Genomic DNA, 115343 nt, shown 5'->3' with positions numbered 1-115343 from the left:
GGGGCACGATGTCGTCCACCCAGCGCTTCACGTTGGCCTGGCCCATGCGCACCTGCACCTGTTTGTCGAAGAGCGTGAGCATCGGCATCGGGTCGGCCATGCCGCCGTACACGCCGATCAGCGAGATGGTGCCGCCGCGTCGGACGATGTCGATCGCCGAGTACAGGGCGGACAGGCGGTCGACGCCGGCCTTCTGCATCATCTTGGCGGCTACCGCGTCGGGGAGGGCGGCGGTCATCTGGTGGGCGAGCTTGGCGGCGGTCGAGCCGTGGGCCTCCATGCCGACCGCGTCGATGACCGAGTCGGGGCCGCGGCCGTCGGTGCGGTCGCGGATCTCGCCGGTCAGGTCTTCGGTCTCGCGCAGGTCGATCACCTCGACGCCGCGGGCGCGGGCGCGTTCCAGGCGTTCGGGCACCAGGTCGACGCCGATCACCTGGCCGGCACCGCGGTGTGCGGCGACCCGCGCGGACATGTCGCCGATCGGGCCGAGGCCGAGCACGACGACGCTGCCACCGTCCGGGATGTTCGCGTACTCGACCGCCTGCCACGCCGTCGGCAGCACGTCCGAGAGGTACACGAAGCGGTCGTCGGGCGGGCCCTGGGGCACCTTGATCGGGCCGTACTGCGCCTGCGGCACGCGCAGGAACTCCGCCTGGCCGCCGGGCACCTCGCCGTACAGCTTCGTGTACCCGAATAGCGCGGCGCCCGTGCCGTGCTCCCGCACCTGCGTGGTCTCGCACTGGGTTTGTAGGCCCTGCGCGCACATGTAGCAGTATCCGCAGGAGATCTGGAACGGGATCACCACGCGGTCGCCGGGCGCGATCGTGCCTACCTCCGGGCCGACCTCCTCCACGATGCCCATCGGCTCGTGCCCGAGGATGTCTCCCTTGCCCATGAACGGGCCCATCACTTCGTACAGGTGCAGGTCGGAGCCGCAGATGCCGCTCGATGTGACTCGGACGATCGCGTCGGTGGGTTCCTGGATCTTCGGGTCGGGCACGCTCTCGACGCTCACCTCGCGTCGCCCCTGCCAGGTGACTGCTCGCATACGGAGCGGCTACCCGCACATGTACCCGTCAAACCCCTTCGCGGCGCGCGCGAGCCCGGCGCTTGCCCTCGTGCATGGCCTGCACGCGGGCGATGGGGATCGTGTGGCCCTCGGCGACCAGGTCGTCCGGGAGCCGCTGCGGCGCGGGCAGCCGCTCCGCCCACGGGTCGGCGTCGCCGAGCAGCCCGACCGCGGTGTGGATGGTGAAGTCGGCCGGCTTGACCCGCTCGAGGTCGTCCCACGCGACCGGAAACGACACCGGCAGGCCGGGACGCAGCCGCGGGCTGTACGCGGCGACGACCGTCGCGCCGCCGGACCTCGTGGAGTCGAGGAACACCTTGCCGGCTCGGTCCTCCTTGATGAACGCGGTGGTCGCGATCGCCGGGTCGAGCCGCTCGGCGCGGGCCGCGAGCGCGCGGGTGGCGGCGGCGACGTCCTCTATGGACACCGACTCGTCGACCGGCACGAAGATGTGCACGCCCTTGGAGCCGCTTGTCTTCACCGCGCCGGACAGCCCGGCGTCCTCAAGCGCCCGCCGCACGAGCCCGGCCGCGGCCACCACCGGGCCGAAGTCGTCGCCCTCCGGCGGGTCGAGGTCGAGGATCAGGTCGGTGACGTGGTGCCACCGATCCGCGCGCACGAGCGCCGGATGGTACTCGATCGCCCGCTGGTTGCCGAACCACAGCAGCGTGCGGCGGTCGTTGCAGAGGGCGTAGCGCACCTCCCGCTTGGACGCGTCCGCCCACCGCTCGACGGTCGGCACCCACTCCGGCGTGTACTTGGGGAGGTTTTTCTGCATGAACGCGTCCTGCCCGCGCAGGATGCGGATCACCGAGAGCGGCCGGTCGCGCAGCACCGGGATGATGCGGTCGCGCACCGCGTCGAGGTAGTCGACGAGCTCCCGCTTGGTCGCGCCGGCCCCCTCGAACAGCGGCTGGTCGAGGTTGGTCAGTGCGACCCCGTCGCGCTCCTCATCCGCACCCATCGCCTTACCCTGCCATCACCTCGCGCAGCAGGTCCAGGTTCTTGCTGATCACCGCGGATACGCCGAGGTGGCGGGCGTGCGCGAGCGCCTCCGGCGTGTCGACCGGCCACACCATCACGACCTCGACCGACTCGCGCAGTTCGGCGACCACCTCCGGGGTGAGCAGCTCGCGGCGGATCGAGACGCCGTACGCCGGCCGGTGGCGCACCCGTGCGCGCAGCCGCCGCAGCGTCACCCTGTTGCTGGACGAGAGCACCCGCCGCACCGGCTCCTCGAACGCGTCGAGCATCCCCCAGTGCTTCGTGCACACGGTGATCGGCGCGTCGGGCGCGGCCTCGCGCAGCAGCGCCGCCACCCGCGGCGCCAGCGCCGCCGCCGGACCCTTCAGGTCGAGCATCAGCCGATGGTCACCGTCCGCGGCGGTCAGGACCTCGTGCAGTTCCGGGAGTACCGTGTCGCGCCGCCGCACGAGCACCCACTTGTCCCACAGCCACCCGGGGCCGAGCGTCTTGAGGTGGCGTACCTCCAGCGCGCCCTTGAAGAGATGGATGTCGGCCTCGACGAGGTCGACGCCGGCGTCGAGGGCGGCCCGCAGGCCCCGCGTGTCGTTGCCGGCGCGGTGGGCGATGGCCATGAGCTGCTGAGGCACGGCTCAGGGTATCCCGCCGGCGTTTGCCCGATCTCGTGACGGGGAACCGCCCGGAGTGGCACGCTGGTGGCGAAACCGCCCCGGAAGCTGGCAAGCTCCACCGCCGACCAGCGCGGAGCGCGCCGGCCACCCCGGGAGACGCCAGCGAGCGGAGCTAGCGCGACCAGCACAGCCCCGAGGAGGCTCTCATGACCCAATCCTGGACAGGGCCGCCGGTCGGCGGGGCCGAGACGCCCGCCCGCCCCACGGTCACCGTGGCCAGCTACCCCGACTACCCGGCCGCGCAGCGGGCGATCGACTACCTGTCGGACAACGAGTTTCCGGTCGAGCGCACCGCCATCGTCGGCACCGACCTACGCCTGGTGGAAAACGTGCTGGGCCGCATGACGGTGGTCCGCGCCGGCCTGGCGGGCGCCGCGACAGGCGCCTGGTTCGGCCTGTTCATCGGCCTGCTCTTCGGCATCTTCAGCGACTCCAACTGGCTCGGCGTGATCCTCGCCGGCGTGCTGATCGGCGCGCTGTGGGGCGCCGTCTTCGGCGCGATCGCCCACGCGATGACCGGCGGCCGCCGCGACTTCACGTCGACCAGTTCGCTTCAGGCCGCGCAGTACGCGGTGACGGTCGACGCCGAACACGCCGACGCCGCCCGCCAGCTGCTCACCCGCCTCAACTGGCAGGCCAGCGGCGCCGGCTAGGTCCGGTCGCGACAAGCCCTGGACGATCTATCTTGGGCTACCGCGATGCCCGTCGTGGTCGCTCTCCGTTGCTCCCGCGGCCTCACCCGTCCGCCGTAGCGGTGCCCGCGGGAGCATACGGTCTACAGCTGACAGACGTGGGCGGATACCCCGTCTCCTGAAGGTCTAGGGGGTTCCGCGCACGAGGGCGGCGAGGAAGCCGCCGACGAACGCGTCGCCGAGCCCGATGGTCGTCGGCTCGGCGACGTCGAGGTGGAAGCCGGGAAGGCAGCGGGCGCCCCCGCCCATCCGCTCCTCCAGGGCCGCGGCGAACTCCACCGCCGCCGGCCGCCTCGGTCTGAGCCGCATCAGTTCGTAGTCGCCGGCGCTGTAGCGGGCGCTCGCTACCACGATGCCCTCGTCGAGCGCCGCCGCGTATCCGCCGGCTCCCTCGCCGACGGCCGCCGACCAGTACTTGGTGTGCAGGACCAGCGTCGGGACGGGGATGAGGGCGCGCAGCTTTTCGAGCGCCCGCGCCACCTCCGCCGGCGAGAGCAGGTCGACCGTGCGGCCGAGGTATGCCTGGAGCTCGTCCTCGTTGAGCCCGTAGACGGTGATGACGTCGACGAGCGCGTCACGGACCCGCTGGCTGAACCCCGGCTCGTGAAACCCGGCGTCCTCGTAGTAGACGACCGCCCCGGCGGGGAGCTGCCGCATGTGGCCGCGCAGCGTGGCCAGGCGCTGGTCGAGGAGCCCTTGGTCGCGGATCGCGTTGAACCCCGAGATCAGGAAGACCCGCGCGGAACGCAGCAGCCGGCCCAGCTCCGGGCTCAGCAGCATGGAACCGTTCGGCGGGTCGTTGACGTAGATCAGCCGGTTGGGGAACGGCGCGGCGATGTCGATGTCACCGGCCCGCACCTGGACGCCCTGGTCGTACTGGACGATGAGGTGCGGGTGGAACGTGTCCTTGTCGTCGCTGCATATGTAGTCGCAGTCCGGCGGGAGCAGGCGGCGGACGACGTCGTTGATGCTGACGAGGTGCAAAGTGGACGGTACGCCGAGCCGGCTCATCTCGATCGCCGCCCGCACGGAGGTGCCGCCCAGGGTCGTGCGGGTGGGAAAGCGCGCGGCGAACGTGCTCAGCCCGGCGGAGGAGGCGACGAAGTGCTCGCCTCCCCCGCCCTTCCTCAGGTACGTGAGGATCGAGATGACCAGCTCGCGCTCGCTGGCCACCGTCGTCGCCGCGGTCAGCTCGGCGGCGCGGATCCGGTACTCGCGGACGAGCTGCTCCACGATCGGCGCGGACAGCTTGAGCTCGTAGTCGACGCCTCCGCCGAGGCCCAGGACGACGTGGCCGCTCATGTCAGTACAGATCGGCCTTGCCGGTCGCCTCGAAGAGGTCGATCTTGTGCGCGGCCACGGCCTTCATGGCCGCGATGCACGGCGGCTGGATGTTGAGCGGCTCGCGCAGCCCGGCGTCGGCGAGAACCTCGCGCATCTTCGCGTGGTACGCCACCTTGATGTCGCTGGAGATATTGATCTTGTTGATGCCGAGCTTGACCGACTGCGCGATCTCGTCGTCCGGGTTTCCCGAGCCGCCATGCAGCACGAGCGGGATCCGCACCCGGTCCTTGATCTCCTTGAGCAGGTCGAGCTTGAGCTCCGGCTTCAAGGTCTTCGGGTAGAGGCCGTGGTAGGTGCCGATGGCCACCGCGAGGCTGTCGACGCCCGTCTCCCGCACGAAGGTCACGGCGTCGACCGGATCGGTGTAGATGATGGCGTCGGTGCCGGCCTCGCCCTCGCTGTCGGCCTTGCCGATCGTGCCGAGCTCCGCCTCGACCGACAGGCCGACCGCGTGCGCGGTCTCCGCGACCTTCCGGGAGATCGCGACGTTGTCCGCGAAGGATTGAAGCGACGCGTCGATCATCACCGAGGTGAAGCCGACGTGGATCGCGGTCAGCATCTCCTCGTACGTGGCGCCGTGATCCCAGTGGATCGCGATCGGCACCGACGAGCGGTGGGCCCGCTGCGTCATAGCGGCGATCACGTCGACTCCGATGTGCCGCACCTCGTCGGGATGGATCCCGATGAACAGCGGCGCGTGCTTTTCCTCGCTGATGTCCACGATGCCGTTGAACATGGCGTAATCGCTGATGTTGAAGGCGGGCACGGCGAAATTCTTCTCATTCGCAACGTCCAGGATCGCCTTGCCGGTCGTCAGCATAGCTGCATTTCTCCTTGTTGATTGGGTGGCTTGATCTAGGCCTTGACGGCACCGGAGGTGAGGCCGCCGATGAAACGCCGCTGGAAGAGCAGGAACAAGATGAGGACCGGGATCGAACCGAGGATGCTCATGGCCATCATCTGGTTCCACTCGTAGGAGTGCTGACCCATCAGGAGCTGGATGCCGATCGGCACCGTGCGCATGTTGTCGGTGCGGGTGAGCGTCAGCGCGAAGAGGTACTCGTTCCACGAGATCATGAAGGTGTACACGCCGACGGCGACCATCCCCGGCACCGAGATGGGCACCAGCACCCGCCACAGCGCCGTCCAGCTCGACGCACCGTCCACCTTGACGGACTCGTCGAGTTCCTTGGGGAGCGTGTTGAAGTAGGCGGTCATCATGATGATCGCGTACGGCAGGGTGAACACCATGTGCGTGAGGATCAGCCCGGGATACGTGTTGTACAGACCGAGCGTCACGACAAGCCCGAAGTAGGGGATGACGAGCGTGATCGGCGGCACCGCCTGGACGCTGACGATCACGGCGTTGATGGACCGCTTCAGCGGAAACTCGTAGCGGCTGAACCCGTAGGCCGCGAGCACCGCGACGAGCAATGTCAGCGCGGTGACCGAGAGCGCGACCACGTAGCTGTTGAGGAAGAACCGGAGCTGGGCGCCGTCGGTGAGGATCGCGCGGTAGGCGTCGAACGAGAAGTTGCCGGTGACCAGTCGGGGCGGGACGGCGAAGACCTCGCCGTTGGGCTTGAACGACGTCGACAGCATCCACAGCACGGGCAGGCCGGCGAAGGCCGCGCCCAGGCAGAGCCCGGCGAGCAGGGCGATCTTCGCGCCGAGGCGCCGTCGCTTGCGGGTGAGCACGCGATCACCTCTCCTTTTGCAGGCGGACGTAGAAGACCGCCAGGATCATCGTGAGCAGCAGGACGATGACGGCACTGGCGGAGGCGGTGGCGAACTCGTAACTGCTGAAGGCCTGCTTGTAGGTGTAGGTGCTGAGCATCTCCGTGACGTTCAGCGGCCCGCCGCCCGTCGTCATCCAGATGAGGGCGAACTGCTGAGAGGTCCAGATCAGGTCGAGCACGGCCATGCTGACGAGCACCGGCCGCAGCTGCGGGATCGTCACGTTCCAGAACTGCCGGAACGGGCTGGCGCCGTCGACGGAGGCCGCCTCGTACAGGTCGGGCGAGATGCCCTGGAGTCCGGCGAGGATGCTGATCATGAAGAACGGGTAGCCGGCCCAGATGTTGATGAATGTCAACGCCCACAGGGCCTTGCCGGGGTCGGAGAGCCAGTCGACACCCTGCGACATGCCACCGACCGTGGTCAGCAGGTAGTTGACCACGCCGGACGGGTCGAGCATGAGCCGCCAGATGACCGCGATCACCGCGACCGTGAAGAGCCACGGCAAGATGAAGACGACCCGGAAGATGGTCTTCGTCACCGGGCCCAGCAGCGAGGAGTTGAGCATCATCGCGAAGGCCAGGCCCAGCACGAGGTGGGCGAAGGTGCTCACGGTGATGAAGATGAACGTGTTCTTCAGCGCCGCCCGAAAGTCGGCGTCGGAGAGCACCTTCGTGTAGTTGTCGAAGCCGACGAAGGCCGTGCTCGGCTGGGTGATGACGGTGTCTCTGAACGAGTAGCTCACCACCATCCCGATCGGGATGATCATCAGGACGGCGATCAGCACGATCGTCGGCGAGAGGAAGCCGAACGGGGCGGCGCTCTTCGCGAAGAAACGCCGCGCCCTGCCCCGATGGGCCGCGCGGGTCTGCGATGCCACCGGCGCGGCGGGCGGGGCCGCGCGATCCAGTTTCGCAGTATCCATCGATGTCTCCTTGTTTCGAGGCCGCGCCGCGGTGCCCGGCGCGGCGCGGCCCCGATCTGTGGAAAGGCTCAGAGCACCGATGCCCAGGACTCTTGCGACTTGCTGAGCGTGTCGTCGACGCTCTGCTTGCCGGTGAGCGTGAGCTGAAGCTGCTCGTCGAAGCTGCGCATGAGGTCCTCGGACTTCGGCAGACCCACGAACTCGTTGGCCGGGTAGCCCGCCTGGTAGATGTCGAAGGCCGTCTTGAAGAGCGGGTCGCTCTTGGTGAAGTCGGGCTCGGCGGTCTTGTTGCCCGGGAAGCCGTTGGCCAGCGTGCTCAGCTCCGCGTTGGTCTGCTTGCCCATCAGGAACTCGACGAGCTTGAACGCCTCGGCCTTGTGCTTGGACGAGTTGGCCACGCCGATGCCCCACGACGCGTACGGGATGCCCCGCTTGCCGGTGTAGCCGTCCTCGGCCGGGAGCGGCGCCACGGTGAACTTCAGGTCCGGGTTGTTCTTCTTGATCAGCGTGATGTGCGCCAAGGAGTCGATCACCATGCCGACCTGGCCGGTGGTGAACTTCTCGACCTTGTCCTGTTCCTTCATCGTGAGCGAACCGGGTGCGATGACGCCGGCGTCGTTCAGGCTCTTGACGTACTCGACGGCGCTCTTGACGGGCTGGCCGGTCAGATCGGGCTTTCCGTCCTTGGTGAGCATGCTGCCGCCGGACGCCCACACCCACGACATGACGTCGTTCTGGATGCCGTTGGGCACGGCGGTGTCGAGCGGGAGCGCCCAGCCCTTGACGTTGCCACCGAGCGCGGTGACCTTCTTGGCCGCGTCGAGGAACTCGGTGCGGGTGCTCGGCGGCGCCGTGACCCCCGCCTTGGCGAGCAGGTCGTTGTTGACGAACAGGGGGTACACGAAGTTGACCACGGGGATCATGTAGGTCTTGCCCTGGATCTGGATCTGGCTCGCGAGCTGGCTCGAGTCGTAGCTCGCGTCGGTCATGAGCTCGCTCAGGTCGGCGATCGCCCCCTGCTTGGCGAAGTCGCTCACCCAGGCGCCGTCGAGACCCACGACGTCCGGCAGCGTCTTGGACGCCGCGCCGGACACCAGCTGCTGCTTGGTGGACGCGTACGGCCCGCTCAGCAGCTTGACCTTGATGTTCGGGTTTTGCGCGGTGAAGTCCGCCATGAGCTTGTCGAACGATCCCGCCGGAAGCTCCGGCGCCCACCACTGCGCGAACTCCAGCGTGACGGCCCCGCCCCCGTCACCGCTCGATCCCTCGTCAGAACCGCACCCCACCGCGGTGGTGCCGACCACAGCCGCCACCGCCATAACCCCGAGTAGCTGCCGCAGTCGGCCGCGCACCCCGGTGCCGCCTCCGATCATTGCGAACTCCTTCAATGTAAAGGTGTTACCGCTCTTTGCAGGTTTGCGCCACGTTAACAGCACGTTACACCCCCCACAAGGCCTAGTACTGCAACATCTGGCTAGAGACTGCATAGTCTCGCATCTTGAATGGGATATTGTGGTCGAATCCGGCACACTCGACCCGCCCGCGTTGCCGATCCTCGCCTCATGTGGCACGAAACGGGCGCTACGATGCTGTACCCTGCCGTTCTAAGCGTTCTTTGGGCCCTCCCGGCGCGCGATCGCCGGCCTGACTACCGCAGACATGGGAGGATCGGTGGCTCTAGACAAGGAGGACCGGCAGCGTCGCCTGCCCGCGGGTCGCAAGGCCCAGCTGGCGGCGTACGTGGCGGAGACCGGTGAGGTCACGGTCACCGCGCTCGCGGACCGGTTCGGCGTCTCCATCGACACCATCCGGCGCGATCTCGACCAGCTCAGCGCCGACGGCGTCCTGGTCCGCACCTACGGCGGAGCGGTCAGCCAGTCGACCTTCTCCCGCGTCGACCGGGCCGTCGACGTGCGGCTCAACCTGGAAAAGCGGGAGAAGGAGAAGATCGCGGAGCTCGCCGCGGCGCTGGTGGAAAACGGCTCGGTCATCATGATCAACGGCGGCACCACCACCCTCGCCGTCGCCAAGAGCCTGCGCAACCATCGCGACCTCACGGTGGCGACAAACAGCCTGCTCGTGCCCCCGGCGCTGTCTCCCGCGGCCGTCCGCGACGTGTACCTCTTCGGCGGCGCGGTCCGCACCCTCACGCTGGCTACCACCGGCCCCGTCAGCTTCCGGGCGGCCGGCGGCGCCGAGCTCGACATCAGCTGCGACCTGGCGCTGATCGGCGTCGGCGCCGTCTCCGCGGTCGCCGGATACACGACGAGCAACCTCGCCGAGGCGGCGATGATGCAAGAGATGATCTCCCGGGCGGCGCGCGTGGCGATCCTGGCCGACTCGTCCAAGTTCGGCCGGCGGCTCTTCGCCCAGGTGTCCGAGCTGGGGCGTGCCGACTACCTGGTCACCGACTCCACCCCGCCACGCGACCTTCTCGACGCCCTCCGCGAAAACGAGGTCGAGCTGGTGATGCCCGACGACTGAGCCAAGTGTTTTTTGATAGGTCGACGATATGTGCTGGTTCGTAGCATTGGGATCATGCGTGTGTTGGTCGTCGAAGACGAGCCCTACATGGCGGAGGCCATCCGTGACGGTTTGCGCCTGGAAGCGATCGCGGCCGACATCGCCGGCGACGGCGACACAGCTCTGGAGCTGCTGAGCGTCAACGCCTACGACATCGCCGTCCTCGACCGCGACATCCCCGGCCCCTCCGGCGACGAGATCGCCAAAAGCATCGTCGCCTCGGGCACCGGCACGCCGATCCTGATGCTCACCGCCGCCGACCGGCTCGACGACAAGGTGTCCGGGTTCGAGCTCGGCGCCGACGACTACCTCAGCAAGCCGTTCGAACTCCGCGAGCTCGTGCTCAGGCTCAGGGCACTCGACCGCAGGCGCGCGCACAACCGGCCACCGGTGCGGGAGATCGCCGGCCTGCGGCTGGATCCGTTCCGCCGGGAGGTCTACCGGGACGGCCGGTACATCGCGCTCACCCGGAAGCAGTTCGCCGTGCTCGAGGTCCTCGTCGCCGCCGAAGGCGGTGTCATCAGCGCCGAAGAGCTGCTCGAGCGGGCGTGGGACGAAAACGCCGACCCGTTCACCAACGCCGTGCGCATCACGGTCTCGGCACTGCGCAAACGACTCGGTGAGCCCGGGATCATCGCCACCGTGGCCGGCGTCGGCTACCGCATCGACACAGGACCGGCGGGAGGAGACCGTGGATAGGGCACCCGGCCTGAGCGTTCGCCTCAAACTCACGCTCAGCTACGCGGCCTTTCTCATGATCGCGGGTGCGTTGCTGCTCGCCGTGGTGTGGTTCTTCCTGCTGCGTTACGTACCCGAGGTGGTCAACGCGCCGATGCGCATGCCAAGCAAGTCCGACCTGGTGGACGCCTTCGCGCCGAAGGCGGCCGCGGTCATGGTGTTCCTGCTGGTATTCGGCCTCGTCGGCGGATGGATCCTCGCCGGCAGCATGCTGGCGCCCCTGACCCGCATCACGAACGCCACCCGCCTGGCCGCGAACGGGTCACTCTCCCACCGGATCCAGCTGGAAGGCCACCAGGACGAGTTTCGCGAACTCGCCGACGCCTTCGACACGATGCTCGCCCGGATCGAGGCACACGCCGCCGAACAGCAGAGGTTCGCGGCCAACGCCTCCCACGAGCTGCGCACCCCGCTGGCGGTCACGCAGACACTGCTCGACGTGGCCCGCAACGACCCGAGACGCGACAGCGGCGAACTCGTCGAACGCCTCCACTACGTCAACAGCCGAGCGATCGACCTCACGGAGGCGTTGCTCGTGCTCAGCCGCGCCGACCAGCGGTCCTTCGCCCGGGAGCACGTCGACATGTCCCTCATCGCGGAAGAAGCGATCGAAACGCTCCTCCCGCTGGCGGAAAAACGCGGCCTCGCTCTTGAGTCCTCCGGTGCCATCGCCACCACCGTCGGCTCCCACGCGCTCCTGCTCCAGATGACCACGAACCTCGTGCACAACGCGATAATCCACAACCTGCCCGCACATGGCAGCGTGTGGGTCACGACAAGCGTTCGCGCCAACAGTGTGGTGCTCACTGTCGAAAACACCGGCGAGAAGCTCTCCCCGCACCTTGTTTCCACGATTGTCGAGCCGTTTCAGCGCGGCACCGGACGGATACGTGACGGCCACGCGGGCGTCGGTCTCGGCCTGGCGATCGTCAAGAGCATCGTCCAAGCACACGACGGCTTCCTCGCCCTCACCCCCCGCGACGACGGAGGGCTCCGGGTCAAGGTGCGACTGCCCGCCGCACCACCGGCGGATGAAAGCCGACCGTGACCGTGATGATCCGTAACTGCCGCCCGCAGGACGGCCTCGACATCGTGCCCCTGCTGGCACAGCTCGGCTACCCGGCCTCACCGGAGCAGGCCACGCGAAGAGCGCACGAGTGGGCGGCAGACCCCGAACGGCACCTGCTCGTCGCCGACGTCGGTCACACCGTGGCCGGGCTCGCGGCGCTATGTCTCATCCCGCTCATCCACCGGGACCAACCCATCGCCCGGCTCGTCGCACTCGTCGTCGACGATCGGCACCGCGGCACCGGGGTCGGACACGCGCTGCTGGACCGGGCGGAACAGCTTGCCCAACAGTCCGGCTGCGAGGAAATGGAGATCACCAGCAACCGGAGCCGCGACCGGGCCCACCGGTTCTACCGGTCCCACGGATACGACGACTGGTGCGAGCGCTCGGCACGTTTCCGAAAGCAACTGAGCCCGGAGTAGCCCTTGAGCGCATACGCCACCGAGCCGGTGAGCCTGATCGTGCCGGTCGACATCGGGACTGGCCGATTCCGGGTGCATCTGACCGGCCCCCGGTTCGGTATTCGTGAGGTACTGGAGGCGCTCTCGCATCTGTGCCTTCTCGCCGTGGACGAGGCGTCCTTGCTGGAGGATCTCGCGCCTGTCATGCACACCCACGACGTGGTGCTCGCCGACGTCCTCGACGTGCGCGTACCTCCCGCACCCGCGCTGCCTCTCGTCGACCTTCTCCGCTGGGCCGCCGCCAGCCGGACGTCGCCGCGCGCGCTCGCCATCATCGAGATGGCCTTCGCGGACGTCAGCGACGACGAGCTCGCACTCCTCCTCGGCTCATCGGACCTTCCCTGGGTGCGTGACCTCGTGGCGTCGGTGCTGGCCGATCTCGACGGGCGTCAGCCGGCGGCCCGCGGCACGATCGCCGCGCTCGTGCCCGAGCATGTCGCCCGGCTGCTGATCGGCGGCGTGCCTCACGACCGCGCCACGGCCGCCGGATTGCCCCGCGCCTCCGCAAGCCTCGCCAGCTGCACCCAGACGCGTTCGAACGCGTAGCCCTTGGCCGCGAGCCCCATCAGGAAGGTGGAGGTGTCGGTGAGACCGGGCGCGACGGCCGTCTCCAACACGAACGCCCGGTCGTCCTTGTCGACGATGAGATCGGTCCGCGACAAGTCGCGCAGGCCCAGTGCCGCGTGCGCGGTGAGCGCCGCCCGTGCGGCCGCCGCGGCCGCCCTCTCACTCAAGCGGGCGGGGCAGAAGAACTCCGTCGCCCCCGCGGTGTAGTGGGCCGCGTAGTCGTAGATGCCCCTGCGGGGCACGATCTCCACGGCTGGCATCGCGACCGGCCCGTCTCCCAGGTCGACGACGCCGACGGCGACCTCGACGCCGACCACGGCTCGCTCGATGAGTGCGGTGTCGTGGTAGGCGAAACACGCCATCAGCGCCGCCGGGAGCTGATCGGCGACCTTGACGTGGCTGACGCCGAAGGCGGATCCGCCGGCGCGCGGCTTGACGAACAGGGGCAGGCCGAGCCGCTTGAGGATGAGCGAGATCAACGGGGCGGCGCCCAGGTCGTGGAAGGCTTCCCGCGGCAGCGTCACGGATGCCGGCGTGTCGAGTCCCGCCTGGGCCACCAGCGCCTTCGCGAGGGGCTTGTCGAACGCGAGCCGGCAGGCTTCGGCCGACGCCCCGACGTACGGCACGCCGACCAGCTCCAGCACCTCCCGGACGGTGCCGTCCTCGCCCGGGTTGCCGTACAGGACGGGCAGCACCACCGACGGCGGGTCGGCGACAAGGGTCTCCATCAGGTCAGGACCCAGATCGCCGAGCTCGACGTCGACGTCGAGCCGCCGCAGCGCGTCGAAGACCCGCCGCCCCGATTGCAGGGACACCTCCCGCTCGGGGGAGAGCCCTCCGGCGAGCACGAGTACGCGGCCAAGCTCTGACATCGGTCCACTCAACCACAGCTCAGTGGTAGGTGAGCTCGCCGGCCTCGATCGGATCGGCGAGGCGGTTCTCCTCCGGCGCGAGCGGACAGGCCCAGCGGTCGTCGTACGCGCAGCTGGGGTTGTACGCGTAGTTGACGTCGAGCCGCACCCGGCCGCCGGGGAGCGGCACCACGCCCCGCCCGAAGGTGCCCTTCACCGTGTCGGTGAGATAGCGCCCCGCGCCGTACGTCATCGACCCGTACGTGCCGTCCCGGAACGGCAGGAAGAGCCCTCCCCCGTACGCCTCGATCCAGAAGAGCGTCAGCGGGCCCCACGGTGTGATCGCGCGCGCCACCCGCCGGTACCGCACCACGCCGTCCGGCCCGCCAGTGTCGATCTCCAGCGTGCCCTCGGCCGGTTCGAGGGGCACCTCGACGACCGCGGTCGGGTTGTCCGGAAAGTAGCGGAGCCCGGCGAAGCTCGCGCGCTCGTGCGGCGGGATGGGTGACTGTGCGTGTTCGGCGAACAACCGGTCTCGGGCCGCGCGGAATTCGCCCAGGTCGAGCCCGGAGAGGTACATGCGCGCGACCCGCTCGCGCCAGTCCGCCAGATCTAGATCTTCCACGCTCTCGAACCCTAACCGCCCATCCAACGTATTCACGGCGGATGAGGCACTACTTTGCGCCCACGACGCAGCGGCCCTCGCTGCTACCGTTTGTCCGTGACTTCCCGGACACCCCGATGATCCACACGGTCGGGCTGGTGCTGCATCCACAGCGTGACAGCCGCGCGGCCATGTCGACCATCAGCGCCTGGGTGCGGGGCCACCAGGCGACGCTCCTGGGGCTGCCGGAGGAGGTCGCCCGCACCGAGGGTGCCACGGCCGTGCCGCCGGAAAAGCTGGCCGAGGAGTCCGACCTCGTCGTGAGCCTCGGCGGCGACGGCACGATGCTCCGCTCGATGCGCCTGTCCTGCGGCGGCCGCGCGCCCGTGCTGGGTGTCAACCTGGGCCGCCTCGGCTTCCTCGCCGAGATCGACGTGCCCCAGCTCCCCGAGGCGCTCTCCGCGATCGACGACAAGCGGTTCACGGTCGAGGCGCGCTCGGCGGTCCGCTCCCGGTTTCACGACCAGGAGGTGCTCGCCTTCAACGAGGTCGCGCTCGTGCGCCGCCCGGGCGGGCCGATGGCCGCGGTCGAGCTGTTCGTCGAGGGGCACCCTTTCATCCACTACGTGGCCGACGCGCTGATCGTGGCGACCCCGACCGGCTCGACGGCATACAGCTTCTCGGCCGGCGGCCCGATCGTCTCGCCGCGCGCGCAGGGCCTCGTGGTGACGCCGGTCGCGCCGCACTCGGCGTACAACCGGGCGCTCGTGCTCTCGGAGAGCGAAAAGGTGGCGCTGCGCGTGCTGCCGGCCAGCGGCGACCTGGAGGTCGAGTCGGACGGCGCCGTGGTCGGCCGCCTCTGCCCCGGCGACACGGTCGAGGTGGCCGCGGTGCCGGGTGCGGCGAGCGTGGTGCGCCTCGGCCACACCACGTTCTACCAGCGCGCCCAGCGCAAGCTGAGGCTTACCGGCTCGACCGAGGTCGACCGCGCCTGGTAGTTCTTCAGATTTGAAGTAACATGGGGGCATGGCCGAGCCGCTCACCCCCACGGAGATGGCTGGCTGGCGGGCATACATCGAGTCCAGCCAGCGGCTGATGACCCAGCTCGAAGACGATCTGCGCGCCGACAGCGGGCTGACCTTCGCCGACTACCACGTGCTCGTGCTGCTCTCCGAGGCGCCCGACCGGCGCCTGCGGATGGGCGAGCTGGCCAGCCGGCTGGTGTTCTCGCCCAGCCGCTTGACCTACCAGATCGGTTCGATGGAAAAGCGCGGGCTGGTGGCCCGCGAGAGCTGCCCGGAGGACCGCCGCGGCAGCGAGGCCGTGCTGACGGCCGAGGGCCTGCGCACGCTGCGCGAGGCCGCGCCGCACCACCTCCGCTCGGTGCGCGCCCACTTCGTGGACGACCTCGACGAGGCCGAGACCGCCGTCCTCACCCGCGTCTTCACCCGGCTCGGCGAGCGCCTACGCGCCTCGTCCGTGGCCAGCTAAGGAGCACCGCCATGCCCGCCATCACCGTCGACGACGTCCTTGTCCTACCCCGCCTGCCCAAGCTCGACCCGGCCACGACGGAGTACCGCGCCGTCCGCCGCCTCGTCACCGCGCCCAGCGGCTTCGAGGGCGAGGGCTTCCCGGTGCGCCGCGCCTTCGCCGGGGTGCCGCTGACCGAGCTCGACCCCTTCATCCACCTCGACCAGATGGGCGAGGTCGACTACGCGCCCGGCGAGCCGAAGGGCACGCCGTGGCACCCGCACCGCGGCTTCGAGACCGTCACGTACATCATCGACGGCATCTTCGACCACCAGGACTCCAACGGCGGCGGTGGCACGATCACCAACGGCGACACGCAGTGGATGACCGCCGGGGCGGGCATCCTGCACATCGAGGCGCCGCCCGAGCACCTCGTCGTCAGCGGCGGCCTCTTCCACGGCCTCCAGCTGTGGGTCAACCTGCCCAAGGTGAAGAAGATGAGCCCGCCGCGCTACCAGGACATCCGCGGCCGCGAGGCGAGCCTGCTCACCACGCCCGACGGCGGCGCGCTCATCCGGGTCATCGCCGGCGAGATCGACGGCCACCAGGGCCCGGGCACCACGCACACCCCGATCACGATCGCCCACGTCACCCTCCAGCCCGGCGCCGCACTCGACCTACCCTGGCGATCGGACTACAACGCCCTCGTCTACGTGCTGGGCGGCCGCGGCACGGTCGGCACCGACCGCCGCCCGGTCCACACCGGACAGATGGCGGTGCACGGGCCGGGCGAGGCGCTGCGGGTCACCGCCGACGAAAAGCAGGACTCGCACACGCCGGCACTCGACCTGTACATCATGGGCGGCGAGCCGATCCGCGAGCCGGTCGCCCACTACGGCCCGTTCGTGATGAACACCCGCGCGGAGCTGGCGCAGGCGTTCGACGACTACCAGGCGGGCCGGCTGGGGGTCATCCCCGCCAAGCGGGTCCCGCACGCCAGCGACTCGGAGCAGCCACCAACCACGTCCTAGAAGATTCGAGCTACCGCGGCGTCCGTCGTGGTCCATGCCGTTGCTCCCGCGGCCTCACCCGACACCGATCGACCCGTCAAGAGTCGAGCATGCCGGCGCCCCGTCTGCTCACGCGGCATCATCTCGGCGTGGGTTGGCGGAAAGGGCTCCAGAGACCTTTCGGGGTCGGGGTCGCCGCCCGTCGTGTTGCTTCGAGGCATATTTGCCCATGTCCGTGTCAGCGGCGGACCGGATGCTCCCGCGGGCACCGCTCCCGGCCGGCGGCTCGCAGGGCGAGCCGAAACCTCCGGCCGTCCACTGCCAGGTCCGCGGGACAAGCCCCGAAGGCTGTCTTCGCAGCCCCTACCCGGGCCATACTGACGCAGCGTAACCAGCCAAGGGACGAGACTTCGAGATCTGGAAGCTTAGGGTTGCTCGGCTTTCGTAGAAATGCCACGTGGTGCATAACCATGCACCCGTGCGCGCCCCCGAGGCACCTCCACCGCCACCTATAAACCATTTGTCGCTTCTCTTGTCCGCAGCAAGAGACACCTCAAATGGATCTAGAACACTTAGGGTCGAAGGGGCAACCACAAGTGTTCTAGATCTACTCCCAGACGATGCATAAATATCAGCGCGCGAAGCCCGAGCCGTGCCGTATGCCGTCGTCCACCCGCACGGGAAGCAGACCAGCGCCGGCCGCCACGAACCACGAACCCGCAACCATCAGACGGCGGCTGGCGGCCGCGGCGCTGGTCTGCTCGGCTCAGCCTGGACGACGGCATACGGCACCGCTCCCACCGCAACCACCCACCAACAGACCGAACAAGGCCAGGCGGCCCCGGCCGGAGCCCGAGGCCCCCCGCCAGAGGCGCCGAAGTAACCGCGACCACAAACGAAGCCAGAAAGTCGAGGCGCCCTAACTCTCCAAGATCTCGAATCACGCCCACGGCGACGAAACCCCCCGTTGCTTTCCCGGATCCCCGATCCAGCAACAGACATTGTGGACAAACGTCGACCACCGCCTAGCGCGAGCTCAATTTGCGCGAAGGGGTGAGCGCGACCAGCGGCGGACGGGTGAGGCCGCGGGAGCAACGGTCTGGACCACGACGGACGTCGCGGTAGCTCAAAACTCTGTCCAAAAAGAGGGGCTCAGGGGGTCGAAGCCACCCCGACTCCGAAAGCGGCGCTCTAGAGACCTTGGATTCGGGGGTTACACGCGGTCGATGGCGGCGGTCACTCTAGGGAAGCAGAGCAAGGGCATCCCGCGCACTCACCCAGCCGGGCCGCGGGGTCCGGCGCAGCCGTCGGGGTGAGCGCGATCAGAGGGACACGAGGTACATGCCGGCGACGCCGAGCACGACCATCAGCAGCACGGTCAGCAGCAGGCCACGGCCGGCCTCGGCGGGCTGCGCGGCGCGCTCGGTGGTGATGGACTCGGTGGTCACTGTGGCCTCCTGTGGTCTCGCTTGGTCACATTGACGTTATGGCGGCACCCCTACCTGGGTAATCACGGATTCGTGCCGCTGACGAACTGGTTCCTCACCGCGCCGGAACGCGGTAACGACGTATCCGACATACCCGCTTGGACGGAAGGAAACACGGCCGAGCCGTTGATTCATGGCTCGGCCTACTTCGATCGCCTGACCGACGCCGTCGAGCGCATGTCGGAGGGCGACCACCTCTTCTTCACCGACTGGCGGGGTGACCCGGACGAGCGCATGCGACCGGACGGGCCGACCGTCGCCGAGCTCTTCTGCCAGGCGGCGAAGCGCGGTGTCGTGGTCAAAGGGCTCATGTGGCGCTCGCATCTGGACGTGCTCCAGTACAGCGAGGAGGAGAACCGCCACCTCGGCGAGGCCATCGAGGCGGCCGGCGGCGAGGTGCTGCTCGACCAGCGGGTGCGCCGCGGCGGCTCGCACCACCAGAAGCTCGTCGTGCTCCGCCATCCCGGCCGGCCGGAGCACGACGTGGCGTTCGCCGGGGGCATCGACCTGTGCCACAGCCGCCGCGACGACGCCGACCACCGGGGCGACCCGCAGGCGGTGCGCATGTCGTCGCGGTACGGCTCCAACCCGCCCTGGCACGACGTGCAGCTCCAGTTGACGGGGCCGGCGGTCGGCGCGCTGGACACGTCGTTCCGGGAGCGGTGGAACGACCCGACACCGCTCGACTCGCACAGCCCGATCGCCTGGTTTCGCGACAAGGTGGGCGGTGCCGACCTGTCCGCCGGCGAGCTCCCGCCCCAGCCGCCCGACCCGCCACCCACCGGCCCGCACGCGGTGCAGGTGCTGCGCACGTACCCGTCGCTGCGCAACGCGTACGACTTCGCGCCGGGCGGGGAGCGGACCATCGCCCGCGGGTACACCAAGGCGATCAAGCGGGCGCGGCGCCTGATCTACCTGGAGGACCAGTACCTGTGGTCGCGCGAGGTGGCCGACCTCTTCGCGGGCGCGCTGACCGAAAACCCCGACCTCCACCTGATCGCCGTCGTGCCCCGCTATCCCGACGTCGACGGCAAGCTCGCCTGGCCACCCAACCTGATCGGCCGCGCCAAGGCGCTGGATGTCTGCCGCCGCGCGGCCGGCGACCGCGTCCATGTCTTCGACGTGGAAAACCATGCCGGCGGCCCTGTGTACGTGCACGCGAAGGTCTGCGTCGTGGACGACGTGTGGGCGAGCGTGGGCAGCGACAACTTCAACCGTCGCTCGTGGACACACGACAGCGAGCTCTCCTGCGCGGTGCTCGACGACACCCGCGACGACCGCTCCCCCACCGACCCGGCCGGACTGGGCGAGGGGGCCCGGAGGTTCGCCCGCGACCTGCGCCTGCGCTTGATGCGTGAGCACCTCGACCGCGCCACCGACGGCAGCGAGGACGCCGACCTGATCGACCCGGCCGACGCGGTCGCGGCGGTCACCGCGTACGCGCAGGCCCTCGCCGACTGGCACGACGCCGGCGAGGTCGGCCCGCGCCCGCCCGGCCGCCTCGTGCCACACGAGCCCGAGCGCCTGTCCCGCCTGACCAGGCTGTGGGCGGTCCCGGCCTACCGCCTCGTCTACGACCCGGACGGCCGCTCGCTACGCCACCGCCGGTCCGGCACCTGGTAGGCGCCAGTCGCGGGGCACCCAGATGGGCTGGCTCAGGTCGCCGTCGAGTGCCATGGGTGCCTGCCAGGCGGGCACGGCGGGGCGGCCCAGCGCGACCCAGCGGTCGATCAGCCCGCTCGCCGTCTCCGCGAACGCCACCGCGTGCGGGCCGCTGCCCCGCACCGCACCGTCCGGCCAGATCGTGGCGCCGCCGCCGGGGGTCTCGTCGAGCAGCGCGCAGCCGCCGTTGCCCGCGCTGTCGGGCGGCTGGGCGTACGTGGTGCGGCTGTCCCAGACGCCCAGCGCGAACCACATGTCGTGGTAGCGGAACACGTCCAGCGGTGGGTCGAAGCGGGCCGGGCGACTCACCGTCGGCGGGGACAGCGGGCCGCTGCCGAGCGGGTGTGCCCCGGCGTACACGGCGGAGAGCGGGCCGGCCGCGGACATGAAGCCGGCCGGACACACGCCCGCCGCGTGCACCGTGCCGTCGCCGGCCCTGGCCGCGCGGAGCACCGGGTGGTGGCCGGCGTGGCGGACCGGCGCGAGCACGAAGCCGCCGGGCACGAGCTGGTCGAGCCAGAGCGGCGAGACGCCGGCCACGCCGACGGTCACGATCACGCGGTCGTACGGAGCGCCGGCCGCCCAGCCCTCGTAGCCGTCACCGAGCCGCAGGTCCACTGTGGAGGAAATAGTGGCGAGTGCGGCCTCGGCCCGCTCCACCACGTCCGGCTGTACGTCCACAGTGGTCACCCGTGCGCCCGCGGCGGACATGAGGGCGGCGTTGTAGCCGGTGCCCGCGCCCACCTCCAGCACCTGCGTGCCGGGCGACAGGTCGAGCGCCTCGATCATCGCGGCCATCAGCGACGGCTGGCTCGACGAGCTCGTCGCCCGGCCGTCGACGACCTTCGTGACGAGGACGTCGTTGACGTAGACGGCGTCGAGGAACCCGCCGGCGTCCGGCGCGACCCAGGTGCCGTCGCGCCCGTGAAAGCCGCCCGCGACGAAGGCCTCCCTCGGCACGGCGGCGAACGCCTCGGCCACCTCGGGACGCGTGATGGCCCCCTCGCGCACGAGCGCATCGGCGAAGCGCCGGCGCAGCTCAACGGAAGAGGCCATCACACCACCCTAAGCTCAGGACAGGTCGAACTCCGGGTTACCCAGCCCGGTAACCCACTTACGCACCTTCTCCACGTCGCCACCGGAGAACGCGAGGCTGAGCATGAGCAGCAGCCGCGCCTTCTGCGGCAGCAGGTCGTCGCCGGCGATGATCGGCTGGGTCGTGCTGCCGCCGTACACCGAGCCGGAGCCGGTACGCGACGTGCTCACGAAGACCACGCCCTTGGCCGCGGCCGCCGTGCGGGCCGTCCCCTGCGCCGACGACAGGCCGCCCGCCCCGGTGCCGGCGGTGACGATGCCCTTGACGCCGGCGTCCGCGAACGCCGTGATCGCCTCGCCGCCCGCCTGCTGGTAGCTGGTCACCACCTCGACCCGGGGCAGTGCCTCGGGGCCGAGCTTGGTGAGGTTGAAGGGCGTGTACCACTTGCTCTTGTCGTCGCAGTCCTGGACGCGGGCCGGCGCCCGGCCGACCTTGATGTTCGCGCCGTCGATCCAGCCGAGCACGCCGAGTTCGCGGGTCTGGAACGTGTCCATCCGGTACGAGCTGGTCTTCGTCACGTCGCGCGCGGCGTGGAACTCGTCCCCCAGCATGAGCACCGCGCCGTAGCAGTACGTGGCCTGGCTGGCCGCGAGCACGATCGCGTTGTAGAGGTTGGCCGGACCGTCCGCGCCGATCACCTTGGGCCCGTCGGGTGTCACCGCCGCCCACGGGCGCATCGCGCCGGTGAGCACGACCGGCTTCTGGCTGCGCACGGAGAGGTCCAGCCAGTACGCGAACTCCTCCATCGTGTCGGTGCCCGTGGTCACCACCACGCCGTCGGAGGACTTGAGCGCCTTCTCCACGGCGAGCGTGAGGGCGTGGAACTCCGGGATCGTGTAGCCGCCGGAGCCCTTGTTGCCGAACTGCACGGTGCTGACGTCGGCGACCGCCCCGATCTCCGGTTGGAGGTAGCCGACCATGTCCGCGATGGCGATCTGACCGGAGCGGTAGTCCTGGAAGCTGCTGCGGGAGGTCGCGACCCCGGAGATCGTGCCGCCTGTGCCGATGACGGTCACGCGGGGCTTATTCGCGCGGGCCGCCGCGACGGCCTGGGTGTACGCGACGCTCTCGATGTCGGTCAGGGTTTCGACGCCGTCGACCTTGACGGAGGTGGGGTCGCTCTCCGGCGCCGCCGGCTGGCCGAGCGCGGAGACGACGAGGGCCGCGGTGACCGCGGCCGACAAGACGGGAAGGAGCAGGGCGCCGAGGCGCGAAAACGATCTCTTCGGCATGCGGGAGATCGTCTGTGCGGCCCGTTTCAGACCGGTTGCAGCTTGATCAAATATACGGTCACTCGCCCCCAGAGGGCAGCCCTCTTGGGGGGCTACATCAGACCCAAGAGGGCTGCCCTCTGGGGGGCGGCGACGTCAGCCGCTCAGCGGCTGCCACCACGCGTCGACCACGGGCGGCGCGCCGACGTCGACCCGCTCGCCCGGCCGCGGGATGGCCACCGAAACGTCGAACGCCTTCGCCTCCCGCCACAGCCGGTCGACCGGTTCGCTCCAGGAGTGGTACGACAGCACGAACGTCGCCCAGTGCACCGGCAGCAGCAGCCCCGCGCGCAGGTCGACGTGCGCCTTGACCGCGTCCTCCGGCGTCATGTGGATGTCCGGCCACGCCGGGCTGTACGCGCCGATCTGGATCAGGCTCGCGTCGAACGGCCCGTACTTCTCGCCGATCGCCGCGTACCCGTCGAAGTAGCCGGAGTCGCCGGTGTAGAAGACCTTCCGCCCGCCGGCCTCGACCACCCACGAGCCCCACAGCGTGCGGTCGCGGGCGAAGAGCCGCCCGGAGAAGTGCCGCGCGGCGGTCGCCGTGATGCGCAGGCCGGCTGGGCTCGCTCCGCTCGCTGGACGCCCCGGGCGGCCGGCGCCGTCCGGGCTCGTCGCCGCGCTCCTCGGTCCGGATCCCGCCAGCCCCGGGCCGATGTCGACGCCGTCGTCCCAGTCGAGCTCGACGATCCGCTGCCGCGGCACCTTCCAGCGGTCGAGGTGGGCACCCACCCCCAGCGGTACCAGGAACGGCGCCTCCTGCGTGCGGACCAGCTCGCGCACGGTGGGCAGGTCGAGGTGGTCGTAGTGGTCGTGCGAGATGACGATCGCGTCCACCGGCGGCAGCGCGTCGAGCGGCACCGGCGGCGGGTGCAGCCGGCGCGGGCCCGCGAACTGGAATGGCGAGCACCGCTTGCTCCACACCGGGTCGAAGAGCACCCGCCGCCCGTCCAGCTCGACGAGGCTGCTCGCGTGCCCGTACCAGGTGAGGTGCAGGCCCTCGGCGGGCGTCGCACCGGGCGTGACCAGCGGGACCGGCGCGGTGGGCTTGCGCACCTGCTTGCCGAAGATCATCTCCCGCATCGCCGCGCGCATCGCGCCGCGCGGCAGCACGGTGGCCGCCACGGTGTTGTGGAAGCGCCCCTCCCGGTACCGCGGGGAAGCGCCCACCACGGTGGCGTCGGGCTGGCCCCCGAAGGCGGCGGGTCTGATTTTCATCGCCCAACCGTACGACGACCGTGACCGTTTCTTCGTAAGGCCCCGGTAACCCGGGCCTGCGAGAATGTTCCACGTGTATGACTACGACGTGCTCGTGCTGGGCTCCGGCCCCGGCGGGCAGAAGGCCGCGATCGCCGCCGCCAAGCTCGGCCGCCGGGTCGCCGTGATCGAGCGACGTCACATGATGGGCGGAGTGTGCATCAACACCGGCACCATCCCGTCGAAGACGCTGCGTGAGGCGGTGCTCTACCTCACCGGCCTCAACCAGCGGGAGATGTACGGGCAGAGCTACCGCCTCAAGGACGACATCACCGTCGACGACCTCACGGCCCGCACCCAGCACGTGATCGGGCGCGAGACCGACGTCATCCGCAGCCAGCTCGCCCGCAACCGCATCCGCCTGCTGACCGGCACCGGCACGTTCGCCGACCCGCACAGCCTGACGGTGAACGACGGTTCCGGCCGCGAGCAGAAGGTGACCGCCGAAAAGATCGTCATCGCCGCCGGCACCCGCCCGGCCCGGCCGAGCACGGTCGAGTTCGACGACCGCACGATCATCGACTCCGACGGCATCCTCAACCTCGAGCACGTCCCCCAGTCACTCGTCGTGGTCGGCGCCGGCGTGATCGGCATCGAGTACGCGTCGATGTTCGCCGCCCTCGGCTGCAAGGTCACCGTGGTCGAGCGGCGCGACCGCATGCTCGAGTTCTGCGACCTGGAGATCATCGAGGCGCTCAAGTACCACCTGCGCGACCTGGCGGTGACGTTCCGCTTCAGCGAGACGGTCGCCTCGGTCGAGCGCCGGGCAACCGGCGCGCTCGCGGTGCTGGAGAGCGGCAAGCGCATCGCCGCCGACGTGGTCATGTACTCAGCGGGCCGCCAGGGCATGGCCGACCAGCTCAACCTGGAGGCCGCCGGCCTGAGCGCGGACAACCGGGGGCGCATCAAGGTCGACGAGCACTTCCGCACCGCGGTGCCGCACATCTACGCGGTCGGCGACGTGATCGGCTTCCCGGCGCTCGCCTCCACCTCGATGGAGCAGGGCCGCCTGGCCGCCCACCACGCCTGCGACGAGCCGGTGCGCGCGATGCACGAGCTCCAGCCGATCGGCATCTACACGATCCCCGAGATCAGCTTCGTCGGCCGCACGGAAGACGAGCTGACCGAAAAGCGCGTGCCCTTCGAGACCGGCATCTCCCGCTACCGCGAGCTGGCCCGCGGGCAGATCATCGGCGACTCGTACGGCATGCTCAAGCTCCTCGTCTCCCCCGACGACCGCACGCTGCTCGGCGTCCACGTCTTCGGCACCGGCGCCACCGAGATCGTCCACATCGGCCAGGCGGTGATGGGCTGCAAGGGCACGATCGACTACCTCGTCGACACGGTCTTCAACTACCCGACGCTCGCCGAGTCGTACAAGGTCGCCGCCCTCGACGCCATGAACAAGATGCGCAGCATCGACCGCATGCGCGCCTGACCCTCCGCGTCTCACGACCCACCCCCGACGACTGGAACACCAGTGCTGTTTAAGACGGCCGGATAACAGCACTGGTGTTCCAGCCGTGCGCCCGGTCGAAGCGAAAGGCGGTCATGGCGCGATCGCGGCCGGCAGGGGGCGGCGGTGGATGATGTCCAGCCGGGAGACGGCTCTGGTCAGGGCGACGTAGAGCAGGCGCGGCGCCAGGTCGGCCGGCTCGACGAGGACGACGTGGTCGAATTCGAGGCCCTTCACCATGGCGGCCGGCAGCACGGTCACCCGGTCGGAAGGCTCGTCGAGGGCGAACGGCGCGATGACGCCGATCGAGCCCTCGTGCTCCAGTGCCTCGCGCACCGCCTCGGCCGTCGCGGACCGCAGGTCTTCGGCGTGCCGCACGCGCAGGGAGCCATCGCCGCGGACGGCGCGGGTGGGTGGCACGTCGACGTCGAGCGTGGCGAGCAGGCGGTTGGCCACCGCGAGCACCGCGCCGGGCACACGGAAGCCGGCGGTCAGCGCGATCACCTGGGCCTTGGGCTTGCCGAGGTGGGCCAGCTGCTCGGGCCAGCCGCTGGCCGCCCACGGCGTGGTGCCCTGCGCGAGGTCGCCGAGCACGGTGAGCGAGCCGTGCGCGCTGCGGCGGGCCAGCGCGCGGCACTCCATCGGCGACAGGTCCTGTGCCTCGTCGACGACGATGTGCCCGAACGACTCGGGGTGGTCGATCAGCCCGGCCACCTCGTCGATCAGCACGAGGTCGGCGGCGGACCACTTCGTCCTGGGCCGGGTGATCGCCTCTTGCTCACCTGACGTGAGGATGCCGGCGGCGGCCGCGGACGGGTCGCGGAGCAGGGCGGCCACCACGTCCTCGGGGCGCACGGCCGGCCACACGTGGTCGAGAAACTCGCGGACCGGGCGGGAGCGGCCCATCCGCCGCGTCCACGCGGCGCCCGGCGAGTAGCCCCGCGCCTCGGCCTGGCGCTGGAGCAGACCGACCATGCGGGAGCGCAGCCGTTCGCGGGCGATGCCGTAGGGCAGCGACTCCTGCCACACCTCGCCGATCAGGCGGCCGAGCGCGTGCTCGGAGATCCGCCAGCGGGCCGAGTGCTCGGTGACGGTGAGCGGGCCGGCCGGCTCGCCGAGGCGTGCGTACAGGGCGCGGCTGAGCACGGTCGCCATCTTCGGGTCGTGCTTCACGGCCGCCGCCTCGTCGCCGTCGGTGGCGGTGACCGGCCGGCGGGCCAGCACCTGGTCGAGCGTGCTCTGCTCGACGTCGACCTCGCCCAGCGCCGGGAGCACGGCCGAGATGTACTCCAGGAAAGCCGGGTTGGGACCGATGACCAGCACGCCGTCGCGCTTGAGGCGGCGGCGGTGGGCGTAGAGCAGGTACGCGGCGCGGTGCAGGCCGACCGCCGTCTTGCCGGTGCCGGGCGCGCCCTGCACGCACACCGACTCGTCGAGGTCGGCGCGCACCAGGTCGTCCTGGTCGGGCTGGATGGTGGCCACGATGTCGCGCATCGGCCCGACCCGTGGCCGCTCGATCTCCTCGGCCACGATGCGGCTGGCCGAGCTGGCGAGACCCGATTCCAGGTGCTCGTCCTCGAAGCCGGTCAGGGTGCCCCCGCGCCACCCGTACCGGCGGCGGACCGTGACGCCCATCGGGTCGCGCGCGCTGGCCCGGTAGAACGTGCGGGACACCGGGGCGCGCCAGTCGATGACCATCGGCTCGCCCGCCTCGTCGGTGATGTGGCGGCGGCCGATGTAGTAGCACTGTCCACTGTGCTCACCGCCGCCGCGGCCGAAGCGCAGGCGCCCGAAGTACAGCGGGCCGTCCGGCTCCTCGGCGAGCTCCTTGGCGTAGCTCTTCAGCATGCGGCCGAGCGTCTCGGCGGTGTACCGGTCGCCGGCCACCTGCGCACCGGTGGCGACGCGGTGCCGGGCGAGGTCGAGCATGCGGGCCAGCGCGGCGCGGGAGGCGGCCAGGTGCGCCCGCTCCTCATCCATCGTCATACCGATAGCTTAACTCGGTAAAGAATTTGTCCGAGTGTAGTATCGGCCACGTGACCGGCCTCCGCGAGCGCAAGAAGCAGCGCACCCACGACGCGATCTCGTCGGCGGCGATCGCGCTCTTCCTCGACCGGGGCTACGACGCCGTCTCGGTGGCCGACGTGGCCGACGCCGCCGAGGTCTCCAAGCCGACCCTGTTCAAGTACTTTCCGAGCAAGGAAGACCTGGTCCTGCACCGCATCGCCGACCATCAGGGCGAGGCGGCGCGCGTGGTGCGCGGGCGGCGGCCGGGGGAGAGCCCGCTCGCCGCGCTGCGCCGGCACTTCCTCGACGGCCTCGACCGGCGCGACCCGGTCACCGGGCTCAACGACGACGAGCGGGTGCTGGCATACCACCGGCTGGTCTTCTCCACGCCCGGCCTGGCCGCCCGGGTCGCCACCTACACCGAGGCGGAGGAGGCCACGCTGGCCGAGGCGCTCGGCGGCGGCCTCACGGCGCGGGTCGCCGCCGGACAGATCCTCGCCACCCAGCGGATCCTCGCGCGGGACAACTGGCGCCAGCTCATCGAGGGCCGCTCCGCCGCGCGGCTCCACCCGGCGGCCGCGAAGGCGGCCAACGCGGCGTTCGACCTACTGGAGCGAGGCCACCACGACGCCGGTGACCTCGCCGAGGGCTAGCTCCGGCCGGCCCGGCGTGGCCGGCACCCGGCCCCGGATCACCACTTCGTCTCCGTCTTCCAGGAACGAGCGGGTCACCCCGCCCGGCAGCTCCAGCGGCTTGCGGCCGATCTGGCTCAGCTCCATCAGCGAACCGGCCTGGTCCGGCTCCGGGCCGCTGACCGTGCCCGAGGCGAAGAGGTCGCCGGGGCGGATGGAGGCGCCGTTGACGGTCAGGTGGGCGAGCATCTGCGCGGCGGTCCAGTACATCGCCGGGAACGGCGGCCGCGATATGACGGCGCCGTTGAGCTCGATCTCCAGCGCGATGTCCAGCCCCCACGGCGGCAGCGCCGCGTCGTCCAGATAGGACACCAAGGGCACGTCGCGCGGTGGCGGTGCGGTGCGCGCGCTGTCGAAGGCGTCCAGCGGCACCACCCACGGCGACACGGACGTCGCGAACGACTTGCCGAGGAACGGACCGAGCGGCACGTACTCCCAGGCCTGGAGGTCGCGCGCGGACCAGTCGTTGACCAGGCACACGCCGAAGACGTGCTCGGCCGCGTCGGCCAGAGCGACCGGCTCGCCGAGGCGGGTGCCGGCGCCGAGCACGAAGCCCACCTCGGCCTCGATGTCGAGGCGCAGGCTCGGGCCCACCTCGATCTCGCCGCCCACCCGGCGCTGGCCGTGCGGCCGGACGATCGGCGTGCCCGAGACGACCACCGTGCCGGAGCGCCCGTGGTAGCCGATCGGCAGGTGCTTCCAGGCCTCCGGCAGCGAGGGCGAGTCGGGGCGGAGGATGCGACCGATCGCCGAGGCGTGGTGCTCGGAGGCGTAGAAGTCGACGTAGTCGCCGACCTCGAACGGCAGGTGGGTCTGGCCGATCGGCTCCAGCAGCGGCTCGACGACCGGCCTTACTGATTCGTCGGTGAGCCACTCGGTCACCGCGGCTCGGAGGCGTCGCCAGGTCGCGGCCGGCGCGGCGAGCAGCGGGTTGAGCACCGGCCCGGACACCAGTGGCGCCAGGTCAGGGGCCAGCCGCGCGCATGCCGCCGCCAGATCCAGCCCGAGGTCGCCGATCCGCACCACGAGGCGCGGCGAATCTCGGTAGGACACCGCGCCGTACGGCAGGTTGTGCAGACCATAGGGGTGCCCGGCGTCGACGCCGGGCACCCATGTCACCGCGCTCACGAGTCAGACACTAGAGGTTGCCCCGGCGCTGCTGCTCGCGTTCGATGGCTTCGAAGAGCGCCTTGAAGTTGCCCTTGCCGAAGCCGAGCGACCCGTGCCGCTCGATGAACTCGAAGAACACGGTCGGCCGGTCGCCGATCGGCTTCGTGAAGATCTGGAGCAGGTAGCCGTCTTCGTCCCGGTCCACCAGGATCTTCCGCTTCTGGAGCTCCTCGACGGGCACCCGTACCTTGCCGATCCGCGCGCGCAGCTCGGGGTCCTCGTAGTAGGAGTCGGGCGTGTCGAGGAACTCGACGCCGGCCGCCCGCAGCTCGTCCACCGTGCGCAGGATGTCGTTGGTGGCCAGCGCCAGGTGTTGCGCGCCCGGCCCCCGGTAGAACTCGAGGAACTCGTCGATCTGGCTCTTCCGCTTGCCCACGGCCGGCTCGTTGAGCGGAAACTTCACCCGGTGGTTGCCGTTGGCGACCACTTTGGACATCAGCGCCGAGTAGTCGGTGGCGATGTCGTCGCCGATGAACTCGGCCATGTTGGTAAAGCCCATCACCCGGTTGTAGAACGCCACCCACTCGTCCATGTGGCCCAGCTCGACGTTGCCGACCACGTGGTCGAGCGCCTGGAAGAGCCGGCGGCGCTTGGGGAGCGTGGAGGTCCGGGCCACGTACCCGGGCAGGTACGGGCCGTGATAGCGGGAGCGGTCGACGAGCGTGTGCCGGGTGTCGCCGTACGCCGCGATGGCCGCCACCCGCACCGTCCCGTGCTCGTCGGTCAGCTCGTGCGGCTCGTCGAGGATCGTCGCGCCCTGCGCCCGCGCGTGCTTGACGCAAGTGTCCACATCGGGCACTTCGAGCGCGATGTCGCTGACCCCGTCGCCGTGCCGGTCGTGCAGCGCCACGAGTGGGCTCTCCGGGTCGACCGCGCCCTTGAGCACGAACCGCACGGCGCCGCTGCGCAGCACGAACGCGCAGTGGTCGCGGTTGCCCGTCTCCGGGCCGGAGTAGGCGACCAGCTCCATCCCGAAGGCCAGCTGGTAGAAGCGGGCGGCCTGGGTCGCGTTGCCGACCACCCACTCGATCGCGTCCCAGCCGGTCACCGGGAACGGGTCGGACTGCTCGTCGTACTCCACCAGTCCCACGAGTTGCTTGAGCTGCTCGAGGCTCAGATCCGCGAGCCGCTCGTCATCGGTCAGAACGTGTTCGACGGTCATGACCACCATCTGATCGTGCATTTGCTTCCTGTGCAACCGGCGTATCGTGAGCTAGGCAACCTGAGCAATTAGCACAGCGCTTTCCCCATAACGCTAGGCAGATTGGTAAGCTGTGGAACTCGACACTCTCGACGTCGCCCTCCTGCGACTGTTGACCGAAAATCCGCGCATCGGCGTGCTGGAGCTTTCCCGGCTGGCCGGGGTCGCCCGGGCCACCGTCACCGCGCGCATGGAGCGGCTGCGCGTCGCCGGCGTCGTCACCGGGTACGGGCCGCAGGTGGACCTCGCCGCCGCCGGCTACCCGGTGCAGGCGTTTGTGACGCTGGAGATCGCGCAGGGGCGGCTCGACGAGGTGACCGATCACCTGGCGGCGCTCCCCGGCGTGCTGGAGGCGTACGCGACCACCGGCCCCGGCGACGTGCTCTGCCGGGTCGCCGCCCGCTCCAACGACGATCTCCAGCGGATCCTGCTCGAGCTCGATCGCTTCGCCGGCATCCGCCGTTCTACAAGTGTGGTGGTGCTCTCGACGGTGGTCGCCCACCGCACGCTGCCGCTGCTCACGCACGGTCAGCGGCGGGGCGCACAGCACGCGCCGTCGTACAAGAATCCGGGCTGATTTTCTGTAATCCGGGTTCTGCCCGCCGGTCTCCACATACGGAAGGGTCGGCAACGGCACGTGAGGAGGCAGGCGGATGTCCCGTACCGGTCGGGCCACACCGGACGCCACGCTGGTCAGCGCGGCACAGCAGGGCGGCGCGCACGCGCTCGACGCGCTGGTCGCCGCCTCGCTCCCGCTGGTGTACAACATCGTCGGCCGCGCGCTGCGCGGCCACGCGGACGTCGACGACGTCGTGCAGGAGACGCTGGTGCGGGTGGTCCGCCACCTGCCCGACCTGCGCGACCCGAGCGCCTACCGCCCGTGGCTGGTGGCGATCGCGATCCGCCAGGTGCGCGACTGGGAGCTGCACCGGCGCACGGCACCCGCCCGGCCGGTGGGCGTCGAGGCGATGCAGGAGGTGCCCGACCCCGGCCCCGACTTCGCCGACCTGACCATCGCGAGGCTCGGCCTCACCGACCAGCGGCGCGAGGTGGCCGAGGCGACCCGCTGGCTGGACGCCGACGACCAGGAGCTGATCGCGCTCTGGTGGCTGGAGGAGGCGGGCGAGCTGGAGCGCTCCGACCTCGCCGGCGCGCTCGGCCTCTCCCCCAACCACGCGGGCGTGCGCATCCACCGCATGAAGGAGCAGATCCAGACCGCCCGCACCGTCGTGCGCGCGCTCCGCGCCCAGCCCGGCTGCGCGGCGCTGCGGGCGGTGGCCACCTCGTGGAACGGCGTGCCCGACTCGCTCTGGCGCAAGCGGCTGGCCCGCCACGTGCGCGAGTGCGGGGTGTGCGCGCGCACGACCGGCGACCTGGTGCCGATCGACCGCCTGCTCGCCGGCATCTCCATGCTCCCGGTGCCGGCCGCGCTGGCCGGCAAGCTGGCCGGGCCCACCGCACACACCGCGTTGGCCGCCAAGGCCGGAGCGGGTGTGGCGGCGAAGGCGGGCGCGGCGGCGGCCGGCACCAGCGGCCTCGCCGTGCCGATCACCGCCGCGGCGACCGTCGTGGTCCTGGTGACGGCGACCCTCATCGGGGTGAGGCTCAACCGCTCCCCCGCGCCCGAGCCGGCGGCGAATCCGTTACCGGCGGCGGTGGTCACGCCTACCGTAGGTCCCAGCCCCTCGGCCAGCCCATCGCCGTCGCCGGCACCTCGCGCGACCACCAAGGCGCCCGCCGCTCCGCCCACCACAAGGCCTCCGTCGCCGAAGAAGGGCGTCGCGGTCTGGAACTTCGACGGCGTCAGCCAGGCACTCGCCGCCTCCAAGGCGAGCTGGTACTACACGTGGAGCCCACGCCACGACGGCGTCACCACCCCGCGCGGCGCGCAGTTCGTGCCGATGATCTGGGGTGCCAAGGACGTCGACGACTCCGCGCTCGCCGCGGCCAAGGCGGCCGGCCCGTACCTGCTGGGCTTCAACGAGCCGGACATGGCCGGCCAGGCCAACATGAGCGTCGAGCAGGCCCTCGACCTGTGGCCGAAGCTGATGGCCACGGGCAGCAAGCTGGGCAGCCCGTCGGTAGCCTTCGGCGGCGCCGACAAGGGCGGCTGGCTCGACCGCTTCATGACCGGCGCCAAGTCCCGCGGCCACCGGGTCGACTTCGTGACGCTCCACTGGTATGGCGGCGACTTCACCACCGCGAACGCGGTCGACCAGCTCCGCCGCTACCTGCAAGCGGTATACGACAGGTACGAGAAGCCGATCTGGCTGACCGAGTTCGCGCTGATCGACTTCTCCGGCGGCGGTGCCCGCTTCCCCACGCAGGCGCAGCAGGCGGCCTTCGTGACCGCGGCGGCCAAGATGCTCGGCGGCCTGCCATTCCTTCAGCGCTACGCCTGGTTCGGCCTACCCGCGACCGACAAGGACAAGTCCGGCCTCTTCCGCACCGCCACCCAGCCGACGGAGGTAGGCCGCGCCTTCGTAGCCGCCCGCTAGCGCCCCCGCCGCAGCTAGATCCAAAACAGACTTCGAGCTACCGCGACGCCCGTCGTGGTCCAGACCGCTGCTCCCGCGGCCTCACCCGTCCGCCGCTGGTCACGCTCCCCCTGCGTCCCGGGCCGAGGCGAAGGGCGTCGCCGCGGCGAGTGGGCAACGTCCCCGACATTGCCCGTCCCCCTTGCCGCCTTTCCTCGATGATCGTTCGCCCGATACCCGCACTCTTCCCGGCGTGTCGTGTGGTTTCCGGGCGAACGATCATTGCGCCGTCCACATGCCGAGCCACATCCCCCAAACAGTGGGAAGGCGGGCCTCGGGATGCCGGCGGTGGCCCGAGGGCTTGTCCCGCGGACCCGGCAGCGGACGGCCGGGGAACTCGGCTCGCCCCGCGAGCCGCCGGCCGGGAGCGGTGCCCGCGGGAGCATACGGTCCGCAGGTGACGCGGAGGTGGGAAATTTCTGCCTCGAAACAACGCCATGACGGACGGCGACCCTGCCCGAAAGCTCGCTAGTCGGTCTCGTCGGGGTATTGGAAGACGTCGTCGAGCGAGACCTTGAAGACGCGGGCGATGCGGAAGGCCATCTCCAGCGACGGCGAGTAGCGCCCCTGCTCGATCGCGATGACGGTCTGGCGGGTCACGCCGATGCGATCGGCGAGGTCCGCCTGGGTCATCTCGCCGGCGGCGAAGCGCAGGGCGCGGATCGAGTTGGTGACCCGGGTGGGCTTGACCATGTCAGAAGCCTCGCCGATACGCCACGATCTTCGCGGCCGCCGAGCCGAGCGCGGCCAGGCAGAATGACAGGTAGAGCGCGTTGGCGATCCAGAAGTAGTCGACCTCGGCCATAGCCAGCACCAGCGGCCCGAGCGCGGCGAGGCTCATGACGTGAAAGCCGACGTACTCGCCGATGCGGTGGATCTGCCGGTCGCGCTCGTCCTTGCGGTCGATCTCCTCTTTACGGGAGAACATGGCGGCGACGATGTTGGCCACGATGCCGAGCACCATGGCGGCGACGACCGCGGTGATCAGTGGCCGGATGTAGGCGACGTCGGCGGCATCGGTGCCGTCGAGCCGCCGCAGCATCACGACCGCGTAGACCGCGGGCACGACGACCGCGATCGTGGCGTAGATCCAGGACCGCTTCTCCTCGATGGACATGCACACGAAGGTAAAGCTAGCCAGACATCATGTCAAGTATCTTTGACTCAACCACTCCGGCCGGGTCTGGGGTGCGGGCCCACGCCCGGTGGGCCCGCACCGGTCACCAGCTGTGCAGGGTGCCGTCTTCGAGGCGGTTGACCGGCAGGGCCGCCGGCTTGTACGGGTATCGCGCCGCCAGATCCTCGTCGATCTCCACGCCGAGGCCGGGCTCCTCGGACGGGTGTAGGTAGCCGTCGTCGAAACGGTACGTGTGCGGGAAGACCTCGTCGGTCGCGTCCGCGTGCGGCATGTACTCCTGGAGCCCGAAGTTGGGGATGCTGATGTCGAGGTGCAGCGCCGCGGCGAGGCACACCGGCGACAGGTCGGTGGCGCCGTGCGAGCCGCTGCGCACGTGGTAGAGCGCGGCGAAGTCGAAGATGCGCCGCAGGTGGGTGATGCCGCCGGCGTGCACCACGGTCGCCCGCACGTAGTCGACGAGCTGCTCGCTCACCAGCTGCTGGCAGTCCCAGATGCTGTTGAAGACCTCGCCCACCGCGATCGGCGTCGTGGTGTGCCGCCGGATCAGCCGGAACCCCTCCTGGAGCTCGGCCGGCACCGGATCCTCCATCCAGGTCAGCGCGTACGGCTCGAGGCTCTTGCCCAGCCGCGCCGCCTCGATCGGCGTGAGCCGGTGGTGCACGTCGTGCAGCAGCTTGAGGTGCGGCCCGAACTCTTCCCGCACCCGCGCGAACACGCTCGGCACGTGGTCGAGGTAGCGCTCGGTGGACCAGACCGCCTCGCTGGGCACGGCGGCGCCGGCCGGCTCGTACACGCCGGGGCCGACGTGCACACCGTACACACCGGACAGTCCGGGGATGCCGGTCTGCACGCGCACCGCCTTGTAGCCCTGCTTCACGAAGTCGGCCACCCGGTCGAGCACACTGTCCACTGTGTCCGCGCTGGCGTGCCCGTACACGGTGACACCCTCGCGTGACCGCCCACCCAGCAGCTGGTAGACCGGAAGCCCGGCCACCTTGCCCTTGATGTCCCACAAGGCCGTGTCGACCGCGGCGATCGCGCTCATCGTGACCGGCCCGCGCCGCCAGTACGCGCCCTTGTAGAGGTACTGCCAGGTGTCCTCGATCCTGGCCGGATCGCGCCCGATCAGCAGGGGCACCACGTGCTCCCGCAGGTAACTCGCGACGGCGAGCTCGCGCCCGTTGAGCGTGCCGTCGCCGATGCCCGTCACGCCCTCGTCGGTGACCAACTTGAGCGTGACGAAGTTGCGGCCGGGGCAGCTCACGATCACCCGGGCGTCCACGATCCTCACTCGACGTCCTCCCTCGACCGCGCCCGGCGACCTTCCGGAACTATTCCGGAAGAAACGTAGCGGCGCGCCGCCCAGATAGTCAAGCCACTCGATCGGTCCGCCAGGCCGCTTGACGCAACCATCTGATTGCTATAGCTTGGATGGCAATCAGATGGTTGCTATAAGGAGGACAAGATGCTCGCCCTTTCCGCGATGGTGATGGCCGACAACGCGACCCGGCACCACGTGCACTCCGCCCGCCCGAAGGCCCGCACGCAGCCCGAGCGGCCACCGCGCCGACGCCGCACGACGATGCGCGAGCTCACCGCGACAGCCCTGCACCGCCTCGCCCACCGGCTCGAGCCGCACGGTGTCAGCCCCGAAGCGACAACCAGCTAGATCCCTGCCCCGCCGGCCTCACTGGCCACCGTCTGTGACGCAGCGTCGGCAGGCTCGGCTGAGAACTTCGAGATCTAGGAGAGTTTGGGTTGGTATGGCGCCCTAACTCTCTCCTAGATCTCGAATCTTGGGCCACGCGGACGGCGCCGGCGGTTACTCAGGGCGACGAAGCCCTGTGCGCGGTCTCGCCGCCTGGTCGGCAACAGGCATTGTGGACAAACACTCTGCACCGCGGGCTGTGCATCCGCCGGAGGCAAAGGGGCGACCGCAACCCCAACGCGAGGGTGAGCCGCGGGAGCAGGGCTTGCCCCGCGGAGCCGGCAGCGGACGGCCGGGGAAGTCGGCTCGCCCCGCGAGCCGCCGGCCGGGAGCGGTGCCCGCGGGAGCATACGGTCAGCAACTGACGCGGACCCGGGAAAACTCTGTCTCGAAGTAACACCACAACGGACAGCGACCCCAGAGGGGTGGCCGCAACCAACGGCGGCGGGAGCGACGGTCCGGGCCACGACCGAGGTCAGGGGCGGGTCGTGCTCTGCCAGCGGGCAGCCAGGGCGGCGCGGCCGTCGTCCGTGAGGGAGCCGTACAGGCGGAGGCGAGCCATGCCGCCGTCGGGGAAGACGTCGAGGCGCACGTGGGTGGCGGCCGGCGGCGGGCCCGCGACCGGGAAGCGGTGGCGGGTGTCGGGCTGGAGGCGGGTGCGCGGCAGGATGTCGAACCACGCCGCCGGATCGTCCACGTCGGACACTCGGGCGTCCACGCCGCGCAGGCTTGCCGCGCCTGGCGCGTTGCCCTTGAAATGGCTCGTGTCGAGCTCGGCGAGGTGTACCACACCGGGCGCGGCGAGCTTGACCAGCACCCAGTCGTTGCCGTCGTCGCGGCGGCGGGCGGTCTCCCAGCCCTCGCCCATCACGCGTGCCAGGCCGGGCGCGATGAGGCGGTGCGGCGGGCCGTAGAACATGTCGCTGCACCCCACGACCTGGCCGCCGTGCTCCATCGCGGCCAGGTCGAGTACCGCCGGCAGCAGGGTGGGATCGGGCACGACCTCGCCGTGAACGCGTAGCCGGGCCACACCGCCGTCCGGGTAGATGGTCAGGCGCACGTGTGTGCAGCGGTGCGGGTCGCTCACCTCGAACTCGTTGCGGGTGTCCCCCGCCAGGGGCGACTTCGGGACGAGCGGGGCCCACGGCGCGGACGCCAGCTCGGACGGGCTCGGGTAGCCGTCGACCGCGACGCCCTCCACCGAGGCGTGCGGCGGGTAGTTGCCGGTGAAGAACGCGGTGTCCACGACCACGCCGCGCACGATGCCGGGCGCGCCGAGGCGGACGATGGCGTGGTCGACCCCGGGCTCGCGGCGGCGGCGGGTCTCCCAGCCGTCGTAGACCTGGCCCTTCGGGCCGAACGTCCGCGCCTCGAAGCTCGGCGGCGCGTCGGTGACCAGGTTGTCTCCGGCGGCGAAGAGCTCATCCGTGACATGCGGAACGCCGCCGCCGAGCGATCGGGCGGCGAGGTCGGGCAGCAGCCGCCAGGTCATGCCGCACCTCGGGACAGCAGCCGGCCGCGCGGGGTCACACCGTCCACAACGGACCCGCGCAGCCAGGTGGTGCGCACCTTTCCGAGCAGCGCCCTTCCGTGGTAGGGGGTGACCGGATGCCGGTGGCGCAACCGTCCGGCGTCGACCACGAAGGCGGCGTCCGGCTCGAAGGCGACGAGGTCGGCGTCGTAGCCCACCGCGATGCGGCCCTTGCGGGCGAGGCCCACGACCTCGGCCGGGCGGGTCGCCATCCAGCGCACCACGTCGGCGAGGGTGAAGCCGCGGGCGGCGGCCTGCGTCCACACGACCGGCAGGCCCAGCTGGAGGGAGGCGATGCCGCCCCAGGCCGCCGCGAAGTCGCCGGTGTCGCCGCGCTTCAGGTCGGGGGTGCAGGGCGAGTGGTCGGAGACGACGAAGTCGATCGCGCCGCTGGCGAGCCCCTGCCACAGCGCTTCGCGGTTGGCGGCGTCGCGGATCGGCGGGCAGCACTTGAACTCCGTCGCGCCGTCCGGCACCTCCTCGGCCGCGAACGTGAGGTAGTGCGGGCAGGTCTCGACGGTGACGCCCGGAACGTCCACGGTGGACGGCAGCGCGGACGCGGCGGACAGGTGCAGCACGTGCAGCCGGCGTCCGCTCTCCCGCGCGGCCGCCACGACCGTGCCGACGGCGCCGGTCTCCGCGCTGGGCGGCCGGGAGGCGACGAAGTCCGCGTAGTGCGGCGACGTGGCGGCCGGCTCGATGGCGGCCGGGTCTTCGGCGTGGATGACGAAGAGCGCGTCCACCGCGGCGAGCGCCTCCCGCAGCTGCGCGGGGGTGAGCGGTGGAAACTCCGGCACGCCCGAGTCGACCAGGAACGCCTTGAAGCCGAAGACCCCGGCCTCGTACAGCGCGGGCAGGGCGGCCGCGTTGCCGGGGATCGCGCCGCCCCAGAAGCCGGTGTCCACATGGCACTGACCGGTCGCCGCCGCACGCTTGACCGCGAGGGCGTCGGCGTCGACGGTGGGCGGTAGCGAGTTGAGCGGCATGTCCACGATGGTCGTCACACCGCCGGCCGCGGCGGCGCGGGTGGCAGTGGCGAAGCCTTCCCACTCCGTCCGGCCGGGCTCGTTGACGTGCACGTGCGTGTCGACGAGGCCGGGCAGCAGCGCGGCGTCGCCGAGATCCGTGCCGGGGAAGTCGTAGGCTTCGATCGCCGCGATCCGGTCGTCGGAGACGCACACCGCCGCCGGCCGCTCGCCGTCCGGCAGCACGACCCGGCGTGAGCGCAGCACAAGGTCGTAGCTCACGGGCCCTCCGAGGCGTCGAGCGCACCACAGTGGACGCCGCGGGTAAGGAAGCCCTCCAGCGCCCGCGCGGTCGCCGGCTCGTCGAGGATGCCGCCGGAGCGGCGCTCGCGGTATGCGGCGAGGCGGGCGCGGGCGGCCGGGGCTCCGTCGCGGAAGAAGGCGTACGTGGCGGCGAAGCGGGTGGGCAGCTGGGCGGGGTGCAGATCCCAGCCCTGGTAGAAGCCGCGCTCCAGCGAGCGGCGCACCAGCCGGGAGTGCAGCGCCCAGGCCTCCCGCACGGCGGCGGTGTCGCCGACCGGCAGCACGTTGGTGGAGCCGTCGGAGAGGCGCACACCGGTGCCGGCCACCGCCACCTGCATCACCGCCTTGGCGTGGTCGGCGGCCGGGTGCTCCAGGCTCTGGTACGCGGCGGCGATGCCGAGGCTGGCGCTGTAGTCGTAGGTGCCGTAGTGCAGCCCGGTGAGCCGCCCGCCGGCCGCCGCGATCATCGAGGCGACGGTGGCCCGCCCATCCGGCCCCAGCACCGCGGGCGGCGTCTCCACCTGCGCCTCGAAGCGGAGCGCGCCGGCCGGCAGCCCGTACTCGACCTCCAACCGTCCACACAGGATCGCCATCGCCTCGACCTGCGCCGGCGCGCTCACCTTCGGCAGCGTCACGACGAAGCCGGGCGGCAGGCCGCCGTACCAGAAGAGGAAGACGGCGAGCGTGCGCACCGCGCGGCGCCGCGTCGCCGCCTCCAGGCTCTTGACCCGCAGCCCCACGAACGGCGGCGCCGGGCCGTCGCGCAGCGCCGCGGCCGCGGTCACCGCGTCGGAGTCCTCGGTGGCGTCGTCGCGGATCCCGTATCCGTCTTCGAAGTCGATGCGCAGGTCTTCGATCGGCTCGCGGTCCAGTTTGGACAGCACGCGGTCGCGCAGCTCCTCCCCGAACGGCAGCGGCGGGTGCGCCTTCAGCGCCTCCCGCGCGGCCGTGCCCCACTCCGTCACGAGGCCGGCGTGCATCCGGTCGGCGGGCACGTACACGGTGTGCACCGGCTGCCGCCCGCCCGGGTCACCGGGGTAGCGCACCGCCAGCTCCGCGTCGAGCCCACCGAGCAGGCCGTCCAGCTCGGCGAAAAGGGGGTCGAGGAAGGACTCCGGAAACATCTACTGGATCAGCTCGTAAGCCGGGACCGTCAGGAAGTCGGCGAAGTCGTCGGCCAGCGCGACCTGTTCGAAGAGGTCGCGGGCCGACTTGTAGCGCTCCGGGTCGCCGAGCCGGGCCAGCTCCTCGTCGCCGATCCGCCGCACCAGGTCGGCGGTGATCGGTGTGCCGTCCTCCAGCCGCACGCCTTGATGGACCCACTGCCAGATCTGCGACCGTGATATCTCCGCGGTCGCCGCGTCTTCCATCAGGTTGTTGATGGCGACCGCGCCGTTGCCCTCCAACCAGGCCTCGATGTACTGGAGGGCGACCGACACGTTGTTGCGCAGCCCCGCCTCCGTCACGGCGCCTGGCGTGGCGGCGACGTCGAGCAGCTTTTCGGCGGGGACCACCACCTCGGGCCGCTGCCGGTCGAGCTGGTTGGGGCGGTCACCCAACACGCGGTCGAAGACCTCGCGGCAGACCGGCACCAGGTCGGGGTGGGCCACCCAGGAGCCGTCGAAGCCGTCGCCCGCCTCGCGCTCTTTGTCTTCGCGCACCTTCGCCAGTGCCACCTCGTTGACCGACGGGTCGCGCCGGCTCGGGATGAACGCGGCCATGCCGCCCATCGCGAACGCGCCGCGCCGGTGGCAGGTGGCGACGAGCAGCTCCGTGTACGCCCGCATGAACGGCGCGGTCATGGTGACCGACGCCCGGTCGGGCAGCACGAAGTCGGGCCCGGCGTCGCGGAAGTACTTGATGATGCTGAAGAGGTAGTCCCACCGGCCGGCGTTGAGGCCGGACGCGTGCGGGCGCAGCTCCCACAGGATCTCGTCCATCTCGAACGCGGCCGGGATCGTCTCGATGAGCACCGTCGCCCGGATGCTGCCCTGCGGGATGCCGAGCGCGTCCTGCGCGTAGGTGAACACGTCATTCCACAGTCGAGCTTCGAGGTGACTCTCCATCTTGGGCAGATAGAAGTACGGCCCGCTGCCCCGCTCGAGCAGCTCCCGCGCGTTGTGGAAGAAGTACAGCCCGAAGTCGACGAGCGCGCCGATCGCCGGCCACCCGTCCAACGGCAGGTGGCGCTCGTGGAGGTGCCACCCGCGCGGGCGCATGACGATCGTCGGATACGGCCCGCCGCCGAGCTCGTAGTGCTTGCCGCCGGTGTCGAGCGAGATGGTGCGGCGTACCGCGTCGTAGAGGTTTTGCTGCCCACCGACCACGTTGGACCAGTGCGGGGTGTTGGCGTCTTCAAGGTCGGCCAGCCACACCTTGGCACCGGAGTTGAGCGCGTTGATGGCCATCTTGCGCTCGGTCGGTCCGGTGATCTCGACGCGCCGGTCGGTGAGGTCGGCCGGCGCGGGCGGGACCTGCCACTCGGTGAGGCGGATCTCGGCCGTATCCGGGAGGAAGTCGAACCGGCCGGTGCGGGCGACCTCGGCGCGCCGCTCGGCGCGGCGGGCGATCAGCTCGTTACGGCGGGAGGCGAACCGCCGGTGTAGATCGGCGATGAACTCCCGGGCCTCGTCACTGAGTATCTCGGTCACCTAAGCACCGTAGCCGAAACTCTGCCACCCGGCCCTCGCTCCGCGACGGCCGCGCGGTCCGGCGCGCGAGGCGCGCCAGTTACCGCAGTGGTTTGGACGGCCTCCGCTTGGGCTCCTTGGTCTTGCCGCGCCGGCCGGGCTTCTCGTTGACGCCGGTGAGCCGGAGCGCGAGCCCGGGGCACATGTCGACGGCCCGCCGGGCGTCCGCCTCGAGCCACGCCGGCACCGGGGTGTCGGCGATCGCCGGATATCCGTTGCCGTCCAGCCGGATCAGCTCCGGTACGAGGTGGGCGCAGAGCCCGTGCCCGTCGCAGCGGGTCCAGTCGACCACGAGCTTGCCCACCCCGCCGGTCGTGCCCTCGGTCTCGGGCGAGCTGGAGAGCGGGAGCACGCCCTTGACCGGGCGGCCGCAACCCTCGCTGTACGCGTGGGTGGCGATGTCTTCCGCGAAGACCTCCAGCGCGGAGAGGGCGAAGCGGGACGTGCCGTCGGGGTGGCTGCACGCGCCGCGCCCCTTGACCACGCCGGCCGCGGCGCGCACGGCCGCCTGGCCGCCGCCGCCCTGGACCAGCTTCGAGACGGTGCGCGCGAGGTCGGGCAGGCCGAGGCGGCACGGGCCGCACTGGCCGGCGGACTCGGCCGCCATGTAGTGCATGACCCGCTCCACCTCGCCGAGCGGGCAGGTGTCTTCCGGCAGCGGGATCATGATGCCCGCGCCGAGCGTGCCGCCGACCTCGGTGAGGCTCTCCCGGGAGATCTCCGCGCGCGACGCGGCCTCCGCGGTGATCCACTTTCCGTGGTACCCGCCGAGGAGCAGCCCTTGTCCGGGCGTGGCCCCGCACATGCGCAGGACCTCCTTCAGCGGTACACCGGTCGGCGCCTCCACCACGCTCGGCTTGCCGTTGGCGGTGATGGTGAGCAGCACGGTGCCCGGCTCCCGGCCGGTGCCCACCGCGGCGTACTCGTAGGGCCCGATGCTCGCCGCGAACGCGAGCTGGGCGTACGTCTCGGCGTTGGAGAGCAGCGTGGGCAGCCCGTTGACGCCGGAGTCGCTCGACCGGATCTTGCGGCCGGGCGGGATGTGCGCCTCGCCGTTGATGCCGCGGACCAGCGCGCCGCCCTCGCCGGAGATGAACCGGTGCGGCACACCCACGATGCGGGTCGGCGCCGGCATCCGCCGCTCGGCCAGCGCCCGCCGCAGCGACTCGTGGCCGACGTGGTCCTTCTCCACGCCGATCACGATCTCGTCGGCTTCGAGCGCCCAGGCGGCGAGGGAGGCGCCGTCGAGGATCAGGTGCGGCGCGCGGGCGAGCAGCACCTTGTCCTTCCAGGCCGCCGGCTCGCCCTCGGTGGCGTTGACCACCACGACGATCGGCTTCTCCTGCCGCATCGCCGACTCGATGACCGCACGGACCTTGCGGGCGAACGGGAACGCCGCTCCACCCCGCCCAGTGAGCTTGATCTGTTCGGCGAGGGAGATGAGGTCCGCGCTCGACATCGGGCGCAGGTCACCGTGTACCTGCTGGTGATCCCAGAGATCCAGGCGCCCGAACTGTTCGAAGCCCGCGGTCAGCCGGGCCGGACCGGCGCGACCGACGGCCGGAACCATCCCTCCACTCACCTCCCATACCCTTCCCGAGGTCGAGTCCAGTAGGCACCGTTGTCCATGTCTTCACCGCCCGCTGCCCGGCGGCCACGCCGTGACCGGCGTGAGGGCATCGGGTCCACCGCGGGCGGGTACGGGCCGGGACGCTCGTAGCCAGGCTCGGACGCGTACTGGATCGGGCCGTCGTCCTCCTCGCCGAGGCTGTGCCGGCCGTCGTCGCGGCGGCTGTGCCGCGCGTCCTCCTGCTCGCGCGACGAGCGCGAGCGGCGCGACCGGCGGGGTGCGTCGTCGTCGGTCACCAGGCGCAGCGCCGCCCGGCGGGGACGCTCGTCCTCGTACCGCGGCTCGTCGTAACGGCTCTGGCCGTACCGGCTGGAGGGCGCGGAGACCGGGTCGACGCGGCTCTGGTCGTAGCGCGGCGCGGGACCGGAGACCGGCTCGCGGCTCTGGTCGTAGCGCGGCGCGGGGCCCGAGACCGGCTCGCGGCTCTGGTCGTAGCGCCGCGCCGGGGCCGAGACGGGTTCGCGGCTCTGGTCGTAGCGGCTGGCCGGGGCCGAGACCGGGTCGATGTCGGCGTAGCGCTCGTCGGCCGGCGACGTCCACCGCTCACCGCGCTGCTCCGCCCGGCGGCGGCCGCCGCCCTGCTCGCCGCGGCCGTACCGCTCACGCTCGGGCTGCGGGGCGGGCGCCGGCGACGAGGGCGCGTAACCACCCGAGACCGGCCCGTACCCGGACACCGGCTCGTCGCCGCGCAGGCTCTCGTACCACTCGCGGTCGGTGGCGTCGGCCTCCTTCGCCTCCGACTTCGACTTGCCGCGGCGCCACTGCGTCGCGCTGCGCTTGTCCTCGTTGCGCGAGCCGGACCGCGACGCGCGACGCTCCTGCCGCCGCATGTCGTCGAGGCGCTCGCCCACGTCTGCCCGGGGCGCCGGTGAACGCTCCAGGACGCGCCGCTCCTCGGCCCGCTCGTCCATCTGCTCCAGCCGGGAACGCCGCGCGTCGGACCGGGCCCGCTCCGGCCTCTCGGGCCGGGACGCGCGCCGCTCGCCCGGCGAGACCAGCTCGTCGGGCGTCCGCTCCTCGGTACGGGGACGCCGCTGCTCGGGCGGGGCCACCGGCATCGCGTAGCCGACGCGGGTCTCTTGCCCGGCGGCCTCCCGCTCGCGCGGGGGGCGGCCGGTCGTCATCATCCGGGTGGCGGTGTTTTCGAGGTCGTCGTCGCGGATGGCGCGCTGCTCGCGGGTCGAGGTCGACAGACCCTCCCGGAACCCGCCGTCGCCGACCCGCGGGATGATCGCGGTCTCCACGTTGATGCCCATCGCGGTGGGCACGGCCTTGCCGGTCGTGCGGCGGCCCAGGCTGACGTACACCCGGACCAGCAGCGCGATCACCACGCCGATGACGCAGGCGCTGTAGCTCAGCCACACCCAGGTGGCGGCCGGGCGGCCGGCGTTGAGGCCGTGGCCCAGCGCGGCCGGCCAGGCGACGTACGAGCTGGCGTGCAGCGTGCGCCACATCCACGGCTTGCCGCTGCCGGCGAACCGCGCCCGGACGATGCCGGTCCAGAAGACCGTGAACATCAGGTAGCTCGCGATGGTGCCGAGCCCGATGTAGATCGGCTCGAACGGGTTGGCGAACGGCACGAACGGGTCGATCACGCTCGCCGTCCCGGACAGCACCTTCATCGCGATGTGCAGCCCGAGGAAGACCACCGCGATGATCGCCGTCGCCCTGTGTACGCCCTGGAAGAAGACCCGATGGCCGATCTTCAGGAAGAACCGGTCGGTGGCGACCAGGCCGCACATGACCGTCAGCGAGAGCGCCACCAGCGAGACCACGCCGGCGAAGAAGTTGAGGAACGCGTAGACGTACACCGAGGCCAGCGCACCACCGAACGTGGTGCTGGCCGCCCACATGGCGAGGGCCAGGAAGACGACAGCACCGATCAGCGGGAGCCGCGGAAGCTTCCGCTTTACGCCGGTCGTACTGCTCGTCGTCTCCACCGTCCCTGTGTCTTCGTCGCGTTCCACGGAGCGCTCTTCGTACTTCCGCTTCAGCAAGACTTACCGACCTTCCGCAACCTAGTGACTTGCCCTTCACCCGGTCCGATCGCGCTCACTGCATCGGGTGCTCACCTCGCCTCACGCAGACGTCTCCGTCCCACGTGTACGTACCGAGGGGCGAGCTTGGTTGAACCGACTTTCGAAGAACTGCGTGTCTTAAGGGACGCATAAGGGGGCGCTAACCGGGCGCTGCGGTCCGAAACCGGGCCTACATCAGCGAGGCTCTTACAGACCCCTAACGCCTCCTTGCGGTGACCGTCCGACTACAGCTAGAACGCAGGTCATGAGGCATCCCGGGGGCAGGGTATCGAACCTCGCGCTGTTGCTCGCTCTGGTGCTCGCGTTCGCCACCGGAGCCGGCGCGGTGGCCGCCGGCACGCCCCGCGGACGCTGGGTGGTGATCGCCCACGGCGTCGCCGCGATGCTGGTCATCCTCCTCATACCGTGGAAAACCAGGATCATCCGGTCCGGCGTGCGCCGGCACAAGATCGGTCGCTGGGCGTCGCTCACACTCGCCGCGCTCGCGGTGGTCACCCTCCTCTTCGGACTCGGGTACACCACGGGGCTGGTCCGCTCGGTCGGCGGCATCCGTGGCATGTGGCTGCACGTCGCGGCGGCGCTGGCGCTGGTGCCCCTGCTGCTGTGGCACCTTGTCACGCGGCGAGTCATCCCGAGGCGCACCGATTTGTCCCGCCGCAAGGTCATGCGCGTGGGCACGCTGACCGCCGGCGCGGCCGCCCTCTACGCGACCGTGTACGGAGCCACCCTGCTGCTGCCCGGCCGGCGCCGCCGGTTCACCGGCTCGTACGAGGTGGGCTCGTTCCAGCCCAGGACGATGCCCAACACCATCTGGCTGAACGACACCTCTCCGCCGGTAGACCCGGCGACCTGGCGCCTGACGGTGGTGGACGCCGACGGCACCCGGACGTGGCCGTTGCCCGACTTGTCAAGAAATACGGTGACACGGCGCGAGCTGCTCGACTGCACCTCCGGCTGGTACTCGGAGCAGGACTGGACCGGCGTGCCGGTGTCCGCGCTGATCCGCCGGACCGGCGACGCCCGCAGCCTGCTGGTCCACTCGGTGACCGGCTACTGGGTCCGCCTACCGGTCGCCGACGTCGACACCCTGCTGCTGGCCACCCACGTCGGCGGCACACCCCTGTCCCGCGGCCACGGCTACCCACTCCGCCTGGTAGCCCCCGGCCGGCGCGGCTTCTGGTGGGTCAAGTGGGTCGACCGCATCGAGCTCCGGGACACCCCGTGGTGGTGGCAGCCACCCTTCCCCGTGACCTAGCAAGCTCCCGCGCGCGGTTGACCATTTGTCCATCGGCGGAGGCCGGGGCTTGTCGCGCGGACCCGGCAGTGGACGGCCGGGGATTTCGGCTCGCCCCGCGAGCCGCCGGCCGGGAACGGTGCCCGCGGGAGCATACGGTCTAGCGCTGACAGGAGCGTGGGAAATCTGCCTCGAAGCAATGCCACGACGGACGACGGCCCTAAACCCGAAAGCTCGCCAACCGCGTGAGGTCAGGTGGTGATGTGTTCCGGGCGGATGGGGACTCGGGCCAGCGCCTTGCCCGTCGCGGCCCGGACCGCGGCGACGATCGCGGGCGTCGAGGAGATCGTCGGGGGCTCGCCGACGCCGCGCAGGCCGTAGGGCGAGTGGGGGTCGGCCAGCTCCAGCACGTCGACCGCCATCGGGGGCATGTCGAGGATCGTGGGGATCAGGTAGTCGGTGAAGGACGGGTTGCGCACCAGCCCGTCGACGACCTGGATCTCCTCCATCAGCGCCAGCCCGAGCCCCTGCGCCGTGCCACCGTGGATCTGGCCCTCGACGGCGAGCGGGTTGACGGCCTTGCCGACGTCCTGCGCGGTGGCGATCTCCACGACCTTGACCAGGCCCAGCTCGACGTCCACGTCGACGGTGGCCCGGTGCGCGGCGAACGCGTACTGCACGTGGGCGTGGCCCTGGCCGGTCTCCGGGTCGAGCGGGTAGGTCGGGCGGTGCCGCCACTCCACCGTCTCCTCGATCGGCTCGTCGCCGATCGCCTCGGCGAGCTCGGCCAGCACGGCACCGGCCGGGTCGACCACCTTGCCGCCCACGATGCCGGCGCCGCCCACGCGGGACAGCAGGGCGGCCCGGACCGCCTGGCAGGCCGCGCGCACCGCGCCGCCGGTGACGTAGGTCTGGCGGGACGCGGACGACGAGCCGGCGCTGCCCACGCTGGTGTCGGCGGTCGCGACCGTGACCCGGTCGACGCCCAGCTCCGTGCGGGCGATCTGCGCCTGCACCGTCACCAGACCCTGCCCCACCTCGGCGGCCGCGGTGTGTACCAGCACGGCCGGCTCGCCGCCGATCAACTCCAGGCGGACGCGGGCGGTGGAGTAGTCGTCGAAGCCCTCGGAAAAGCCGACGTTCTTGATGCCGATCGCGTACCCGACGCCGCGCACCACGCCCTCACCGTGGGTGGTGTTTCCCACTCCGCCGGGCAGGCCACGCAGGTCCGAAGTGGACGGTGGTGGGGCCGGTCTGCCGCGTACCCGGGCGAGCAGCGAGGCGACCGGCGCCGGGCCCTCCACCACCTGGCCGGTGGGCATGCGGGAGCCGGCGGTCATCGCGTTGCGGATGCGCAGCTCGACCGGGCTCAGGCCGAGCGCGGCGGCGAGCTTGTCCATCTGCGACTCGTACGCGAAGCAGGCCTGCACCGCCCCGAAGCCGCGCATCGCACCGCACGGCGGGTTGTTGGTGTAGTAGACGCTCGCGTCCATGTCCACATTGGGCACCTCGTACGGCCCGACGCCCAGCGTCGCCGCGTTGGCCGCGACGGCGGTGGAGCTGGAGGCGTACGCGCCGCCGTCGAGCACGATGCGCGCCCGCACGTACACGAGGTCGCCGCCGCGGGTGGCGCCGTGCTCGTACCGCAGCTTGGCCGGGTGCCGGTGCACGTGGCCGTAGAACGACTCCTCGCGCCCGTACACCATCTTGACCGGGCGCCCGGTGTGCAGCGCGAGCATGCTGGCGTGCACCTGCATCGATAGGTCTTCGCGGGCGCCGAACGCGCCGCCCACGCCGGCGAGGCTGAGCCGCACCTTCTCCTCGGGCAGCCCGAGGCAGGCGGCCACCTGCTTGCGGTCGACGTGCAGCCACTGCGTCGCGATGTAGAGGTCGACGCCACCGTCCTCGGCCGGCACGGCGAGCCCCGACTCCGGGCCGAGGAAGGCCTGGTCCTGCATGCCGACCTCGTACTCGCCGGTGACCACCACGTCGGCTGTCGCATGTGGATCGCCGGTGCGCACCGGCACGCTGCGCAGCAGCTCGCCCTTCTCCGGGTCGGTGACCGGCGGCAGCTCCAGGTAGTCGACGGCGATGTGGCCGGCCGCCCGGCGCGCGGTCTCCGGGTGGTCGGCGGCCACGATCGCGACCGGCTCGCCCTGGTAGCGCACCTCGCCCATCGCGAGCACGGGCTGGTCGACGATCTCCAGGCCGTAGCGCTTGGCGCCGGGCACGTCCTCGTGCGTGAGCACGGCGTAGACCCCCGGCAGCGCGAGCGCCGCGGTCAGGTCGATGCCGCGGATCTCCGCGCGGGGGTACGGGCTGCGCAGTGTCGCGCCCCACAACATGTCTTCGTGCCACAGGTCGGAGGAGAAGGCGAACTCCCCCCTCACCTTCAGCGTGCCGTCCGGGCGGCGCGGGCTGGCGCCGACGCCCGCACGCACGGGAACGTCCACAGTGGTCATCTCAGGAGCCTCTCGTGCGCGCGGACCGACCGGCGGGTCAGCTCCCGCTCGTCGGCGGTGCGCAGCTCGCCCCGCTCGACGACCGGCCGGCCACCGACCATCAGCAGCTCCACTGTGGCCAGTGGGCCGAACACCAGCGCCGCCACCGGGTCGTCGATGCCGGCGTGGCCGAGGTCGTCGAGGCGCCACAGCGCCACGTCGGCGAGCTTGCCGGGCTCCAGCGAGCCGAGCTCGGCGTCCCGCCCGAGGCACCGCGCGCCGCCGATCGTGCCGAGCGACAGGGCCTGGCGGGCGGTGAGCGCGTCGTGGCCGCCGCGCACCCGGGCCGCGTAGAGCGCCATGCGCAGCTCGGCGCCAAGCTGGCCGCCCTCCTGCGACGCCGCGCCGTCCACGCCGAGCCCGACCGGGGCGCCGGCGGCCAGCAGGTCGGGTACGGGCGCGACGCCCGCGCCGAGCCGCGCGTTGGAGCTGGGGCAGTGGGCCACTCCCGTGCCGGTGGCACCGAAGCGGGAGATCGCGTCCGGGGAGAGGTGCACCGCGTGCGCCAGCCACACGTCGTCGCCGAGCCAGCCGAGCCGCTCGGCGTACTCCACCGGCGTGCAGCCGAACTTCTCCAGGCAGTACTCCTCCTCCTCGGCCGTCTCGGCGAGGTGGGTGTGCAACCGCACCCCGCGGCGGCGGGCCAGCACGGCTGACTCGCTCATCAGCTTGCCGGTGACCGAGAATGGCGAGCAGGGCGCCACCGCGATCCGCACCATCGCGCCCGGCGACGGGTCGTGGTAGCGGTCGATCGCCTCCTCGGTGGCGGCGAGGGCGGCGTCGGTGTCTTCCACGATCTCGTCCGGCGGCAGCCCGCCCGCCGAGGCGCCGAGGTCCATCGAGCCGCGGCACGGGTGGAAGCGCAGCCCGATCTCGCCCGCCGCCGACACCTGCGCGGCCATGAGGTCGCCGACGCCGGCCGGGTACACGTAGTGGTGGTCGGTGCTCGTCGTGCAGCCGGACAGCGCCAGCCACCCGAGCCCCGCGGCCGTCGTCGCGGCGACCACCTCGTCGTCGAGGCGGGTCCAGACGGGGTACAGCTCGGTCAGCCAGCCGAACAGGTTTTCCTGCTGGGCGAGGCCTCGGGTGGCCCACTGGTACAGGTGGTGGTGGGTGTTGACGAGCCCCGGCGTGGCAAGGCAGCCGGTGCCGTCGACCCGCTCGCCGTCGCCCGGGTAGCGACCCGCGCCCACCGCCACGATCCGGTCTCCGTCGATCGCGACGTGCCCGCTGGCGAACTCCGTCTGGTCCGCGTCGACGGTGGCGACGGCGCACCCCTCGATGACGATCATCGGGCCGCCAGCCGCACCGCGTCGAGGATCTTCTCGTATCCCGTACATCTGCACAGGTTGCCCGCCAGCGCCTCGCGTATGTCCGGGTCGCTGGGCTTTTCGTCGCGCGCCAGCAGGTCGTGCACGGCGACCACCAGCCCCGGTGTGCAGAATCCACACTGGACCGCGCCGGCGGCCACGAACGCCTCCTGCACGCGCCCGTACTCCAGCCCTTCCACGGTCACCACGTCACGCCCCTCCGCCTGGCCGGCGGCGACGAGGCACGAGCAGACCGGCGTGCCGTCGAGGTAGACGGTGCACGAGCCGCACTCTCCTTGCTCGCAGGCGTTTTTGGAGCCGGGCAGCCCGAGCCGCTCGCGGAGCACGTAGAGCAGGCTCTCCCCCGGCCAGACGTCGTCGGCCTGGCGCTTTTCGCCGTTGACCGTGCAGTTGACTCTCATCGCGATCCTCCCCAGGCCCAGCTCAGCGTGCGGCGGGCGAGCACCGACAGCGCGTGCCGGCGGTACGCTGCCGTGCCGCGCACGTCGTCGATCGGCGCGGCCGCCTCCGCGACAAGGCGCCCGAACTCCGCGGCCACGTGCGGCGGCACGGCGCCGCGCGACTCCCAGTCGAGCGACGCGGCCAGGAACGCCTCGGCCGCCGTGGCACGCAGCGGGGTGGGCGCGGCCGACCCGATCCCGGTGCCGACGGTCCTACGCGAAGGGTCCAGGGCCAGGGCGAACGAGCACACCGCGATCACCATCGCGTTGCGGGTCCCGATCTTGGCGAACTGCTCGGTGAACCCTGGACGCACCCAGAACGCGGCGATCAGCTCGTCGGGCGCCAGCACGCTCCGCTTCGGCCCGGTGAAGAACTCCTGGACCGGCAGGCGACGCACCCCGCGTACCGACGCGAGCTCCACCTCGGCACCGGCCGCCAGCAGCGGCGGATGGGCGTCGCCGGCGGGCGAGGCCGAGCCGAGGTTGCCGCCGACCGTGCCCCTGTTGCGGATCTGCGGCGAGCCGACCGTCCGGGACGCCATCGCCAGGCCGGGCAACCGGTCGCCGAGCTCCTCGATGATCCGCCGGTACGGCACGCCGGCGCCCACCCGCAGCAGCTCGCCGTCGCCACCCCACTCGGTGAGGGCGGACACCCGGGTCAGGTCGAGCAGCGCCGGCGGGCGGCGCTTGTCGAAGTTGAGCTCCACCATCACGTCGGTGCCGCCCGCGATCGGCACCGCGTCGGGGTGCGCGGCCTTGGCGGCCAGCGCTTCCTCCCATGTGGACGGTCGCAGGAAGTCCATCAGAACGCCCCGTCGTACGAGGGCGCGTCGGATCTCAGGACTGTGCCTTCGATAAGCCCGTATGGACGGTCGGCGGCCACGAACACCTCGTTGGGGTTGTCGAGCCCGAACGGCGCCAGGTCGACCAGCAGGTGGTGCTTGTTGGGCAGCGCCAGCCGCACCTCGACCACCTCCGGTCGCTCCTCCAGCACGCGCCGCCCCATCGCGTAAAGCGTCTGCTGGAGCGAGAAGCTGTACGTGTCGACGAACGCCGTCACGAGTGCCGCCCGCACGCCCTCGTACGACGCGGCCCAGTCGGCCTCCGGCGAGGCGAGGCGCCACCGAGCCGACACGGCCGTCGCGAGCACGCGATCCTTGGTCTCCGGCAGCGTCGTGTACCCGTCCTTCACGTACCCCCAGAACTCCGAGTCGGTCGAGTTGAGCAGCACCAGGTCGGCGAGGCCGGCGACCACCCACTCACCGGCACCGTCCACGGTGACGGTCGCGGTGCGCGTCTCGGCGCCGTCCCGCTGGAAGGAGTGCGGGCCGAGGCGCCGCCACCCGTACTGTTCGATGTGGATGCGAGCACTGTGGATGGTCGGCTGCGTCGCGACGAAGTGGCGGGCCAGCCGCAGCCCGAAGTCTTCCGGCTGGTCGATGCCGTGCTCCTTGGCGAAGGCGTACACGGTGTTCTTCTGCGTGTCGGTGGGGAGCACGCCCGCGTTGTCGCCGGTGAGGTGGGTGCCGTCGAGGTCGCCGGCGAGCGCGACGCTCACGTTGAGGTCGCGCAGCTCGTGCCGCTCGCCGTCGCGCACCACCCGCACGACACGGGTCTCCGCCTTGCCGTACCGGTTGGGCCCCAGCACGATCCCCATAACCTCAACTCCCCCGATAGGTCGTGTAGCCGTAGGGGCTCAACAGCAGCGGCACGTGGTAGTGACGGTCGGCGTCCGCCACCTGGAAGACCACCGCCACCTCGGGAAAGAAGTCGCTGTTGGCGGCCGTGTCGAAGACGAGCCGGTGCACGCCGATCTCCACGGGCCAGTCGCGCACCCGCCCGTCAGTGTCGGTGCGGCCGGCGGCGACGGTCGTCCAGCCGTCACCGTCCCGCCGTTCCAGCCGCACCGGCACCCCCCGCGCGGGCTGCCCCGTCGCGTTGTCGAGCACGTGCGTGGACAGGCTCATGGCACCAACCTCTCCAGCCGCAGCAGTGTGATCTTGCGAAGCTCCTCCTGGACGACCGGCCGCTCGGTGGCCTCGTCGTGGGCCAGCCGCGCGCGGGCCGCCGCCAGCATCTCGGGCGCGCTCCTGCCGGTCGCGAAGATCAGAAACACGTGCCCGAAGCGCTCCTCGTACGCCCGGTTGGCCGCCACCAGCGCGGCCGCGACCGACGGGTCGTCCGCGCCCGCCTGCTCCCGCCGCGACCAGGCCGCCTCCCGCCCCGCGCCCGCCGCCCGCTCACCGATCCGCGGATGCGCGGAGAGAGCCACCGCGACGTCCGCCCAGGTCAGGGCCCGTGCGGCGGCGTCACCCGCGGTCCGCAGCGCCATCCGGTCCGGGTACGGGCGACCGCCGGCCACCGCGCGGGCCCAGGCGGGCGCGGCGCAGCACGCGAGGAGCTCCCGCTCCGCCTCGGCGGCCGGGAGCGCGTTGAACTCAGCGAGGTTTGGCACTGTGCCTACCCCGCTCCGTCGCTCGGCGCTCGTCCGCCGTCGTGCGCAAGGCCCGTAGCCTCCCGCCTCTCGCTCATTCGGCCAGTAGACCAGTCAGACAACCGGCCATGAACCGGCTTTGACACCGAAACCGCAACATGCGGGCCGTAGGGTTTTCGTAGGTTCCTACAACTGGTCTCCGGGAGACGTGAGCGATGCTGCTGCGCGAGGTGCTCGACCAGCCTCGGCTAAAGCTTGCCCTGCTCACGGGCGCGGAGGGGCGCGACCACCCGGTCACCCGCGTGTACGTCACCGACCTGCCCGACCCCAGCCGCTACCTCGCCGGCGGGGAGATCGTGCTGACCGGCATGGTGTGGCGGCGCGGGCCGGACGACTCCGAGTCGTTCGTGGCCGCGTGCGCCGCCGCCAAGGTCACCGCCATCGGCGCGGGCGACGCGGTCTTCGGCAGCGTGCCGCCCGACCTCGTCGAGGCGTGCGCCCGCCACCGCGTGCCGCTGTTCGAGGTGCCGGTCGAGGTGTCGTTCCGCGAGATCGTCGACGCGGTCAACCCGTCGCTCTGGGCGCAGCGGGCGAGCGGGCTCGCCACCGTACTCGGAAGGCAAAGAGGCCTCGTGGCCGCGATGGCCGCGGGGGCCCGGCTGGCCGACCTGCTCCCACCCGTGGCCGCCGACCTCGGCCTGGCCTGCTGGGTGTACTCGCCGACCGGCCGCCCCATCGCCGGCACCGACGCCGCACCGCCCGGCGGCGTGCTCGCCCGCGCGTTCCTGGCGGCCACGAGACTGCCCGCGCCGGCGGGCGACGGGCGATACGCGCTGGTGGGCGTGCCCGGCCGGCCGGAGCACCGGCTGGCCAGCTGGTTCGTGGCGTTCGCGGCGGACGCGGAGGCGCCGTCGGGCCTGCCGGAGGGCGCCGAAGAGCTGGTCAGCCTCGTCGCGCTGGAGCGCGCCCAGCTGGACGAGGTCGTGCGCGTGGAGCGCCGCCTGGCCGACGGCCTGGGCCGCCAGCTCGCGGCCGGCGCCGCCCCGGCCGACCTGCGAGCCGGCGTGCTGTCCTGCGGGCTCGACCCGGAGTCCACGTTCGTGGCGGTGGTGGCCGGCCTGACCGGCTTGCGCACACCGCCTGACCTGACCGTCGCGGTGCTGGAAGAGGCACTGCGCACGGTCTCCCCACACCCGGCGGTGACCCAGCTGCCAGACGGCACCGTGCTGGGCATCGCGACCGCGGCACCGGATCTCGACGTGCCGGCCACGCTGCGCGGAGCGTTCGACGCACTCGGCCCCGGCCTGGGCACCGGCCGGCTGGCCGTCGGCGTGAGCGCCCCCGCGGTGGGCGTGGCCACACTGCCTGGCGCGGTCGCCGAGGCCAGACACGCCCACCGCTCCGCACACGGCCGCACAGCGGTGGTCTGCTCCACGGAGCTCGCGTCACACCAACTGCTACTCGCCCGCGTCCCGACCGACGCCCGCGACGCCTTCCGCGAACGCCTGCTGGGCCCACTGGCCGCATACGACCAGGCCCACGACGCCGACCTGGTCCGCACCCTGGCCGAGTTTCTCGAGTGCGGCGGCTCGTGGAGCCGCTGCGCCGAACGCCTCCACGTACACGTCAACACACTCCGCTACCGCATCAGCCGGGTGGAGGCACTGACCGGCCGCGACCTGACCCGCTTCGAAGACCGCGTCGACTTCTTCCTGGCGTTGCGCCTGTCCCGCTAGGCATATTTATTTACCCCGGTCCGCGTCACCTGCGGACCGTATGCTCCCGCGGGCCGCCAGCCCCGCGAGACAAACCCACCGGCGGCATGGTCACTCACGCAAATTCGACATGATCGACCACCGATCGGGGCAGTAATTGCGCGCCAGATGCGGGATAATTTATGGATGCGACAGCTACAGTTATTCACTTCGGCTGAGCTGGCTCAAATGCGCGACCGGACCGCGTCGCGTAACTATTCTCCAAAGCACGACGAGTTTCGTCGCGAGCACGAGCGCCATCGCGCCTGGGGCTTGATACAGCGCCATGGCGAGCGGCTGCGCAAGAGTTCCTGTGCCTCTCGAGCAGACCAGACTCGTCCACCTACGGTCTCGGCGTCCACGCCGCCTGAGCAGGAGCAAAGCCTGGCGCCAAGCAGTAACGCATCGACCGACCGAGAGCCCTCAGACCGCGGTGGGACACCGGCCGACGCCGTGGCGCCTGCCCCGAAGGGCGAGCCTGCCCACGCTGAGCCGCGTCATCGACTTAGGCCGCGATCCGGACCGCATTCACCGCGGCACAATCACCGACCGCCCCTTGAGGTTCCTACAGGCGTTGCATTGAGATTAGAAACCCATCGTGCAGACATCTCACCAAAGGCACGAGGAAGCCCTCGATTCTGAGCCCACGTACGAATTCTTGACGACGCGTCGACGTCGCTATGGCGAGGTGTCGGCTTTTCTGGCCAGCGGTGGCGCTCTCAACCGCCGCCCGTGATGTCGATCGCGATCGTCTCGATGGTGGTGTCGCCGACCCTAAACGTGGCCTTGGCGGTGCTGGTCGCGGGGTGCAGGAGCGCGGCATACCGGACGCCGAGCCGACTTGTGTACGCCAGGAGTTGGTACAGCTCGCTGGTTGCCGGGCGGGCATGCCACTCGCGGTACTTCGCGTCGTAGACGGCAGTCGGCCGGCCGCCTGCCTTGACCACGAAGTCGGCGCGGCCTTCCCATGTGGGGTGGCTGTCGGTGAGCTGGATGCGGTGCTGAGACCGGATTACCTCGCCCATCGCGTACCGCGTGGCGAGCCAAGCTTCCACGTACCGCTCCCAGATACGCGTCATGTTGAACAGCACGCCAACGCCCGCGACACCGCTGGCCGTGGGCAGACTCGTGCGTCCCTCCAGGATGAGTAGCGCGAGGTCATGCGCCTCGCGATACCGGGATGCGACGGCCGGAATGGGCGTCGCGGGTCCGGTGAGCGGCGAGATCTGGTGCAGCGAGGCACCCAAGGCGCGCAGCCGGGTAGCGAGGCCACGGTCCTGGTAGGACAGTGCGGCTATCTGACGGTGTGCGGCGGCGACGAGCCGGTTGATCGGCACGTCCGTGGTGAGGCGGCGCGCGGTGGTGACCAGCCGGTCGGGGCGCCCCGCGTGGGTATTCAGATGCGCGGTGACAGCCGGCACGCCGCCAAATGGGGGACGGGTGAACGTCTGTGTCCGGTAGCCCTTTTCCAGGCCCTGCCCCACGATCCGTTCTACCTCGCGGGTGAACGCCATCGCGATCAGGTCCATCAGGCCATTGCCGCCGGTGGCGGCCGTGGCTGCCTCGCGCAGCAGCGTGGCTCGATCGCCGAGGCCTAGTAGCCGGGTGAGGTCGTCGAATGCGAAGCGGCTGATGATCTCCACAACCCGACCGGAGCGCAGGCTGAAGCGACCGGCGTACGGGCCCGGCGTCACGTCGTAGTCGTCCCCGTTGATCGTGAGTCGCTCGATGACTCGGGGCTGACCGGCGGCCCCGCGCCCGCCCTTGGTGAGCGCGGTGAGCTCGTCGGCCTCGTCCCGACTGAGGTCGACGGTCGTCGGTTGGTATTCGGTCAGGCGGATCACGCTAGGCGCGTTCGGCGATCAAGGCCCGAACGTCCGCGTCGAGCTGCTCCAGTTCGGTGGGGCGCTCGAACCAGTACTCGGCCAGGTATGGGCGAAGCTGGTACTCCCAGACGCGCTGAGCGGCACGTGCATCGATGCCCTCCACCATCCAGTACGAATGGCCCGGGCTGACCGGCGAGTCGTGACCGATGCGGTCGCGAATGAGCCGAAATACATCGAGCACCAGGTCGGCGTCACCCGCGTTGCTGCTTTCCGCCCATCTACCGAGGACATCGTCGCTGGGTAGGAGGGGGAAGGCATGGAAACGCCGTCGAAGCGCGAAGTCGAGCAGGGCGAGGCTGCGGTCGGCCGTGTTCATGGTGCCGAGCAGGATCACATTGCGCGGCACTGAGAACGGCGTCTGGGAGTAAGGCAGCGTGGCCGAGACCGTGTCCCGGTACTCCAGCAAGAGCAGCAGCTCGCCGAAGACCGCGGCCAGGTCAGCCCGGTTCATCTCGTCGATGACCAAGACGAAAGTCTCTTTCGGCACGTCGCGGGCCCGATCGCACAGCTTGGAGAAGACGCCTTTGCGGACCGCGTAGTGGAGGGTGCCGCCGTCGCTGCGCTCGGGGCGCAAGCCCTCAACGAAGTCCTCGTACGAGTACGCGGGATGGAACTGGGTGATCTCCACGTGCTCCGGTGATGTCGCCAGATGATGCGCGAGGTGCCGGGCGATGTGCGTCTTGCCAGTGCCGGGCGGGCCGTAGAAGACCGCCTGTCGCATGCCTTTCTCCAGCGCCTCCACCCATGCGTCGACCTGCTCCACCGGCAAGTGGCACGCCGAGGCTACGTCCTCAGAGGTGGGACGCTCGTCCACACGAGTCAGCTGGTCCTCCAGCAGGTGAAACCGAGGCCGACTCCGGCGCATGATTTCCGTCAGGATCGCGTCCGCCTCCTGCGGCGCCACGCCGTACTCGCGCCGCCACTCGATCAAGACCGCACAGAAGCGCTCGTAGCTGTCCTGGTTGTCGGCCCGGAACCGCACGTCGACCTCGACGCCGAGACCGGTCATTGTGGCGTTCATGCACACGCCGAAGCGCTCGGGATCGCGCAGATACAGGAGGTAGCTGGGGAGCGAGGAGCCGGCGCCAGGCAGAATCGTGCGATCGGCGTACATCTGGCCGAGCAGGTGCACCGCGTCCTCGAAGGACCGCCGCCACAGGTCCGAGACGACCTCATTGAACCGGACGGTGTTCTGGGCGAGTTTCGCCATCACGGCGCCGGCGAAGCCAGGGGAGAAACGGTCGTAACGGATGCGCCCGGCCTTGCCGTGCCGGTTGAACACCCGCCCCAGCTGTAGGATTTCCTGCGCATCCATGTGGCCGATCCGCGCGTCGATGATGCGTCGCGCCTCCCGCTCGGAGTCTTCCCGGCTGGACACGAAGTCGGTGCCGAAGAACTCTCGCCGCTCCGCGACGACCTCGCGCGTATCCCACCGCTTCGCCGGCATCGAGTCCCCTCCGTCGCTCGGAGGAGAATCGTATTCGTCCGCGGCCGGCATCACGCTTCCGAGGTCCTCACCGATCCGACAGGGCGAGGAACCGTCACGACAGGGGCGGCCAGGCGTGGCGTGGCGACCGCCGAAGTCGCCACGCCACTCTCCCATCGAGGAGGGCCCGTGGACTGACGCCATCGACGCCAGTGGATAGCGAGTATCACACCGGAACCAAAAACGCGTCAACACTTTCCGGAAACATACCGGTAACTGCGGCGCCACCCGAACGGCCACCACCATGGGGCCTAGCTGCTCAAACGGCTCAAATTCCGTAACTGTTGCGGTAGTGATCAGTCCTCGACGTATGCCGCCGCTTGTAGGGTGAACAGCTCCGCGTACAGGCCGCCCAGTGCCATCAGGGTCTCGTGGTCGCCGGCCTCGACCACCGTGCCGGCGTCGAGCACGTAGATGCGGTCGGCCGAGCGGACGCTGGAGAAGCGGTGCGAGATCAGCAGTACGGTGCGGCCGGCCAGCAGGGTGCGGATGCGTTCGAAGAGCTCCTGCTCGGCGCGCGCGTCGAGTGAGGCGGTCGGCTCTCGAGGATGATGAACGGCGCGCCGCGGAAGAACGCGCGGGCCAGCGCTATCCGCTGCCACTGCCCCACCGAGAGGTCGGTGCCGCCGATGAACTCGGGGCCGAGCTGCGTGGCGTACCCCTTGGGCAGCTCCTCGACGAAGCGGTCGGCGCCGGCCTGGCCGGCGGCGGCCTGGATGGCCTCCAGGTCGTGCGCGAGGGCGACCCGCCCGAGGCCGATGTTGTCGGCGGCGGTGAGGTGAAAGCGTTCGAAGTCCTGGAAGATGACGGCCACGTGTTCGCGCCAGCCATCCGGGTCCACAGTGGACATGTCGGTACCGTCCCAGCGGATGGTGCCGCCGTCCGGGCGGTAGAGGCCGGCCAGCAGCTTCGCGAGGGTGGTCTTGCCGGAGCCGTTTTCGCCGACGAGCGCGACCACCTCGCCGGCCGCCACCTCCAGCGACACCCCGCGCAGCGCGGGCTCGGTCGAGGTCGGATAGCTGAACGTCACGTCCTCGGCGGTCAGGCGGGCGAAGCCGGTCGGGGCCGTGCCCGTGGGCAGCGCCTGCCGCACCCGCGGGAGCAGCGCGGTGAAGGCCAGATAGTCGTCCAGGTACCGCCCCGACTCGGTCAGCGCGCCCGCCGACCACCCGGCCTCGGCCAGGCGACCGCCGACCAGCGCCACACCGGCCACCGCGATGCCGGCGGAGGCGAGCGGCACGGTGCCGCGCAGTGAGAGCCAGGCGACGGTGAACAACGTGGCGGCGAGCAGCGCGCCGATCATCAGGTTGGCGCCGAGCGTCACGAGGAGCTGGCGGCGGGCCACCTTCTTGAGTTCGGTGATCCGCTCCGTGTACAGCTGGTCGTGGCGGCGGCGCAGGTGCGCGGCCAGGCCGAAAGCGCGGACCTCCTTGGCCGAGTTTCGGCTTTGCAGCAGGCCGGCGAGGTAGTGGCGCTCGCGGTCGCGCGGGGTCATCTTCCAGAAGAACTTGTGGAACGCCTCGCCGCGCCGCGACGCCGCGAACCACGCCGGCAGCACCACGAGCGCGAGCAGCGGGAGCAGCGCGGGCGCGACCGCCACGATCGCGACGAGCGCGGCGACCACGCCGACCAGCGCGCGGAAGAGGCCGGAGAGGCCGAAGATCATGTTGAGTGCCTGGTGGCCGCTGCTCTGGATGCGCTGCACCCGGTTGTGAAACTCGGGCTCATCGAACATCGCCAGGTCGGCCGCGCCGGTGACGTCAAGGACGCGCCCCTCGACGTACCGGCCGACCATCTCGCCGAGGATCTGCTGCCGCTCGCGCTGGAGGGCGGCGGCGAGGGACTGGCCGGCCGCGACCAAGGAGATCGCGATGACCCACGGCAGGATGTCCGAAATGGACCCAGCGCTCGTGACCACGCGCAGCACTTCCTCGAGTGCTGACCGCCCGATCAGTAGCAGCCCGGCGAGGCCGAGGCCGCCCAAGACCTGGAGCGCGGTGGAGAGGATGAGGTCACCGCGGCCGGCGGTCCAGGCGATGGAGAGCGCGTGGCGGGCGAGCCGGGGCAGGTGGCGGAGTCCGACCGGGGGCGGATCGTCCACTCCCATGAAGACCACCATGCGACCTACCCGTGGATCCGCCCGGTCGTCTCCGAAAGGCGCACGCCGCGACCACCCCACCGGCTCGCGATGATCTCGGCGGCGATGCTGACCGCGGTCTCCTCGGGAGTACGCGCCCCGAGGTCGAGCCCGATCGGCGAGGCGAGCCGGGCCAGCGCGTCGGCGCCGACACCCGCCTCACGCAGCCGGTCCAGGCGGTCGTCGTGGGTGCGGCGGGAGCCCATCGCGCCCACGTACGCCAGCGGCATGTCGAGCGCGGCCTGGAGCACCGGCACGTCGAACTTGGGATCGTGGGTCAGCACGCACACCACCGTGCGCTCGTCGATCCGCCCGCCCTCGGCCTCGCCGGCCAGGTAGCGGTGCGGCCAGTCGACGACCACGTCGTCGGCCTCCGGGAAACGCTTGGCCGTCGCGAACACCGGCCGCGCGTCGCACACCGTCACCCGGTAGCCGAGGAAGGCGCCGATCCGCGCCACCGCCGCCGCGAAGTCGATCGCGCCGAACACGATCATGCGGGGCCGCGGCGCGTACGCCCGCACGAGCACGCTCAGCCCGCTGCCGCGGCGCTGGCCGTCGGGTCCATAGTGGAGCATCCCGGTGCGGCCGGCGGCGAGCAGCCCGCGCCCGTCGTCGGTGGCCGCGTCGTCGAGCCGCGGTGAGCCGAGCGTGCCCTCCCGCTCGCCTGGGCCGATCACCAGGTGGCGGCCCAGCCGCTCGGGCGGCCCCTCGACGCAGGTGAGCACCGCGACCGGCACACCCTTGTCGATCGACTCGGCCACCCCCGCCAGCCACGGGAAGCTCTCCCGGTCGACCCGCTCCACGAAGAGCTCGATCGTGCCGCCGCACGTCAGGCCGACGGAGAAGGCGTCGTCGTCGCTCACCCCGTATCGCTGGAGGCGCGGCGGCCCGCCGGCGACGACCTCTTGGCACAGCTCGTAGACCGCGCCCTCGACGCAACCGCCGGAGACGCTGCCGACCGCGGTGCCGTCCGGCCCGACAAGCATCGTCGCACCCGGCGGCCGGGGCGCACTCTTCCACGTGGCGACCACGGTCGCCATCCCCACCGGCTGGCCTTCCCGCCACCAGGGCAGCAGGTCGTCGAGGACGTCACGCATGGGAACCAGTGTGCTCCTCCGGCGTGTCGACGTCACGATCGTCCGCCACGTCGTCGCACGGCACCACCCGCACGGCCGCGCCGTGCGCGGCCAGGTAGGGGCGCGCACCCACGTCGCCGGTCGCGGCCGCCGCCACCCCCGCCCAATGCTCCCGCCCCAGCAGCACCGGATGCCCCCTGCGGGGCCCATAACCCGCCATCACCAGCGCATCGGGCGAGGCCAGCGCCGCGACCCGCCGCACCGCCGCGGGCGTCACCCCAGGAAGATCCACGAGGAGTACGAGCGCCGAGTCCACGCCCAGCGGAAGAGTCGCTCGCAAGCCGGCACCGAGCGAGGAACCCATGCCGCTCGGCCACTCCGGGTTGTCGACCACGATGGCGTTACCGAGCATCGCCTCGGCGCGCACCCGGTCGGCCGCCGCGCCAAGCACCACCACCACCGGATCGCACCCGCCCTCGCGCAGCGTCTCCGCGGCCCGCTCCACGAACAGGCGCCCACCGTGGCGGGCGAGGGCCTTGGGCATCCCGTACCGCCGGCCGGCTCCCGCGGCGAGCAACACCCCCGCGACGGTCATCGGCCTACTGTATGCCGGTGGAGAAGTTCGAGATCGACATCGACGAGGCTGTCATCACCGACCTGCGCGACCGCCTCCGCCGCACCCGGTGGCCCGAGCCCGCACCGGGTGAGCCGTGGTCGCAGGGCACCGACGACCAGTACCTGCGTGACCTGCTCGCCTACTGGACGGACGGCTACGACTGGCGGGCCCAGGAACGCGAGCTCAACCGCTTCGCCCACTTCCGCACCACCCTCGACGACGCACAAGTCCACTTCGTCCACGCCCGCGCCGCCGGCGGTGACGGCATCCCGCTCATCCTCACGAACGGCTGGCCCAGCACCTTCGCCGAGCTGCTCCCGCTGGTGCCGCTGCTCACCGACCCGGCGGCGCACGGCATCGACGGGCCGGCGTTCGACCTGGTGCTCCCCTCGCTGCCCGGCTACGGCTTCTCGCCGCGCCCGGCGCGCACCGGCGTCACGTACCCCTATGTGGCGAGCCTGTGGCACCGGCTGATGCGCGAGCTGGGATACGAGCGCTACGCCGCCGGCGGGAGCGACTTCGGCGCGGGCGTCGCCACGTACATGGGGCTCGTCGACCCGGAGCCGCTCATCGGCCTGCACTTCAGCACGCCCGAGATCCCGCCGTACACCGGCCCCGGCTCCCGCCCGCTCTCCGACGCCGAACGCGCCTACCGCGAGGGGTACGCCCGGTGGGCGCTCACCGAGCGCGGCTACAGCGAGATCCAGTCGACCAAGCCACAGACCCTCGGGTACGGCCTGGCCGACTCCCCCGCCGGACTAGCCGCCTGGATCCTGGAGAAGTGGCGCACCTGGTCCGACCCGCGCGCCGACATCTCCCGCGACCTGCTGCTGAACACGGTCACGCTGTACTGGGTCACCGGGACGATCACGTCCTCGATGCGCGACTACTACGACAACCGCTGGTTTCGCGAGCCACTCGGCCCCGACGACTTCGTGGCGGTGCCGACGGGCTTCGCGTGGTTCGGCCACCACATGGCCGACGAGGGCGACATGCCCCGCGAGTGGATGGAACGCCTCTTCGCCATCCAGCGCTGGACCCCCATGCCCCTCGGCGGCCACTTCGCGGCCGCCGAGGTCCCGGAGCTGCTGGCTGGAGACATCGCGGCGTTCTTCGGCTCGCTCTAGAGACCTTTTCGGAGTCAGGGTTCGCGGGCCCAGCCACAACGCACGGTCAAATCCGAGGCAGGATTTTTCCCAGGTCCGCGTCAGCGGTGGACCGTGTGCTACTGGCACGGACGTGGGCATATCTGTTTTCAGAAACTCACGACGGGGAAGCACCCGACCCGGCGAGGCTTCCAGCCGCTCAGATCAGCTGGTACAGCACGACGGCGAGCAGGCCCAGCCCCACGACGACCAGCGCGACGGTCCGTCGCCAGCTGCGCCGCGGGGCGGTGGTCATGTAGTCGGCCAGCTGCTCGTACGCCTGCACGCCGCCGGCGGGCGAGAGCGAGCTGGTGTACTTCACCTCCGGCACCGGCTGCGGCGGCGACACGTCCTGCTCGCTGCCGGTCGGCCGCACGCGCGGCGGCAGCCGGCGGTATCGGCTGCGCCCGGGCTCCTCGTCCACGCCCGCCATCGTCGCAGGCGTTGTCACACCTGGGTGCGATGCTGGCGTCCGTGATCGTGGATTTCGAGGCCGAGCTGTGGATCTGGGACGCCCGGCGGGACGACAGCTGGACCTTCGTCACCCTGCCCGTCGACGCCTCCGACGAGATCCGCGACCGCACGGCCGCGACCGGGCCGCGCCGCGGTTTCGGCTCGGTGCGCGTGCGGGTGACGGTCGGCACCACCACGTGGCAGACGTCGATCTTCCCCGACGGCGCCCGCGGTGCGTATGTGCTGCCGATCAAGCGGGCCGTCCGCAAGGCCCAGTCGCTCGAGGAGGGCGACACCGCCACGGTGACGGTCGAGGTTCTCGACTGATCTCGCCCTCGCCCGGCGAAAACCCGCTTCCTCGGGTCAAATGGTGTGATGAGCGTCCTCCGCACCAAGCCGGTCGAGCAGTCCATCCGCGACACCGAAGAGCCGGAGCACCGCCTGCGCAAGGAGCTGTCCGCGCTCGACCTGACCGTGTTCGGTGTCGGCGTGGTGATCGGCACGGGCATCTTCGTGCTCACCGGCGTAGCCGCCAAGACCACGGCGGGGCCGGCGGTGGCGCTGTCCTTCCTGATCGCGGGCGTGGCGTGCGGGCTGGCCGCCCTCTGCTACGCCGAGTTCGCCTCCACGGTGCCGGTCGCGGGCAGCGCGTACACCTTCTCCTACGCGACGCTCGGCGAGCTCGTCGCGTGGATCATCGGCTGGGACCTCATCCTGGAGTTCATCATCGGCGCGGCGGTGGTCGCGGTCGGGTGGTCGCAGTACCTCGGGGTGTTTCTGGAGACCATCGGCCTGGAGCTGCCCACGGCCGTCGCCAGCAGTGAGGACGGCGTGGTCAACCTGCCCGCCATCCTGGTCGTCCTCGTCCTCACCGTGGTGCTGGTGGCCGGCATCAAGCTCTCCTCGCGGGTCAACGAGGTGGTCGTGACGATCAAAGTGGCGGTCGTGCTGTTCGTGATCGTCGCCGGCGCGTTCTTCATCGACTCGGACAACTACCGCCCGTTCGTACCGCCGTCCGAGCCGGCGGCCGACACGTCGGGGCTGCACGCGACGCTCGTCGAGGCCGTGTTCGGCCAGGCGCCGGCCAACTTCGGCGTCAGCGGTGTGTTCGCGGCGGCGGCACTCGTATTCTTCGCTTTCATCGGCTTCGACGTCGTGGCCACCACCGCCGAGGAGACCCGGCATCCGCAGCGCGACCTCCCGCGCGGCATCCTCGGCTCGTTGCTGATCTGCACCACGCTCTACGTCGCGGTGTCGCTCGTCGTGGTCGGCATGCGCAACTACACCGACCTCGACGAGGCGGCGCCGCTGGCGGCCGCGTTCCGGGCCGTGGACAGGCCGTTCTTCGCCAACCTCATCACCGTCGGCGCGCTCGCCGGCCTCACGACCGTGATGATGATCCTCATGCTCGGCCAGAGCCGCGTCGCGTTCGCGATGAGCCGCGACGGGCTCCTGCCCCGCCAGCTGTCGATCGTCCATCCGCGGTTCGGCACCCCGTACCGCATCACGGTCATCGTCGGCGTCGTGGTCGCGGTGCTGGCCGGCATCATCCCGCTGGCCGAGCTCGCCGAGCTGGTCAACATCGGCACGCTCTTCGCCTTCGTCCTGGTCTCGATCGGCGTGGTCGTGCTCCGCCGCACCCGCCCGGACCTGCCGCGCTCCTTCCGGCTCCCGCTGATGCCGCTGATCCCGGTGCTGTCGCTCGTCGCCTGCCTGATGCTGATGTTCTTCCTCACCGTGGAGACCTGGCTGCGCTTCCTGGCCTGGATGCTGCTCGGCTTCATCGTCTACTTCCTCTACAGCCGCCGCCGCAGTCGCCTCGCCGTGGACCGGCGGGCCGCAGCGGATAGCCAGCTTGACCAGGTTTAAACCGTAAATCGAATCACGTGCCTTTGACGATCAAATGCCCAGGCCAGGCCGTACTGTGTGGTTATGCTGGTCTGGCCTGGGCGTCGCTACCCCTTGGGCGCGACGTATGACGGTGTTGGCACCAACTTCGCGCTCTACTCGGAGGTGGCGGAGGCGGTCGAGCTGTGCCTCTTCGACGCCGACGGCACCGAGCAGCGGATCGAGCTGCCCGAGGTGGACGCGTTCGTCTGGCACGTCTTCCTGACCGGTGTGGAGCCGGGCCAGCGCTACGGCTTCCGCGTGCACGGGCCGTACGACCCCGGCCGCGGGCTGCGTTGCAACCCCAACAAGCTGCTCCTCGACCCGTACGCCAAGGCGGTCGACGGCGACGTGCGGTGGGATCCGGCGCTCTACGGGTACGACCTGGAGCACCCCGAGCGGATGTCCGAAGTGGACTCGGCGTCGTTCGTGCCGAAGGCGGTCGTCGTCAACCCGTACTTCGACTGGGGCAACGACCGCCCGCCGCGCACGCCCTACCACGACACGCTCCTCTACGAGGCGCACGTCAAGGGCCTCACCTGGCGGCACCCGGACATCCCCGAGCAGCTGCGCGGCACGTACGCGGGCATCGCACACCCCGTGATGATCGACCACCTCACGCGGCTGGGCGTGACGGCGATCGAGCTGATGCCGGTGCACCAGTTCATCCACGACCACCACCTCGACGAGCGCGGGCTGCGCAACTACTGGGGCTACAACACCATCGGCTACTTCGCGCCCTACCACGGGTACTCCGCGATGGGGCACCTCGGTCAGCAGGTGCAGGAGTTTCGCGGCATGGTGCGGGCGCTGCACGCCGCCGGCATCGAGGTCATCCTCGACGTGGTCTACAACCACACCGCGGAGGGCAACCACCTCGGCCCGACGCTCGGCTTCAAGGGCATCGACAACGCCGCGTACTACCGGCTCGCCGACAACGCGCCGCAGCAGTACATGGACTACACCGGGTGCGGCAACAGCCTCAACATGCGCGGCCCGCAGACGCTCCAGCTCATCATGGACTCGCTGCGGTACTGGGTGCAGGAGATGCACGTCGATGGTTTCCGCTTCGACCTGGCCGCCGCGCTGGCCCGGGAGTTCTACGAGGTCGACCGCCTCTCCACGTTCTTCGAGGTGGTGCAGCAGGACCCGGTGGTGAGCCGGGTGAAGCTCATCGCCGAGCCGTGGGACATCGGGCCGGGCGGCTACCAGGTGGGCAACTTCCCTCCCCTGTGGACGGAGTGGAACGGCAAGTTCCGGGACACCACCCGCGACTTCTGGCGCTCGCAGCCGGTGCTCGCCGAGTTCGCCAGCCGGATCAGCGGGTCGTCCGACCTCTACCAGGACGACGGGCGCCGGCCGTTCCACAGCATCAACTTCGTCACCTGCCACGACGGCTTCACGCTCACCGACCTCGTGTCCTACAACGACAAGCACAACGAGGCGAACGGCGAGGACAACCGCGACGGCGAGAGCTACAACCGCTCGTGGAACTGCGGCGTGGAAGGCGCCACCGACGACGCCGAGGTGCTCGCGCTCCGCGCCCGCCAGCGCCGCAACTTCCTCGCCACGCTGCTGCTCTCCCAGGGCGTGCCGATGATCAGCCACGGTGACGAGCTGGGCCGCACCCAGCGCGGCAACAACAACGTGTACTGCCAGGACAACGAGTTCTCCTGGGTCGACTGGGAGGACGTGGACGAGCAGCTGCTGGAGTTCGTCCGCCACCTGACCGCGTTCCGGGCCCGCCACAAGGTCTTCCGGCGCCGGCGCTTCTTCACCGGCGACCTGGTCAAGTCGCGCAGCGCGTCCACGCCGGTCGCCGACATGGAGTGGTTCGCCCCGGACGGGCGGCAGATGCAGGGCACCGACTGGGACAGCGACGTCGGCGCGCTGGCCGTCTTCGTCAACGGCGAGGGCATCCGCGAGCGCGGCCGGTACGGCGAGCGGCAGTGCGACAACTCCTTCCTGCTCTGCTTCAACGGCCACCACGAGCCGGTCGAGTTCGTGCTGCCGCCGGAGGAGTACGGCGAGAAGTGGCAGACGGTCATCGACACCACGGAAGGCGCGCCGCTCAGCCCGGAGACCCTGGGCGCCGGCGCGCGGGTGCGCGTGCCCGAGCGGTCGCTGCTGGTGCTGGACAGAGCGCTATGACCCAGCGGCCGCGCCCCGAGGCCGGCAAGGTCCGGCCCGAGGAGCGAAGCGACGAGGGCGGCCCGCGCCGGCAGCTCGGGGCGCTTCGCGAGCGAAGCGAGCGCGGCCAGCAGAGCCCCACGTACCGCGTCCAGGTGCGGCCCGACTTCGACCTGCTCCAGACCGCGGAGCTGGTCGACTACCTCGCCACGCTCGGCGTCGGCCAGCTCTACACCGCGCCGCTGCTCGCCGCCGCGCCCGGCTCCGCGCACGGGTACGACGTCGTGGACCACTCCCGCGTCAACCCGGAGCTGGGCGGGCCGGCGGCGCTCGACCGGCTGCGCGAGGCGCTGCACGCGAAGGGCCTCGGCCTCGTCGTCGACATCGTGCCCAACCACGCCGGCGTCGCGGTGCCGTCGGTCAACCCGGCGTGGTGGGACGTACTGCGGCGGGGGCAGGCCTCGCCGTACGCGCGGTGGTTCGACATCGACTGGGAGCGCGGGCGGATCCGCCTCCCGGTGCTCGCCGACGACCCCGCCGCGCTCGACGACCTCAAGGTGGTCGGCGACGAGCTGGTGTACCAGGAGCAGTGCTTCCCGATCGCGGACGGCACCGGCGGCGGTGAGCCGCGCGAGGTGCACGACCGCCAGCACTACCGGCTCGTCTCGTGGCGGATAGGGCCGAGCTACCGGCGCTTCTTCGCGGTGTCCACATTGGTCGGCCTGCGCGTGGAGGACCCGGAAGTGTTCGACGCCACGCACGCCGAGATCCTTCGCTGGCAGGCCGACGGCATCCGGGTCGACCACCCGGACGGGCTCCGCGACCCGGGCTCCTACCTGGCCAGGCTGCGCGCGGCGGCACCGTCCGCGTGGCTGCTGGCGGAGAAGATCCTGGAACCGGGCGAGCGGCTCCCCCGCTCCTGGCCGGTGGACGGCACCACGGGATACGACACGCTGGGCGAGGTCTGTGGGCTCTTCGTCGACCCGGAGGGTGAGGATACGCTCAGCCGCCTCGCCGGGAGCGCGAAGTGGGCCGACGTCGCGCACCGGTCCAAAGTGGAGGTCGCGACCACGCTGCTGGCCGCGGAGCGGGACCGGCTGGCCCGGCTCGCACCGGAGATCCCGCGGGCCGCGGACGCGCTCGCCGAGCTGGCCGCCTGCTTCGAGGTCTACCGCTCGTACCTGCCCAGCGGCGCGCGCCACCTGGCCGCCGCGCGGGTCGAGGCCGGCCACCGGCGTCCCGACCTGACCGAGGCGCTGGAGGCGGTCACCGCCCGGCTCGGCGACCCCGAAGACGAGCTGGCGGTGCGCTTCCAGCAGTACACCGGCGCGGTGATGGCCAAGGGCGTCGAGGACACCGCGTACTACCGGTACACCCGCTTCGTGGCGCTCAACGAGGTGGGCGGCGACCCGAGCCGCTTCGGCGTGACGCCGGAGGCGTTCCACCGCGCGGCCGCCGTGCGCGAACGGGACTGTCCACACTCGATGACCACGCTGTCCACACACGACACCAAGCGTTCCGAGGACGTCCGCGCGCGCCTGGCGGTACTCGCGGAAATGCCGTCGGAATGGGCGGCGACGCTGCGCCGCTGGACGGAGGCGGCGCCGCTCCCAGACGCGTCTTTGGCGCTTCTGCTCTGGCAGACGCTGGCCGGCGCCTGGCCGATCGAGCGGGAGCGCTTCCACGCCTACATGGAGAAGGCGGCCCGCGAGGCGGCCGTCTCGACCAGCTGGCAGGATCCGGACCGCGACTTCGAGGCGGCGATGCACGCCGCGGTCGACCGCGCGTACGACGACGAAGGGCTGCGCGCCGACATCGGGGCGTTCGTCAAGAGCATCACGCCGCACGGCTGGTCCAACTCGCTCGGCCAAAAGCTCGTGCAGCTCGCGATGCCGGGCGTGCCGGACACGTACCAGGGCACCGAGCTGTGGGACAACTCGCTGGTCGACCCGGACAACCGGCGGCCCGTCGACTTCGGCACGCGGCGCGACCTCCTCGCCCGCCTCGACGCCGGCTGGCTCCCCCCGGTGGACGGGACCGGCGCGGCCAAGCTGCTCGTGACAAGCCGCGTGCTGCGGGCCCGGCGCGATCACCCGTTCACCGGCTACTCACCGGTATCGGTGGAAGGGCCCGCGGCCGAGCACGCGGTGGCGTTCGACCGGGGCGGCGTTGTGGCGGTAGCCACCAGGTTGCCGGTCAGGTTGGCATTTCGCGGGGGCTGGGGCGAGTCTAAGCTGGCTTTGGCTCCAGGGCGCTGGACCGACGCGTTGACGGGACGCACGTGGCAGGCCCGGCGGGTGCCGTTGTCCGAAGTGCTGTCCGCCTACCCAGTAGCTCTCTTGGTGGCTGCCACATGATGACGCGATTCAGTGTGTGGGCGCCGGAGGCCTCGCGGCTCCGCGTGCGCATCGGAGGAAAAGACCATCCCATGGCGCTCGACGCCGGTGGGTGGTGGCGCACCAACGTCGCTTGCGCCGCGCACGGCACCGACTACATGTACCTGCTCGACGACTCCGACGAGCCGCTGCCCGACCCGCGCTCGCGCTGGCAGCCCTACGGCGTGCACGGCCCGAGCCGCACGTACGACCACGCCGCCTTCCCGTGGACCGACGACGAGTGGACCGGGCGCGACCTGCCCGGCGGTGTCATCTACTCGGTGCGGGTGGGCGCTTTCACCCCGGACGGCACGTTCGACGCGGCGATCGCCCGTCTCGACCACCTTGCCGACCTCGGCATCGACGCGGTCGAGCTGCACCCGGTCAACATCGAGCGCGGCTCGGGCCACCACAGCGCCTGCTGGTACACGCCACACCCGTCCTACGGCGGGCCGGACGGGTTGAAGCGCTTCGTCGACGCCTGCCACGCGCGCGGCATCGCGGTGGTGCTCGACCTGGCTTACGACCACCTCCAGCCCGGCGCCGGCACCCACCGCATCGGCCCCTACCTGGCCGAGGTGGCCAACACGTGGGGCCACACGCTCGCGCTCGACGGCCCGCACGGCGCCGGCATGCGCAGCTTCATCACCGACAACGTGCTGATGTGGCTGCGTGACTACCACGCCGACGGCGTGCGCCTCGACGCCGCACACACGCTCATCGACCGCGACGCGCTGCTGCTCGTCGACGAGCTGTCCACCGCGGTGTCCGCGCTCTCCATCAGCCTGGGCCGTCCGCTCGCGCTGATCGCCGGCTCGGGCCTGGCCGGTGCCCGCTTCATCCCCGGCCCCGGCGCCGACCTGGCCGACCTGCTTGCCCCGTCCCCGGGCGGCGCGGCCGGCATCACCGCACTCGACCGCGACTACGGCGCCGAGTTCGGGTCGCTGGAGCAGCTGTTCGGCATCCTGCGCGCCGGCTTCTCCACGGTGCTGAGCACCGACCGCCCCACCGCCGCCCTCTCCCCCGGCCTGCTGCGCATCGGTGCGACGCTGCTGCTCACCGCGCCCTCCACGCCGGTGCTCCAGATGGGCGAGGAGTGGGCCGCCCGGATGCCCACCCCGCCGGAGTGGGGCGGAGTCAGCGCCCTCGACTGGTCCGAGCTCGACAAGGCCGAGCACCGCGACATGCTCGACCTCCACCACCGCCTGATCGCGCTCCGCGAGAGCCAGCCCGACCTGGCCAAACCGGTGCTGAAGCGGAGCGAGGTCTGGCACGGCGGCAGCTTCCTGGCCATCCGCCGCGGCACCTGCGTGGTCGTCGCCAACCTGCGCCGCACCCCGCAGAGGATCAACCTGCACGGCACCGCACGTACGGTGCTGGCCGCGACCGAGCCGGGCCTGGCGCTCGCACACGACGCCGCCGACCTACCGGGCGAGTCGGCCGCGGTGATCGCCTGCTGCCGCTTCGACCGCTGACCCATGCCTCCACCTGACGCGGCCTAAAACCTCGCTCTGAAAACAGCTTTGGGCTACCGCGATGTCCGTCGTGGTCGCTCTCCGTTGCTCCCGCGGCCTCACCCGTCCGCTGTTGGTCGCGCTTTCCCTTTTGCCTTCGGCGGATGCGCGGCCCGCGGTGCAGGGGTGTTTGTCCACAATGCCTGTTGCCGGACAGGCATTGTGGAGGCTTCGCCGCCCTGAGTCACCGCCGCCGCCGTGCGCGCGGCCCAAGACTCGAGATCTAGGAGAGTTAAGGGGCCATAACGACCCAAATTCTCCTAGATCTCGAAGTTTCTCACCTGAGCCCGCTGGCGCTGCGTCACAGACGGTGGCCGGCCCGTCCTGTGCGGGCAGGAAATCCATGTAGTGCCGTCGGCCCTTGCCGGTCCTGTCATCCGCGCGTCTCCGAATGCCCAGGTGAGCACCTGATCGACTTGGGTACAGGCCGCTGCTCCCGCGACCTCACCGGTCCGCTGTTGGTTGCGGTTACTGCTGCGCCTCCGGCGGGGCCTCGGGCTCCGGCCGGGCCGTCCCCGGCTTGTTTCACGTTCTTGGGTGGGTGGTTGCGGTGCGAGCCGTGCCGGGCTTCGCACGCTGGCGGCGGCTTCGGGGTGGCCCGGCCTCGGCGCGGGGTCATGATCGATGTGGTTGATATTTATGCATCGTCTGGAAGTAGATCTAGAACACTTTTGGTTGCCCCTTCGACCCCAAGTGTTCTAGATCCACTTGTGGCGTCTCTTGCCACTCACCCAGGAAGCGACAAATGGTCTATAGGTGCCGCGTAGGCGCCCTGTGGTGAGCTATGGATCGCATGGTTATGCGCTGTCTAGCATTTCTGCGGACGACGAGCAGACCAGCGCGGCCTAGCCGGATCCCAAACTCGGTCCCGCGGCTGGCGACGCTTCGTCGGGATGCCGGCGGTGGCCGCTGATTTTGTCCCGCGCAGCTGGCATCCACGTCGCGGAGAGGTTGCCGCCGGGGCAGCCGTGACCAACGGCGGATGGGTGAGGCCGCGGGAGCGACGGTCTGGACCACGACGGACGTCGCGGTAGCTCGAATGGCTATCTAGGTTGTGGGGTCCTACGGGACCAGGGGGCGGACGTCTTCGGCGACGAAGCGGACGAAGGCCTCCGGGTCGGGGTCGTCGGCGGTGGGCTGGAGGATGACGGTGTCGGCGCCGGCCTCGACCCAGGCGTGGATGGCCTCGGCGAACTGCTCGGCGCCGCCGGCGATGCTGCGGCCCTCGATCGTGTCGTAGCCCCACTTCACGCGCTCGGCCTCCAGGCGGGCGGCCGCCGTGGGGCCGGTCGCGGCGTGCACGTACGCGACGATGGTGTGCGGGTCGTCGGCGCCCTGGGCGCGGCGGGCGCGGCCCTCGTCGACGAGCGCGCGGGCCCGGCGCAGCTCGTCGGGGCTCTTGCCCCCGTCGACGATCGTGCCGTCGGCGACCTCGCCGCAGAGGCGCAGCGAGTTGGGGCCGGTGGCGCCGGCGAAGATGGGCGGCGTCGCGAGTGGCGGCATGTCTAGCTTGACGCCGTCGAGCGTCACGTAGCGGCCCTTGGTGGTGACCCGCTCGCCGGAGAGCAGGGCGCGCAGCGCGTTGGCGTACTCGCGGAGGAGGGTGACCGGCGACTCGACCCGCGCGCCGACCTGGCCCATCCAATCCTGCACGCCGTGGCCGATGCCGACCAGCGCGCGGCCGGGGAAGTAGCGGTCGAGCGCGGCCATCTCCATCGCGGTCAGCGCGACGTTGCGCAGCGGGACGGGCAGCAGGCCGACGCCGACCCGCAACCGCTCGGTCCAGCCCAGGGTGGCGGCCATGCTGGCGATGCCGCCCTCGAGGAAGCAGTCTTCCCAGAGCCAGAGCTCCTCCAGCCCCGCCTGGTCGGCAGCCTTGGCCACGGAACGCAGGCGCTCCGGCGGGTTGTAGGGCAGGTATACGGCGCCGAGTGTCGTCATGCCGCGATCCTGCCTCACGCCTCCGACAGAGCGGCGATCAATTCCCGCTCGCGGTCCGTGGTCAGGCCGGCCTTGCGGGTGCGGTCGAGGCCCTGCTCGCGTTCCCAGGCGAGGGTGTCGGCCACGACCTGCTCGCGCGGGCGGTGCCGCAAGCCGGCGGCGACCGCGGCGGCGCCGCTGCGCGCGTTGAACGCCTCCCAGCCGGGCGACGCGATCCACATGGGCAGGGACTCGTCGCCCATCCACTCGGCGACCTCCCGCGACCGCAGCCAGGCCGATTCGGCGGTGACCACCGGGCCGTCGTGGCCGCCGACCGCGCGGGACAGCGCGATCCACTCGCCGAGCGGCACCACCGGGCCGACCGCGTCGAACGTGCCGGTCGTGCCGGCCTCGGCGGCGTCGATCAGCCACGCGGTCAGGTCGCGCACGTCGACCACCTGCGTCGCCTGGTCGGGCGCGTCGGGCACGAGCAGCGGTGCCTGCGGGGCGCGGGCGGCGCGGGCCACCCAGTAGCCGGTGCGGCCGGTGTGGTCGCCCGGCCCGCCGATGAGCCCTGAGCGGGCGATCAGCAGCCGGTCGCCGACCGCCGCGAGGCAGGCCCGCTCGCAGGCCACCTTCGCCTCGCCGTACAGCTCGCGGTCGACCGTGTCGAGGTCGGTGGGGGGCAGCAGCGCGCCCGACTCGTCCGCGCCGTGGGTGCCGTGGTCGGCGTAGACGTTGCCGGACGAGACGTACGTCCAGTGCCGGGCCCGCGGGGCGAGCGCGTCGAGTGCGCCGCGCACGAAGCCGGGCTGCCACGACACGTCGACGACGGCGTCCCAGTCACGGCCGGCCACCTCGTCGTACGCGCCGGGCGCGCTCCGGTCGGCGGCGACGTGTACCGCGCCCTCGGTCACTCCGCCGCTCTCACCTCGCGCGAGGCACGTCACCGCGTGCCCGCGGGACAGCGCCTCCCGCGCCAGCTCGCGACCCAACCATGCCGTGCCACCCAGGACCAAGATCTCCATAGACCCAGACAACCAGTCGGGTACCGCCGGGCCCAGCCCTGTTCACCCAGAGCGCAAGCGCTCGACCAGGATCTGACCTGGCCATTCGCCCACAGCGAACACATCGGTGGCGGTGAAGCCCTGCCGCTCGTAATAGCGGACCAGCGCGCGGTCGTCGCCGGCGTAGCAGTCCACGCGCAGCTGGCGGGCGCCACGCTGGCGGGCGATGGCGCGGGCGTGGTCGAGCAGCCGGGCGCCGACGCCCCGGCCCGCGTGGGCCCGGCCGGCGACGAGGAGGTTGACGTACAGCTCGGGCTCGGTCGCCGGCGGAACGTAGGGCATCGCCTCACCGACGGCGAGGGCGCCGGCGACCTCCCCGTCGATGCGGGCCAGGTGCAGCCTGCCGGTCTCGGCCCACTCGGTGATCTGGGCGACTCCGCGCGGGTTGGTCGAGCGTGGTTGGGTGCCCCACTGGCCGGTGCGACCGATGCTCACCAGCCAGGCCGTGGCGTCGTCGAGCAGCGCGAGCACGGCGTCGACGTCGTCCGGCCCGCCCGGCGTGATCCGCATACCTCTTTCTACAGCCTCGCGATCAGCAGCGCGGAGACCAGGAGTGAGAACCAATGAAGGGCCTGGTCGGCGACGTACATGCCGCAGACCGGCGAGGTCTGCTCCGCGAACACCGGGGAGCGGGTCAGCCGCAGCAGGTTGCGTACCGGGGTGCGGCGGTCGAGGATCGCATGGCTGACGACGCTGAAGCCGAAGCCGGCGACAAGGCCGGACGCGGAGAGCGGCAGCTCCAGGGTGAGCGCCGTGCCGGCGAGCACCGCGCCGGCGGTGAGGTGGTAGGTCAGCAGGTGGCCGACCATCGCGCGCAGGCCGGCCTGCCCCTTGGCCGCCTTGTTGTCCGCCTGCTTGTCGGTCTGCGCGATGTGGTCGCCGAGCTGGTGCCCGATCAATAACGCGAGAAGGGCCACCCCGAAGGTGGCCTGGAGGGTCAGTTGCTCGGCGCTCATCATGGCATCCTGCGCGACCGCTCAGCTTCGATCAGCGTGGTAGCTGACACTTCTGGGGATTGTGGCAAAGCTCGCCCAGGTTTCGAGTGTCGACCGAGTGGGGACAGGGCGGCATGACACAGACGGCCGCCGATCGATTTCCCACCCGCCACCTGCCCGCGGTGACGGTGCGTGAGCTGCCGGATCCGCCGCGTTCGCCGTGGCGGATCATCGGTCCGGGGGTCGTGGCGGCCGGCGTGGGGCTGGCGTCCGGCGAGTTCGTGCTCTTCCCGTACATCGCGTCGCAGGTCGGGCTGGTCTTCCTGTGGGCCGCGGCGGTCGGCATCATCACCCAGTACTTCCTGAACATGGAGATCGAGCGCTACACGCTCGCGACCGGCGAGACCGCGCTGACCGGGTTCTCCCGTTTCTGGCGTCACTGGGGCCTGGTCTTCGCGATCATGGTGTACTTCGCGAACCTGTGGCCGGGGTGGTCCACCAGCTCGGCCACCATGGTCACGTACATCTTCGGCGGCGACGCCACCTGGATCGCGGTGGGCATGCTGCTGGTCATCGGCGCCACCCTGACCCTCGCGCCGGTGGTCTACGTCGCGCTGGAACGCGTCGAGTTCGTCAAGGTCGCGCTCGTGGTGCTCTTCATCGTGGTGGCGATCGGGTTCGCGATCAGCGCCAGCGCATGGGGCGACCTGCCGGAGACCGTCACGAGCCCGGAGTTTCCGACCGAGCTCGGCTTCGCGCTGATGCTCTCCGCCCTCGTCTTCGCCGGCGCGGGCGGCGGCCAGAACCTCTGCCAGAGCAACTGGATCCGGGACAAGCGCTACGGCATGGGCGCCTACGTGCCCCGCCTGGTCAGCCCGGTCACCGGCGAGGAGGAGGCGGCCGCCGGCGGTGGCGGCTACGTCTTCGAGCCGACCGACGACAACCTCGGCCGCTGGCGCCGCTGGTGGAAGCTGGCCAACCAGGAGCAGCTCGCCACGTTCGTGCTGATCTCGTTCGTGACGATCGTGCTGATGTCGATGCTCTCCTACTCGACCGTCTTCGGCGTGCCCGGCCTGGAAAACGGCGTCTCGTTCCTGGAGGTGGAGGGCGAGAAGCTCAAGGAGCTCGTGGGTGGCTGGTTCGGCACGCTCTTCTGGGTGATCGGGGCGCTGTCGCTCTTCGCCGCCGCGCTGGGCATCGTCGACTACACCAGCCGGCTCGCCGCCGACGTGCTCAAGACGTCATACCTGCCCCGGGCCTCGGAGAGCAAGCTCTACTTCGGACTCGTGTGGGGTCTGGTGGCGATCGGCTGCGGCATCCTGATCGCCGGCTTCGACCAGCCGCTGCCGCTGCTCGTGATCTCCGCCTGCGTCGGCGGGCTGATGATGTTCTTCTACTCGATCCTGCTGCTGGTGCTCAACCGCAAGGTGCTGCCCAGCCAGATCCGGCCGCGCGCCTTCCGGGTCGCGGCTCTGGTGTGGTCGATGGCCCTCTTCGGCGTCTTCTCCGCGCTCACCGTCTGGCAGCAGGGCGACAAGCTGCTCGACTGGCTGCGCTGATCATGGTGACCTGGGCGCGCCCCAAACGCGCCCGGGTCCTCACGACCAAGCCTTGGACCTACACGATCTCGTCGGGGCGCGGCTTGCGCACCACTTCCCGATACTTGGGGTGGCTCGCGCCATACAACGCGAAATTGAGCTTGGCCTCGCCAAGTGTGAGATCGCCGTTGGGACCGCCAACGTCGACGAACGCTCCCGGATCCGCCTGTGCGGCGTCGGTCCAGAAGCAGACCGGGCACGTAGCGCACCCAGTCCGGTAACCACAACATGGACAACGGCTTATCACCGATGCCTGACCCTTACCACCCACGCGCCCTACCCTTTCACGCCACCCGCCCCCGGCGTAACCCGGGGACGGGTGACGGAATGGTCGATCTTTCAGCTACAGGTGGCGCCGTTCAGGGTGAACAGGCCGGGTGACGGGTTGGGTCCGCCGGTCGTCGCGTTGAAGCCGAACGTCTTCGACGCGCCCCGTTCGATGCGGCGATTGTGCGACTGGTTTCGGGCCGTGACCGTAGCGCCGGACTGGGTGGTGTCGGCCAGCCAGGACTGGGTGACCTTCTGTCCACCTAGGAACGCCCAGCGCAGCGCCCAACCGTCGATCGCCGTGGTGCCGGTGTTGGTCACCGTGACCTGCCCGGTGAACCCGCCGGTCCAGGTGCCGTGCACCACGTACGAGACGCGGCAGCGGGTCGCCGGCGCGGGGCCGGCCGCACCCTGGTCGGCCAGGAAAGAGGCCACCCAGGCGAGCGCCGAGTTCCAGTTGATCGCCACCTCGTTGGTCGCGTACGACTCGATGTGGTCGACGTAGCAGAACATCGGCTGGCAACCGTCGAGCAGCTGCTTGGCGTACGGGTCGTCGAGGCTGGCGTTGGCCCCGCCGGCGATCGAACCGGCCGGCGGGTGTGGCAGCGAGGCGTCCGCCTGGTTGGCGAAGATCCGGCTGTGCTGGTTCTGCGACGCCTTCTCGCCCCACCCGGTCACATAGGACTGGTTGAGCGCGTTGCGGCCGAGGATGTAATCGATGCCTTGGACCGCGCCGTCCCGGTACTTCGCCGCGCCGGAGAGGTCGAACGCGGTGGCCAGCACGACCATGTTGTTGAGGATGTTGCTGTTGGCGCCCCAGAAGTAGGCGCCCCGGTTGCCGGGCATCGGCAGGCCGTACGCCTGGCCGGCCTGGATGGTCAGGTACGCGTCCGCGGCGGCGAGCACCGAGGCGCGCAGCCGGTCCCGGTCGGCGGCCGGCAGTCCACTCGGGACGGTGGCCAGGTCGAGGCGGCCGAGCGCGGCGGTGCTGCCCCAGCCGAAGCCGTTCGGGCCGAAGACGTCCGCGCTGGTGTGGTGCGGTGACGCGGTCACGTCCGACAGGTACGGCGCCTCGCCCGTGGTGAGGTACAGCTCGGCGGCCGCCCAGTAGAACTCGTCGCTCACGTCGTTGTCGCTGTAGGTGCCGCCACCGGTGCCGTCGTTCGGGTCCGCGTACACCGCCGGGTTGGCCTTGGCCGCCGCGTACGCCGTCTTCGCCGCGGTCAGCGCCGTGGCCGCGAACGCCGCGTCGTACGGCGCGAAGAGCCGGGCGCCCTGCGCGGCGGTGGCCGCGAGGTTGAGCGTGGCGGCCGTCGACGGCGCGTGCAGCTCGCGCTGCTGCGGGTCGTCCTCCGGCTGCATCGGGATGCCGGTCCAGTTGGCGTCGTGCATCTTGTGGTGCGCCATGCCGGCGAGCGGCCTGCCGGCCGGCACCTGCATGCGCATGAGGAACTCCAGCTCCCACCGGGCCTCGTCGAGCACGTCCGGCACGCCGTTGCCCCGCTCGGGTACCCGCAGGGTGCTGTCGGCCAGGGCCGCGCCCCCGCCGGCGGTCGGGGCGGTCTTGGTCCGCTCGAACGAGCTCAGCAGCTGGGCGGTGGCGATGCCGCCGTTGACGACGTACTTGCCGTGGTCGCCCGCGTCGTACCAGCCGCCACGCACGTCGAGGCGGTAGTCGCAGACGCCGGCCTGGCAGGGCACGTCGGTGTCGCCCTTGTTGGGTGCCACGCCCAGGTGGCCGGCCGGGCGGGCGTACTGCTCACCGATCAGCGCGCCGTCGATCGCGATGCCGCTGCGCTGCGCGTAGAAGAACTGGAGCGAGTCGGATCGGAGCTGCTTGAAGACGTCCGCGGCGATGTCGAACGGGTGGCTCGTCTCGCCGTCGGCGGTCAGCGTGTAGCCGGTGCCGGCCGTCGTGAACGAGCCGAAGTCGACGGTGTGCACGTTCTGCCCGGAGGCCTGGTCGGTGCCGCGCGGTGTGGTCTGGCCGCTGGCCACGACCGTGCCGCCGCTGTCCTTGAGCTGCCACGGCAGCGCCTCGGTGGCGGTCGTGACGACCGTCGCGCCCTTGGGGCCGGACGGCAGGTAGCCGACCTGGTTGACCCGCACCCGCGGGCCGGTGTCCGGCACGTACGGCGGCTCCTCTTCGCCGCCGAGCAGCGAGACGTTGTCCAGGCAGAGCGTGTACGCGGCCGCGTTGGCGCCGACCTGGAACACGACCTGCGCCTGCTCGGTGTCGACCGGCGAGGTGAAGGTGAACTCCAGGTGCTGGGTATCGCCGGTCAGCGGCACGTCCCGGCTCAGGAACGCGGTGAACGGGTCCACGCCGAGCTGCACCGCCGCGCGGACGGTGGCGCCCGGCGCCGCGCTCGCGTCGAACGAGAACGTGTACGCGGAGCCGGCCAGCAGCGGGACGTCGTTCTGCCCGATGCCGGCGTCCCACGGGTTGGCCAGGCCGCCGGGCACCTCGGCGCAGAGCCGGCCGTCGGTGACCGCCGTCGAGGTGGTGCCGTACGAGAACCAGCCGGCGGTGCCGTCGTTGAAGTCACCGTTTTCGACCTGCTCGGGGTCCCCGCCGGCGGTGGTCTCGCTGGTCAGCGACACGCCGTCGAGGCAGAACGTGAACGCGTCGGCCGAACCGCCGAGCTGGAAGGTGAAGACACCGTTCGTCGAGTCGATGTTGCCGTCGAACTCGTACACGAAGGTCTGCGGGGTGGCGGTGAGGGCGACCTCGCGGGAGAGGGCCGTGGTGAACGGCGTCTCGTTGAGCTGGACGTTCGCGCGGACGGTGACCGGCGCGGTCGCCGAGGCGGTGAAGGTCAGCCGGTACGCGTCGCCGTCGACCAGCGGGATGTCGCCGTGGCCGATGGCGGCGTCCCACGGGTTGGCCTGGCCGGCCGGCACCTCCGCGCAGAGGCGGCCGTCGACGGCGGAGATCGGGGTGTTCTCGGTGTTCCACCAGGGCGCGGTGCCGGCGTCGAAAGTGCCGTTGTCTATGTGCTCGACCTCTTCGGCGTGGGCCGCGGCGGTGAGTCCGGTGGCGATCAGCACGGCGGCCGCGAGGACCGCGAGGATCTTGGGGGTGGGGCGTCGGGTCACGGCGGATCCCTTCAAGATTGGGAGCGCTCCCATAGGGCACCGATGTTGCCAGCGCGTTTCGCTGATGTCAATCGATGTCTTGGGATGCCGCCCAGTCTCGTAAGGGCCGCCGGAACAAAAAGGAATTTAGCCGCGTAGTGGGCGCGAGCGGTGATCTACTGGAGACATCCAAACGTCGGCCTGGCAGGCTCCCAGCCATGACCCTGAAGCTGCGCTACGCGGCGGTGAGCGATACCGGCCTGATCCGGAGCGCTAACCAGGACTCGGTGCACGCCGGGCCGCGTCTCCTCGCCGTCGCCGACGGCATGGGTGGCATGGCCGCCGGCGACCTCGCCAGCCGCATCGTCATCGAGTCCGTGGCGCCGCTGGACCGGGAGATTCCCGACGACGGGTTGATCGACGCGATGCGCGAAGCGCTCGACACGGCCAACGGCCGCATCCGCGAGGCCGTGGCCGAAGACCCGAGCCGCGACGGGATGGGCACCACGCTCACCGCCGTCCTGTTCACCGGCACCGCCCTGGCGCTGGGGCACGTCGGCGACTCCCGCGCGTACCTGCTCCGCGAGGGCCAACTCCAGCAGATGACCCGGGACGACACGTTCGTGCAGATGCTCGTCGACGAGGGTGTGATCACGCCGGAGCAGGCCAGCCACCACCCCCGGCGGGCGGTGGTCACCCAGGCGCTCCAGGGCGGCGAGGCCAATCCCGCGTACACCTTCATGCGTCCCACCGCCGGCGACCGCTGGCTGCTGTGCAGCGACGGCCTGTCCAATGTGGTCAGCGCGGAGACGATCGGCGAGACGCTGGGCGGATACCCGGAGCCGCTGGAGTGCGCGCGGCGGCTCGTCGACCTGGCGCTGCGGGCCGGCGGCCCGGACAACATCACGGTCGTGATCGCCGACGTGGTCGAAGAAGAGGCGTAGCCCCTGGATGCGCTGAACGGATACCGTTCCGTCCATGCATCCCGGCTCGCCACCGCCGCCCCCAGCACAGGTCGGTGCCACCCTGCCACTCCTCGTCGGCGGCTTGGCCCTGCTGCTGATCGCCGGCATCATCGCCGGCGCGGTGCTCATCTCGTCCAGCCTGGACGACGGCGGCGGCCCCGGGCTGTCGGTGGCGTCCTCGCCGTCCGCCGCCTCACCCGCACCCAGCGACGCGCCGCCCTCCGGGTCGCCGTCCCCGTCGCCCTCTCCGGAGCCGTCCACTTCGGAGGATCCACTGCACGACTCCTGCCTGATCGGCACCTGGCAGGAGACCTCGCACGACTCGGACACCACGATCGACGGTGTGAAGATGCGGCTGCACAGCTGGGGCGCCACCCAGCACTTCAAGGCGAACGGCACACTCACGGTCGACTACGGCGACGGCAACAACGCCCGCGCGAAGGTCAACAACCGCACGTACGAGATGATCCTGTCGGGCATCCTGACGTACAACTGGCAGACCAACCAGGGCCAGATCCTCTACAGCAACGCCAAGGGCCTCGGCACGGTGGTGTACAAGCAGAGCGGCCGCGAAACCGGCCGGTCGTCGCTGAGCGGCTCGATCGACCCCGAGCGGTACACGTGCAGCGGCGACTCCCTGCGCCAGTTCGGCCCGACCTGGACGATCGAGCTGCGGCGGCTCAACACGGCACCGCTGTAAAAGGCGCGTCTAAGCCGGCACGAACGGGTGCCACTCGCGGACGCTGACGACCGCGACGCCCGGCGTCGTGAGGTAAGGGTCGGCCGCGAGCTTGTCGCGCACGGCCTCCTCGTCCGGCAGGTCGAAGACGATCACCGCGCCGGAGTCGTCGGCGAGCGGGCCGGCCATCGGCACCGTGCCCCGCTCGTGCAGGCTGGCCAGCAACCGCCGGTGGGCGGGGCGGGCGGCCAGGCGCTCCTTCGTCGGGGCCAGGCTGAGTTCGACGATCCACATGTTTCGGCACGCTACGGCCGGGGCGGGTCGGGGCGCTGTATCACTGGATACATGACCTTGCTCGGCACGATCCCCGCGTTCGCGGCGCTGTCCGCGGAGGCGCTCGGCGCGCTCTCGGCGGCGAGCCGTCCGGTGTCGTACCCGCCGGGGGCGGTGATCCCGCGCGACGGCGCCGTGCTCCTGCTGCTGAGCGGCGTGGTGGTGGGCGCGCACACGAACTCAGCCGGCGCCGAGGTGTGGCCGGCCCGCTGGGAGGCGCCGGCGATCGTCGACAAGCCGGCCGCGCTCGCGCCCGCCGCCGGCACGCTCGTCGCCGCCACCGCATGCCGCGGCCGGCGCCTGCCGGCGGAGGCTTTCATGCGCCTCCTCGACGACGAGCCGGCGGTACGCCACCATGTGCTCGCCCGCCTCGCCGCGGACGCCGCCGACCTGCGGCAGCGCCTGGCCGAGACGGCGACGGTGCCGGCGCTCGGCCGGGTGGCGGGCTGGCTGCTGGCCACCGGTGCCGGGCCGGGCGAGGTCGCCTGGCGCGGCTCTCAGGAGTCGCTGGCCCGCCTGCTCGGCCTCAGCCGCGTCACGGTCAACCGCGCCCTCCGCCGGCTGACCCGCGCGTCAGCGGTCGCGGTGACGGCCCGAGGGGTCGTCCTGCTCGACCGCGCCGAGCTGGAGTCGATCAGCCCAGCTGCTCGTCCACGAAGCACCAGCGCCAGTCCTCACCGGGCTGGAAGGACTTGATCACCGGGTGGCCGGTGTCGCGGAAATGCGCGCTCGCGTGCTTGGCCGGCGAGGAGTCGCAGCAGCCGACCCGCCCACAGGTGAGGCAGAGCCGCAGGTGCACCCAGTCGCGGTGACCGGCCTCCAGGCAGTCCTGGCAGCCCTCCGTGCTCTGCGGCTCCACCAAGGTGGCCTCGGCGAGGTGCGTACAGGCCATCCCTACCACGCTCCGTCGCTCGGCGCTCGTCCGCCGTCGTGGTCGAGGCCCGTAGCCTCGCGACTCCCGCTCATCAAACTCAGTCCTCCGTCGTTCGCTGCAACAAAGACTCCTCCAGGTCCAGATCGCGCTGGGCCCGGCGGAGCACCTCCTCGGCGATGCGTCCCTCGTCGCGGGCGTTTCGGAACACCTCGCGCTCCGCGTCGATCATCTCGCGGCGCAGCCGACCATACGCCCGGGACGGCGTTTCCGCCGCGCCACCCAGCCGTTCCCACGCCTTGTTCACCCGGTGGTCGGCGAGGTCGCGCAGCCGCTCCACCGTCGCCGCCGGCGCGCCGTCGGCGAGCGCCTCCAGCCGCTCGCGGGCGGCGCGGCTGGCCGCGTTCTGGACGGCGGCCTCGGCGAGCGTGTCCTGGGTCGGATCGTCCGGCGGCACCCGGAAGCGCCGCGCGTACCAAGGCAGGGTCGCGCCCTGGAGCACCAGCGTCACCACGATCACCGCGAACGCCAGCCACACGAACAGCTCCCGCGGGTAGGCCACCTCGCTGGTCTCGGGCAGGGCCAGCGCGGCGGCCAGCGTGACCACGCCGCGCATCCCGGCCCAGCCGATCACGGCCGGGTAGCTGGCCGAGGGTACGGGATCCCGCTGGCGCGTCCGCGGCACGAGGCGGGCGGCGTACGTGGCCGGGAAGATCCACACAAACCGCACCGCGATGAGCGTGAACACGACCACGGCCGTGATCCAGATGACCTCGCTCCACGGGGTGTCCAGCTCCTGCACGATCTCGCGGAGCTGGAGCCCCACGAGCAGGAAGACCATTCCCTCCAACAGGAACCGGGCGATCCGCCAGAACCCGTCCATCTGTAGCCGGGACGCCGCCGACATCAGCGTCGGGAACCGGTGGCCGAGATAGAGTCCGGCGAACACCACCGCCACGACACCGGACGAGTGCGCCGCCTCGGCGGGCAGCATGATCAGAAATGGCGTGAGCAGCGACAACGCCGTGTCGATCAGCGGGTCCTTGATCCGCTTGTGCAGGAAGGCGATCACCAGCGCGCCGACCGCGCCGATGGCGATGCCGCCGCCGGCGGCGCGTACGACGTCGATGGTCACGTCGAAGAAGCCGACCGCGGCGCCGGTGGCGGCGGCCACCGACACCCGCAGCAGCACCAGCGCCGTGGCGTCGTTGATCAGGCTCTCGCCCTCGAGGATCGTCACCAGCCGGCGGGGCAGCCCGATCCGCCGCGCCACCGCCGTGGCCGCGACCGCGTCGGGCGGGGCGACCACCGCGCCGAGGGCCACGCAGAGCGCGTACGGCACCTCGGGCAGCAGCAGGTGCAGCACGGTGCCGACCGCGAACGCGGTGAAGATGACGAGCCCCACCGCGAGCAGCAGGATGGGCCGCAGGTTGAACCGGAACGCCGGCACCGACATCTCGATCGCGGCCACGTACAGCAGGGGCGGCAGGATGCCGACGAGCACGAGCTCCGGCTCGAGGTGCACCTCGGGCGCGAACGGCAGGAACGACATGCCGAGCCCCACGATCACCAGCACGATCGGCGCCAGCAGCCCCAGCTTGCGGGACAACGCCGTGCCGATCACCGCGATCGCCACCAGCGCGACGATCTCGCCCAGCCCATCCATGCGCAGAAGCTTATGCGGCCGTCCGCGTGTCATCGCCGCCACGCGGGCGTTCCGCGAAAGCGGGCCCTGGCACAGGCGGGCGGTCCGTTAGAGTAGTCAGGCCATTGCTGTCCGCTACCGAGACTTCGGGGATGCCGCGATGCGCCAACGCTGGACGACTGCCGTCCTCGCCCTTACCGCGATCCTGGCCCTGGCCTGCGAGGAGGGCGGTGCGGGCGGGCGGCCGGGAGCCACGACGAAGCCGGCCAACACCGACCTTCCGTCGTCGATGGCCGCGATCGGCGACTCGATCACGGCCGGGCTCGGTGCCTGCATCACGTACAAGGGCTGTGGCCGCCAGTCGTGGTCGACCGGCGAGAGCGGCCTCGTCGACAGCCACTACCGGCGGCTGCGCGACGACAACAAGGCGATCAAGGGCAACGCGCACAACTACGCCGTGCCGGGCTCCCGGGCGGCCGACCTGCCGGCACAGGCGGACAAGGCGGTCGGCGCCAAGGTCGAGTACGTGACGCTGCTCATCGGCGCCAACGACATCTGCCGCGCCAGCGTGGCCGACATGACGCCGGTCGCCGACTTCCGGCAGAGTCTCGACGCGACGCTGCGCCGCCTCAAGAAGGGGCTGCCGAAGGCGCGCGTGCTCGTGGTGAGCGTCCCCGACCTCAACCGCCTGTGGGAGATCGGCCACAAGGAGCGGCGCGCGGTGAAGGCGTGGTCGCGCGGCACCTGCCCGGCGCTGCTGGCCAACCCGACCTCCACCTCGGCGGAAGACACCGGCCGGCGGGCCGCGGTCGCCAAGCGGGTCGACGCGTACAACGGCCAGCTCGCGGCCGCCTGCAAGGCGTACGGCAACCGGTGCCTCTACGACGGCGGCGCGGCACACCGGGTCCGCTTCAGCCTCGACATGATCAACCGGGTGGACTGGTTTCACCCCGACTCGGACGGGCAGAGAAAGCTGGCCGAGGTCACCTACCCTCGCCGCTTCGCTGCCTAGGCACGGTTGGGCGATACAGCGCCTGGGTGCGCCGGGCCAGCTCTTTGGTGGCCGCCGAGTTGGCCCAGGTGCCGAAGACGACGCCGGCGCCCGGCACCACCTTGGCGACCATGCGCTTCGCGGCGCCGACACCGGCCATCTGGGCCAGCTTGACACCCAGCCGCAGAAACGTGCGCCCGGCGGCGGCCGGCTGGCCGAAGAGCGCGCCGGCCCGCTCGCGTCCCGCCGCCACTCCCAGCGCGAGCCGCGCGGTCTCGGCGACCTTGTGCACCTTCTGGAGGACGAGCAGGTCGGTGGCGCGGTCGTGGTGGGTCGGGTCGATCCCGTACGCGGCGGCGACGTGCAGCACCATCCGGGCCTGGGTCCAGGCGAGCACCCCGACGTCGACCACCGCTCCGGGCAGGCCGGCCGCGCCGGAGACCGCGCCGGACAGGCGGGCGAGGTTGACGAAGCGGCGCGTGGCACGGCGCGCCAGCTCGTCGGGGTGTACGTCGGGCTGCCGGGCCCGGGACTGCTCGGCCCAGCGCTTGGCCTCGGGGCCGAGTCGCCGCACCGCCTCCAAGGCGAGGTGCTCCGGCGCGTACTGCGGGTCGCTCTTCATGCGGTCCCACAAGCCGGCTGGCGGCTCGGCGGGTCCGTCTTCCGCGGTGGGGTCCTCGGACGCCGCCGTCGGCGGCTGAGGTTCGGTCACGGATGCCTCCGGGGGGCGAGGGGGGTCGTTCCATAGTGCCCGGAGGAAACCACCCCTCGCCCGTCCCGGAGTCAGCCGTTGGCGACGCCCTGCTGGATCAGCGACTTCACGACGGCGGTCGCGGCGCCCTCGTGCTTCGCGTATGCCTCGGGGAACGCCGAGACCTGCACCGCCTGCGCGGCGTACGTCAGCGGCATCCGGTCCCACCCCGGCACCTGGAGCAGGCCCTGGTAGAACTTCGTCGCCGCGTACTCCGGCTGCATCAGGCTGGCCACCGGGCCCCAGCCGGTGCTGGTGCGCTGCTGGAAGAGGCCGACCGAGTCGTGGTCCGCGCCGGTGCCCTGGTGCGGGTAGCGCTTCGACTCGGGCAGCACCTCGCTGGCCCGGTTGAGCAGCGTGCTCTCCTGCATCGCGGTGGCCACCGCGATGACCATGCCGCGCTGGGGCACGCCGTTCTTGGCGCCGGCCCGCACGATCGCGGCGGCGTTGTCGGTCTGCACCTGCGACAGGCCGGCGGCCGGGGTGAGCTTGGCGGGCGCCTTCTTCGGCGCCGCCTTCGGTGCGGCGGGGGCCTTGGCCGCCGGCTTCTTCGCGGCGGCACCGTCCTTCGTGGACTTCTTCTGGTCCGCGCCGGCCGCCTTGGCCGACCCGGCCTCGGCCCGCTCGGCGCGAGACACCGGCGCCTCGGCGGCCTCGGCCCGCTGCGCCTCGGCGTGCGCCGCGGCCACCGGGGAGAGGGCGGTCACCGGGCCGCTGGTGGCGGCGCCGGTCTCGGCGAAGGCGGCGAAGCCGAGGAGGCCGATGATGCCGGTGGCCACGCCGACCCGCACCCTGCGGGTGTTCAGCTGGTCGCGGATCTGCGACCAGTCGCGGGTGCGGAGCCACGCGGGCGCATCGGCCGCCCACTGCTTCGCGCGCTCCTCGACTACCGAGGGCAACGTCCGCATCCATGACGGAACGTGAACGCGGCGTGGGGCTCGGTGCCTTACGGGGGACCCGCCATCAGCCGAACGGTTAGTGCTGGCTGCGGCGGCGGACTGGGGGTTCTTCGTGTCGTCGTCACGCATCCAGCGAGGTTAGACAGTGCTTCTCGCGATCACACACAGTGATTTTGTGAGGCCGGCCACTTTGTTAGCCCAGCAAACCAGTCACCGAGCGTCACGGATGGGGCATCGGGCAATAACCTCGCCAGACCGGCAAGTCGGGTATGCCCAAAGAGTCATGACAAGACAGGAGATATCCTCCAAGATCGATGATCAAAGAGCGACATACCTCGACCTCCTCCGTTCGGCCGAGCCCCCCTCAACCCCGGAAAACCCGTCCGGGGGAACGGATTCAACACCGCGTAGTCACCCTTGGACACACCGTAGCGGAGGCGCCTGAGGCCACGCGCAAGAAAATTTGAGCTACCGCGATGTCCGCCGTGGTCCAGACCGCTGCTCCCGCGGCCTCACCCGTCCGCTGTTGGTCAAGCTGCGGACCTTGACATCCGAGACGCGCGGCTGACCGGACCGGCAAGGGTCCACGCCCCGCGGGAATCGCTTGCCCGCACAGGCTGGGCCGTCCTCGCCGGTCACCGCCTGTGACGCAGCGCCAGCAGGCTCAGTTGAGAACTTCCAGATCTAGGACAGTTAGGGTCGATATGGCGCCCTAACTCTCCAAGATCTCGAATCGTGGCCCGCGCGGACGACGGCGGCGGTTACCCACGGCAACGAAGCCTCCGCTTCGATCTCCCGCCGCCTGGACGGTAACAGGCATTGTGGACAAACACCGCCGCCCCCGACGGCGCGGGCCGCGGCCTCACCCGTGCGCGGCTGGTCAAGGGCGTCGCGGAGCGACGCCTCGGTCTTGTCTCGCGCACCTGGCAGCGGAGGTCGGGGATCTCGGCTCGCCCCGCGAGCCGCCGGCCGCCGCGGTCTCCGGCGGGAGCAGCGGTCCGCAGGTGACGCGGGCCCGGGAAATCCGCTCGTGAAAAGCGGCACGACACGACCAGCTCTAGGGTCGGACGTGTGCGGGATCTTCGACGGCTGCCGAAGGCCAATCTTCACCTCCACCTGACCGGCTCCATGCGCCCGGCAACGCTGGCCGACCTGGCCGACCGCTACGGCGTGCCGGTGCCGCCGCCGCTGACGCCGGGGATGGCGCACGGGTGGGCCGCGTTCCAGACCCGCTACGACGCGGCGCGCGCCGCCGTGCGTACCGCGGACGACGTCGCCCGTCTCGTGGCCGAGGCCGCCGCGGGCGACGCGGCCGATGGCGCGGGCTGGCTGGAGCTCCAGGTCGACCCCACCTCCTACGCGGAGCGGCTCGGCGGCCTGGAGCCGGTGGTCGAGGCCGTGCTGGCCGGCGCCAGGGGAGGCCGGACCGGCATCGTCCTGGCGGCGAGCTGGACCCGCCCGCCAGAGGTGGCGGTGGAGGTGGCGCGCCTGGCCGCCCGGTACGCCGGCGCCGGCGTCGTGGGCTTCGGACTGTCCAATGACGAGCGGCGCGGGCGGGTGGCCGACTTCGCGCCGGCGTTCCGGATCGCGGCGGAGGCCGGGCTGCTGGCCGTGCCGCACGCGGGCTTCTACGAGCCGGCCTGGCACGTGCGCGACTGCGTGACCACGCTCGGCGCCCGCCGCATCGGGCACGGCCTCAGCGCCGCCGCCGACCCGGCCACGCTCGACCTGCTCGCCGCGGAAGGCGTCGCGCTGGAGGTGTGCCCCACGTCATACCCTCCGCTCGGCGTCATCGCCGACTTCGCCGCCCTCCCCCTGCGTACCCTGCTCGACGCCGGCGTCCGGGTGGCCCTCGGCAGCGACGACCCGCTGCTGTTCCCGGGCGGCCTGCACCGGCAGTACGAGATCGCCCGGCACGAGCTGGGCTGCACCGACGCGGAGCTCGCGGTGCTGGCCCGGCATTCGGTGGAGGCCTCGGCGGCGCCGGCGGAGGTGCGGCGGCGGCTCGCGGCGGGAATCGACGCCTGGGTCGCCGGGGTTTAATAACGGGTAGACCGTTTGTCCCGAGGAGGACTGGTGCTCGATCCGCATGGCCTGTACGAGCTGGCCGACGACCTGCCCGACCTGGGCCGGCCGGTGCTGGTCCAGGCGCTGAGCGGCTTCGTCGACGCAGGTAACGCCGTCCGGCTGGCGCGTGAGCACCTTCTGGAGACCCTCGAGTCGCGGCCGGTGGCGACATTCGACATCGACCAGCTGCTCGACTACCGTTCCCGCCGCCCGCCGATGATCTTCATCGAAGACCACTGGGAGTCGTACGAGGCGCCCAAGCTCGAGCTGCACCTCGTGCACGACGACGCCGGCACCTCGTTCCTCCTGCTCACCGGCCCCGAGCCCGACCTTCAGTGGGAGCGGCTCGTGGCGGCGCTCACCGAGGTGGTCGCGCGGCTCGGCGTGCGGCTCACCGTCGGGCTCAACGCGATCCCGATGGCCGTGCCGCACACCCGGCCCACCGGCGTCACCGCACACGGCACCCGCCGCGAGCTCGTCGCCGGCTACGAGCCGTGGCTCCAGCGGGTGCAGGTGCCGGGCAGCGCCGGCCACCTGCTGGAGTTTCGCCTCGGTGAGAAGGGGCACGACGCGATGGGCTTCGCCGCCCATGTGCCGCACTACCTCGCCCAGGCGGAGTACCCCCCGGCCGCCGAGCAGCTGCTGACCTCGGTCTCCAAGTCGACCGGCCTGCTGCTGCCCACCGAGGGCCTGCGGCAGGCGTCCGAGACCGTGCGGGCCGACATCGACCAGCAGATCGCGCAGACCGCCGAGGCGGCTGAGCTGGTGCGGGCGCTGGAGGAGCAGTACGACGCGTTCACCCGCGGCCGCCAGCGCGGCGCCAACCTCCTCGCCGACAGCGGCCCGCTGCCGACGGCCGAGGAGCTGGGTGCCGAGCTGGAGCGCTTCCTGGCCGAGCAGGGGAAGTCGGGAGACTCAGGCCCTAGCGCGCCGTGATCAAAGCTCCTCTCGAGCCGTTCCAACGGCTTGGAGGAGCTTCGATCACGGACGGGTCAGTGACCAGGCGCGCACGCCGCCGATGATGCCGGCGGTGTTGGGCACGACCACCACGTCGTCGCCCATCCGGGTGAGCTGCTCGGGGCGGATCCGGCGGGCGTTGCCGCCGCCGATGTAGAGGCGGTCCCACAGGAAGACCGGCCGCAGCCCGTCGACGATCGCCCGGATCCGCCGCGACCAGAAGGCGTCGCCCAGACGGCGCCGCTCGTGCTCACCGATGTACGTGTCGTAGCTCATCCCCCACCGCACCGGCGCCTGGGAAAACTCCAGGTGCGGCGCGAGGATGCCGCCGTCGAAGAGCGCACAGCCGAGCCCGGTGCCGAGCGTGAGCACCAGCTCCAGCCCGGTGCCGGCGACCACGCCGGCGCCGTGCACCTCGGCGTCGTTGAGCACCAGGGTGGGCAGGCCGAGCGCGTCGTTGAGCGCGGTGCGGGCGTCGAAGCCGGACCACTGCGTGACGAGGTCCGGGTCCACCTTGGTACGCGGGCCGTTGCGGGTCACGTAGTGCGGCGTCGCCACCACCACGCCGTGCCGGATCATCCCCGGCATGCCGACGGTGGCCCGGTCGGCGGTGGGTAGCTTGCCCGCCAGGTCGCCGAGGGTCTGCACGAACAGGGTCGGCGGCAGCGGGTACGGCGTGGGCACCCGCACCGGCTGGGCGCGCATCGTGCCCGCCTCGTCCAGCACGGACGCCTTGATGCCGCCCCCGCCACAGTCGATCGCCAGCGTGGTAGTCACCCCGCCAGTGTGCCTGGCGGGGTGCTTCACCACCGGTTGATCAGCCCACCACGCCGTAGTGTGGCGGCACTTCCACGGTCCGCGCCCCCGGCTCGCCACCGAGGATGACCTTGCGGAGCGAGCTGTTGTTCGTCTTGTCCGACTCGATCAGCTTGTTGTCCGGGTTGGCGACCACCTCGACGTAGTACGTCCCGTTCGGCAGGTCGGTGATGTCGAACGACTGGCCCGGCAGGAACTGTCCGTACGTGTCGCCGTTGCCGATGTCGAGGACCTCCCGCACCGCGATCGAACCCTGCTCGCCGCAGGACGTGTTCAGCTCGGTGTTCTCCGGCTTCCAGTTGGCCCGCGGGAGTGTGAGGTCCACCGCGTCGGTGTTGGCCAGGCAGAAGGCCTCCTTGCCGCTGCGCACCGCGAGCTGCTGGCTGGCGTCGAGCAGCCGGTACTGGGCGAAGTCGGTGAAGTGCCAGTGGTTGTGCCCGTCGCGGTCGTCCCACTCCATCGTGCCGACCTGGGCGTACCCGGTCTGGTTGCCCTGGGCGTCGTAGAAGTACTGGTAGGCGTCCATGATGTCCTGGCCGGACCGGCGGAAGCCGTCGACGACGAGCGGTGACCGCCCGCCGAGCCACACCGTGGCGTTGAAGGACAGGTAGTCGTGCCCCTCCTCGGCGTCGTACGCGCCGATCTCGATGCCCCACGCGGGCAGCGACCGGAGGTCCGGCTTCGGCCCGGCGACGACCTTGCCCTTGCCGGCCGGGCGCGCGGCCGCCGGCTGCCCACCGGCGTTACCGGCGGCGAAGCGGGCGTGCTGGTCGGGCGTGTGGTGCGCGTGCTCGTCCGCCGGGGCGGCGGACTGCCGCCGGGGTTCGCCCGGGTCGACCGAGCGCACGGTGACCCGCACCGTCGCGCTCGACTGGTCGGCCGGGATGCCGAAGAGGTCGCGGTACGGCTGGTTGACCGTCACGGTCGCCGTGTAGGTGCCGTCGGGCAGGTCGACCGGCTCCTTCTGCCACCACGCCCCCGAGGTGGGCACGCTCCACCCGGCCTGGATCCCCCAGACCGCCCCGAGCGTGAACGGGTTGGTCGCGCAGTCCCTCGGGTACGGCGAGGTGTCCGGCGCGTCGGGCCGGCTGCGCGCGCCGTAGCCGTTGGGGCAGAACTCCTCGTCCCGTTCGAGGACCACCGCGCCGGTGGCGTCCGTGATCCGGGTGTGGGTGAACGCGCTGAAGCCGGAGAAGCTGGTGAGGAGCCCGGCCGGCAGCTGTGTCGCGCGGGCACCGGTGCCCTGCGTCGCCACGATCGGGTCGGCGTACGAAGCGCGCTTGGCACGGATCTCGAACGGCTTCTTGCCGGCCACGACGTGGGTGCCGAGGTCGAGCCAGACGCCCTCGTCGGGATAGCGTTCGAGGGTCACCGCGCTGGTCGCCGCGACGAAGCTGAGGGGCGGCGGTGCGGGCGCCGCGGCGGCCACCGCACCGCCGTTCATCGCCAGCACCACCGCCCCGACCGCGAGTGGACGAAGCAGTTTCGTGGTTGCCATTTCCTCCCCGTTCTGTCGTGGGTGGACCGAGGTGGCCCACCCACATAGACAGACGCGAGTCGGACGGGAAGGGTTGCTAAGCGCTCGCGCACACCGTCCCATTTAGACGGAACTCCGCCGGGCGGTTGTTCGTGCCGCTGTAGGTGGCCTGGAAGCCGAAGGTCACGTTGCCGTTGGTCGGGATCGCGCCGTTGTAGCTGACGTTTCGCGCGGTCACGCCGGTGCCGCTCTGGGTCACCTGGGTGTTCCAGGCGTTGGTGACCTGCTGGTTGCCGCCGAACGTCCAGGTGAGCGCCCAGCTGCTGACCGCCGCGGCGCGGTTGGTGATGGTCACGTTCGCGGTGAAACCGTTGCTCCACTGGTTCACCTGGTACGCGACCGTGCAGCTACCGGTGACCGGCGGCGTGGTGGGCGGCGTCGTCGGCGGGGTCGTGGGCGGCGTCGTTGGTGGTGTGGTCGGCGGGGTGGTGGGCGGCGTCGTCGGCGGGGTCGTGACCGTACCGACCGGCGGGAAGCGCAGCACGCGGTCGTCGTTGGCGGCGGGCGAGCCGCGGCCGTCACGGTTGCTGGTGGTCACCCAGAGCCAGCCGTCCGGGCCGACGACGACGGCGCGCAGCCGCCCGAACTGGCCCTGGAGCCGTGCGGTCGGGCTGCCCGTGACGCCACCGCTGCCGTCCAGCGTGACCTGCCACAGCCGGGTGCCGCGGAGCGCGGCGACGAAGAGCGCGTTGCCGTCGATGGCCGCGCCGCTGGGCGACGCCTCGGCGGTGGTCCACTGCACGATCGGGTCGCGGAAGCGCGGGTCACCGGCCCGCCCCTCGACCGTCGGCCAGCCGTAGTTGCCACCCGGCACGATCTGGTTGACCTCGTCCCACGTGTTCTGCCCGAACTCGCTGGCGTAGAGCCGCCCGGCCGGGTCCCAGGCCAGGCCCTGCACGTTGCGGTGGCCGAGGCTGTAGACGAGCGAGCCGGCGGTGGGGTTGTCCGGCGGCGCGCTGCCGTCCGGCCGCATCCGCAGGATCTTGCCGTTGCGGCTCTGCGGGTTCTGCGAGTTGGCGGTGTTGCCGGCGTCGCCGACGCCCGCGTACAGCATGCCGTCCGGACCGAACGCGATCCGGCCGCCGTCGTGGATGGTGGCCCGGGCGAGACCGGTGAGGATCGGCGTCTGGGTCTGCGGGTTGGCGAGCGTGAAGCGGGCGATCCGGTTGTCGGAGGCGGTCGTGAAGTACACGTAGACGAAGCCGTCCTGCGCGTACGTCGGCGAGACCGCGATCCCGAGCAGGCCGGACTCGCCGCTCGCCGAGACGCCGCTGATCGTGGCCACCTGCGTGGCCTGGCCGCCGCCGGCCGGGATGCGCAGCACACGACCGCTATTGCGCTCGGTGACCAGCGCGCTGCCGTCGGGCAGGAAGGCGAGGGCCCACGGCACGGTGAGGCCGCTGGCCGCGGTCTGCGGCGCGGACCAGTTGAAGTTTCCGTTGGCGAGGGTGGTGATCGGACCATCGGCGGCCGCGTTCGCCGCGATGGCGACGCCGGCCCCGCCGGCGGTCGCCACAAGAGTGGCCAGGGCGATGACGATTCGGGTACGCACGGTGATCTCCTCAGCGCATACAATGATCGTCATCAATCTATCATGGGTTCTTGGTCTCCACGAGCGACGCGAACGCCACGATGTTGTCCTGGTAACCGATGCTCCCGCCGATCCACCGACCGCCGCAGGTGATGAGGCGGAGACCGGGCCGGCTGTAGTCGCCGTAGACCCGGTCGGCGGGGAGCTTGGACTTGCCGAAGCGCTCCACCGAGTTGACCTCGAAGATCGCTATCGAGCGATCCCGGCGGGTGATCTCGATCTTGGCGCCGGGCTTGAGCTTGGGCAGCGAGAAGAAGATGGACGGGCCGTCCTTGGTGTCGGCGTGCCCGACGAGGACGGCCGGGCCGAACTCGCCCGGCGTCGGCCCGCGGTCGTACCAGCCGGCCTCGTTGTGCCGGTGCACCGAGGGCACCGAGATCGAGCCGTCGTCGGCCAGGCCGACGCCGTGCACCGGCGCCTTCACGTCGATCGACGGGATCACGATGCGGATCGGCCGGCTCGGCTCCAGCAGCGGAAACTCGCGCGGCGGCGGCTTGGAGTCACCGGACAGGGCCGCCCAGAGGCCGGTGTCTTCGGTCAGGCCGGCGCCGACCGCGAGCACACCGGCGATCGCGACCACGATGGCGACCGGACCGGTGAACCGGGTGGCGGCCATCGCTCAGGTCGTCTCCGCGCGGCGGCGGCGCAGCGTATACACCCCGAGCAGCGCGCCGGCGACGATCGCGACCATGCCCCCGCCGACGAGCAGGCCGCCCGAGCCGTCGTCGGCCATGCCACCGAAGCCGGTGGCCGGCCCCTCGCTCGGCCGCCCGCCGTCGAGCACGTTGAGCCGGGCGGTGGCTGACCCGCCGCCGTCGCAGGTCAGCCGCACGTTGTAGCGGCGGGGGTCCTTGTCGGCGGGCACCGTGACCGCCGCGGTCAGCACGTCGAACTGCGGGTAGACCTTGACCTCGCCGAACGCGTCGGACTCCACAGTGGCCGGTTTGGTGTTGTCGTCGCAGCTCGCGCGGATGCCCACGAGATATCCAGCCTGGACGGTCGCCGGGTTGAGCTCGACATACACCGCGGCGGCCCGTGCGGGCGCCGCGGTGGACAGGACCACGGCCACGACGGCGGCGGCCGCTGCGATGGCGCCGCGTCCTCCCATGGTCAGATTCTCCCCGTGATCGGGTAGACCTTCAAGTCACCATCGGGAGGACGCGGCGCCGCCGATTGATCTTTTACGTCGCGGTGCAGGTGAGCGTGGGTGCCGTGTGGGAACCGTTCCAGCTGGCGATGAAGCCGAAGGTGACCGAGGCGTTCGGGCCGACCGCGCCGTTGTAGCCGGCGTTCGTGACGGTCACAGTGGACCCGCTCTGCGTGTACGAGCCGCCCCACATCTGGTTGACCTGCTGCCCGTTCGCGAAGGTCAACACGACCCGCCACCCGCGAGTGGCCGCGGTGCCGTTGTTGCGCACGGTCACCTCACCCTGGAAGCCACCCGGCCACTGGCCGACGCCCCGGTAGGTCGCGCCGCACCCGCTGCCCGGCGGCGGTCCGGTGGTCGGCGGCGCGGTCGTCGGGGGCCCGGTCGTGGGCGGCGCGGTCGTCGGCGGGGCGGTCGTCGGCGGGGCGGTCGTCGGGGTCACGCCACCCAGGGCGGCCGCGAGCGCCGGGTACCACTTGTCCGACATCTTCTGGTCGCCGCTCGCGTTCGGGTGTACCCCGTCGTAGGTGTCGGTGGCGGTGTCGAAGCCGGTCCACTGGTCGACCACGGTGATCGGCGACTGGCTGGTGGTCTTGCTCGCGGCCCAGGCCGGGATCGCGTTGTTGAACGAGACGACCCGCTGCCCGCACTCGGCGCACTGGCTGGTGCCCATCGGGATGATCTTCGCGACCAGGATCCGCATGTTCGCGTTGCTGGCCCGCATCTGGTCGACGAGCTTCGAGAACGCGGCCAGGATGACGTCGTTGGGGCGGTTGCTCCAGACGTCGTTGGTGCCGAAGTGCATCATCACGACGTCGGGCCGGGTGGCGGCGAGCCAGCCCACCAGCTGGTTCTGGTCGGCGACGTTGGTTGCCAGGAAGCCACCGTGGCCCTCGTTGTCTCCGTCGTGCGCCACGCCGCAGCCCTGTGGCGGGAGCGTGCCGACGAAGTCGACGTCGGTGAGGCCGGCGCTCTGAAGCCGGTTCCACAGGATGGCGCGCCAGCAGCCCGGCGAGCCGGTGATCGAGTCGCCGAGGGGCATGACGCGCACCGGGGCGGCCGCACTGGCCTCCGGGGCGGTCAGGACCTGCTGACCGGCGATGGCTGCTCCGACGGCCAGCAGGCCGGCGAGCAGGGATCTTCTCCACATGGGTCGCATTGAAGCATGTAGATACATGGCAACTCAACCGGTTCAGGAACTAAGTTTGTCGTACCGTCGGATTAGTATGTGTGTACGAACACGGCTCGTCACTTTCGGTTAGGAGACTGCTGTGACCGGCGCCCCTCCCCCCTACGCCACCTTGCTCGCGTTCACCCGTTATGTCGGGCGCACCGGCCCTCGCAAGGCCACCTTCGTCTCCGGTCTGCGCCGCCAGCGCGAGTCCGGCTCCGGCTTCAACCCGCACGGCACGCTGGTCAAGGCGCTCAAGGCCGACATTCAGTTCCGCACCGGCGGAGCGCAGCTCGCGGCCGCCGTCGACCTGGTCCGACCGCGCTGGCGCCCGCTCTACGAGGCGCTCACCCCCGGCGCCCTCGCCTACCTTGGTTCGCTCGGCGATCCGGCGGCCGTCGGCGTGGCACAGACCCGCGACGCGCTCGGCGTGCTCGGCGGCCTCTCCATCAAGGTCAATCCGCACCTGGGCCTGCGCTACGACGACGGTCGGGCCGAGGCGGTCCGCCTGCACTTCGACCCCGACCCGCCGGCCGACGAGGCCCTGCTGGCCACGCTCCACCTGATGTCCCGCCACATGCACCAGGTCCTCCCGCACGCCACCCCCGTGGTGGTAGACGTCCGCCGCGGCGAGATCCACCGCCCCGACCCGGCGACCAAGCCGGAGGAGGTCGAGCGCTGGCTGACCGGCGAGGCCGCCGCCTTCGCCGCCATGTGGACGGCGGTCGCCTGACCCGCCCGTGATCAAAGGCGGCGGCGCCGGGCGCCCGGCGCCGCCGTATCCTTGGGCGCGTTATGACTTCTCTCGCTCATCCCGCCCGCGTGCGGACGTTCCACCCGCGCCGGGGGCGGATGACCGGGCGCCACGCCGACGCGCTCACCCGGCTCTGGCCTCTCTGGGGCGTCACCATCCCCGAGACGCCGGCGAGCCGTCTCGACCTCGACGAGCTGTTCGGGCGGCGGGCGCCGGTCGTGCTGGAGATCGGCTCCGGCATGGGTGAGGCGACGATCGCGATGGCCGCCGCCGACCCGGGCCGTGACTACCTCGCCGTCGACGTGCACACCCCCGGCGTGGCCAACCTGCTCGCCGTGGTCGAGGAGCGCGGGCTGACCAACGTGCGGGTCGGCCTCGGCGACGCGATCACGCTGCTGCGCCACATGCTCGCGCCGGAAAGCCTGAGCGCGGTGCACGCCTTCTTCCCCGACCCGTGGCCCAAGGCCCGCCACCACAAGCGCCGGCTCTTTCAGCCCGACCACGTGGCGCTGCTACGGTCGCGGCTCGCGCCCGGCGGCCGGCTGCGGTGCGCGACCGACTGGGCCGAGTACGCCGAGGTCATGCTCGAAACCCTGAGCGCCGACTCAGCGCTGGTCAACGAGCACGAGGGGTTCGCGCCGCGCCTGGCCGAGCGCCCGGTCACGAAGTTCGAGCAGCGCGGTGTCGAGGCCGGCCGGGAGATCTTCGACCTCTCGTTTCGGCGGCCACAGTAGACAGTCCTATGTAAACGCCACGGTGGGCATCCGGAAAAGCGGCCCGGCCGGGTTTTCCCGCGGCGCGGGCTCGGCCGAAGGCGCCTTCCCCGAGCGGGCGGTCAGCGTGTCGGTGAAGTGCCCGGTCGACGGCGGGTCGAGCACCAGATAGCCGGCGGCGACGAGGTTGAGCACCGGCACGAGCTGCTGCGCCACCTCGCTCGAAGGCACCAGCCCGAGGATCCCGTGCGCCACCGCCTCCGCCATGCCGCGCCGGTCGATCGGGTGGTCGTGCACCATTACGGCCGACCAGCCGAGAGCCGCGCCGGCCTGCCACTGGTCGACGGTCGGGTTGACGAGCACCCGGATCACCGGCCCGCGGTGCGTACGGAGCCAGTGCACCTGTGCGACCGCCTCCGGTCCGTGTTCGCGGACGACCGCGAGCCGGTGGGCGATGAGCGTGGTGACGACGAGGTCGAGCACCGGTCCGGGGTTGCCCACCGCCACCGCCAGCACCGGGCGTCCCGTGGGAGGGGGCGGCTCCTCGTCCGGGTGGCTCGGCGGCGCCGGCGGCCGCGCGGCGACGGGTGGCGGTGGCACGCCGAGCTTCGCGTACACCCGGCGCCGGTGGTTTTCCACGGTGCCCGCGCTGATCGCCAGCAGGTCCGCGATCTCGCCGACGTGGTGCCCCGAGCGCAGCAGCAGGAGGATCTCGCGCTGGCGACTGGTGAGCGCCGCGCCGTTCGCGGTCTGCCAGGTGCCGGCCGGCAGCGCGCGGAGCACGGCGAGAAGGCCTCCGAGGCCGTGCGTGTACGGCACGACGGCCGCCAGACCCACGTCGCCGAGCGCGGCGAAGTCGTGGCTCGACAGCCGCTCGTACACAACCACCGCCGCGATGCCCGGAAACCGCTCGCGGAGCACGCGGATCGCGGGCAGGTGCTCGCCCGGCCGCGGCCCGCCGTCGATGAGCGCGATGTCGGGCCGCTGCGACTCGGTGAGCGGGATCAACTCGGCACAGCCGGCGGCCTGCCCCACGAGGGTGAAGTCCGGCAGCGTGCCGAGGTATGCCGCCACCGCGTCGCGGCGGAGTTGGTCGACGGAACACACCGCGATGCGGCTGGGTCCCGGCGGTGTTCCACTGCCCATGGGCCGCCCCCTGAGTAGGAGCACGAATACCATCGATGAGCACGGATTTGAAAGCAGCATAACCGCTGCGGTCGGAGCGTAGGAACCGTGCGCCGAGCGGCCCTGGAAAGGCGATGAGCGGCGGAGCCCAGACGACGAACGGCCAGTGTGGACGGTCTGCTGACTGCTTGCTCAGGCGACCGGTGGCTGGGGCCGAGGTGGCGTACGCCAGAGGGGGGCTCGACCCCGGCCGGTCCGTTCGGTGGCCGCGACCAGCCTCACACTTGTCATCCAGGCGGTAAAGGATCTACGGTCAGCGCAGCTGCGCCATGTCGCAGATGCGTCAACGAGGGATGTGATCGTGCTCCAGGCCGCCGGGCTGAGCGCAGCGGAGGAGTCCACGTATCTGTCCCTGGTGCGCCAGGGCAGCGCCCCGCTCCCCCAGCTCGCCGACCGCATCGGCCTCAGCGCCGCGGGCACCCGCCGCGCGGTCGCCGGCCTCCAGCGCAAGGGCCTGGTCCACCGCACGCCGCCACCGCAGGAGCGGGTGGTGCCGGTGCCGCCCGACCTCGCCGTGGAGCAGCTGGTGCGGCGCCGCATGGAGGAGCTGGAGCGCACCCGCGAGGCCGCGCTCCGCCTCGCCGACGAGGCCGAGCACCTGGTGGCCGACCGGAGCACCGAGGAGCTGATCGAGATCGTCTCCGGCCGGGCGGCGGTGGGGCGTGCGTTCGACCGGGTGCAGCGAACGGCGCGCAAGGAGATGCGGGTGCTCGTCGCGCCGCCGTACGCGAAGCCCACCGGGGTCAACCGCACCCAGCTCGACCGCGAGGCGGCCGGCGTCAGCTACCGCGCCGTGTACGACGCGACGGCGCTCGCCGACCCGGGCGTGGCCGCGGCCGCCGCGACCCACCTGCGGGCCGGTGAGCAGGCCCGGCTCGTCGAGGTGCTGCCGACCAAGCTGGCGATCGCCGACCGCGAGCTGGCGCTGCTCCCCCTCGCGTACGCCACCTCGGCACACGACGCGGCCCTGCTGGTACACCCCTGCGGGCTGCTGGACGCGTTGATCGCCCTGTTTGAGACCATCTGGGCGGTTGCCACACCGCTCGCACTCGGCGACGACGACGAGCCGACCGCCGACGCCGGCCTGACCGCCGCCGACCGCCAACTGCTGTCGCTGCTCGTGGCCGGGCTCACCGACGAGGCGGCCGCTGCCCGACTGGGCGTGAGCCGGCGTACGATCGTCCGCCGTGTGCAGCACCTGATGGAGCTGACCCACTCCCGTTCCCGCCTCCAGCTGGGATGGCAGGCGCGCGAGCGCGGGTGGCTCTGACACCATAGGTGGGTTATGACGCTCACCGACCTCGTCCCGCGCGACGACCCGGGCCCCGACGCGACGTTCGACGCGTTCGCCACCTGGGCCGACGACCACGGGCTCGCCCTCTACCCACACCAGGAAGAGGCGCTGATCGAGATCGTCTCGGGCGCCAACGTGATCCTCAGCACCCCGACCGGCTCGGGCAAGAGCCTGGTGGCGCTCGGCGCGCACTTCGCCGCGCTCGCCACCGGCCGCACCACCTTCTACACCGCGCCCATCAAGGCGCTCGTCTCGGAGAAGTTCTTCGCGCTCTGCGAGGCCTTCGGCGCGGACAACGTCGGCATGCTCACCGGCGACGCCAGCGTCAACGAAGACGCGCCGATCATCTGCTGCACCGCCGAGATCCTCGCCAACATCGCGCTACGCGAAGGCGACCAGGCCGACGTCGGCCTGGTCGTGATGGACGAGTTCCACTTCTACGCCGAGCCCGATCGCGGCTGGGCGTGGCAGGTGCCGCTGCTCGAGCTGCCGCAGGCGCAGTTCGTGCTGATGTCCGCGACGCTCGGCGACGTCTCCTTCTTCGAGAAGGACCTGACCCGCCGCACCGGCCGGCCCACCGCCGTCGTCCGCTCGGGCGCGCGGCCGGTCCCACTCTTCTTCTCGTACGTCACCACGCCGCTCCACGAGACGATCGAAGAGCTGCTCACCACCCACCAGGCGCCGGTGTACATCGTCCACTTCACCCAGGTGGCCGCGCTGGAGCGCGCGCAGGCGCTGATGAGCGTCAACCTCGCCACCCGCGCGGAGAAAGACGCCATCGCCGCCGCCATCGGCAGCTTCCGCTTCACCGCCGGCTTCGGCAAGACCCTGTCGCGCCTCGTGCGCCACGGCATCGGCGTGCACCACGCGGGCATGCTTCCCCGCTACCGCCGGCTGGTGGAGACGCTGGCGCAGGCTGGGCTGCTCAAGGTGATCTGCGGCACCGACACGCTCGGCGTGGGCATCAACGTTCCAATCAGGACAGTGCTCTTCACCGCGCTGAGCAAGTACGACGGCACGAAGACCCGGCTGCTCAAGGCGCGCGAGTTCCACCAGATCGCGGGCCGCGCCGGGCGGGCCGGGTTCGACACGGTGGGCAACGTCGTCGTGCAGGCGCCCGAGCACGTCATCGACAACGAGAAGGCGCTCGCCAAGGCCGGTGACGACCCGAAGAAGCGCCGCAAGGTTGTGCGCAAAAAGCCGCCGGAGGGCTCGATCGGCTGGGGCAAGCCGACCTTCGACCGGCTCGTCGAGGCCGAGCCGGAGCCGCTCACGTCGAGCTTCGCGGTCAGCCACTCGATGCTGCTCAACGTCATCGGCCGACCCGGCGACGCGTTCGCCGCGATGCGCCACCTGCTCACCGACAACCACGACGAGCCGGCCACGCGGCGCCGCCACATCCGGCGGGCCATCGCGATGTACCGCGAGCTGCTCGCCGCCGGCGTGGTGACTCGCGCGCCGATCCGCCTGGCGGTCGACCTGAAGCTCGACTTCGCACTCAACCAGCCGCTGTCACCGTTCGCGCTGGCGGCCATCGAGCTGCTCGACCGCGACGCCCCGACGTACGCCCTCGACGTGCTCTCGGTCATCGAGTCCATCTTGGACAATCCTCGGCAGGTGCTCTCCGCACAGCAGTTCAAGGCCCGCGGCGAGGCGGTTGCCGCGATGAAGGCCGACGGCATCGAGTACGAGGCGCGGCTCGAGCTGCTCGAAGACGTGACCCACCCCAAGCCGCTGGCCGACCTGCTGGAGGTGGGCTTCGAGGCGTACCGGAAGGGCCACCCCTGGGTCGCCGACCACGAGCTGTCGCCGAAGTCGGTGGCCCGCGACATGTACGAGCGGGCCATGACCTTCACCGAGTACGTGGCCTTCTACGGCCTTTCCCGCTCCGAAGGGCTCGTGCTGCGCTACCTCGCGGACGCGTACAAGGCGCTGCGCCAGACCGTCCCCGACGAGGCCAAGACCGAAGAGCTGATCGACCTCGTCGAGTGGCTCGGCGAGCTGGTCCGCCAGGTCGACTCCAGCCTCCTCGACGAGTGGGAGCGGCTGCGCGGCGGCATCGACGGCACGGCCGCCGAGGCCCCGGTCGACGAGCGCCCGCCCGCGGTCACCCGCAACACCCGCGCCTTCCGCGTCCTGGTTCGCAACGCCCTCTTCCGCCGCGTCGAGCTCGCCGCCCTCCGCCGCTGGGACGAGCTGGGCGCGCTGGATGCCGAGGCCGGTTGGGACGCCGAGGCGTGGGAGGACGCGCTGGAGCCCTACTTCGCCGAGCACACCGACATCGGCACCGGCCCCGACGCCCGCGGCCCCGCGCTGCTGATGATCGACCAAGGCCGCGACCGCTGGACGGTGCGCCAGATCCTCGACGACCCGGCCGGGCACCACGACTGGGCCATCACCGCCGAGGTCGACCTGGCCGAGTCCGACGAGCTTGGCGCCGCCGCCGTCCGGGTGCTCACCGTCTCCGCCTGATCTACGGCAGAGCCTGTTACCTGGGCGTTTCGGTCCGCGATGACGCCGGCGTAACAGGGGCTCGGGTTGTATCCGGAGCCATGGCTATGAATGAGAGCATCGGGCGGCGCGCGTTTCTCACCGCGGCTGGCGCCGCGGCGGGCGTCGCGGCCGGCGGAGCGGTGCTGGTTGGTGCGGATCGGGCCGCGGCCGGCGCGCCCGTGATTCCCACCGAGCTGCGCCCCGGCGGCGCGTTCGACCAGTACGTACGAGGGCTGACCGCCGAAGACGCGTTTTCCGGGAGCGTCGCGCTGGTACACCAGGGCCGTACGGTGCTGGAGCGGGGATACGGGATGGCGGACCGGGCGCGCTCCGTCCCCAACCGGCCCGGCACGATCTTCTCGCTCGCCTCGGTGACCAAGTTCCTCACCAGCGTGGCGATCGCCCAGCTCGTCCAGCGGGGAAAGCTCGCGTACACGGACACGGTGGGCAAGCATCTCGACGGCTTCCGGGACGACGTGGCCGGCACCGTCACGGTCCACCACCTGCTGACGCACACGTCGGGGCTGGGCGACTACCTCCAGATCGAGGGCTTCTGGGACGAGCTGCCGGCGTGGGACACCGTCGAGAAGGCGTGGCAGGGCACGCTGCGGTATGCCCGCCGGGACACGCTCGCCTTCGCGCCGGGGGCGGGCCAGCGATACAGCAACACCGGCTTCGTCACGCTGGGCGCGGTCGTCGCGGCGGCATCGGGGCGGTCGTACTACGACCAAGTACGCGAGGGCATCCTTCGGGTCTCGGGCACCACCGGCTCCGACTTCTACACCACGCCTCGGTGGCGGACCGATCCCCGCTTCGCCCACCCGTACCTGCGGGACGGCAGCGACCAGATCGAGCGGCACGGCTTCGTCGGCAGTCCGGCGGGCGGTTCGTTCGCCACGGCCGGCGACATGGCCCGGATCGTGGCGGCGCTGCTGGGCGGCAGGCTGCTCGACCGCGTCCACGCCGACCTGTCCACCAGCCCCAAGCTGCCGTTGCCGCCCATGCCCGGCGGCGGTGACGGGCGTATGGGCTTCAGCAACTACCTCACGGTCGGCTCGCTCGTGAACGGCCGATGGGTGCTCGGGCACTCCGGCGGCGCACCCGGCGTCTCCACCAACTTCAGCTGGTATCCCGACGCCGGCTGGACGGTCGTCGTGCTCAGCAACCTCGACGGCGCCGCCAACCAGGTGGCCGCGGAGGCGCGGAGCCTGATCCTGGCCTGAAGCGGCGAAGGGCCCGTGCCGCACGTGCGGCACGGGCCCTCGCATCCACTGTGGAGCTACAGCAGGTGGTCGAGCGACCGCTTCACCAGGTCGTCACGGACGGCCGGTGCGAGGCCCTCCAAGCCGAATCCCGTGTAGACGGTGTCGGGAGTGACGACGATGCCGCCCTCGTCGAACGCCGTCTGGGTGCGGCTCCAGTCGTTGCCGTTGGGGTCGGAGCCCGGCGCGGGGCCGGCCACCGTCCAACCGCCGAGGTCCGCCTCGAACGAGGTCTCCGCGACCGGTGCGCCGTCGGCGAGGACGCGCGCGTCGTCGATGAACACGCCCAAGCCCTGGGTGGACCAGTCGGAGACGTACGAGATGGAGATCTCGACCTGCTTGCCCGCGTACGCGGTGAGGTCGACCGACCACTCGACCCAGCCGCCGGACGGGCCGCTGGCCGCGTTCCACACGCCGGTCGTGCCGGTCGGGGAGCAGTCCGCGCCCTGGTAGTGGGCGAGGAACGGGTGCAGCTGCGGCACCCAGCCCGAGTTGCAGCTCTCGCCGGTCTCGGTGCCCGTGTGGCCGTTGCGGTCCGGCAGAGTCGTCCAGTCGTCCGCCCCGACGGTGTGCGCCTCGACGAGGAGGAAGTCCCACTCCGCCTCGGTGTCGTACGAGGCGCCGAACCGCAGCTCGCCGCTCGTCGCGCCGGTCAGGTCGACCGTGCGCGTCAGCCGCTTGTACGACTGGTCGGACTGGCCACTGTAGACGTACCAGGCGCCGGTCAGCGGGTCGAACGGTGCCGCGCCCGGCCGATCCCAGTCACCCGCGATCTCGCTGCGGAACTGCGGGAACTCCGCGGGCGGCAGGAAGCTGGACGTCGGCAGGAACGAGGCGGTGTGCGCCTGGTTTTCCGCCGAGCCCGGGGCGTTGAGCGTGCCGGTCCAGCCGGCGAGCGGCCCGCGGCCGTTGATCGGGTACGTCGAGCCGTCCGGTGACGTGCCGCCGTCGCTGACGTACGTGTGCGCGCCCAGCCAGTACTGCGGGAAGTCGTTGACCAGCGGCAGGCAGGCCAGGTCGTCCGGGTCGGTGCACTCGGGCGGCGCGGCCGGGTTGTAGAAGTACGCACCGTTGGCTCCCTGGGCGAACAGCGCGTTCTGCCCGCCGACGAGCGCCTTGCCACCCTCGTTGAGGTAGTCGCGCACGGCGAGTTCGGTGTCGAGCGCGGCCTTGGTGGTCGTGCCCGGCACCTGACCCTGCGACCGCTGGATCACGTCGTCGCCGGTCTCCCAGACCACCGCCTTGTAGTGCGAGAGCACGCCGAGGTGGTGGGGTGCCTTGCGGCCCTGGGTGTCGAAGTCGTAGACGTCGGTCGTGTAGCCCGCCTTGTTGATCGCGGCGACGTGTTCGTCCGCGTACTTGGCGGAGGTGAAGCCGGCCTGCACCGGGCTGAGGCCCGTCACGTCCTCTTCGGCGAGCACGAGGACCTGGCCGCCGATGTCGCTGTTGACCGTGTACGTGAAGTGGTCGCTGGCGACGACACCCTTCTTGGCCTTGCGGCCGGTGAACCACACCTCGACCCGGTCACCCGGCTTGGCGCCGGTCACCTTGCCGCGCAGTTCGGCGTAGTAGTCGTCGTGGGTGCCGCCGTACTTCTCGCCGCCCTTCCACTCCCGGACGTCGACCGTCTTGGGGCGGCCGCCGTTGATGGTGTAGTGCATGTGGACGTCCTTGAGCGCCCGGCGGGCGATCGTGGCGACCGGCTGGTTCCGCCCGTACGACACGTCGAACGGGTCGATCACGAAGTCGGGGGTGGTGCGGCCGACGACCGAGACCGGGTCGTCCGGGTCGAGCGCGGACTTGCCGACCGCCAGCGCGAACGGGATGTTCTTCGCGACCTCGGTGGCGATCAGCTCCTCGTCGTCCGGGAAGATGAACGTGCTGACGCAGTCTTCCGGCTCCCACTCGTCATCCGGCACCGACGCGGAGACGGTCTCGCAGGTCGACATCTCGGGCGTGAAGCCGAGCGTGCCGTAGTTGATCGTCATGTGCGTGTCGGTGTCGCCGTTGGTGATGTAGAGCTCGGCCGAGATGTCGGGGTCGTAGCCGGGCACCGCCGGGTTGGCGTCGTCGCCGGCCATCGCCTTGTAGATCTCGTCGTCGGGGGTCGGGGTGGCCTGCTGCCAACCCAGGCCGTAGAGCAGCAGCTCGGCGGCGGAGTGGTAGTTGATGAAGAACTCGAAGCCGACCCGGCGGAAGAACCTGTCGAGCGCCTGCGTCTCCGGCTCCGAGTTGGGCCCGGTGCCACGGAACGTGTCGCTCGCGAAGTCGGTCGAGGAGCCCTCGTTGTCGTAGCCCCACTTGTACGCGAAGTTGCGGTTGGGGTCGACGCCGTCGAGTGTGGTGATCTTGCCATCACCATCGTTGTCGCGCATGTTCTTGCGCCACAGCCGGTTGTCCTCGGTGAACGTGTAGTCGTACCCGTCCGGGTTGGCCACCGGCAGGAACCACAGCTCGGTCTTGTCGACGAGCGCGGTGATCTCGGCGTCCTTGCCGTACGAGTCGAGCACGTGGTGCATCAGCCGGCGGACCATCTCGGGCGTGATCCACTCGCGAGCGTGCTGCGCGCCGAGGTACAGCGTCGAGGGCCGCTGGCCGTCGCGGAGGTTGCGGGCGCCCTTGGTGACCTTGACGGCGAGGATCGGCTGGCCGTTGAGCGACTTGCCGATCGTCACGAGCTTGGCGATCTTGGGGAAGCGGGCCGCCGTGGCCGTGACCTCGTCACGGATGCCACCCGGCTCGCTGTATGAGCGGAAGGCGTCCCAGCCCTGCGCGGCCTGCGCGCGCAGTGCCTGCGAGGCCGTCTTGCCCTCCACCTTCTTCGGCGAAAGCTTCACGCCCTTGGTCGCGAGCTTTGCCGCCTGGTATCCACTCAGCACCACTTCTACGGCGGAGTTGCCGGACTTGTCCGTCGCGACCGCCGCCTCCTCGAGGTCCACACCGGCGGACCGCGTGGTCTCGAGCTGCTGAGGCGTGAGCGTGCCGACGTACACCTCCAGCTTGTCCACTCCGCCGCCGGGTTTCGACGGCGCCTGAGCTCCTGCCGGTATGGCGGGTGTCAAAGCACCCACCAGAGTGAGCACGCAGGCTGTCGCCAATCGTGCTGTCCTCATTGCGCCTCCTCTATGTTGAGGGTCGTCCACGCGTGAGCCTGCTGTTACGCGCGGTAGGTGTCAATCAACCCTTCGGCCCTGCCGCGATTTAGAATCAGGCGAATGAGCCGATGGGTCTGCCCCCGATGTGACCGCGAGTTCGGCCGGACCCATCAGTCGCATGTGTGCATTCCGGGTATGACGGTTGACGAGTGCTTCGCACCCTGGCCACCGGCATATCGCGAAATCTACGACGTGCTGGTCGATTTTCTGTCCACTTTGGGCGATGTACACGCCGACGCCGTCACGGTCGGCGTTTTCCTGAAGCGCGGGCGCACTCTCGCCGAGGTCCGTCCCAAAGCACGCTGTCTCTCGCTCGAGTTGGCACTCCACCGTCGCATCGACCATCCGCGGATCGCCCGCACGATCCGGGTCAACGCCGATCGCACCATCAACGTCGTCAAGCTCACCCGTCCGGAGGAGGTAGACGACGATATCCGCGCATGGCTCGCGGAAGCCTACGACGCGGCGGCCTGAACGGGCCGCGCCACCCGTAGAATCGGCGGGTGGCTCCCGCTGTAGATCTTGAAACCGAGGCGCTCCGCGTCCTCCGGCGGATCTTCGGATACGACTCGTTCCGCGGCGACCAGCACGAGATCATCGAGCACGTGAGCGGGGGCGGCGACGCGCTCGTGCTCATGCCCACCGGTGGGGGCAAGTCGCTGTGCTACCAGATCCCGGCCCTGGTCCGCCGGGGCACAGCCGTGGTGATCTCGCCGCTCATCGCGCTCATGCAGGACCAGGTCGACGCGCTGCGCGCGCTCGGCGTGCGGGCCGACTTCCTCAACTCGACGCTCGACTTCGACACCCGCCGCGCGGTCGAGGCGACGTTCCTCGCCGGCGACCTCGACCTGATCTATCTGGCGCCGGAGGCGCTCGGCACACCCGGCGTGCAGCGGCTGCTCGACCGGGGCGACATCGCGCTCTTCGCCATCGACGAGGCGCACTGCGTGTCGCAGTGGGGCCACGACTTCCGCCCCGACTACCTCGCACTGTCGATGCTGCACGAGCGGTGGCCGGACGTGCCGCGCATAGCGCTCACCGCCACCGCCACCACCGCCACCCACGCCGAGATCGCCAAGCGCCTCCAGCTCGAGGGCGCCCGCCACTTCGTGGCCAGCTTCGACCGGCCCAACATCCAATACCGGATCGTCCCCAAAAACGAGCCCCGCAAGCAGCTGCTCCACCTGCTGCGCACCGAGCACGCGGGCGACGCCGGCATCGTCTACTGCCTCTCCCGCGCCTCCGTGGAGAAGATCGCCGAGTTCCTCGTCGACAACGGCATCACCGCGCTGCCCTACCACGCCGGCCTCGACGCGCGCACCCGCGCGGCCAACCAGTCCCGCTTCCTGCGCGAAGACGGGGTGGTCATGGTCGCCACGATCGCGTTCGGCATGGGCATCGACAAGCCCGACGTGCGCTTCGTCGCCCACCTCGACCTGCCCAAGTCGGTCGAGGGGTACTACCAGGAGACCGGCCGCGCCGGCCGGGACGGCCTCCCGTCGACCGCCTGGCTGGCGTACGGGCTGCAAGACGTCGTGCAGCAGCGCAAGATGATCGACGGCTCGGAGGGCGACCTGGCCCACCGGCGAAACCTTGCCGCACACCTCGACGCGATGCTGGCCCTCTGCGAAACGGTGGAGTGCCGGCGGATGCAGCTCCTGGCGTACTTCGGGCAGCAGAGCGGCCCCTGTGGCAACTGCGACACATGCCTCGCGCCGCCGGAGTCGTGGGATGGCACGATCGCCGCGCAAAAGCTGCTTTCCACGGTGCTTCGGCTGCACCGCGAGCGGGGGCAGCGCTTCGGCGCCACCCAGTCGATCGACATCCTGTTGGGCAAAAAGACCGACAAGGTCACGCAGTGGCGGCACGACCAGCTCAGCGTCTTCGGCATCGGCACCGAGCTGAGCGAGAGCGAGTGGCGGGCGGTGGTGCGCCAGCTCCTGGCCCAGGGCCTGCTCACGGTCGAAGGCGAGTACGGCACGCTCGCGCTCACCGAGGCAAGCAAGGCCGTGCTCAGCAAGCAGCGCGAGGTCAAGCTCCGCCGCGAGCCCGAGAAGGTCGCCACCGCCAAGGCCGCCAGGGCCGCGAAGTCGAAGAGCAAGGCCGCGGCCGTCGCCGAGCTGACGCCCGAGACCAAGCCGATCTTCGACCGGCTCCGCGGCTGGCGTGCCGTCACCGCCCAGCAGCTCGGCGTCCCGGCCTACGTCGTCTTCCACGACGCGACGCTCCGCCAGATCGCCGTCGAGTCGCCCCGCACGCTCGACGCGCTCAGTACGGTCAGCGGCGTCGGCGAGGCAAAGCTGGCCAAGTTCGGCCTGGAGATCCTCGAGACGCTGGCCGCCGGCCAGGACTAGAGACATTTCGGTGTCGGGTTTGCTTCGGCCTACATGGCGTCGGCCCGCGTGGCCTGGTGAAGATCAAACCTAGATACCAGATGCGAGCTACCGCGACGCCCGTCGTGGTCCCGACCGTTGCTCCCGCAGCCTCACCCCACGCCGTTGGTCACGCTCCACCCACAAAAAGCAAGACCGAGGCGCGCAAGCAAATCGTGGTACACGACTGCACCCCTGGGTACAGCTCACGACCACGATCCGCCCGAACCCGCCGATCCGAGCCACACCGGGATCTACACCTTGTCCCGGGTGTGCGCGCCTGCGCATTTGCTCTGCTTCCCTCGAGGAAGCGCCCGAGCCCGGCGAATAGCTGAGACTGTGCCGCTTCCTATACGGAAGCAGAGCAAACGCACCCGCGACACACCACCGACCAGCGGTCGGACGATCCGGTCGCCGCTACCACCGCGCCTGGGGTGACCGGCAGGCCGAGGTGGTCAAGCAGCTGCCCAAGCTCGGCGCGCGGTTTCGGGCTTGGACCGCGGAGCCGGCAGCGGGGGTCGGGGATCTCGGCGAGCCCTGGCGAGCCGCCGACCTCCGCGGTCTCCGGCGGGAGCGGCGGTCCGCAACTGACGCCGACCCGGGCAAAATGTCCTCAAGGGCGCGTCAGCCCGAAAAGGGCGACGGCGGTCGGACTAGGGGATCCCCGCGGCGGTAACCGCGAGGACCACCCGCCTTGCCTTCGGCACAGGGCCGCTGCTCCTTTGTGGGGGCGCCATGCGGAAGTCTGCAACCACGTCCCTGCCCAGGTCACTAGCCCGCGCGCTTCGCAAACGCGACATGTCTCTAAGAGGCCACCGGGCCTGATCACCCATTCCAGCGATGGTCATCGCTTGATCCGGGTACTTGACGGGCGGATACTTGAGCCGTCAAGAGATTGGTCACAGTCGTCTCCGTTAGTGGAGGTAGGCATGGACATACTCGTACTTATCGGGCGCATTCTCTTCTCGGCGCTCTTCCTCGGTTCGGCGGTGGGGCACCTGACCCAGACGAAGGCCATGGCCGGCTACGCGTCCAGCAAGGGCGTGCCGCAGGCATTCGCCGCCACGCTCGTCAGCGGCGTGGTCATCGCGGCCGGCGGGCTGATGGTGCTGCTCGGGATCTGGGCGGACCTCGGCGCGCTGCTGCTGGCGATCTTCCTGGTGCCGACGGCGATACTCATGCACGCGTTCTGGAAGGAGACCGACGCGCAGGCGCGGCAGGGCGAGATGGTGCAGTTCCAGAAGGACATCGCGCTGGCCGGCGCCGCGATCATGCTGTTCGCGCTGATCTCGTTCGCCGGTGACGAGCTCGGCCTGACCATCACCGGCCCCCTCTTCGACATCAGCTGATCCCCCTCCCCAGCCCGCCTGGCCAGCGCCCCGTCGGCGAAAAATCCGCTGGCCAGGCGGGATAAACTTGTCGGGACATGGATCGGGACACGCGGCTTGCCGCTCGCCGCGAGAGCAGGGCGAGCGTGCCGGAGATCAGCTACCCCGAGGCGCTCCCGGTCAGCCAGAAGAAAGACGAGATCCTCGCGACCATCCGCGACCACCAGGTCGTGATCGTGGCCGGCGAGACCGGCTCGGGCAAGACCACCCAGCTGCCCAAGATCTGTCTTGAGCTGGGGCGGGGCGTCGAGGGGGCGATCGGTCACACCCAGCCGCGGCGGATCGCGGCCCGCACGGTCGCCGACCGGATCGCGGAGGAGCTGGGCACACCGCTCGGCACGGCCGTCGGATACAAGGTGCGCTTCTCCGACCGGGTCAGCGACGGCACGCTGGTCAAGCTGATGACCGACGGCATCCTGCTCGCCGAGATCCAGCACGACCGGATGCTGCGGCAGTACGACACGCTGATCATCGACGAGGCGCACGAGCGCAGCCTCAACATCGACTTCATTCTCGGGTACCTGAAGCGGCTGCTACCCCGCCGGCCCGATCTCAAGGTGATCATCACGTCGGCCACGATCGATCCGGAGCGCTTCTCGAAGCACTTCGGAAACGCGCCCATCGTCGAGGTGTCCGGCCGCACCTACCCGGTCGAGGTCCGCTACCGCCCGCAGGAGGACGAGCAGGACCCGATCCAGGCGATCCTCGACGCGGTCGACGAGCTGTCCGCCGAGGGGCCGGGCGACATCCTCGTCTTCCTCTCCGGCGAGCGGGAGATCCGCGACACCGCCGACGCGCTGCGCAAGCACGACCTTCGCCATACGGAGATCCTGCCGCTCTACGCGCGACTGTCCACCGCGGAGCAGCACCGCGTGTTCCAGCCGCATACCGGGCGCCGCGTCGTGCTCGCCACCAACGTCGCGGAGACCTCACTCACCGTGCCCGGCATCAAGTACGTAGTCGACCCGGGCACCGCGCGCATCTCGCGGTACAGCCACCGGCTCAAGGTGCAGCGGCTGCCGATCGAGCCGGTCTCGCAGGCCTCGGCCAACCAGCGCAAGGGCCGCTCCGGCCGCACCTCCGACGGCATCTGCGTACGGCTCTACTCCGAAGACGACTTCCTGTCCCGCCCCGAGTTCACCGACCCGGAGATCCTGCGCACCAACCTCGCCTCGGTCATCCTCCAGATGCGCGCGCTCGGGCTGGGCGACATGGCCGAGTTTCCCTTCGTGGAGCCGCCGGACCGCCGCAACATCAAGGACGGCGTCGACCTGCTGCACGAGCTCGGCGCGCTCGACGGCGACCGGCTCACCAAGCTCGGCCGCCGGCTCGCCCAGCTGCCGGTCGACCCACGCCTGGGACGCATGGTGCTGGAGGCCGAGCGCAACGGCTGCGTACACGAGGTGCTCGTCATCGCCGCGGCACTGTCCATCCAGGACCCACGTGAACGACCGACCGACCACCAGCAGGCGGCCGACGAAAAGCACGCCCGGTTCGTCGACAAGGAGTCCGACTTCCTCGCCTACCTCAACCTGTGGAAGTACGTCGAGGAGCAGCAGAAGGCACTGTCGTCGAGCCAGTTCCGCCGGATGTGCCGCAACGAGTTCCTCAACTACCTCCGGGTGCGCGAGTGGCAGGACCTGTACGGCCAGCTGCGCCAGGCGGTCAAGCCACCCAAGGCGCCGCCCGCCGACGGCCAGCGGATCCACCTGTCGCTCCTCAGTGGACTGCTGTCCCACGTCGGGCTGAAGAACGTACAGAAGCACGAGTACCTGGGCGCGCGCGGCGCCAAGTTCGGCATCTTCCCGGGCTCGGCGCTCTTCAAGAAGCAACCCCAGTGGGTGATGGCCGCCGAGCTGGTGGAGACGTCGCGGCTGTGGGCCCGCATCGTGGCCAAGGTGGAGCCGGAGTGGGTGGAGCGGCTCGCCGGCCACCTCGTCAAGCGCAGCTACAGCGAGCCGCACTGGGAGAAGAAACAGGGCGCGGTCATGGCGATCGAGCGGGTCACGCTCTACGGCGTACCGCTGGTCACCGGCCGCAAGGTGAACTTCGGGCGGATCGACCCGCCGCTGTCCCGTGAGCTGTTCATCCGGCATGCGCTCGTGGAGGGCGACTGGGAGACCCATCACGCGTTCTTCCGCGAAAACCGCGACCTGCTCGCCGAGGTGGAAGAGCTTGAGCACCGCGCCCGCCGCCGCGACATCCTGGTCGACGACGAGACGCTCTTCGCCTTCTACGACCAGCGGCTCCCCGCCGACGTGGTGTCCGCCCGACACTTCGACAGCTGGTGGAAGAAGGCCCGCCAGAGCCAGCCCGACCTGCTCACGTTCGAAAAGGCCATGCTCGTCAACGAGCGGGCCGGCGCCGTCGATGCCGCCGACTACCCGGACGAGTGGCGCCAGGGTCAGCTGGCGCTGAAGCTGACCTACCAGTTCGAGCCGGGCACCGGCGCCGACGGCGTCACCGTCCACATTCCACTCCCGCTCCTTTCCCGGGTACGCCCGGAAGGCTTCGACCGGCAGGTTCCGGGCTTGCGCGAAGACCTTGTGGTGGCGCTGATCCGGTCGCTGCCCAAGCCGGTGCGGCGCAACTTCGTGCCGGTGCCCGACTACGCGCGGGCCGCGCTCGACCGGATGGCGCCGGACGGGCCGCTGCTCGACGCGCTGGAGCGGGAGCTGCGGCGGATGACCGGCTCACCGGTGCCGCGCGACGCCTGGGACGTGTCGAAGGTGCCGGACCACCTGCGGATGACGTTCCGGGTCGAAGACGAGAGCGGCGCCACCCTCGCCGAGGGCAAAGACCTCGGCGCGCTCCAGGCCCAGCTCCGGGCCACCGTCCGCGAGACGGTCACCGCGGCGGCGCCCGGGATCACGAGGCACGGCCTGCGCGCGTGGGGAGACCTCGGCGCGCTGCCCCGCACGGTCCAGCAGGAGCGTGCCGGGTACGCGGTCACCGCGTACCCGGCGCTGGTCGACGAGGGTGACGCGGTCGGCGTCGGCGTCGGCGTCTTCGAGACGGAGGCCGAGCAGCGCTACGCGATGTGGTCGGGCACCCGCCGGCTGCTGCTCCTCGGCCTGGCCTCGCCCGCGAAGGTGATGCAGGGCCGGCTGTCCAACGAGGACAAGCTGGCGCTCAGCCGCAACCCGCACAAGAGCGTGGCCGACCTGCTCGAAGACGCCGCGGGCGCGGTCGTCGACCAGCTGATGGCGGAGGCGGGCGGCCCGGCGTGGGACGAGGACGGCTTCGCGAAGCTGCGTGACGCGGTGCGGGCCGGCTACGTCGACGGGCTCATCGCCGTGATCGGCCAGGTACGGCGGGTGCTCGCCGCCGCCTACCAGGTGGAACAGCGCCTGAAGGCGACCACGCGCCTCGACCTCATGCCTTCGCTCACGGACGCCCGCGCCCAGCTCTCCGCGCTCGTCTACCGCGGCTTCGTGACCGCGACCGGCCAGCGGCGACTACCGGACCTGATCCGCTATCTCACCGCGATCGAGCGCCGGCTCGACCGGCTGCCACAAAACCCGCAGCGCGACCTCCAGCAGACCCGGGCGATCGAGGAGATCCAGCGGGAGTACGCGCAGCTGCGCCAGGAGGTGCCGCCGAGCGACGCGCTCCACGAGATCCGCTGGATGATCGAGGAGCTGCGGATCAACCTGTTCGCGCAGGCCCTGGGCACGGCGTACCCGATCTCCGAACAGCGCATATATCGCGCAATGGACAGCCTCTAGTCCGTCGCGGTCCAGACCGCCGCTCCCGCCCGGCACACCACGACGGCTTCACCATGAACCCGGAAGGCACTAGCCATTTCGCTATCTGCCACCTGGCAGATTGCACTATTGCCTTCCGACCCCTGGCATCGGATAGTGAGGTGTAGCGAAGGAGGCCGCGATGAGCATCGACCACCTCAGCCGTCCGGGCCGGTCGCCCGGATTCCCCACCCTCTTCTACAACCAGTTCGGCGTCGCCGTGACCGACCAGTGGCTGGTCATCGGCGGCCAGCGGTTCCTGATCGACGAGCTGCACGACCTGACACGCGCCCGCGGGCCGGTCACGTCTCCCACGCGCACCGCCATCGCCGCCGGCTGTGCCACGCTCGCCATCTCGGCGGTGGTGCCGTTCGTCTTCAGCGCGCCGGCGGCCTGGGCCATCGCCGCGCTCACCGCGGCGGCCGCCTTAGGCGTCATGGTCTGGAGCTGCCGGCGCTGGCCGGCGACCTTCCAGATGTGGGCCGACTACCGCAGTCGGCCCACATTGCTTTTCGAGACATGTGACGAGCAGCGGTTCGGCCAGGTCAGACGGGCCCTGATCCGCGCGCTCGAGCACCGCCGCCGCGGCTACCTCGCCTGAGCACGTGCCCGGGGGGCCTGCCACTCCCCGGACGCGCGGCGCCGGCCGGGGCGGCGGTCGCCCCGGCCGGCAGCCATCCCACGGTTATCCGACAGCGCAGGCCGTGGTGTTCACGGAGAACCCCGTCGGTCGGTTGTTGAC

The 115343-nt window shown here is 71.0% G+C and carries 99 protein-coding genes (2 of these 99 only partly in view); 40 read left to right on the top strand and 59 right to left on the bottom strand.

The genetic code is table 11. The annotated features are described in order from the left end of the window. The 3 genes in view from ACTMTJ_RS18425 to ACTMTJ_RS18415 are tightly spaced (at most 28 nt apart) and all read right to left on the bottom strand, a layout consistent with a single transcriptional unit that may run on beyond the window. On the bottom strand, positions 1–1048 hold the 5' portion of the coding sequence (locus tag ACTMTJ_RS18425; RefSeq protein ID WP_441218095.1) for a zinc-dependent alcohol dehydrogenase. It extends 137 nt beyond the left edge of the window; only the first 1048 of its 1185 coding nucleotides appear in the window; it begins with the start codon at positions 1046–1048; its stop codon lies off the left edge, out of view. Positions 1049–1076: 28 nt separating this feature from the next. Further along, positions 1077–2033 carry a DNA polymerase domain-containing protein gene (locus tag ACTMTJ_RS18420; RefSeq protein WP_441218093.1) on the bottom strand — a complete coding sequence of 319 codons (957 nt, stop codon included), beginning with the start codon at positions 2031–2033 and terminating at the stop codon, positions 1077–1079. Positions 2034–2037: 4 nt separating this feature from the next. Further along, a complete protein-coding gene (locus ACTMTJ_RS18415; protein ID WP_441218091.1) occupies positions 2038–2682 on the bottom strand; it encodes a glycerophosphodiester phosphodiesterase in 645 nt (214 codons plus the stop codon). 188 nt (positions 2683–2870) lie between these two features. Here ACTMTJ_RS18415 and ACTMTJ_RS18410 point away from each other — a divergent pair, with 188 nt between their 5' ends. After that, positions 2871–3377 carry a general stress protein gene (locus ACTMTJ_RS18410; RefSeq protein WP_441218089.1) on the top strand — a complete coding sequence of 169 codons (507 nt, stop codon included), beginning with the start codon at positions 2871–2873 and terminating at the stop codon, positions 3375–3377. A 165-nt stretch (positions 3378–3542) separates the two neighbouring features. On the opposite strand, the gene ACTMTJ_RS18405 is transcribed toward ACTMTJ_RS18410, so the two are convergent. The 5 genes from ACTMTJ_RS18405 to ACTMTJ_RS18385 all read right to left on the bottom strand — a co-directional run bounded on the left by ACTMTJ_RS18405 (position 3543) and on the right by ACTMTJ_RS18385 (position 8795). Then, positions 3543–4718 carry an ADP-dependent glucokinase/phosphofructokinase gene (locus ACTMTJ_RS18405; RefSeq protein WP_441218087.1) on the bottom strand — a complete coding sequence of 392 codons (1176 nt, stop codon included), beginning with the start codon at positions 4716–4718 and terminating at the stop codon, positions 3543–3545. A 1-nt stretch (position 4719) separates the two neighbouring features. Continuing rightward, positions 4720–5580: a ketose-bisphosphate aldolase gene (locus tag ACTMTJ_RS18400; protein ID WP_441218085.1), complete on the bottom strand. Its 861-nt coding sequence runs from the start codon at positions 5578–5580 to the stop codon at positions 4720–4722. A 35-nt stretch (positions 5581–5615) separates the two neighbouring features. Continuing rightward, positions 5616–6458 (bottom strand): carbohydrate ABC transporter permease, encoded by an 843-nt coding sequence (locus ACTMTJ_RS18395; RefSeq protein WP_441218083.1) that lies wholly within the window; start codon positions 6456–6458, stop codon positions 5616–5618. A 4-nt stretch (positions 6459–6462) separates the two neighbouring features. Then, on the bottom strand, positions 6463–7422 hold the full coding sequence (locus tag ACTMTJ_RS18390) for a carbohydrate ABC transporter permease (protein WP_441218081.1): 960 nt from the start codon (positions 7420–7422) through the stop codon (positions 6463–6465). A 68-nt stretch (positions 7423–7490) separates the two neighbouring features. After that, positions 7491–8795: an ABC transporter substrate-binding protein gene (locus ACTMTJ_RS18385; protein WP_441218080.1), complete on the bottom strand. Its 1305-nt coding sequence runs from the start codon at positions 8793–8795 to the stop codon at positions 7491–7493. Between the two features lie 298 nt (positions 8796–9093). Between ACTMTJ_RS18385 and ACTMTJ_RS18380 the strand changes: the two genes are divergently transcribed. From ACTMTJ_RS18380 to ACTMTJ_RS18360, 5 genes are read left to right on the top strand one after another with little or no spacing between them, the layout of a single operon-like run. After that, positions 9094–9906 carry a DeoR/GlpR family DNA-binding transcription regulator gene (locus tag ACTMTJ_RS18380; RefSeq protein WP_441218078.1) on the top strand — a complete coding sequence of 271 codons (813 nt, stop codon included), beginning with the start codon at positions 9094–9096 and terminating at the stop codon, positions 9904–9906. Between the two features lie 54 nt (positions 9907–9960). Continuing rightward, a complete protein-coding gene (locus ACTMTJ_RS18375; protein ID WP_441218076.1) occupies positions 9961–10644 on the top strand; it encodes a response regulator transcription factor in 684 nt (227 codons plus the stop codon). Continuing rightward, positions 10637–11731, top strand: coding sequence for a sensor histidine kinase (locus ACTMTJ_RS18370; RefSeq protein ID WP_441218074.1), 1095 nt, complete (start codon positions 10637–10639; stop codon positions 11729–11731). Before ACTMTJ_RS18375 ends, ACTMTJ_RS18370 begins: the two co-directional genes overlap by 8 nt. A gap of 5 nt (positions 11732–11736) precedes the next feature. Continuing rightward, the gene (locus tag ACTMTJ_RS18365; protein WP_441218240.1) at positions 11737–12174 is read left to right on the top strand and encodes an N-acetyltransferase family protein; all 438 of its coding nucleotides are present in this window, start codon (positions 11737–11739) and stop codon (positions 12172–12174) included. A gap of 27 nt (positions 12175–12201) precedes the next feature. Then, positions 12202–12759, top strand: coding sequence for a hypothetical protein (locus ACTMTJ_RS18360; RefSeq protein WP_441218072.1), 558 nt, complete (start codon positions 12202–12204; stop codon positions 12757–12759). Here ACTMTJ_RS18360 and ACTMTJ_RS18355 read toward each other — a convergent pair. Next, a complete protein-coding gene (locus tag ACTMTJ_RS18355) occupies positions 12678–13652 on the bottom strand; it encodes a D-alanine--D-alanine ligase family protein (protein ID WP_441218070.1) in 975 nt (324 codons plus the stop codon). The genes ACTMTJ_RS18360 and ACTMTJ_RS18355 overlap by 82 nt on opposite strands. 19 nt (positions 13653–13671) lie before the next feature. Further along, on the bottom strand, positions 13672–14256 hold the full coding sequence (locus ACTMTJ_RS18350; RefSeq protein WP_441218068.1) for a DUF1684 domain-containing protein: 585 nt from the start codon (positions 14254–14256) through the stop codon (positions 13672–13674). Between the two features lie 41 nt (positions 14257–14297). On the opposite strand from ACTMTJ_RS18350, the gene ACTMTJ_RS18345 reads away from it, so the two are divergent. Genes ACTMTJ_RS18345 through ACTMTJ_RS18335 form a run of 3 tightly spaced genes read left to right on the top strand, consistent with a single transcriptional unit; the run spans position 14298 to position 16736 of the window. Further along, a complete protein-coding gene (locus tag ACTMTJ_RS18345; protein ID WP_441218066.1) occupies positions 14298–15233 on the top strand; it encodes an NAD(+)/NADH kinase in 936 nt (311 codons plus the stop codon). 28 nt (positions 15234–15261) lie between these two features. Next, positions 15262–15726, top strand: coding sequence for a MarR family winged helix-turn-helix transcriptional regulator (locus tag ACTMTJ_RS18340; RefSeq protein WP_441218064.1), 465 nt, complete (start codon positions 15262–15264; stop codon positions 15724–15726). 11 nt (positions 15727–15737) lie between these two features. Further along, positions 15738–16736 (top strand): pirin family protein, encoded by a 999-nt coding sequence (locus ACTMTJ_RS18335; protein ID WP_441218062.1) that lies wholly within the window; start codon positions 15738–15740, stop codon positions 16734–16736. A gap of 1301 nt (positions 16737–18037) precedes the next feature. Here ACTMTJ_RS18335 and ACTMTJ_RS18330 read toward each other — a convergent pair. Further along, a complete protein-coding gene (locus ACTMTJ_RS18330) occupies positions 18038–18163 on the bottom strand; it encodes a hypothetical protein (protein WP_441218060.1) in 126 nt (41 codons plus the stop codon). A 72-nt stretch (positions 18164–18235) separates the two neighbouring features. Between ACTMTJ_RS18330 and ACTMTJ_RS18325 the strand changes: the two genes are divergently transcribed. After that, positions 18236–19825 (top strand): phospholipase D family protein, encoded by a 1590-nt coding sequence (locus ACTMTJ_RS18325; RefSeq protein WP_441218059.1) that lies wholly within the window; start codon positions 18236–18238, stop codon positions 19823–19825. On the opposite strand, the gene ACTMTJ_RS18320 is transcribed toward ACTMTJ_RS18325, so the two are convergent. The 3 genes from ACTMTJ_RS18320 to ACTMTJ_RS18310 all read right to left on the bottom strand — a co-directional run bounded on the left by ACTMTJ_RS18320 (position 19796) and on the right by ACTMTJ_RS18310 (position 23449). Further along, complete coding sequence (locus tag ACTMTJ_RS18320; protein ID WP_441218057.1) at positions 19796–20920, bottom strand: protein-L-isoaspartate O-methyltransferase family protein; 1125 nt, start codon at positions 20918–20920, stop codon at positions 19796–19798. The two genes, ACTMTJ_RS18325 and ACTMTJ_RS18320, sit on opposite strands and share 30 nt — an antisense overlap. A gap of 15 nt (positions 20921–20935) precedes the next feature. Next, positions 20936–22192: an asparaginase gene (locus tag ACTMTJ_RS18315; RefSeq protein WP_441218055.1), complete on the bottom strand. Its 1257-nt coding sequence runs from the start codon at positions 22190–22192 to the stop codon at positions 20936–20938. A 135-nt stretch (positions 22193–22327) separates the two neighbouring features. Next, the gene (locus tag ACTMTJ_RS18310; protein WP_441218053.1) at positions 22328–23449 is read right to left on the bottom strand and encodes an MBL fold metallo-hydrolase; all 1122 of its coding nucleotides are present in this window, start codon (positions 23447–23449) and stop codon (positions 22328–22330) included. Between the two features lie 73 nt (positions 23450–23522). On the opposite strand from ACTMTJ_RS18310, the gene sthA reads away from it, so the two are divergent. Next, complete coding sequence (sthA, locus tag ACTMTJ_RS18305; RefSeq protein ID WP_441218051.1) at positions 23523–24926, top strand: Si-specific NAD(P)(+) transhydrogenase; 1404 nt, start codon at positions 23523–23525, stop codon at positions 24924–24926. Between the two features lie 111 nt (positions 24927–25037). Here the strand turns inward: sthA and ACTMTJ_RS18300 are convergent, their stop codons facing one another. Beyond that, a complete protein-coding gene (locus ACTMTJ_RS18300) occupies positions 25038–26930 on the bottom strand; it encodes a HelD family protein (protein ID WP_441218049.1) in 1893 nt (630 codons plus the stop codon). Between the two features lie 50 nt (positions 26931–26980). On the opposite strand from ACTMTJ_RS18300, the gene ACTMTJ_RS18295 reads away from it, so the two are divergent. Continuing rightward, positions 26981–27604 carry a TetR/AcrR family transcriptional regulator gene (locus ACTMTJ_RS18295; protein ID WP_441218047.1) on the top strand — a complete coding sequence of 208 codons (624 nt, stop codon included), beginning with the start codon at positions 26981–26983 and terminating at the stop codon, positions 27602–27604. On the opposite strand, the gene ACTMTJ_RS18290 is transcribed toward ACTMTJ_RS18295, so the two are convergent. Both ACTMTJ_RS18290 and hppD read right to left on the bottom strand, forming a co-directional pair. After that, a complete protein-coding gene (locus tag ACTMTJ_RS18290) occupies positions 27557–28762 on the bottom strand; it encodes a fumarylacetoacetate hydrolase family protein (RefSeq protein WP_441218238.1) in 1206 nt (401 codons plus the stop codon). The two genes, ACTMTJ_RS18295 and ACTMTJ_RS18290, sit on opposite strands and share 48 nt — an antisense overlap. 19 nt (positions 28763–28781) lie before the next feature. After that, entirely contained in the window at positions 28782–29975 is a 1194-nt protein-coding gene (gene hppD, locus ACTMTJ_RS18285) for a 4-hydroxyphenylpyruvate dioxygenase (RefSeq protein ID WP_441218045.1), read from the bottom strand. A 112-nt stretch (positions 29976–30087) separates the two neighbouring features. On the opposite strand from hppD, the gene ACTMTJ_RS18280 reads away from it, so the two are divergent. Further along, the gene (locus ACTMTJ_RS18280) at positions 30088–30591 is read left to right on the top strand and encodes an Lrp/AsnC family transcriptional regulator (protein ID WP_441218044.1); all 504 of its coding nucleotides are present in this window, start codon (positions 30088–30090) and stop codon (positions 30589–30591) included. A gap of 76 nt (positions 30592–30667) precedes the next feature. Further along, a complete protein-coding gene (locus ACTMTJ_RS18275; protein WP_441218042.1) occupies positions 30668–32512 on the top strand; it encodes a sigma-70 family RNA polymerase sigma factor in 1845 nt (614 codons plus the stop codon). Between the two features lie 507 nt (positions 32513–33019). On the opposite strand, the gene ACTMTJ_RS18270 is transcribed toward ACTMTJ_RS18275, so the two are convergent. From ACTMTJ_RS18270 to manD, 3 genes are all read right to left on the bottom strand, one after another. After that, positions 33020–33244 (bottom strand): helix-turn-helix transcriptional regulator, encoded by a 225-nt coding sequence (locus ACTMTJ_RS18270; protein WP_441218040.1) that lies wholly within the window; start codon positions 33242–33244, stop codon positions 33020–33022. Position 33245: 1 nt separating this feature from the next. Next, positions 33246–33668, bottom strand: coding sequence for a hypothetical protein (locus ACTMTJ_RS18265; RefSeq protein WP_441218038.1), 423 nt, complete (start codon positions 33666–33668; stop codon positions 33246–33248). A gap of 103 nt (positions 33669–33771) precedes the next feature. Then, positions 33772–34980, bottom strand: a complete 1209-nt coding sequence (manD, locus tag ACTMTJ_RS18260; RefSeq protein ID WP_441218036.1) for a D-mannonate dehydratase ManD — start codon at positions 34978–34980, stop codon at positions 33772–33774. 174 nt (positions 34981–35154) lie between these two features. Here manD and ACTMTJ_RS18255 point away from each other — a divergent pair, with 174 nt between their 5' ends. Beyond that, the gene (locus tag ACTMTJ_RS18255) at positions 35155–35358 is read left to right on the top strand and encodes a hypothetical protein (RefSeq protein ID WP_441218034.1); all 204 of its coding nucleotides are present in this window, start codon (positions 35155–35157) and stop codon (positions 35356–35358) included. 514 nt (positions 35359–35872) lie between these two features. Here ACTMTJ_RS18255 and alc read toward each other — a convergent pair. The 6 genes from alc to ACTMTJ_RS18225 form a co-directional block, all read right to left on the bottom strand. Beyond that, complete coding sequence (gene alc, locus ACTMTJ_RS18250) at positions 35873–36889, bottom strand: allantoicase (RefSeq protein ID WP_441218032.1); 1017 nt, start codon at positions 36887–36889, stop codon at positions 35873–35875. After that, entirely contained in the window at positions 36886–38175 is a 1290-nt protein-coding gene (gene allB / locus ACTMTJ_RS18245; RefSeq protein ID WP_441218030.1) for an allantoinase AllB, read from the bottom strand. Before allB ends, alc begins: the two co-directional genes overlap by 4 nt. Continuing rightward, positions 38172–39320, bottom strand: a complete 1149-nt coding sequence (locus ACTMTJ_RS18240; protein WP_441218029.1) for a DUF6986 family protein — start codon at positions 39318–39320, stop codon at positions 38172–38174. Before ACTMTJ_RS18240 ends, allB begins: the two co-directional genes overlap by 4 nt. Further along, positions 39321–40847, bottom strand: coding sequence for a malate synthase A (gene aceB, locus ACTMTJ_RS18235; protein ID WP_441218027.1), 1527 nt, complete (start codon positions 40845–40847; stop codon positions 39321–39323). 79 nt (positions 40848–40926) lie between these two features. Continuing rightward, on the bottom strand, positions 40927–42456 hold the full coding sequence (locus ACTMTJ_RS18230; protein ID WP_441218025.1) for a ferredoxin: 1530 nt from the start codon (positions 42454–42456) through the stop codon (positions 40927–40929). A gap of 8 nt (positions 42457–42464) precedes the next feature. Then, entirely contained in the window at positions 42465–44483 is a 2019-nt protein-coding gene (locus ACTMTJ_RS18225) for a hypothetical protein (RefSeq protein WP_441218023.1), read from the bottom strand. 316 nt (positions 44484–44799) lie between these two features. Here ACTMTJ_RS18225 and ACTMTJ_RS18220 point away from each other — a divergent pair, with 316 nt between their 5' ends. Continuing rightward, the gene (locus ACTMTJ_RS18220) at positions 44800–45810 is read left to right on the top strand and encodes a molybdopterin-dependent oxidoreductase (protein WP_441218022.1); all 1011 of its coding nucleotides are present in this window, start codon (positions 44800–44802) and stop codon (positions 45808–45810) included. A gap of 230 nt (positions 45811–46040) precedes the next feature. Here the strand turns inward: ACTMTJ_RS18220 and pucD are convergent, their stop codons facing one another. From pucD to uraD, 7 genes are read right to left on the bottom strand one after another with little or no spacing between them, the layout of a single operon-like run. Then, entirely contained in the window at positions 46041–48251 is a 2211-nt protein-coding gene (gene pucD / locus ACTMTJ_RS18215) for a xanthine dehydrogenase subunit D (protein WP_441218020.1), read from the bottom strand. After that, positions 48248–49582: an 8-oxoguanine deaminase gene (locus ACTMTJ_RS18210; protein WP_441218018.1), complete on the bottom strand. Its 1335-nt coding sequence runs from the start codon at positions 49580–49582 to the stop codon at positions 48248–48250. Before ACTMTJ_RS18210 ends, pucD begins: the two co-directional genes overlap by 4 nt. Next, positions 49579–50022: a (2Fe-2S)-binding protein gene (locus ACTMTJ_RS18205; protein ID WP_441218016.1), complete on the bottom strand. Its 444-nt coding sequence runs from the start codon at positions 50020–50022 to the stop codon at positions 49579–49581. The genes ACTMTJ_RS18210 and ACTMTJ_RS18205 overlap by 4 nt, the downstream gene beginning before the upstream one ends. Continuing rightward, on the bottom strand, positions 50019–50864 hold the full coding sequence (locus ACTMTJ_RS18200; RefSeq protein ID WP_441218014.1) for an FAD binding domain-containing protein: 846 nt from the start codon (positions 50862–50864) through the stop codon (positions 50019–50021). Before ACTMTJ_RS18200 ends, ACTMTJ_RS18205 begins: the two co-directional genes overlap by 4 nt. Further along, positions 50864–51718, bottom strand: coding sequence for a factor-independent urate hydroxylase (pucL, locus tag ACTMTJ_RS18195; RefSeq protein WP_441218012.1), 855 nt, complete (start codon positions 51716–51718; stop codon positions 50864–50866). The genes ACTMTJ_RS18200 and pucL overlap by 1 nt, the downstream gene beginning before the upstream one ends. A 4-nt stretch (positions 51719–51722) precedes the next feature. After that, complete coding sequence (uraH, locus tag ACTMTJ_RS18190) at positions 51723–52028, bottom strand: hydroxyisourate hydrolase (RefSeq protein WP_441218010.1); 306 nt, start codon at positions 52026–52028, stop codon at positions 51723–51725. After that, positions 52025–52516 (bottom strand): 2-oxo-4-hydroxy-4-carboxy-5-ureidoimidazoline decarboxylase, encoded by a 492-nt coding sequence (uraD, locus tag ACTMTJ_RS18185; RefSeq protein WP_441218008.1) that lies wholly within the window; start codon positions 52514–52516, stop codon positions 52025–52027. The genes uraH and uraD overlap by 4 nt, the downstream gene beginning before the upstream one ends. 194 nt (positions 52517–52710) lie before the next feature. On the opposite strand from uraD, the gene ACTMTJ_RS18180 reads away from it, so the two are divergent. Further along, positions 52711–54231 (top strand): PucR family transcriptional regulator, encoded by a 1521-nt coding sequence (locus ACTMTJ_RS18180; protein ID WP_441218006.1) that lies wholly within the window; start codon positions 52711–52713, stop codon positions 54229–54231. 737 nt (positions 54232–54968) lie between these two features. Here the strand turns inward: ACTMTJ_RS18180 and ACTMTJ_RS18175 are convergent. The 5 genes from ACTMTJ_RS18175 to ACTMTJ_RS18155 form a co-directional block, all read right to left on the bottom strand. After that, positions 54969–56093: a 5-methylcytosine restriction system specificity protein McrC gene (locus tag ACTMTJ_RS18175; RefSeq protein WP_441218004.1), complete on the bottom strand. Its 1125-nt coding sequence runs from the start codon at positions 56091–56093 to the stop codon at positions 54969–54971. 1 nt (position 56094) lies between these two features. Beyond that, complete coding sequence (locus ACTMTJ_RS18170) at positions 56095–57582, bottom strand: McrB family protein (protein WP_441218002.1); 1488 nt, start codon at positions 57580–57582, stop codon at positions 56095–56097. 493 nt (positions 57583–58075) lie between these two features. Next, positions 58076–59728: an ATP-binding cassette domain-containing protein gene (locus tag ACTMTJ_RS18165; protein ID WP_441218001.1), complete on the bottom strand. Its 1653-nt coding sequence runs from the start codon at positions 59726–59728 to the stop codon at positions 58076–58078. Between the two features lie 17 nt (positions 59729–59745). Beyond that, positions 59746–60855, bottom strand: coding sequence for an XdhC family protein (locus ACTMTJ_RS18160; protein ID WP_441217999.1), 1110 nt, complete (start codon positions 60853–60855; stop codon positions 59746–59748). Beyond that, positions 60848–61429, bottom strand: a complete 582-nt coding sequence (locus ACTMTJ_RS18155) for a nucleotidyltransferase family protein (protein ID WP_441217997.1) — start codon at positions 61427–61429, stop codon at positions 60848–60850. Before ACTMTJ_RS18155 ends, ACTMTJ_RS18160 begins: the two co-directional genes overlap by 8 nt. 11 nt (positions 61430–61440) lie before the next feature. On the opposite strand from ACTMTJ_RS18155, the gene ACTMTJ_RS18150 reads away from it, so the two are divergent. Then, complete coding sequence (locus ACTMTJ_RS18150; RefSeq protein ID WP_441217995.1) at positions 61441–62577, top strand: epoxide hydrolase family protein; 1137 nt, start codon at positions 61441–61443, stop codon at positions 62575–62577. 178 nt (positions 62578–62755) lie between these two features. Here the strand turns inward: ACTMTJ_RS18150 and ACTMTJ_RS18145 are convergent, their stop codons facing one another. Next, on the bottom strand, positions 62756–63019 hold the full coding sequence (locus ACTMTJ_RS18145) for a hypothetical protein (protein WP_441217993.1): 264 nt from the start codon (positions 63017–63019) through the stop codon (positions 62756–62758). Between the two features lie 50 nt (positions 63020–63069). On the opposite strand from ACTMTJ_RS18145, the gene ACTMTJ_RS18140 reads away from it, so the two are divergent. The 5 genes from ACTMTJ_RS18140 (at position 63070) to ACTMTJ_RS18120 (ending at position 70915) form a co-directional block, all read left to right on the top strand. Next, positions 63070–63375, top strand: coding sequence for a DUF1905 domain-containing protein (locus ACTMTJ_RS18140; RefSeq protein WP_441217991.1), 306 nt, complete (start codon positions 63070–63072; stop codon positions 63373–63375). A gap of 48 nt (positions 63376–63423) precedes the next feature. Continuing rightward, positions 63424–64917, top strand: coding sequence for an amino acid permease (locus ACTMTJ_RS18135; RefSeq protein WP_441217989.1), 1494 nt, complete (start codon positions 63424–63426; stop codon positions 64915–64917). Positions 64918–64980: 63 nt separating this feature from the next. Next, positions 64981–67086, top strand: coding sequence for a glycogen debranching protein GlgX (glgX, locus tag ACTMTJ_RS18130; protein ID WP_441217987.1), 2106 nt, complete (start codon positions 64981–64983; stop codon positions 67084–67086). Beyond that, positions 67083–69422, top strand: a complete 2340-nt coding sequence (gene treY, locus ACTMTJ_RS18125; protein ID WP_441217985.1) for a malto-oligosyltrehalose synthase — start codon at positions 67083–67085, stop codon at positions 69420–69422. Before glgX ends, treY begins: the two co-directional genes overlap by 4 nt. 71 nt (positions 69423–69493) lie before the next feature. After that, positions 69494–70915: a DUF3459 domain-containing protein gene (locus tag ACTMTJ_RS18120; RefSeq protein WP_441217983.1), complete on the top strand. Its 1422-nt coding sequence runs from the start codon at positions 69494–69496 to the stop codon at positions 70913–70915. A gap of 1101 nt (positions 70916–72016) precedes the next feature. Here ACTMTJ_RS18120 and ACTMTJ_RS18115 read toward each other — a convergent pair. The 4 genes from ACTMTJ_RS18115 to ACTMTJ_RS18100 are packed head-to-tail and all read right to left on the bottom strand — an operon-like array spanning position 72017 to position 74897. Further along, complete coding sequence (locus tag ACTMTJ_RS18115) at positions 72017–72895, bottom strand: LLM class flavin-dependent oxidoreductase (RefSeq protein WP_441217981.1); 879 nt, start codon at positions 72893–72895, stop codon at positions 72017–72019. 14 nt (positions 72896–72909) lie between these two features. Further along, the gene (locus tag ACTMTJ_RS18110; RefSeq protein WP_441217979.1) at positions 72910–73902 is read right to left on the bottom strand and encodes a reductase; all 993 of its coding nucleotides are present in this window, start codon (positions 73900–73902) and stop codon (positions 72910–72912) included. 42 nt (positions 73903–73944) lie between these two features. After that, entirely contained in the window at positions 73945–74451 is a 507-nt protein-coding gene (locus ACTMTJ_RS18105) for an N-acetyltransferase family protein (protein WP_441217977.1), read from the bottom strand. A gap of 8 nt (positions 74452–74459) precedes the next feature. Beyond that, entirely contained in the window at positions 74460–74897 is a 438-nt protein-coding gene (locus tag ACTMTJ_RS18100; RefSeq protein ID WP_441217975.1) for a DUF3307 domain-containing protein, read from the bottom strand. Between the two features lie 113 nt (positions 74898–75010). Between ACTMTJ_RS18100 and ACTMTJ_RS18095 the strand changes: the two genes are divergently transcribed. After that, positions 75011–76435: an Nramp family divalent metal transporter gene (locus ACTMTJ_RS18095; RefSeq protein ID WP_441217973.1), complete on the top strand. Its 1425-nt coding sequence runs from the start codon at positions 75011–75013 to the stop codon at positions 76433–76435. Between the two features lie 58 nt (positions 76436–76493). On the opposite strand, the gene ACTMTJ_RS18090 is transcribed toward ACTMTJ_RS18095, so the two are convergent. Together ACTMTJ_RS18090 and ACTMTJ_RS18085 are read right to left on the bottom strand one after the other, a co-directional pair. After that, on the bottom strand, positions 76494–76721 hold the full coding sequence (locus tag ACTMTJ_RS18090) for a CPCC family cysteine-rich protein (RefSeq protein ID WP_441218236.1): 228 nt from the start codon (positions 76719–76721) through the stop codon (positions 76494–76496). 92 nt (positions 76722–76813) lie between these two features. Continuing rightward, entirely contained in the window at positions 76814–79840 is a 3027-nt protein-coding gene (locus ACTMTJ_RS18085; RefSeq protein WP_441217971.1) for a glycoside hydrolase family 9 protein, read from the bottom strand. Positions 79841–80037: 197 nt separating this feature from the next. Between ACTMTJ_RS18085 and ACTMTJ_RS18080 the strand changes: the two genes are divergently transcribed. Further along, positions 80038–80763 (top strand): PP2C family protein-serine/threonine phosphatase, encoded by a 726-nt coding sequence (locus ACTMTJ_RS18080; RefSeq protein WP_441217969.1) that lies wholly within the window; start codon positions 80038–80040, stop codon positions 80761–80763. Positions 80764–80797: 34 nt separating this feature from the next. Beyond that, positions 80798–81484 carry a hypothetical protein gene (locus ACTMTJ_RS18075; protein ID WP_441217967.1) on the top strand — a complete coding sequence of 229 codons (687 nt, stop codon included), beginning with the start codon at positions 80798–80800 and terminating at the stop codon, positions 81482–81484. A 9-nt stretch (positions 81485–81493) separates the two neighbouring features. On the opposite strand, the gene ACTMTJ_RS18070 is transcribed toward ACTMTJ_RS18075, so the two are convergent. Then, positions 81494–81757, bottom strand: coding sequence for a YciI family protein (locus tag ACTMTJ_RS18070; RefSeq protein WP_441217965.1), 264 nt, complete (start codon positions 81755–81757; stop codon positions 81494–81496). 51 nt (positions 81758–81808) lie between these two features. Between ACTMTJ_RS18070 and ACTMTJ_RS18065 the strand changes: the two genes are divergently transcribed. Further along, positions 81809–82492, top strand: a complete 684-nt coding sequence (locus ACTMTJ_RS18065; RefSeq protein ID WP_441217963.1) for a Crp/Fnr family transcriptional regulator — start codon at positions 81809–81811, stop codon at positions 82490–82492. Here ACTMTJ_RS18065 and ACTMTJ_RS18060 read toward each other — a convergent pair. Beyond that, a complete protein-coding gene (locus tag ACTMTJ_RS18060) occupies positions 82431–82688 on the bottom strand; it encodes a UBP-type zinc finger domain-containing protein (RefSeq protein WP_441217961.1) in 258 nt (85 codons plus the stop codon). The two genes, ACTMTJ_RS18065 and ACTMTJ_RS18060, sit on opposite strands and share 62 nt — an antisense overlap. A gap of 79 nt (positions 82689–82767) precedes the next feature. Continuing rightward, positions 82768–84333, bottom strand: coding sequence for a Na+/H+ antiporter (locus ACTMTJ_RS18055; protein ID WP_441217959.1), 1566 nt, complete (start codon positions 84331–84333; stop codon positions 82768–82770). A 139-nt stretch (positions 84334–84472) separates the two neighbouring features. Between ACTMTJ_RS18055 and ACTMTJ_RS18050 the strand changes: the two genes are divergently transcribed. After that, positions 84473–85324 (top strand): SGNH/GDSL hydrolase family protein, encoded by an 852-nt coding sequence (locus ACTMTJ_RS18050; RefSeq protein WP_441217957.1) that lies wholly within the window; start codon positions 84473–84475, stop codon positions 85322–85324. On the opposite strand, the gene ACTMTJ_RS18045 is transcribed toward ACTMTJ_RS18050, so the two are convergent. Next, complete coding sequence (locus ACTMTJ_RS18045; RefSeq protein ID WP_441217955.1) at positions 85296–86015, bottom strand: EcsC family protein; 720 nt, start codon at positions 86013–86015, stop codon at positions 85296–85298. The genes ACTMTJ_RS18050 and ACTMTJ_RS18045 overlap by 29 nt on opposite strands. 71 nt (positions 86016–86086) lie before the next feature. Continuing rightward, positions 86087–86962, bottom strand: coding sequence for a peptidase M23 (locus ACTMTJ_RS18040; RefSeq protein WP_441217953.1), 876 nt, complete (start codon positions 86960–86962; stop codon positions 86087–86089). A gap of 1062 nt (positions 86963–88024) precedes the next feature. Here ACTMTJ_RS18040 and add point away from each other — a divergent pair. After that, positions 88025–88996, top strand: a complete 972-nt coding sequence (add, locus tag ACTMTJ_RS18035; protein WP_441217951.1) for an adenosine deaminase — start codon at positions 88025–88027, stop codon at positions 88994–88996. 33 nt (positions 88997–89029) lie between these two features. Further along, complete coding sequence (locus ACTMTJ_RS18030) at positions 89030–89956, top strand: proteasome assembly chaperone family protein (RefSeq protein ID WP_441217949.1); 927 nt, start codon at positions 89030–89032, stop codon at positions 89954–89956. Positions 89957–90001: 45 nt separating this feature from the next. On the opposite strand, the gene ACTMTJ_RS18025 is transcribed toward ACTMTJ_RS18030, so the two are convergent. The 6 genes from ACTMTJ_RS18025 to ACTMTJ_RS18000 all read right to left on the bottom strand — a co-directional run bounded on the left by ACTMTJ_RS18025 (position 90002) and on the right by ACTMTJ_RS18000 (position 96218). Beyond that, positions 90002–90754 carry an ROK family protein gene (locus tag ACTMTJ_RS18025; protein ID WP_441217948.1) on the bottom strand — a complete coding sequence of 251 codons (753 nt, stop codon included), beginning with the start codon at positions 90752–90754 and terminating at the stop codon, positions 90002–90004. Positions 90755–90794: 40 nt separating this feature from the next. Further along, the gene (locus ACTMTJ_RS18020) at positions 90795–92291 is read right to left on the bottom strand and encodes a lysyl oxidase family protein (RefSeq protein WP_441217946.1); all 1497 of its coding nucleotides are present in this window, start codon (positions 92289–92291) and stop codon (positions 90795–90797) included. 76 nt (positions 92292–92367) lie between these two features. Continuing rightward, on the bottom strand, positions 92368–93915 hold the full coding sequence (locus ACTMTJ_RS18015) for a PQQ-dependent sugar dehydrogenase (protein WP_441217944.1): 1548 nt from the start codon (positions 93913–93915) through the stop codon (positions 92368–92370). Positions 93916–93922: 7 nt separating this feature from the next. Next, the gene (locus tag ACTMTJ_RS18010) at positions 93923–94537 is read right to left on the bottom strand and encodes a class F sortase (RefSeq protein WP_441217942.1); all 615 of its coding nucleotides are present in this window, start codon (positions 94535–94537) and stop codon (positions 93923–93925) included. Between the two features lie 3 nt (positions 94538–94540). Continuing rightward, positions 94541–95029, bottom strand: coding sequence for a hypothetical protein (locus tag ACTMTJ_RS18005; RefSeq protein ID WP_441217940.1), 489 nt, complete (start codon positions 95027–95029; stop codon positions 94541–94543). A gap of 73 nt (positions 95030–95102) precedes the next feature. Then, the gene (locus ACTMTJ_RS18000) at positions 95103–96218 is read right to left on the bottom strand and encodes a cellulose binding domain-containing protein (RefSeq protein ID WP_441217938.1); all 1116 of its coding nucleotides are present in this window, start codon (positions 96216–96218) and stop codon (positions 95103–95105) included. A gap of 121 nt (positions 96219–96339) precedes the next feature. On the opposite strand from ACTMTJ_RS18000, the gene ACTMTJ_RS17995 reads away from it, so the two are divergent. Next, positions 96340–96972 (top strand): hypothetical protein, encoded by a 633-nt coding sequence (locus tag ACTMTJ_RS17995; protein ID WP_441217936.1) that lies wholly within the window; start codon positions 96340–96342, stop codon positions 96970–96972. A gap of 62 nt (positions 96973–97034) precedes the next feature. Then, positions 97035–97727, top strand: a complete 693-nt coding sequence (trmB, locus tag ACTMTJ_RS17990; RefSeq protein WP_441217934.1) for a tRNA (guanosine(46)-N7)-methyltransferase TrmB — start codon at positions 97035–97037, stop codon at positions 97725–97727. A 6-nt stretch (positions 97728–97733) separates the two neighbouring features. Here trmB and ACTMTJ_RS17985 read toward each other — a convergent pair whose 3' ends face one another. Further along, positions 97734–98852 carry a response regulator transcription factor gene (locus ACTMTJ_RS17985; RefSeq protein ID WP_441217932.1) on the bottom strand — a complete coding sequence of 373 codons (1119 nt, stop codon included), beginning with the start codon at positions 98850–98852 and terminating at the stop codon, positions 97734–97736. A gap of 334 nt (positions 98853–99186) precedes the next feature. On the opposite strand from ACTMTJ_RS17985, the gene ACTMTJ_RS17980 reads away from it, so the two are divergent. From ACTMTJ_RS17980 to ACTMTJ_RS17970, 3 genes are all read left to right on the top strand, one after another. Continuing rightward, complete coding sequence (locus tag ACTMTJ_RS17980; RefSeq protein ID WP_441217930.1) at positions 99187–100161, top strand: helix-turn-helix domain-containing protein; 975 nt, start codon at positions 99187–99189, stop codon at positions 100159–100161. A 15-nt stretch (positions 100162–100176) separates the two neighbouring features. After that, entirely contained in the window at positions 100177–102657 is a 2481-nt protein-coding gene (locus tag ACTMTJ_RS17975) for a DEAD/DEAH box helicase (RefSeq protein WP_441217928.1), read from the top strand. An 86-nt stretch (positions 102658–102743) separates the two neighbouring features. Next, positions 102744–103901, top strand: a complete 1158-nt coding sequence (locus ACTMTJ_RS17970) for a serine hydrolase domain-containing protein (protein ID WP_441217926.1) — start codon at positions 102744–102746, stop codon at positions 103899–103901. 56 nt (positions 103902–103957) lie between these two features. Here ACTMTJ_RS17970 and ACTMTJ_RS17965 read toward each other — a convergent pair whose 3' ends face one another. Next, complete coding sequence (locus tag ACTMTJ_RS17965) at positions 103958–107053, bottom strand: M14 family zinc carboxypeptidase (RefSeq protein ID WP_441217924.1); 3096 nt, start codon at positions 107051–107053, stop codon at positions 103958–103960. Between the two features lie 177 nt (positions 107054–107230). Here ACTMTJ_RS17965 and ACTMTJ_RS17960 point away from each other — a divergent pair, with 177 nt between their 5' ends. From ACTMTJ_RS17960 to ACTMTJ_RS17940, 5 genes are all read left to right on the top strand, one after another. Beyond that, positions 107231–107569, top strand: coding sequence for a DUF5655 domain-containing protein (locus tag ACTMTJ_RS17960; RefSeq protein WP_441217923.1), 339 nt, complete (start codon positions 107231–107233; stop codon positions 107567–107569). Positions 107570–107598: 29 nt separating this feature from the next. Then, entirely contained in the window at positions 107599–109449 is a 1851-nt protein-coding gene (recQ, locus tag ACTMTJ_RS17955) for a DNA helicase RecQ (protein ID WP_441217921.1), read from the top strand. Between the two features lie 947 nt (positions 109450–110396). Next, positions 110397–110816, top strand: a complete 420-nt coding sequence (locus ACTMTJ_RS17950; RefSeq protein ID WP_441217919.1) for a DoxX family protein — start codon at positions 110397–110399, stop codon at positions 110814–110816. A 77-nt stretch (positions 110817–110893) separates the two neighbouring features. Beyond that, a complete protein-coding gene (gene hrpA, locus ACTMTJ_RS17945) occupies positions 110894–114583 on the top strand; it encodes an ATP-dependent RNA helicase HrpA (protein WP_441217917.1) in 3690 nt (1229 codons plus the stop codon). 160 nt (positions 114584–114743) lie between these two features. Further along, positions 114744–115202, top strand: a complete 459-nt coding sequence (locus tag ACTMTJ_RS17940; RefSeq protein WP_441217916.1) for a DUF6232 family protein — start codon at positions 114744–114746, stop codon at positions 115200–115202. Positions 115203–115286: 84 nt separating this feature from the next. Here ACTMTJ_RS17940 and ACTMTJ_RS17935 read toward each other — a convergent pair whose 3' ends face one another. After that, a protein-coding gene (locus ACTMTJ_RS17935; RefSeq protein ID WP_441217914.1) for a peroxidase family protein crosses the window boundary here: on the bottom strand, positions 115287–115343 show its 3' end. It continues 2211 nt past the right edge of the window; 57 of the gene's 2268 nt are visible here — the last part of the coding sequence; its start codon lies off the right edge, out of view; the stop codon is at positions 115287–115289.

Source organism: Phytohabitans sp. LJ34, from assembly GCF_052068095.1.
Classification (GTDB): Bacteria; Actinomycetota; Actinomycetes; order Mycobacteriales; family Micromonosporaceae; genus Phytohabitans.
Note: the sequence above shows the minus strand (reverse complement) of the source record. Positions and strands in the feature narration are given on the sequence as shown.

Coding starts and splice junctions, on each gene's coding strand:
- ACTMTJ_RS18420 (WP_441218093.1), bottom strand. CDS start 2,033: ATGGGTGCGGATGAGGAGCGCGACGGGGTCGCACTGACCAACCTCGAC.
- ACTMTJ_RS18410 (WP_441218089.1), top strand. CDS start 2,871: ATGACCCAATCCTGGACAGGGCCGCCGGTCGGCGGGGCCGAGACGCCC.
- ACTMTJ_RS18405 (WP_441218087.1), bottom strand. CDS start 4,718: ATGAGCGGCCACGTCGTCCTGGGCCTCGGCGGAGGCGTCGACTACGAG.
- ACTMTJ_RS18400 (WP_441218085.1), bottom strand. CDS start 5,580: ATGCTGACGACCGGCAAGGCGATCCTGGACGTTGCGAATGAGAAGAAT.
- ACTMTJ_RS18390 (WP_441218081.1), bottom strand. CDS start 7,422: ATGGATACTGCGAAACTGGATCGCGCGGCCCCGCCCGCCGCGCCGGTG.
- ACTMTJ_RS18385 (WP_441218080.1), bottom strand. CDS start 8,795: ATGATCGGAGGCGGCACCGGGGTGCGCGGCCGACTGCGGCAGCTACTC.
- ACTMTJ_RS18375 (WP_441218076.1), top strand. CDS start 9,961: ATGCGTGTGTTGGTCGTCGAAGACGAGCCCTACATGGCGGAGGCCATC.
- ACTMTJ_RS18365 (WP_441218240.1), top strand. CDS start 11,737: ATGATCCGTAACTGCCGCCCGCAGGACGGCCTCGACATCGTGCCCCTG.
- ACTMTJ_RS18355 (WP_441218070.1), bottom strand. CDS start 13,652: ATGTCAGAGCTTGGCCGCGTACTCGTGCTCGCCGGAGGGCTCTCCCCC.
- ACTMTJ_RS18345 (WP_441218066.1), top strand. CDS start 14,298: ATGAGGCACTACTTTGCGCCCACGACGCAGCGGCCCTCGCTGCTACCG.
- ACTMTJ_RS18340 (WP_441218064.1), top strand. CDS start 15,262: ATGGCCGAGCCGCTCACCCCCACGGAGATGGCTGGCTGGCGGGCATAC.
- ACTMTJ_RS18335 (WP_441218062.1), top strand. CDS start 15,738: ATGCCCGCCATCACCGTCGACGACGTCCTTGTCCTACCCCGCCTGCCC.
- ACTMTJ_RS18320 (WP_441218057.1), bottom strand. CDS start 20,920: ATGGCCTCTTCCGTTGAGCTGCGCCGGCGCTTCGCCGATGCGCTCGTG.
- ACTMTJ_RS18315 (WP_441218055.1), bottom strand. CDS start 22,192: ATGCCGAAGAGATCGTTTTCGCGCCTCGGCGCCCTGCTCCTTCCCGTC.
- ACTMTJ_RS18310 (WP_441218053.1), bottom strand. CDS start 23,449: ATGAAAATCAGACCCGCCGCCTTCGGGGGCCAGCCCGACGCCACCGTG.
- ACTMTJ_RS18300 (WP_441218049.1), bottom strand. CDS start 26,930: ATGACGATGGATGAGGAGCGGGCGCACCTGGCCGCCTCCCGCGCCGCG.
- hppD (WP_441218045.1), bottom strand. CDS start 29,975: ATGACCGTCGAACACGTTCTGACCGATGACGAGCGGCTCGCGGATCTG.
- ACTMTJ_RS18275 (WP_441218042.1), top strand. CDS start 30,668: ATGTCCCGTACCGGTCGGGCCACACCGGACGCCACGCTGGTCAGCGCG.
- ACTMTJ_RS18270 (WP_441218040.1), bottom strand. CDS start 33,244: ATGGTCAAGCCCACCCGGGTCACCAACTCGATCCGCGCCCTGCGCTTC.
- ACTMTJ_RS18265 (WP_441218038.1), bottom strand. CDS start 33,668: ATGTCCATCGAGGAGAAGCGGTCCTGGATCTACGCCACGATCGCGGTC.
- ACTMTJ_RS18255 (WP_441218034.1), top strand. CDS start 35,155: ATGCTCGCCCTTTCCGCGATGGTGATGGCCGACAACGCGACCCGGCAC.
- alc (WP_441218032.1), bottom strand. CDS start 36,889: ATGACCTGGCGGCTGCTGCCCGACCTCGCCGCCCGATCGCTCGGCGGC.
- ACTMTJ_RS18240 (WP_441218029.1), bottom strand. CDS start 39,320: ATGTTTCCGGAGTCCTTCCTCGACCCCCTTTTCGCCGAGCTGGACGGC.
- ACTMTJ_RS18230 (WP_441218025.1), bottom strand. CDS start 42,456: ATGGTTCCGGCCGTCGGTCGCGCCGGTCCGGCCCGGCTGACCGCGGGC.
- ACTMTJ_RS18220 (WP_441218022.1), top strand. CDS start 44,800: ATGAGGCATCCCGGGGGCAGGGTATCGAACCTCGCGCTGTTGCTCGCT.
- pucD (WP_441218020.1), bottom strand. CDS start 48,251: ATGACCACTGTGGACGTTCCCGTGCGTGCGGGCGTCGGCGCCAGCCCG.
- ACTMTJ_RS18210 (WP_441218018.1), bottom strand. CDS start 49,582: ATGATCGTCATCGAGGGGTGCGCCGTCGCCACCGTCGACGCGGACCAG.
- ACTMTJ_RS18205 (WP_441218016.1), bottom strand. CDS start 50,022: ATGAGAGTCAACTGCACGGTCAACGGCGAAAAGCGCCAGGCCGACGAC.
- ACTMTJ_RS18200 (WP_441218014.1), bottom strand. CDS start 50,864: ATGGACTTCCTGCGACCGTCCACATGGGAGGAAGCGCTGGCCGCCAAG.
- pucL (WP_441218012.1), bottom strand. CDS start 51,718: ATGGGGATCGTGCTGGGGCCCAACCGGTACGGCAAGGCGGAGACCCGT.
- uraH (WP_441218010.1), bottom strand. CDS start 52,028: ATGAGCCTGTCCACGCACGTGCTCGACAACGCGACGGGGCAGCCCGCG.
- ACTMTJ_RS18180 (WP_441218006.1), top strand. CDS start 52,711: ATGCTGCTGCGCGAGGTGCTCGACCAGCCTCGGCTAAAGCTTGCCCTG.
- ACTMTJ_RS18170 (WP_441218002.1), bottom strand. CDS start 57,582: ATGCCGGCGAAGCGGTGGGATACGCGCGAGGTCGTCGCGGAGCGGCGA.
- ACTMTJ_RS18165 (WP_441218001.1), bottom strand. CDS start 59,728: ATGGGAGTGGACGATCCGCCCCCGGTCGGACTCCGCCACCTGCCCCGG.
- ACTMTJ_RS18160 (WP_441217999.1), bottom strand. CDS start 60,855: ATGCGTGACGTCCTCGACGACCTGCTGCCCTGGTGGCGGGAAGGCCAG.
- ACTMTJ_RS18155 (WP_441217997.1), bottom strand. CDS start 61,429: ATGACCGTCGCGGGGGTGTTGCTCGCCGCGGGAGCCGGCCGGCGGTAC.
- ACTMTJ_RS18150 (WP_441217995.1), top strand. CDS start 61,441: ATGCCGGTGGAGAAGTTCGAGATCGACATCGACGAGGCTGTCATCACC.
- ACTMTJ_RS18135 (WP_441217989.1), top strand. CDS start 63,424: ATGAGCGTCCTCCGCACCAAGCCGGTCGAGCAGTCCATCCGCGACACC.
- glgX (WP_441217987.1), top strand. CDS start 64,981: ATGCTGGTCTGGCCTGGGCGTCGCTACCCCTTGGGCGCGACGTATGAC.
- treY (WP_441217985.1), top strand. CDS start 67,083: ATGACCCAGCGGCCGCGCCCCGAGGCCGGCAAGGTCCGGCCCGAGGAG.
- ACTMTJ_RS18120 (WP_441217983.1), top strand. CDS start 69,494: ATGGCGCTCGACGCCGGTGGGTGGTGGCGCACCAACGTCGCTTGCGCC.
- ACTMTJ_RS18115 (WP_441217981.1), bottom strand. CDS start 72,895: ATGACGACACTCGGCGCCGTATACCTGCCCTACAACCCGCCGGAGCGC.
- ACTMTJ_RS18110 (WP_441217979.1), bottom strand. CDS start 73,902: ATGGAGATCTTGGTCCTGGGTGGCACGGCATGGTTGGGTCGCGAGCTG.
- ACTMTJ_RS18105 (WP_441217977.1), bottom strand. CDS start 74,451: ATGCGGATCACGCCGGGCGGGCCGGACGACGTCGACGCCGTGCTCGCG.
- ACTMTJ_RS18100 (WP_441217975.1), bottom strand. CDS start 74,897: ATGAGCGCCGAGCAACTGACCCTCCAGGCCACCTTCGGGGTGGCCCTT.
- ACTMTJ_RS18095 (WP_441217973.1), top strand. CDS start 75,011: ATGACACAGACGGCCGCCGATCGATTTCCCACCCGCCACCTGCCCGCG.
- ACTMTJ_RS18080 (WP_441217969.1), top strand. CDS start 80,038: ATGACCCTGAAGCTGCGCTACGCGGCGGTGAGCGATACCGGCCTGATC.
- ACTMTJ_RS18075 (WP_441217967.1), top strand. CDS start 80,798: ATGCATCCCGGCTCGCCACCGCCGCCCCCAGCACAGGTCGGTGCCACC.
- ACTMTJ_RS18070 (WP_441217965.1), bottom strand. CDS start 81,757: ATGTGGATCGTCGAACTCAGCCTGGCCCCGACGAAGGAGCGCCTGGCC.
- ACTMTJ_RS18065 (WP_441217963.1), top strand. CDS start 81,809: ATGACCTTGCTCGGCACGATCCCCGCGTTCGCGGCGCTGTCCGCGGAG.
- ACTMTJ_RS18060 (WP_441217961.1), bottom strand. CDS start 82,688: ATGGCCTGTACGCACCTCGCCGAGGCCACCTTGGTGGAGCCGCAGAGC.
- ACTMTJ_RS18055 (WP_441217959.1), bottom strand. CDS start 84,333: ATGGATGGGCTGGGCGAGATCGTCGCGCTGGTGGCGATCGCGGTGATC.
- ACTMTJ_RS18050 (WP_441217957.1), top strand. CDS start 84,473: ATGCGCCAACGCTGGACGACTGCCGTCCTCGCCCTTACCGCGATCCTG.
- ACTMTJ_RS18040 (WP_441217953.1), bottom strand. CDS start 86,962: ATGCGGACGTTGCCCTCGGTAGTCGAGGAGCGCGCGAAGCAGTGGGCG.
- ACTMTJ_RS18020 (WP_441217946.1), bottom strand. CDS start 92,291: ATGGCAACCACGAAACTGCTTCGTCCACTCGCGGTCGGGGCGGTGGTG.
- ACTMTJ_RS18015 (WP_441217944.1), bottom strand. CDS start 93,915: ATGACGATCATTGTATGCGCTGAGGAGATCACCGTGCGTACCCGAATC.
- ACTMTJ_RS18010 (WP_441217942.1), bottom strand. CDS start 94,537: ATGGCCGCCACCCGGTTCACCGGTCCGGTCGCCATCGTGGTCGCGATC.
- ACTMTJ_RS18005 (WP_441217940.1), bottom strand. CDS start 95,029: ATGGGAGGACGCGGCGCCATCGCAGCGGCCGCCGCCGTCGTGGCCGTG.
- ACTMTJ_RS18000 (WP_441217938.1), bottom strand. CDS start 96,218: ATGTGGAGAAGATCCCTGCTCGCCGGCCTGCTGGCCGTCGGAGCAGCC.
- trmB (WP_441217934.1), top strand. CDS start 97,035: ATGACTTCTCTCGCTCATCCCGCCCGCGTGCGGACGTTCCACCCGCGC.
- ACTMTJ_RS17985 (WP_441217932.1), bottom strand. CDS start 98,852: ATGGGCAGTGGAACACCGCCGGGACCCAGCCGCATCGCGGTGTGTTCC.
- ACTMTJ_RS17975 (WP_441217928.1), top strand. CDS start 100,177: ATGACGCTCACCGACCTCGTCCCGCGCGACGACCCGGGCCCCGACGCG.
- ACTMTJ_RS17970 (WP_441217926.1), top strand. CDS start 102,744: ATGAATGAGAGCATCGGGCGGCGCGCGTTTCTCACCGCGGCTGGCGCC.
- ACTMTJ_RS17965 (WP_441217924.1), bottom strand. CDS start 107,053: ATGAGGACAGCACGATTGGCGACAGCCTGCGTGCTCACTCTGGTGGGT.
- ACTMTJ_RS17960 (WP_441217923.1), top strand. CDS start 107,231: ATGACGGTTGACGAGTGCTTCGCACCCTGGCCACCGGCATATCGCGAA.
- ACTMTJ_RS17950 (WP_441217919.1), top strand. CDS start 110,397: ATGGACATACTCGTACTTATCGGGCGCATTCTCTTCTCGGCGCTCTTC.
- hrpA (WP_441217917.1), top strand. CDS start 110,894: ATGGATCGGGACACGCGGCTTGCCGCTCGCCGCGAGAGCAGGGCGAGC.
- ACTMTJ_RS17940 (WP_441217916.1), top strand. CDS start 114,744: ATGAGCATCGACCACCTCAGCCGTCCGGGCCGGTCGCCCGGATTCCCC.